Source organism: Delftia sp. WSY_7, from assembly GCF_043104845.1.
GTDB classification, from domain to species: Bacteria; Pseudomonadota; Gammaproteobacteria; order Burkholderiales; family Burkholderiaceae_C; genus Comamonas; species Comamonas tsuruhatensis.
In genome coordinates this window covers 896097-1008233 of the sequence record NZ_JBICLB010000034.1, presented here as the reverse complement: position 1 = coordinate 1008233, position 112137 = coordinate 896097, and the positions used below count along the sequence as shown (strand labels likewise).

100 protein-coding genes and 1 tRNA gene (2 of these 101 running past the window's edge) are annotated in these 112137 nt (G+C 67.6%); 45 read left to right on the top strand and 56 right to left on the bottom strand.

Features of this window, described 5'->3' with window-relative positions; all coding sequences use genetic code 11:
- From ACF8ME_RS19315 to ACF8ME_RS19300, 4 genes are all read right to left on the bottom strand, one after another.
- Positions 1–577, bottom strand: the beginning of a protein-coding gene (locus ACF8ME_RS19315; RefSeq protein ID WP_047326045.1) for an MmgE/PrpD family protein. Its footprint begins 761 nt before the window's first position; the window shows 577 of its 1338 coding nt (coding positions 1–577); the start codon lies at positions 575–577; its stop codon lies beyond the left edge, outside the window.
- A gap of 73 nt (positions 578–650) precedes the next feature.
- Entirely contained in the window at positions 651–2753 is a 2103-nt protein-coding gene (locus ACF8ME_RS19310) for an acetate--CoA ligase family protein (RefSeq protein WP_392417855.1), read from the bottom strand.
- Positions 2754–2757: 4 nt separating this feature from the next.
- Positions 2758–3549, bottom strand: a complete 792-nt coding sequence (locus tag ACF8ME_RS19305) for an enoyl-CoA hydratase/isomerase family protein (protein ID WP_392417854.1) — start codon at positions 3547–3549, stop codon at positions 2758–2760.
- Positions 3550–3582: 33 nt separating this feature from the next.
- Positions 3583–4560 carry a tripartite tricarboxylate transporter substrate binding protein gene (locus ACF8ME_RS19300; RefSeq protein WP_016453777.1) on the bottom strand — a complete coding sequence of 326 codons (978 nt, stop codon included), beginning with the start codon at positions 4558–4560 and terminating at the stop codon, positions 3583–3585.
- A gap of 274 nt (positions 4561–4834) precedes the next feature.
- On the opposite strand from ACF8ME_RS19300, the gene ACF8ME_RS19295 reads away from it, so the two are divergent.
- The 3 genes from ACF8ME_RS19295 to ACF8ME_RS19285 all read left to right on the top strand — a co-directional run bounded on the left by ACF8ME_RS19295 (position 4835) and on the right by ACF8ME_RS19285 (position 7647).
- Positions 4835–5623: an IclR family transcriptional regulator gene (locus ACF8ME_RS19295; RefSeq protein ID WP_016453776.1), complete on the top strand. Its 789-nt coding sequence runs from the start codon at positions 4835–4837 to the stop codon at positions 5621–5623.
- A 115-nt stretch (positions 5624–5738) separates the two neighbouring features.
- Positions 5739–6581 carry an alpha/beta fold hydrolase gene (locus ACF8ME_RS19290; protein WP_392417852.1) on the top strand — a complete coding sequence of 281 codons (843 nt, stop codon included), beginning with the start codon at positions 5739–5741 and terminating at the stop codon, positions 6579–6581.
- Between the two features lie 73 nt (positions 6582–6654).
- Positions 6655–7647, top strand: coding sequence for a tripartite tricarboxylate transporter substrate binding protein (locus ACF8ME_RS19285; RefSeq protein ID WP_047217984.1), 993 nt, complete (start codon positions 6655–6657; stop codon positions 7645–7647).
- 29 nt (positions 7648–7676) lie between these two features.
- Here the strand turns inward: ACF8ME_RS19285 and ACF8ME_RS19280 are convergent, their stop codons facing one another.
- Positions 7677–8576: a LysR family transcriptional regulator gene (locus ACF8ME_RS19280; RefSeq protein WP_392417850.1), complete on the bottom strand. Its 900-nt coding sequence runs from the start codon at positions 8574–8576 to the stop codon at positions 7677–7679.
- Between the two features lie 118 nt (positions 8577–8694).
- Here ACF8ME_RS19280 and ACF8ME_RS19275 point away from each other — a divergent pair, with 118 nt between their 5' ends.
- Positions 8695–9492, top strand: a complete 798-nt coding sequence (locus tag ACF8ME_RS19275; RefSeq protein ID WP_043791112.1) for an SDR family NAD(P)-dependent oxidoreductase — start codon at positions 8695–8697, stop codon at positions 9490–9492.
- A gap of 94 nt (positions 9493–9586) precedes the next feature.
- Here the strand turns inward: ACF8ME_RS19275 and ACF8ME_RS19270 are convergent, their stop codons facing one another.
- Complete coding sequence (locus ACF8ME_RS19270; protein ID WP_016450160.1) at positions 9587–11545, bottom strand: sigma-54-dependent Fis family transcriptional regulator; 1959 nt, start codon at positions 11543–11545, stop codon at positions 9587–9589.
- 320 nt (positions 11546–11865) lie between these two features.
- On the opposite strand from ACF8ME_RS19270, the gene ACF8ME_RS19265 reads away from it, so the two are divergent.
- From ACF8ME_RS19265 to ACF8ME_RS19225, 9 genes are all read left to right on the top strand, one after another.
- A complete protein-coding gene (locus ACF8ME_RS19265; RefSeq protein ID WP_016453771.1) occupies positions 11866–13668 on the top strand; it encodes an NAD(P)/FAD-dependent oxidoreductase in 1803 nt (600 codons plus the stop codon).
- A gap of 69 nt (positions 13669–13737) precedes the next feature.
- Positions 13738–14805 (top strand): 2,3-butanediol dehydrogenase, encoded by a 1068-nt coding sequence (locus ACF8ME_RS19260; RefSeq protein ID WP_016450158.1) that lies wholly within the window; start codon positions 13738–13740, stop codon positions 14803–14805.
- Positions 14806–15077: 272 nt separating this feature from the next.
- Entirely contained in the window at positions 15078–16022 is a 945-nt protein-coding gene (gene rpoH, locus ACF8ME_RS19255; protein ID WP_016450157.1) for an RNA polymerase sigma factor RpoH, read from the top strand.
- Positions 16023–16118: 96 nt separating this feature from the next.
- Entirely contained in the window at positions 16119–17111 is a 993-nt protein-coding gene (locus tag ACF8ME_RS19250; RefSeq protein ID WP_392417847.1) for a Bug family tripartite tricarboxylate transporter substrate binding protein, read from the top strand.
- A 33-nt stretch (positions 17112–17144) separates the two neighbouring features.
- The gene (locus ACF8ME_RS19245; RefSeq protein ID WP_392417846.1) at positions 17145–17891 is read left to right on the top strand and encodes a sterol desaturase family protein; all 747 of its coding nucleotides are present in this window, start codon (positions 17145–17147) and stop codon (positions 17889–17891) included.
- Positions 17888–18823, top strand: coding sequence for a fatty acid desaturase (locus ACF8ME_RS19240; protein ID WP_392417844.1), 936 nt, complete (start codon positions 17888–17890; stop codon positions 18821–18823). The genes ACF8ME_RS19245 and ACF8ME_RS19240 overlap by 4 nt, the downstream gene beginning before the upstream one ends.
- 15 nt (positions 18824–18838) lie before the next feature.
- Entirely contained in the window at positions 18839–20800 is a 1962-nt protein-coding gene (locus ACF8ME_RS19235) for an iron-containing redox enzyme family protein (protein ID WP_392417842.1), read from the top strand.
- Positions 20800–21777 (top strand): DUF6999 family protein, encoded by a 978-nt coding sequence (locus ACF8ME_RS19230; RefSeq protein WP_392417840.1) that lies wholly within the window; start codon positions 20800–20802, stop codon positions 21775–21777. Before ACF8ME_RS19235 ends, ACF8ME_RS19230 begins: the two co-directional genes overlap by 1 nt.
- A 227-nt stretch (positions 21778–22004) precedes the next feature.
- Positions 22005–22670 (top strand): Crp/Fnr family transcriptional regulator, encoded by a 666-nt coding sequence (locus ACF8ME_RS19225; RefSeq protein ID WP_016450151.1) that lies wholly within the window; start codon positions 22005–22007, stop codon positions 22668–22670.
- 125 nt (positions 22671–22795) lie between these two features.
- Here ACF8ME_RS19225 and ACF8ME_RS19220 read toward each other — a convergent pair whose 3' ends face one another.
- From ACF8ME_RS19220 to ACF8ME_RS19200, 5 genes are all read right to left on the bottom strand, one after another.
- The gene (locus ACF8ME_RS19220) at positions 22796–24661 is read right to left on the bottom strand and encodes a bifunctional diguanylate cyclase/phosphodiesterase (protein ID WP_047219390.1); all 1866 of its coding nucleotides are present in this window, start codon (positions 24659–24661) and stop codon (positions 22796–22798) included.
- Positions 24658–26253 (bottom strand): methyl-accepting chemotaxis protein, encoded by a 1596-nt coding sequence (locus ACF8ME_RS19215; RefSeq protein ID WP_392417837.1) that lies wholly within the window; start codon positions 26251–26253, stop codon positions 24658–24660. The genes ACF8ME_RS19220 and ACF8ME_RS19215 overlap by 4 nt, the downstream gene beginning before the upstream one ends.
- A 160-nt stretch (positions 26254–26413) precedes the next feature.
- Entirely contained in the window at positions 26414–27028 is a 615-nt protein-coding gene (locus ACF8ME_RS19210) for an SCO family protein (RefSeq protein ID WP_016453745.1), read from the bottom strand.
- Between the two features lie 208 nt (positions 27029–27236).
- Complete coding sequence (locus tag ACF8ME_RS19205; protein ID WP_016450147.1) at positions 27237–27926, bottom strand: hypothetical protein; 690 nt, start codon at positions 27924–27926, stop codon at positions 27237–27239.
- On the bottom strand, positions 27913–28686 hold the full coding sequence (locus ACF8ME_RS19200) for an SURF1 family protein (RefSeq protein ID WP_016453743.1): 774 nt from the start codon (positions 28684–28686) through the stop codon (positions 27913–27915). The genes ACF8ME_RS19205 and ACF8ME_RS19200 overlap by 14 nt, the downstream gene beginning before the upstream one ends.
- 29 nt (positions 28687–28715) lie before the next feature.
- Here ACF8ME_RS19200 and ACF8ME_RS19195 point away from each other — a divergent pair, with 29 nt between their 5' ends.
- Positions 28716–28958: a twin transmembrane helix small protein gene (locus ACF8ME_RS19195; protein WP_016450145.1), complete on the top strand. Its 243-nt coding sequence runs from the start codon at positions 28716–28718 to the stop codon at positions 28956–28958.
- Positions 28959–29028: 70 nt separating this feature from the next.
- Here the strand turns inward: ACF8ME_RS19195 and ACF8ME_RS19190 are convergent, their stop codons facing one another.
- The 7 genes from ACF8ME_RS19190 to ACF8ME_RS19160 all read right to left on the bottom strand — a co-directional run bounded on the left by ACF8ME_RS19190 (position 29029) and on the right by ACF8ME_RS19160 (position 35512).
- The gene (locus ACF8ME_RS19190) at positions 29029–29910 is read right to left on the bottom strand and encodes a cytochrome c oxidase subunit 3 (protein ID WP_016450144.1); all 882 of its coding nucleotides are present in this window, start codon (positions 29908–29910) and stop codon (positions 29029–29031) included.
- A 70-nt stretch (positions 29911–29980) separates the two neighbouring features.
- Positions 29981–30193, bottom strand: coding sequence for a DUF2970 domain-containing protein (locus ACF8ME_RS19185; protein ID WP_016450143.1), 213 nt, complete (start codon positions 30191–30193; stop codon positions 29981–29983).
- Positions 30190–30810 carry a cytochrome c oxidase assembly protein gene (locus tag ACF8ME_RS19180; RefSeq protein WP_016453742.1) on the bottom strand — a complete coding sequence of 207 codons (621 nt, stop codon included), beginning with the start codon at positions 30808–30810 and terminating at the stop codon, positions 30190–30192. The genes ACF8ME_RS19185 and ACF8ME_RS19180 overlap by 4 nt, the downstream gene beginning before the upstream one ends.
- 28 nt (positions 30811–30838) lie before the next feature.
- A complete protein-coding gene (locus ACF8ME_RS19175) occupies positions 30839–30946 on the bottom strand; it encodes a cytochrome oxidase small assembly protein (protein WP_016450141.1) in 108 nt (35 codons plus the stop codon).
- Between the two features lie 105 nt (positions 30947–31051).
- Positions 31052–32722 (bottom strand): cytochrome c oxidase subunit I, encoded by a 1671-nt coding sequence (gene ctaD / locus ACF8ME_RS19170; protein WP_016450140.1) that lies wholly within the window; start codon positions 32720–32722, stop codon positions 31052–31054.
- A 35-nt stretch (positions 32723–32757) separates the two neighbouring features.
- Positions 32758–33939, bottom strand: a complete 1182-nt coding sequence (gene coxB, locus ACF8ME_RS19165) for a cytochrome c oxidase subunit II (protein WP_016450139.1) — start codon at positions 33937–33939, stop codon at positions 32758–32760.
- A 670-nt stretch (positions 33940–34609) separates the two neighbouring features.
- Positions 34610–35512: a class I SAM-dependent methyltransferase gene (locus tag ACF8ME_RS19160; protein WP_392417835.1), complete on the bottom strand. Its 903-nt coding sequence runs from the start codon at positions 35510–35512 to the stop codon at positions 34610–34612.
- Positions 35513–35601: 89 nt separating this feature from the next.
- Between ACF8ME_RS19160 and ACF8ME_RS19155 the strand changes: the two genes are divergently transcribed.
- The 3 genes from ACF8ME_RS19155 (at position 35602) to ACF8ME_RS19145 (ending at position 37383) form a co-directional block, all read left to right on the top strand.
- Positions 35602–36345, top strand: a complete 744-nt coding sequence (locus ACF8ME_RS19155; protein ID WP_392417833.1) for a phosphoribosyltransferase family protein — start codon at positions 35602–35604, stop codon at positions 36343–36345.
- Between the two features lie 51 nt (positions 36346–36396).
- Complete coding sequence (gene trmL / locus ACF8ME_RS19150) at positions 36397–36894, top strand: tRNA (uridine(34)/cytosine(34)/5-carboxymethylaminomethyluridine(34)-2'-O)-methyltransferase TrmL (protein ID WP_016450136.1); 498 nt, start codon at positions 36397–36399, stop codon at positions 36892–36894.
- A 183-nt stretch (positions 36895–37077) separates the two neighbouring features.
- Positions 37078–37383, top strand: a complete 306-nt coding sequence (locus tag ACF8ME_RS19145; RefSeq protein WP_016453737.1) for a DUF4148 domain-containing protein — start codon at positions 37078–37080, stop codon at positions 37381–37383.
- Positions 37384–37536: 153 nt separating this feature from the next.
- Here ACF8ME_RS19145 and ACF8ME_RS19140 read toward each other — a convergent pair whose 3' ends face one another.
- Both ACF8ME_RS19140 and ACF8ME_RS19135 read right to left on the bottom strand, forming a co-directional pair.
- The gene (locus tag ACF8ME_RS19140) at positions 37537–38001 is read right to left on the bottom strand and encodes a MaoC family dehydratase (RefSeq protein WP_017406698.1); all 465 of its coding nucleotides are present in this window, start codon (positions 37999–38001) and stop codon (positions 37537–37539) included.
- Between the two features lie 341 nt (positions 38002–38342).
- Positions 38343–38972, bottom strand: coding sequence for a LysE family transporter (locus ACF8ME_RS19135; protein ID WP_012203595.1), 630 nt, complete (start codon positions 38970–38972; stop codon positions 38343–38345).
- 298 nt (positions 38973–39270) lie between these two features.
- Between ACF8ME_RS19135 and kefC the strand changes: the two genes are divergently transcribed.
- Positions 39271–41154 (top strand): glutathione-regulated potassium-efflux system protein KefC, encoded by a 1884-nt coding sequence (kefC, locus tag ACF8ME_RS19130; RefSeq protein WP_392417831.1) that lies wholly within the window; start codon positions 39271–39273, stop codon positions 41152–41154.
- A 10-nt stretch (positions 41155–41164) separates the two neighbouring features.
- Here kefC and ACF8ME_RS19125 read toward each other — a convergent pair whose 3' ends face one another.
- Positions 41165–42055 (bottom strand): LysR family transcriptional regulator, encoded by an 891-nt coding sequence (locus ACF8ME_RS19125; protein WP_160851938.1) that lies wholly within the window; start codon positions 42053–42055, stop codon positions 41165–41167.
- A 106-nt stretch (positions 42056–42161) separates the two neighbouring features.
- On the opposite strand from ACF8ME_RS19125, the gene ACF8ME_RS19120 reads away from it, so the two are divergent.
- Positions 42162–42761: a short chain dehydrogenase gene (locus tag ACF8ME_RS19120; RefSeq protein WP_392417829.1), complete on the top strand. Its 600-nt coding sequence runs from the start codon at positions 42162–42164 to the stop codon at positions 42759–42761.
- A gap of 77 nt (positions 42762–42838) precedes the next feature.
- Positions 42839–43297 carry a DUF1841 family protein gene (locus ACF8ME_RS19115; RefSeq protein ID WP_016453732.1) on the top strand — a complete coding sequence of 153 codons (459 nt, stop codon included), beginning with the start codon at positions 42839–42841 and terminating at the stop codon, positions 43295–43297.
- A 75-nt stretch (positions 43298–43372) separates the two neighbouring features.
- Here the strand turns inward: ACF8ME_RS19115 and ACF8ME_RS19110 are convergent, their stop codons facing one another.
- Positions 43373–44047, bottom strand: a complete 675-nt coding sequence (locus ACF8ME_RS19110; RefSeq protein ID WP_016450129.1) for a cytochrome c — start codon at positions 44045–44047, stop codon at positions 43373–43375.
- 116 nt (positions 44048–44163) lie between these two features.
- Here ACF8ME_RS19110 and ACF8ME_RS19105 point away from each other — a divergent pair, with 116 nt between their 5' ends.
- The 9 genes from ACF8ME_RS19105 to ACF8ME_RS19065 all read left to right on the top strand — a co-directional run bounded on the left by ACF8ME_RS19105 (position 44164) and on the right by ACF8ME_RS19065 (position 58645).
- Positions 44164–45018, top strand: a complete 855-nt coding sequence (locus ACF8ME_RS19105) for a MoxR family ATPase (RefSeq protein WP_012203589.1) — start codon at positions 44164–44166, stop codon at positions 45016–45018.
- Positions 45019–45026: 8 nt separating this feature from the next.
- Positions 45027–45761, top strand: a complete 735-nt coding sequence (locus ACF8ME_RS19100; protein WP_392417827.1) for a GNAT family N-acetyltransferase — start codon at positions 45027–45029, stop codon at positions 45759–45761.
- Positions 45762–45792: 31 nt separating this feature from the next.
- Positions 45793–46980, top strand: coding sequence for a VWA domain-containing protein (locus tag ACF8ME_RS19095; RefSeq protein ID WP_012203587.1), 1188 nt, complete (start codon positions 45793–45795; stop codon positions 46978–46980).
- Between the two features lie 4 nt (positions 46981–46984).
- The gene (locus ACF8ME_RS19090) at positions 46985–48907 is read left to right on the top strand and encodes an autotransporter assembly complex family protein (protein WP_392417825.1); all 1923 of its coding nucleotides are present in this window, start codon (positions 46985–46987) and stop codon (positions 48905–48907) included.
- A 2-nt stretch (positions 48908–48909) separates the two neighbouring features.
- Positions 48910–53229 (top strand): translocation/assembly module TamB domain-containing protein, encoded by a 4320-nt coding sequence (locus ACF8ME_RS19085; protein WP_392417823.1) that lies wholly within the window; start codon positions 48910–48912, stop codon positions 53227–53229.
- Positions 53230–53306: 77 nt separating this feature from the next.
- Positions 53307–53381: transfer RNA gene (locus tag ACF8ME_RS19080), tRNA-Arg, on the top strand.
- 598 nt (positions 53382–53979) lie between these two features.
- On the top strand, positions 53980–56052 hold the full coding sequence (locus tag ACF8ME_RS19075) for an IPTL-CTERM sorting domain-containing protein (RefSeq protein WP_392417821.1): 2073 nt from the start codon (positions 53980–53982) through the stop codon (positions 56050–56052).
- Between the two features lie 331 nt (positions 56053–56383).
- Positions 56384–57877 (top strand): tyrosinase family protein, encoded by a 1494-nt coding sequence (locus ACF8ME_RS19070; protein WP_392417819.1) that lies wholly within the window; start codon positions 56384–56386, stop codon positions 57875–57877.
- Between the two features lie 9 nt (positions 57878–57886).
- On the top strand, positions 57887–58645 hold the full coding sequence (locus ACF8ME_RS19065) for a DUF2182 domain-containing protein (RefSeq protein ID WP_016447904.1): 759 nt from the start codon (positions 57887–57889) through the stop codon (positions 58643–58645).
- Positions 58646–58664: 19 nt separating this feature from the next.
- Here ACF8ME_RS19065 and ACF8ME_RS19060 read toward each other — a convergent pair whose 3' ends face one another.
- Entirely contained in the window at positions 58665–59117 is a 453-nt protein-coding gene (locus tag ACF8ME_RS19060; protein ID WP_223275114.1) for a helix-turn-helix domain-containing protein, read from the bottom strand.
- A 222-nt stretch (positions 59118–59339) separates the two neighbouring features.
- Between ACF8ME_RS19060 and ACF8ME_RS19055 the strand changes: the two genes are divergently transcribed.
- A complete protein-coding gene (locus ACF8ME_RS19055) occupies positions 59340–59999 on the top strand; it encodes a hypothetical protein (RefSeq protein WP_392417818.1) in 660 nt (219 codons plus the stop codon).
- A gap of 407 nt (positions 60000–60406) precedes the next feature.
- Here ACF8ME_RS19055 and ACF8ME_RS19050 read toward each other — a convergent pair whose 3' ends face one another.
- Positions 60407–61144, bottom strand: a complete 738-nt coding sequence (locus ACF8ME_RS19050) for a hypothetical protein (RefSeq protein WP_392417817.1) — start codon at positions 61142–61144, stop codon at positions 60407–60409.
- A gap of 606 nt (positions 61145–61750) precedes the next feature.
- Between ACF8ME_RS19050 and yfcF the strand changes: the two genes are divergently transcribed.
- Positions 61751–62374, top strand: coding sequence for a glutathione transferase (gene yfcF, locus ACF8ME_RS19045; RefSeq protein WP_392417815.1), 624 nt, complete (start codon positions 61751–61753; stop codon positions 62372–62374).
- A gap of 23 nt (positions 62375–62397) precedes the next feature.
- A complete protein-coding gene (locus tag ACF8ME_RS19040) occupies positions 62398–62622 on the top strand; it encodes a hypothetical protein (protein ID WP_392417813.1) in 225 nt (74 codons plus the stop codon).
- Positions 62623–62655: 33 nt separating this feature from the next.
- Here ACF8ME_RS19040 and ACF8ME_RS19035 read toward each other — a convergent pair whose 3' ends face one another.
- Entirely contained in the window at positions 62656–63189 is a 534-nt protein-coding gene (locus ACF8ME_RS19035; RefSeq protein WP_046987310.1) for a DUF2939 domain-containing protein, read from the bottom strand.
- A 442-nt stretch (positions 63190–63631) separates the two neighbouring features.
- On the opposite strand from ACF8ME_RS19035, the gene ACF8ME_RS19030 reads away from it, so the two are divergent.
- Positions 63632–65239 carry a methyl-accepting chemotaxis protein gene (locus tag ACF8ME_RS19030; RefSeq protein WP_016447912.1) on the top strand — a complete coding sequence of 536 codons (1608 nt, stop codon included), beginning with the start codon at positions 63632–63634 and terminating at the stop codon, positions 65237–65239.
- Between the two features lie 82 nt (positions 65240–65321).
- Here ACF8ME_RS19030 and ACF8ME_RS19025 read toward each other — a convergent pair whose 3' ends face one another.
- The 11 genes from ACF8ME_RS19025 to ACF8ME_RS18975 form a co-directional block, all read right to left on the bottom strand.
- Positions 65322–66353, bottom strand: coding sequence for a sensor domain-containing diguanylate cyclase (locus ACF8ME_RS19025; RefSeq protein WP_392417811.1), 1032 nt, complete (start codon positions 66351–66353; stop codon positions 65322–65324).
- 168 nt (positions 66354–66521) lie between these two features.
- Complete coding sequence (locus ACF8ME_RS19020) at positions 66522–67982, bottom strand: ATP-binding protein (RefSeq protein WP_392417809.1); 1461 nt, start codon at positions 67980–67982, stop codon at positions 66522–66524.
- On the bottom strand, positions 67979–68653 hold the full coding sequence (locus ACF8ME_RS19015; RefSeq protein WP_017405435.1) for a response regulator transcription factor: 675 nt from the start codon (positions 68651–68653) through the stop codon (positions 67979–67981). Before ACF8ME_RS19015 ends, ACF8ME_RS19020 begins: the two co-directional genes overlap by 4 nt.
- Before the next feature lie 197 nt (positions 68654–68850).
- On the bottom strand, positions 68851–69255 hold the full coding sequence (locus tag ACF8ME_RS19010; RefSeq protein ID WP_012203525.1) for a hypothetical protein: 405 nt from the start codon (positions 69253–69255) through the stop codon (positions 68851–68853).
- A 35-nt stretch (positions 69256–69290) separates the two neighbouring features.
- The gene (locus ACF8ME_RS19005; protein ID WP_392417807.1) at positions 69291–70814 is read right to left on the bottom strand and encodes an ATP-binding cassette domain-containing protein; all 1524 of its coding nucleotides are present in this window, start codon (positions 70812–70814) and stop codon (positions 69291–69293) included.
- Between the two features lie 311 nt (positions 70815–71125).
- On the bottom strand, positions 71126–72679 hold the full coding sequence (locus tag ACF8ME_RS19000; RefSeq protein ID WP_392417805.1) for a Do family serine endopeptidase: 1554 nt from the start codon (positions 72677–72679) through the stop codon (positions 71126–71128).
- A 95-nt stretch (positions 72680–72774) separates the two neighbouring features.
- The gene (arsC, locus tag ACF8ME_RS18995; protein WP_016447918.1) at positions 72775–73143 is read right to left on the bottom strand and encodes an arsenate reductase (glutaredoxin); all 369 of its coding nucleotides are present in this window, start codon (positions 73141–73143) and stop codon (positions 72775–72777) included.
- Between the two features lie 31 nt (positions 73144–73174).
- Positions 73175–74491, bottom strand: a complete 1317-nt coding sequence (locus ACF8ME_RS18990; RefSeq protein WP_392417803.1) for a nucleobase:cation symporter-2 family protein — start codon at positions 74489–74491, stop codon at positions 73175–73177.
- Positions 74492–74697: 206 nt separating this feature from the next.
- Positions 74698–76083 carry an 8-oxoguanine deaminase gene (locus tag ACF8ME_RS18985; RefSeq protein ID WP_013804017.1) on the bottom strand — a complete coding sequence of 462 codons (1386 nt, stop codon included), beginning with the start codon at positions 76081–76083 and terminating at the stop codon, positions 74698–74700.
- A 112-nt stretch (positions 76084–76195) separates the two neighbouring features.
- Positions 76196–77104 carry a LysR family transcriptional regulator gene (locus tag ACF8ME_RS18980; protein WP_016447921.1) on the bottom strand — a complete coding sequence of 303 codons (909 nt, stop codon included), beginning with the start codon at positions 77102–77104 and terminating at the stop codon, positions 76196–76198.
- A gap of 55 nt (positions 77105–77159) precedes the next feature.
- Positions 77160–78806, bottom strand: coding sequence for an ABC transporter permease (locus ACF8ME_RS18975; RefSeq protein ID WP_392417801.1), 1647 nt, complete (start codon positions 78804–78806; stop codon positions 77160–77162).
- A 212-nt stretch (positions 78807–79018) separates the two neighbouring features.
- On the opposite strand from ACF8ME_RS18975, the gene ACF8ME_RS18970 reads away from it, so the two are divergent.
- From ACF8ME_RS18970 to ACF8ME_RS18955, 4 genes are all read left to right on the top strand, one after another.
- On the top strand, positions 79019–80116 hold the full coding sequence (locus ACF8ME_RS18970; RefSeq protein WP_034347786.1) for an ABC transporter ATP-binding protein: 1098 nt from the start codon (positions 79019–79021) through the stop codon (positions 80114–80116).
- Between the two features lie 97 nt (positions 80117–80213).
- Entirely contained in the window at positions 80214–81605 is a 1392-nt protein-coding gene (locus tag ACF8ME_RS18965; protein ID WP_392417799.1) for a SpoIIE family protein phosphatase, read from the top strand.
- Positions 81602–82234: a DUF6272 family protein gene (locus tag ACF8ME_RS18960; RefSeq protein WP_392417797.1), complete on the top strand. Its 633-nt coding sequence runs from the start codon at positions 81602–81604 to the stop codon at positions 82232–82234. Before ACF8ME_RS18965 ends, ACF8ME_RS18960 begins: the two co-directional genes overlap by 4 nt.
- A gap of 35 nt (positions 82235–82269) precedes the next feature.
- Entirely contained in the window at positions 82270–82656 is a 387-nt protein-coding gene (locus ACF8ME_RS18955; RefSeq protein ID WP_016447926.1) for a DUF1987 domain-containing protein, read from the top strand.
- Between the two features lie 25 nt (positions 82657–82681).
- Here ACF8ME_RS18955 and ACF8ME_RS18950 read toward each other — a convergent pair whose 3' ends face one another.
- The 7 genes from ACF8ME_RS18950 to ACF8ME_RS18920 form a co-directional block, all read right to left on the bottom strand.
- A complete protein-coding gene (locus ACF8ME_RS18950; RefSeq protein WP_392417795.1) occupies positions 82682–83158 on the bottom strand; it encodes a GNAT family N-acetyltransferase in 477 nt (158 codons plus the stop codon).
- Positions 83159–83172: 14 nt separating this feature from the next.
- The gene (locus ACF8ME_RS18945) at positions 83173–83922 is read right to left on the bottom strand and encodes a 1-acyl-sn-glycerol-3-phosphate acyltransferase (protein ID WP_074922782.1); all 750 of its coding nucleotides are present in this window, start codon (positions 83920–83922) and stop codon (positions 83173–83175) included.
- 164 nt (positions 83923–84086) lie between these two features.
- Positions 84087–85382, bottom strand: a complete 1296-nt coding sequence (locus ACF8ME_RS18940) for a dihydroorotase (RefSeq protein WP_392417793.1) — start codon at positions 85380–85382, stop codon at positions 84087–84089.
- A 78-nt stretch (positions 85383–85460) separates the two neighbouring features.
- Positions 85461–86423 carry an aspartate carbamoyltransferase catalytic subunit gene (locus tag ACF8ME_RS18935; protein WP_012203510.1) on the bottom strand — a complete coding sequence of 321 codons (963 nt, stop codon included), beginning with the start codon at positions 86421–86423 and terminating at the stop codon, positions 85461–85463.
- Positions 86424–86425: 2 nt separating this feature from the next.
- Positions 86426–86944, bottom strand: a complete 519-nt coding sequence (gene pyrR / locus ACF8ME_RS18930) for a bifunctional pyr operon transcriptional regulator/uracil phosphoribosyltransferase PyrR (protein WP_013804027.1) — start codon at positions 86942–86944, stop codon at positions 86426–86428.
- Positions 86941–87399 carry a Holliday junction resolvase RuvX gene (gene ruvX, locus ACF8ME_RS18925; RefSeq protein ID WP_392405929.1) on the bottom strand — a complete coding sequence of 153 codons (459 nt, stop codon included), beginning with the start codon at positions 87397–87399 and terminating at the stop codon, positions 86941–86943. Before ruvX ends, pyrR begins: the two co-directional genes overlap by 4 nt.
- Positions 87396–87995, bottom strand: a complete 600-nt coding sequence (locus tag ACF8ME_RS18920; protein ID WP_012203507.1) for a YqgE/AlgH family protein — start codon at positions 87993–87995, stop codon at positions 87396–87398. Before ACF8ME_RS18920 ends, ruvX begins: the two co-directional genes overlap by 4 nt.
- Positions 87996–88019: 24 nt before the next feature.
- Between ACF8ME_RS18920 and ACF8ME_RS18915 the strand changes: the two genes are divergently transcribed.
- On the top strand, positions 88020–89501 hold the full coding sequence (locus ACF8ME_RS18915) for a cryptochrome/photolyase family protein (protein ID WP_392417791.1): 1482 nt from the start codon (positions 88020–88022) through the stop codon (positions 89499–89501).
- An 89-nt stretch (positions 89502–89590) separates the two neighbouring features.
- Here ACF8ME_RS18915 and ACF8ME_RS18910 read toward each other — a convergent pair whose 3' ends face one another.
- Genes ACF8ME_RS18910 through ACF8ME_RS18885 form a run of 6 tightly spaced genes read right to left on the bottom strand, consistent with a single transcriptional unit; the run spans position 89591 to position 99811 of the window.
- The gene (locus ACF8ME_RS18910) at positions 89591–95983 is read right to left on the bottom strand and encodes an Hpt domain-containing protein (protein ID WP_392417789.1); all 6393 of its coding nucleotides are present in this window, start codon (positions 95981–95983) and stop codon (positions 89591–89593) included.
- 50 nt (positions 95984–96033) lie between these two features.
- A complete protein-coding gene (locus tag ACF8ME_RS18905) occupies positions 96034–98286 on the bottom strand; it encodes a methyl-accepting chemotaxis protein (protein ID WP_016447934.1) in 2253 nt (750 codons plus the stop codon).
- 18 nt (positions 98287–98304) lie between these two features.
- On the bottom strand, positions 98305–98832 hold the full coding sequence (locus ACF8ME_RS18900) for a chemotaxis protein CheW (protein WP_016447935.1): 528 nt from the start codon (positions 98830–98832) through the stop codon (positions 98305–98307).
- 15 nt (positions 98833–98847) lie between these two features.
- Positions 98848–99213, bottom strand: a complete 366-nt coding sequence (locus ACF8ME_RS18895) for a PleD family two-component system response regulator (protein ID WP_016447936.1) — start codon at positions 99211–99213, stop codon at positions 98848–98850.
- On the bottom strand, positions 99213–99611 hold the full coding sequence (locus ACF8ME_RS18890; RefSeq protein ID WP_016447937.1) for a PleD family two-component system response regulator: 399 nt from the start codon (positions 99609–99611) through the stop codon (positions 99213–99215). The genes ACF8ME_RS18895 and ACF8ME_RS18890 overlap by 1 nt, the downstream gene beginning before the upstream one ends.
- A gap of 47 nt (positions 99612–99658) precedes the next feature.
- Positions 99659–99811 carry a rubredoxin gene (locus ACF8ME_RS18885; RefSeq protein ID WP_017406135.1) on the bottom strand — a complete coding sequence of 51 codons (153 nt, stop codon included), beginning with the start codon at positions 99809–99811 and terminating at the stop codon, positions 99659–99661.
- Positions 99812–99926: 115 nt separating this feature from the next.
- On the opposite strand from ACF8ME_RS18885, the gene ACF8ME_RS18880 reads away from it, so the two are divergent.
- Complete coding sequence (locus ACF8ME_RS18880) at positions 99927–100886, top strand: bifunctional hydroxymethylpyrimidine kinase/phosphomethylpyrimidine kinase (RefSeq protein ID WP_016453190.1); 960 nt, start codon at positions 99927–99929, stop codon at positions 100884–100886.
- Between the two features lie 74 nt (positions 100887–100960).
- Positions 100961–102277, top strand: coding sequence for a glutamate-1-semialdehyde 2,1-aminomutase (gene hemL, locus ACF8ME_RS18875; protein WP_392417788.1), 1317 nt, complete (start codon positions 100961–100963; stop codon positions 102275–102277).
- A gap of 50 nt (positions 102278–102327) precedes the next feature.
- Here the strand turns inward: hemL and ACF8ME_RS18870 are convergent, their stop codons facing one another.
- From ACF8ME_RS18870 to ACF8ME_RS18845, 6 genes are all read right to left on the bottom strand, one after another.
- Positions 102328–102927, bottom strand: coding sequence for a DNA-3-methyladenine glycosylase I (locus ACF8ME_RS18870; RefSeq protein ID WP_016453188.1), 600 nt, complete (start codon positions 102925–102927; stop codon positions 102328–102330).
- A 2-nt stretch (positions 102928–102929) separates the two neighbouring features.
- Entirely contained in the window at positions 102930–103421 is a 492-nt protein-coding gene (locus ACF8ME_RS18865) for a c-type cytochrome (RefSeq protein ID WP_392417786.1), read from the bottom strand.
- Positions 103421–105019: a bifunctional phosphoribosylaminoimidazolecarboxamide formyltransferase/IMP cyclohydrolase gene (gene purH, locus ACF8ME_RS18860; protein WP_392417784.1), complete on the bottom strand. Its 1599-nt coding sequence runs from the start codon at positions 105017–105019 to the stop codon at positions 103421–103423. Before purH ends, ACF8ME_RS18865 begins: the two co-directional genes overlap by 1 nt.
- Positions 105020–105063: 44 nt before the next feature.
- Positions 105064–105297 (bottom strand): Fis family transcriptional regulator, encoded by a 234-nt coding sequence (locus ACF8ME_RS18855; protein WP_016447943.1) that lies wholly within the window; start codon positions 105295–105297, stop codon positions 105064–105066.
- Positions 105294–106364 (bottom strand): tRNA dihydrouridine synthase DusB, encoded by a 1071-nt coding sequence (dusB, locus tag ACF8ME_RS18850; protein ID WP_392417782.1) that lies wholly within the window; start codon positions 106362–106364, stop codon positions 105294–105296. The genes ACF8ME_RS18855 and dusB overlap by 4 nt, the downstream gene beginning before the upstream one ends.
- A 143-nt stretch (positions 106365–106507) precedes the next feature.
- Positions 106508–107110, bottom strand: a complete 603-nt coding sequence (locus ACF8ME_RS18845) for a hypothetical protein (RefSeq protein ID WP_392417780.1) — start codon at positions 107108–107110, stop codon at positions 106508–106510.
- A gap of 107 nt (positions 107111–107217) precedes the next feature.
- On the opposite strand from ACF8ME_RS18845, the gene ACF8ME_RS18840 reads away from it, so the two are divergent.
- Positions 107218–107739, top strand: coding sequence for a YqaA family protein (locus ACF8ME_RS18840; protein ID WP_016447946.1), 522 nt, complete (start codon positions 107218–107220; stop codon positions 107737–107739).
- 38 nt (positions 107740–107777) lie between these two features.
- Here the strand turns inward: ACF8ME_RS18840 and ACF8ME_RS18835 are convergent, their stop codons facing one another.
- On the bottom strand, positions 107778–108701 hold the full coding sequence (locus ACF8ME_RS18835) for a LysR family transcriptional regulator (RefSeq protein WP_034364263.1): 924 nt from the start codon (positions 108699–108701) through the stop codon (positions 107778–107780).
- Positions 108702–108803: 102 nt separating this feature from the next.
- Here ACF8ME_RS18835 and ACF8ME_RS18830 point away from each other — a divergent pair, with 102 nt between their 5' ends.
- The 4 genes from ACF8ME_RS18830 to ACF8ME_RS18815 all read left to right on the top strand — a co-directional run.
- A complete protein-coding gene (locus ACF8ME_RS18830; RefSeq protein ID WP_154835588.1) occupies positions 108804–109508 on the top strand; it encodes a pirin family protein in 705 nt (234 codons plus the stop codon).
- A 108-nt stretch (positions 109509–109616) separates the two neighbouring features.
- Positions 109617–110315 carry a hydrolase gene (locus ACF8ME_RS18825; protein WP_016447949.1) on the top strand — a complete coding sequence of 233 codons (699 nt, stop codon included), beginning with the start codon at positions 109617–109619 and terminating at the stop codon, positions 110313–110315.
- A gap of 39 nt (positions 110316–110354) precedes the next feature.
- Positions 110355–110627, top strand: a complete 273-nt coding sequence (locus tag ACF8ME_RS18820) for a XapX domain-containing protein (RefSeq protein ID WP_012203487.1) — start codon at positions 110355–110357, stop codon at positions 110625–110627.
- A 124-nt stretch (positions 110628–110751) separates the two neighbouring features.
- Positions 110752–112137: the 5' portion of an amidohydrolase gene (locus ACF8ME_RS18815; RefSeq protein ID WP_392417777.1), read on the top strand. The gene runs 513 nt beyond the window's last position; the window shows 1386 of its 1899 coding nt (coding positions 1–1386); the start codon lies at positions 110752–110754; the stop codon falls past the right edge of the window.

Sequence of the window (112137 nt, the reverse complement as noted above, 5' to 3'; positions counted from 1 at the left end):
GAAATGCCTGCTGCAGACCCGCAGAGAAGGTGGCCGCCGTGGCCAGTGCATGGGCGAATGGCCCTGCATCCAGCCGCAGCGCATACCCTGCGGCCGCCGCTGCCCCGAAGACGCCCACGGTGCCGGTGTTGTGCCAGAAGCGGTAGTGGGCCCGGCCCAGGGTCACTCCGATGCGGGTGGAGACCTCATAGCCCAGCACCACGGCACGCAGGAATTCCAGGCCACTGGCCCCTGCCTGCTGGCTTGCCGCCAACGCCGCTGCAATGGTTGCGGCCCCGGGGTGGTACATGGCATCGCGGAAGCTGTCGTCCACCTCGGCGGCATGGGCCGCCGAGCCGTTGAAAAGTGCCGCCGCCCGCGCCGTGGCCATGCGGCCGTTTCCAAGCCGGCAGGACCCACGGTCCAGATCCTCGGCAAGCACCTGTTCCAACTGTGCAAGAGGCGCGCAGCCCAGGCCCGGGAACAGGGAGGCATACCAGTCGATCACGGCCCGCTTGGCGTGGTGGATGACGGTGTCGGGAAGCTCGGTGCGTTGGTATCGAGAGGCAAATTGTCCGAACACTTCGGTCGCATGCATGCGTGGTCTCCTGGATGAACACTGGCCGGGGCAGTCTCACTTTTTTTGGCACAAATGTGCAGTGGCCGGCCCCTCAGGCCAGAACCAGCACACCATCCGCAGCGCACACGCCCTGGCCCTGCGGCAGCACGAACACCGGGTTGATCTCCGCCTCGATCACGCGGTCGCCCAGTTGGGCGGCCATCGCAGAGAACGCGACGATGGCATCGGCCAGGGCATCGACATCCGCCTTGGGGCGGCCGCGAAAGCCGTCCAGCAGCGGCCAGGTCTTGAGCTCCCTGGCCATGTCCAGCGCTTCTGAGCGGCTCAGCACACCCAGTTGTGTCCCATCGTCCGGCAGCAGGCGCAGCGTGGTGTCCTGGAACAATTCGGCCGCAACGCCCCCCATGCCCAGCATCACGGCGGTGCCCAGCGCATCCTTGTGCAGGCCCAGGATCAGCTCGGTGCCGCCGGCCACCATCTGCTGCACCAGGAACCGGTCCGGGCGCACGCCCGCCCTGGCCTGCACGTCGGCCACCATCGCACCCAACCGGGCACCTATGGTCTGCGTCGTCAGGCCGACGGCGACACCGCCCACATCGCTCTTGTGCGTGATCCGGGACGAAAGGATCTTGAGCACCACCCGGCCGCCCAGTTCGCGCGCGGCGGCTTCGGCCTCTTCGGCGGTGCGCACCACACGCTCGGCCGCGCACGGCACGCCGAAACGGCGGAAAACGGCCTTGGCCTGCGCTTCATCGAGGCAGCCGACGGGCAGGTCCAGTTCCTGCTGGGTGTCCTTGCCGACGACCAGCTCGGAAGGCGCACCCTGGAAGCCGTTGACTCGCAGCATGCCCGCCAGCGCGGCCGTGCAGCTTTCCGCCGCAGCGAAGGCCGGCACGCCGCGTTGCGTGAGCAGCGCGCCGATTTCCGGCGCATGCGGGCTGACGTAGGCCAGCACCGGCTTGTCGGAGTGGGGCAGGCAGTCCTGGATGGCACCGGCCAGCAGCTCGGGCATGGCCAGGCTGGAGGAGCCGACGATGATCACCAGCGCGTCGTAGCTGGGGCTTGCCAGCAAGGCATTGATGGCGCCGCGCAGCAGGTCGGGACGCAGGCCCGCCAGGGTCACGTCGATGGGGTTGCGGTCCAGCACGGCCTCGCTGCCGGTCTGCAGCGCGCGCAGTGCGTCGGCGGTCGCCTGGTCAGGGGCCGGCGTGTCGAATCCGGCCACGCCCAGATCGTCCGACACCAGGGTGCCCGCACCGCCGGTGGACGTCAGGATGGCGATGCGCCTGCCGCGCAGCCTGCGGCCCGTGGCCAGCGCAGCGGGCACGTCCAGCAGGTCCGCAAAGCTTTGCGCACGGATCACGCCGACCTGCCGGAACAGCGCGTCGTACATGCGATCCGCACCGGCCATGGCGCCCGTGTGCGATACGGCGGCCTTGGCGCCGGCCTCGGAGCGGCCGATCTTGAAGGCCACCACGGGCTTGCCGGCACGCGCGGCCTTCAGGCAGGCGGCACGGAACCTGGCGGGATGGCGCACCGTCTCCACATACAGCGCGATCACCTTGGTGGCCGGGTCATCGGCCAGGTGGTCTATGAAGTCGGCCAGTTCCAGATCCACTTCGTTGCTGGTGGAGATGAGCTTGGACAGGCCGATGCCACGCGCGGCGGCACGCGACAGCAGCGAACCCAGGATGCCGCCGCTTTGCGAGACGACGCCGATGCCGCCCGCGGGGAACTCGTCCATCTCCAGCGCCCCAGAAGGCGACAGCACGATCCGGTCGGTCAGGTTGACCAGCCCGATGGTGTTGGGCCCCAGCAGGCGCATGCTGCCGGCCGCCTCGATCAGCTGCCGCTGGCGGTGCGCCCCGTCCTCGCCCGTTTCCGTATAGCCGCTGGCCAGCACGATGGCTGCCGCGCAGCCCAGCGCCGACAGTTCCCTGACGGCCAGGTGCGCACGCTCGGCGCCCAGCAGCACCACGGCCACATCGGGCACTTCAGGCAACGAGGCCACATCGGGATAGCAGGCCAGATCGCCGATGCGCTCCACGCGCGGATTGACGGGAAGAATGCGGCCGGCAAACCCGTGCTTTTGCAGGTAGGCCACCGGGCGGCCCGTGGTTTTCTTCAGGTCGGCAGAGGCGCCTATGACGGCGACACTGCGCGGCGACAGCAGCTTGGCAATGGCTTCGCTCATGGCATCATTCCTTGCCGGCCGTCTTGGCCAGGAAGGCCTCCACCGATGCGCGGTGTTCACTGCTGGTGTAGCAGATGCCCTGGGCCTGGCTTCCCTGTGCGAAGACATCGTGCGAAGACAGCTCGAAGCTCTGGTTCAGGATGGTCTTGGTCAATGCCAGCGCGGTGGAAGAAGCCGAGGACAGCTCGCGCGCCCAGGCCTGGGCCTCTGCCACCAAGGTCTCGGCGATGGCCTGGCGGTCCACGATGCCCAGGGCCAGGGCTTCCGGCAGCTTGACCTGGCGGCCCGTGAAGATCAGCTCCTTGGCCTTGGCCAGGCCCACGCGGCGCGGCAGGAAGTACATGCCGCCGCCGTCGGGGATGATGCCGCGCAGCACATAGCTCCACGCGAAGCTGGCCCATTCGCTGGCGATGACGAAATCACAGGCCAGCGCCGTGTCCGCGCCCAGGCCCGACGCTGCGCCGTTGACGGCGGCGATCACGGGCTTGGGCATGGTGTGCAACAGGGCCTGGACGTGGTGCACGCGCTGCTGGCGCTGCCAGCCGTTGAAGCCCACCTCGCCCGCAGGCGCGTTCATGCGCCTTTGCATTCCGGCAATGTCCCCGCCTGCGCAAAAGCCCTTGCCCGCGCCTGTCAGCACCAGGGCCTTGATGGCCTTGTCTGCCGCCACGCGCTCCAGGGCATCGATGAACTCGGTGCGCATGTCATCGCTCATGGCGTTGCGCTTGTCAGGGCGGTTCAGGGTCACGGTCGCCACCGCATCGGCGACATTCAGTTGGATCAGTTCGTAGTTCATGGCGTGCTCTCAAGGTGATCGCGGGCAATGCGATCAATCGGGATGGATGTTGTTTTGCCTGACGATCTGGGCCCAGCGCTTTTCCTCGGCCTGCACATAGGTGTCCAGTTCCGCCGCCGGCCCGGCATTGACCACCAGGCCTTCGTGTTCCAGCTTGCGAACAAAGTCCGGCGAACGGGCCGCCTTGCGGGCCGCAGTGTTCAGGCGCTCGATCACGGCAGCGGGCGTGGCGGCCGGCACGTACAGGCCGTACCAGCTCTCGACGCGGTAGCCCGGGACGGTGACGGCGATGGGCGGCGCATCCTTGAAGGCCGCAGACGGCTCGGCCGTGGTCACACCCAGCACGCGCAGCTTGCCGTTGTCGATGAAGGTGGAGACCGCCGCCGCGGTGGCAAACATCATGTCCACCTGGCCACCCATCAGATCGGTGAGTGCCGGGCCTGCGCCACGGTAGGGCACATGGGTGATCCTGACCTTGGCCAGGTTGGCAAACAGCTCACCCGCCAGATGCGCCGACGTTCCTGCGCCCTGCGAGGCATAGGTCAGCTTGTCGGGACTGGCCTTGGCGGCGGCCATCACGTCCGCCACCGTCTTGTACGGGCTGGCGGCGGGCACCACCAGCACGTTGGGGCCGCGGCCGATCAGGATCACCGGCGCGAAGGCCTTGTTGCTCCCGTACGGCAGCTTGGCCTGCAGCGCCGGATTGACGGCGTGCGCGAAGGAAGCCACGACCACGGAGTAGCCGTCCGGCGCGCTCTTGGCAACGTTGTCGGTGCCGATGATCGTGCCGGCACCGGGCTTGTTGTCCACGATGACGGGCTGGCCCAGGTCCTTGGCCATCTCGGCCCCCAGCGTGCGTGCGATCAGGTCGGTTCCGCCACCGGGCGCGAAGGGCACGACGAGGCGCACGGGCTTTTCCGGGAAAGCTGCAAAGACTGCGTTGCAGGCAGTCGCGAGCACGGCAATGAGCGCAATGGCCCTGGCGCAACGGCGGGCGGCGAAACGAAGCATGGTGTGTCTCCTGGTTCTATGGGCAGAGGTCCGTTCCATGCGCAAGCGTTGCGATGACGCTGGCGACGGATTGGTGAAAGCTTAGGGAAACGCGCCGCAGTTGTGATCCCCCATGTTCTAACCAGTGAAACCGCACAGCGAGCGCACCAGGACTTGCGTTTTCATCTGCCATCCTTTCGGTGGAATACTCCACGCCATCAGGCGCCTGCGCCTGTGCAGCAAGAACCAGGCTTTCAACCGAGGATGAACCGGTCCTCCCGCAGGCGGCAGCAACATGACCCACAGGCGATCCCCCATACTCCATGACAAGCCCGGTCAGTCCCCGAGCAACCGCTCCCTGGAAAGAGGCATCGAAATACTCCGTGCGTTCAGGCCCGGGTCGGAACTGCTGGGCAACGGCGACCTGGTGGAACGCACCGGACTGTCCAAGGCCACCGTGAGCCGGCTGACGCAGACCCTGGTGGGCTGCGGCATGCTGCAGGCCGATCACCAAAGCCGCGCCTTTCGCCTGGCTCCCGCTGTCCTGAGCCTGGCACACGCCATGCGTACCGGATCGACGGTGCTGTCGATGGCGGCCCCCCTGATGCGCACCCTCGCCGAGACACGCAGGATCAACGTGGGCCTGGCCTGTCCCGACAGGGACGAGATGGTCTATCTGGAATCGATCCGCTACAACCGCCGGATTGTGCTCAGGCATGTGGTGTCGGGTCAGCGCGTGCCCATGGAGCTGACGTCGCTGGGCCGTGCCTACCTTGCCGTGGCGCCGCCTGCCAGGCGCAAGGCACTGTTCGACAGCTTCAGGCTCAAGAGAGGCGCCCAATGGCGCGACCTGGAAAAACAGATCCAGGCGGCCATCAGGTCCGTGAAAAGCCAAGGCTTCTGCGCTGCATCGTGGCAGCCGGAAGTGGTTGCACTGGCCACGCCGCTGGTGACACCCGATGCCATCTATGTCCTGAACTGCAGCGTGTCCACGACGGAGCCTGTGCCAGCCATCGTGCAGGAGCTGCACCCGGCGTTGCTGCAGCTGGGCCGCCAGATTCAGAGCCTGCTGGAGAAACGGTGAGGTTTGCCCGCCGTTCCGCGCACCTGCGGGCGGCCCGCTTTGCATAGGGAAAAAACATAGCTGATATAGGCTGCATTGCCTTATCGCAATGGCGCCCGAAACCCAGACTGGCGGCATGACAAACACCCATCTGGAGACAACCGGCGTCACTCGCCGGCTCGTGCGCTACCGCCCGCAGGCTGCGAAGGACGAGATTCAAATCGAGTATGCGGACCAGGGCGCAGGGCCGGTCGTCTGCATGCTGCCATCGCTGGCCCGTTCCGGCCGGGACTACGACGTCGTTGCCCGCCATCTGCAGGCGCAAGGGCTGCGGGTACTGCGCCCCGAGCCTCGGGGCATAGGCCAAAGCCGTGGCCCCATGCAGGGGCTGACGCTGCACGACTTCGCAGCCGACGTCGCCGCCGTCATCGACCACGAAGCCACCGGCCCTGTCGTGGTCGTGGGTCATGCCTGGGGCAGCCAGCCGGCGCGCATGCTGGCGGCCGACAGGCCGGACCTGGTGCGCGGCGTCGTCATGGCCGCCGCCTCGGCAGGCAAGCTGCCGCCGGGATCGGACGAAAAGCCGTACGGCCGCCTGCGGGACGCAATCGATGGCGCGGGCGATGCACGGCTGTCCAGGGAGCAGCGCCTGGACTGCCTGCGCCGCGCCTTCTTTGCCCCGGGACATGACCCCAGCGCCTGGCTGGACGGGTGGAACGCCCAGGCCCATGAAGCGCAAGGCCATGCACGGCGCGTCACGCCCGTCGATGACTACTTCAGCGCAGGAACGACCGTTCCCATACTGGACCTTCGGGCCGAGCATGACGCGGTCGTGACCCCCCATGTGATGAAGTCCTGCCTGGGCGAGCGGGTGACGGAACAGGTGATTGCCGACGCGGGCCACGCCCTGGCGCCCGAGCAGCCCCTTGCCATGGCAGACGCCATTGCGGCATTCACGCGCCGCGTGTACGCCGCCTAGGCCAGCCCTTGCCCGCAAGACACCCGCCCCCTTCGGGGATGCGCCGGACAGAAACAGTGCTCAGGAGACAAAGATGACCATCCACACGCCCGCAGCCGCCATCAGGAAAGCCTGGAAGATCGCCATGACCTGTGCTGCCTGGGCTACCTGCACCCTGGTGTGCGCGCAAGACTATCCGGGCAAGCCGATCCGCATGGTGATTCCGTACACGCCGGGTGGCTCGATCGACACCGTGGGCCGCCTGGTGGCCGACCAACTGCAAAGGCAGCTGGGCCAGGCCATCGTGATCGAGAACGTTCCGGGGGCTTCCGGCCTGTTGGGAACCCTGCAGGTCAAGAAGGCCAAGCCTGACGGATACACGCTCATCTTCAATGCCTCCAGCCATGCCTACCTGCCGCTGGTCAGTTCCAAGAAAACCTATGACGCCGAGCGTGACTTCACGCCCGTGGGGCAAATCGGGTACGTGCCGCTGATCGTGGCGGTCACCAACGAGTTGCCCGTCAGGACCGTGGCAGAGTTCGTGCAACTGGCCAGGGCCCATCCAGGCAAGTACACCTGGGCGACTTCCGGCCTGGGTACCACCAGCCACCTGAGCGAAGAGATGCTGAACCGGGCCCTTGGCCTGCAGATGGACATCGTCGCCTACAAGGGTGCCGTTCCCCAATTGACGGACGTGATCGGCGGCCATGTCTCCGCGGCCATCTCGCCCATGCCGGGTGTCATGCCCTTCGTGCAGGCCGGCCGTCTGCGGCCCCTTGCCGTCACCAGCAAGACCCGCGTCCCGTCGCTGCCCGATGTGCCGACGCTGGCGGAGGGCACCATTGCCGGGTTCGAGCTCCTGTCCTGGTACGGAATCTGGGGCCCGGCCGGCCTGCCCGCAGACATCACCCACAGGTTGAACACCGAAATTTCAAAGGCCGTGGAGGCGCCGTCGCTGAAATCCAGGTTCGCCGAACTGTCCTTTGTCCCCGCGAAGTCCAGTCCTGCGCAGTTTCGGAAATTGATCGCTGACGACCTGAACAAGATCGGCAAGGCCGTCAGGGAAGCGGGCATCCGCATCGACTGACCTGCCGCTTCCGATCCGGGAGGCATGCCCTACACGGCGCGGGCGCCCTTGCGAAAGTCAAGCTCGCGCAGCAACTTGGCGGTTTCCGCGATCAGCCGGTTCGCGGGACGCGCCCTGGGCATGGCCAGCACGAGCTGGTTGCGTATGGCCGGCGGGCCGATGGGCGCAGACTGTATGCCAGTGCGGGCACCGGCCAGATTCAACGCACTGTCCGGAAGAATGGAGCAAGCCAGTCCCTCCTCCACCACGGACAGCGCCGTGTGCACGGCCCCCACCTCGGCCACCACGTTCAGCCGAATCTTGCGCGGCAGCAGGACGGCGTCAACGAGGCTGCGTATCGGGTTATGGGTGCCCGGCAGCACCAGCGGAAAGTCCGCCAGGGCCGAAAGGCCGATGCGCGACGGCAACCGGTAGCCCTTGGGAGCCACCAGCAGCATGGACTCGCGCATCAGGGGTTCGTAGGACAGCAGGGGCGTCGGAGCGGGGTCGAACATCAGACCCAGGTCGATGCGGCCCGCAATCATTCCCTCACGCAAGGACAGGCTCAGCCCATCCACCACCGAAAGCAGTGCATGCGGCAGCCGGCGCCGGAACTCCCGTATCAGCGGCACGGCCAGGCTTGCCGCCACCCGGTGGGGCAGGCCCACGACCACGCTGCCGACGGGCTCGGCATGCATTTCCTTGAGATCGGACAGCGCCTGGCTGGCCGAGTTGAGCATCGTGCGTGCATGCGACAGCAGTGTCTCCCCGGCCGCGGTTGCTGCCACGCCGCGCCCTGTCCTGTCCAGCAGCCGCTGCCCCAGCTCCTCTTCCAGCAGTGCGATCTGGCGGCTCACGCTCGGCTGCGCCAAATTCAGCGCCACGGCCGCGCGGCTGATGCTGCCGTGCTCCACCACGGCGACGAAGTACTCCAGTTGGCGCAGATCCATAGGTATTCAACATAGCTGGTATAGGCGCCATCCAGTTTAACTTTGCCGGCATCGATCGCAAACTGGCCTGCATCGCCGCTTGCCACAGCGGCTCCACCGTGTCACATGAGGAAAGCCAATGAGCAGGTTCAAGTCCAAGATAGCCATCGTTACGGGGGCCGGATGCGTGGCAGCAGGCTGGGGCAACGGCAGGGCCATGGCCGTGCGCCTGGCGGAGGAAGGCGCGAAGGTGCTGGCGGTGGACCGTGACCAGGCGCGGCTTGACGAAACGCTGTCCCTGGCCGGCGAGGCGGCAGCGTCCATCACGACCTGCATCTGCGATGTCACCGACTCGTCCAGCGTCAAGGCCATGGTCCAGGCCTGCCTGCAGGCCTGGGGCGTCCCGGACATCCTGATCAACAACGTGGGCGGCTCCGCAGCCGGCGGCCCCATTCAGCTGAGCGAGCAGGACTGGGACAGCCAGATCGACATCAACCTCAAGAGCGTCTTTCTGACCTGCAAGCATGTGCTCCCGCACATGGTCGAACGCGGCAGCGGCGCCATCGTCAACGTGGCGTCCACCTCGGGCCTGCGCTGGACCGGCAGCGCGCAGGTCGCCTATGCGGCCAGCAAGGCCGGCGTGATCCACCTGTCCCGCGTGGTGGCCGTGCAGCATGCGCCTGACGGCATTCGCGTGAACACGGTGGTGCCGGGCCAGCTGCACACCCCCATGGTGCAAGCGCGGCTGGCCAGGCAGCGCACAGGCGGCGATGTGGAGACGCTGCTGGCCTCGCGGGTCAGGCGCATCCCGCTGGGCTTCATGGGCGATGGCCGCGATACCGCCAGTGCCGCCCTGTACCTGGCCAGCGACGAGGCCCGCTTCGTGACGGGAACCGAGCTTGTCGTGGACGGCGGCATGACCGCCCGCTGCGACTGAACTTGCACTGCGACTGACCTGCGCGGCGACCGACGGGCCGATCGCCGCGGCCAGCCGCCATGGACATCGCATGGGCCCTGGGGCGAAGGCCGTGCTATGTCCCGCGCCAATGGGCATGCCGCACGCCCAGCTGCAGCTGCTGGATGCGCCGGTGGATGGTGGAGCGGCTGACGCCGAGCTGGCGCGCCGCCTCGGAGACATTGCCCTGGCATTGCGCAAGCAGCTGTTCCAGCGCCTGTGCGGCGGGCTCGCCGGCATTGCCAGCCAAGGCGGTGCGCGCTGGTGCGCGGTGCAGCGCATCGTGCAGGTGGTCAGGCAGGTGGTCGGGCTCGATGGTGCCGTCGCCATCGTGGCCGCACAGGGCTGCGGCGTAGCGCAGCGCGTTGTGCAGCTCGCGCAGGTTGCCGGGCCAGGCGTGCGCGGCCAGCACGGCGCGGGCTGCGTCGCCCAGGTGCAGGTGGCTGCCCAGGGTGGCCAGCATCTGGTCGGCAATGGTCTGCAGGTCGCTGCGCTGGCGCAGCGCAGGCAGGCGAAGCTCGGCCGCGTTGAGGCGGTACAGCAGGTCTTCCCGGAAGCTGCCACGCCGCACCAGCTCGGCCAGCGGCTGGTGCGAGGCCGAGATGAAGCGCACCGCCACCGCCCGTGGCGCGCGCGCGCCCAAGGGAGTGATTTCGGATTCGGACAGCACCCGCAGCAGCTTGGCCTGCAGGGCCAGGGGCATGTCGCCGATCTCGTCAAGGAACAGCGTGCCCTCGTGTGCCGCAGCAATCAGCCCTTCGCGGCCCTTGCTGGCGCCGCCGGTCCAGGTGCCGGGCAGGTAGCCGAACAGCTCGCTCTCCAGCAGTGCCTCGGGAATGGCTGCGCAGTTGATGGCAATGAAGGCGCCGCTGCGGCCGCTGGATGCATGCAGCGCGCGGGCCAGGTATTCCTTGCCCGCGCCGGTCTCTCCCTGCACCAGCACGGGCAGCTCTTGCGGTGCGAGCCGCGCGGCCTTGCGCAGCAGCGTCTGCAGTGCGGCATCACCCGTGTCCAGCGCCTGCAGCGCAGCAGGCAGCGGGGGCTGCGCCGGCCTTGCCTGCGCTTGCAGGCGGCGTGTCCGGCGCTGCGGCTCCATGGCATGGGCGAAGAGGATGCTGCCGTCGCGGGCGCGGATGATGCGCTCCTGCGCCGGGCGATTGCGGCGCAGCTCGGACAGGTGGCGCAGGTCCACGTCGAAGAAACGCTCCAGCGGCTGGCCGATGAGGCTCTTGCGCTGGCGCCAGTCCAGTTGCGCGGCCGCTGCCAACAGCCGCGCGCCCGCGTGGGTCATGGCGCGGATGCGGCCACGTGCATCGACGCTGATGGAGGCGTCGGGATCGACGTCGAGGAAATCGGGCGACTGGGCCAGGCGCACCACCCAGTCCTGGCCGGACTGCGCCATCAGGTTGGCCTGCTCCACCCGCCGCGCCGCGGCCATGACGAGGTTGAGCGCCAGGTTCTGGCTGGCCCGCTCGGCAGGTGAGCGCAGCAGCGACAGGTCCAGCACCGCCGCGAGTTCGCCGCGCATGTCGTAGATGGGCGCGGCCGTGCAGGACAGGCCGGTGTGGGTGAAGTCGAAATGGTCGCTCTGGTGCACCGTCAGCGCCTCGCCCGTCTCAAGGCAGGCACCCACGGCCGAGGTGCCCGAGTGGTCCTCGCGCCATTGCGCGCCCAGATACAGGCCCGCGCGGCGCAGGTCGCCCTTGTCGGCCTCATGCCCCAGAAAGTCCACGGCCACGCCATGCCGGTCCGCCAGCAGCAGCACGTAGTCCAGTCCCTTGAGCTGCTGGTACAGCCGCTCCAGCGCATGGCGGGCGATGTGGATCAGCGGCTCGGACTCCTCGCGGTGCGCGCGCAGCTGGCCTTCGGTGACGATGTGGGCTTCGCTGGTATGCGCCGGGTCGAGCCGGTGGGAGTCGATGCAGCGGCGCCAGCTGCGCAGCACGGCGCGGTCGCGCTCCTGCCCGCGGTGGGAGTAGCCCAGGCCGAAGGCTTCGATTTCCTGGATGTGCGAGGCGTAGGACTGCAGGGGCATGGCGTGGAGTCGATGCGGGCTTTGAACGTGCCGCAGACGATTCTGTGCCCTGTGCGGCGCAGCGCCAATCAAGACTTACCCACTGCCCCTGCTGCGCTGCAGCACGCCTGGTGCGACAGGTGTCGCAGGGCTGCCCCACCTGTCGCGGGCGGCAACGCCGGGCAGCGGGGTGCAAGGCGCAGGGTTTGTACCGGAGGCGCGCAGGCAACCCCTTGATTTGCCTGGCGCATCCTGCCGCCGGGCCTGCCTGGCATGGTGATTGCGTAAGAGCGCCTGCCCGAAGAAAAACCAGCGGGCATGACCGCATCAAGGAGACAACCATGACCGATACGACGCCCAACGCCCGCGCCAAGGCGATGCTTGACCAACTCAACCATGCCCTGGGAGACCGCGACTTCGCGGCCGCCAGCCGCCTGTTCGCCGACGAATGCTACTGGCGCGACCTGGTGCTGCTGACCTGGAACATCAAGACCATGGAAGGGCGCAGCCAGATCGCCGACATGCTGGCCGCGCAGCTGGACGCCGCGGCCCCCGTGCGCTTTTCGCTGGACGAGCGTGAGACGGTGGAGGAGGCCGATGGCGTGGTGTCCGCCTGGATCGTGATCGACACGCGCCATGCGCGCGGCGGCGGCCATGTCCGCATCAGGGACGGGCGCATCTGGACGCTGCTGACGGCCGCCCAGGAGCTCAAGGGCCATGAGGAACCCATGGGCACGCGCCGCCCGATGGGGGCCGAGCACGGCATCCGGCGTGGCCGCCAGACCTGGCTGGAGCGCCGCCAGCAGGAGGCCCAGGAACTGGGCCGCGACAGGCAGCCTTTCGTGCTCGTCATCGGCGGCGGCCAGGGCGGCATTGCGCTGGGCGCGCGGCTGCGCCAGCTGGGGGTATCGCACATCGTCATCGACCGCCAGGCGCGCCCCGGCGACCAGTGGCGCAACCGCTATAAATCGCTGTGCCTGCACGACCCGGTCTGGTACGACCACCTGCCGTACATGCCTTTCCCGGACAACTGGCCCGTGTTCGCGCCCAAGGACAAGATCGGCGACTGGCTGGAGATGTACACCAAGGTGATGGAGGTCAACTACTGGCCGTCCACCAACTGCCTGAACGCCCGCTTCGATGAGGACCGGCAGGAATGGGAAGTGACCGTGGAGCGCAATGGCGAGACGCAGGTGCTGCGCCCCAGGCATGTGGTGTTCGCCACCGGCATGTCGGGCAAGGCGAATGTGCCCAAGATCAAGGGCCAGGACATCTTCAAGGGCGAGCAGCAGCACTCGTCCCAGCACCATGGCCCGGACGCCTACGCGGGCAAGAAGGTGGTGGTGATCGGCGCCAACAATTCCGCCCACGACATCTGCGCGGCCCTGTGGGAGCACGGCGCCGATGTGACCATGGTGCAGCGCTCGTCCACGCATATCGTGCGCTCCGATTCGCTGATGGACATCGGCCTGGGCGACCTGTACTCGGAGCGCGCCGTGGCCAGCGGCGTGACGACCAGGAAGGCGGACCTGATCTTTGCCTCGCTGCCCTACCGCATCATGGCCGACTTCCAGGTGCCGGTGTACAACCGCATCCGCGAGCGCGACGCTCAGTTCTACCGCCAGCTGGAGGCGACCGGCTTCATGCTGGACTTCGGGGATGACGACTCGGGCCTTTTCATGAAGTACCTGCGCCGCGCCTCGGGCTACTACATCGACGTGGGGGCCTGCGATCTGGTGATCGACGGCAGCATCAAGCTGCAGGCGGGCAAGCAGATCAGCCACCTGTCGGAAAACGCGGTGGTGCTGGCCGATGGCACCGAGCTGCCGGCGGACCTGGTGGTCTACGCGACCGGCTATGGCTCCATGAACGGCTGGGTGGCCGACCTGATCAGCCAGGAGGTGGCGGACAAGGTGGGCAAGGTCTGGGGCCTGGGCTCGGACACCACCAAGGACCCGGGACCGTGGGAGGGCGAGCAGCGCAACATGTGGAAGCCCACGCAGCAAGAGGCGCTGTGGTTCCACGGCGGCAACCTGCACCAGTCGCGCCACTACTCGCTGTACCTGGCGCTGCAGCTCAAGGCGCGGCAGGAAGGCCTGCCGGTGCGTGTCTATGACCTGCAGCAAGTTCATCACCTGCGGTAAGGCCGAATAATCGCCATGGGGCGGCTGTGCCGCCCGCCAACCCAGCCTTGCAAAACAGAAAGTTCAATCATGAAAGCAGCACGTTTCCACGACCGGGGCGACATCCGCATCGAGGACATCCCCGAACCCGTGGTGGAGCCCGGCACCGTGGGCATCGAAGTGGCCTGGTGCGGCATCTGCGGCACGGATCTGCATGAGTTCATGGAAGGGCCGATCTTCATCCCGCCCTGCGGCCACCCGCATCCCATCTCGGGCGAGTCCGCACCCATCACCATGGGGCATGAGTTCTCGGGCGTGGTGTACGCCGTGGGCGCAGGGGTGGACGATATCCAGGTCGGCCAGCATGTGGTGGTGGAGCCCTACATCGTGGCCGACGATGTGCCCACGGGGCCGGGCGACAACTACCACCTGTCCAAGGACATGAACTTCATCGGCCTGGGCGGGCGCGGTGGCGGGCTGTCCGAGCGGATTGCCGTCAAGCGCCGCTGGGTGCATCCCATCTCCGATGCCATTCCACTGGACCAGGCCGCGCTGATCGAGCCGCTGTCCGTGGGCCACCATGCCTACACCCGCAGCGGAGCGAAGGCCGGCGATGTGGCACTGGTGGGCGGCGCCGGCCCCATCGGCCTGCTGCTGTCGGCCATCCTCAAGGCCAAGGGCCTGACCGTCGTCATCACCGAGCTCAGTGCCAAGCGCAAGCAAAAGGCGCGTGAATCGGGCGTGGCCGATCACATCCTGGACCCCTCCGAGGTGGACGTGGTGGCCGAGGTGATGAAGCTCACCGGCGGCAAGGGCGTGGATGTGTCGTTCGAATGCACCAGCGTGAACAAGGTGCTGGACACGCTGGTGGCCGCGACGAAGGCCACGGGCGTGGTGGTGATCGTGTCCATCTGGAGCCATCCGGCCACCATCAACGTGCACAGCGTGGTCATGAAGGAGCTGGACGTGCGCGGCACCATCGCCTACTGCAACGACCACCAGGAAACCATCAAGCTGGTCGAGGAGGGCAAGATCAACCTCGAGCCCTTCATCACCCAGCGCATCCAGCTCGATGACCTGGTGGCCCAGGGCTTTGACACGCTGATCCACAACAACGAGTCGGCGGTGAAGATCATCGTGCAGCCACGGTTCAAATAGCCGCTGGGCACCGCGACTGCGCGAACCTGGATCTTTCGTGCCGTTCGCCCGGTCGCCGGCGGAGCCGGGCGCAAAGGGGTCAAAACCCGGCGGGGGCCGACACATGCCTCCCGCCGGCAAGCAGGGTTTCCAAAAATCGCTCAGACTAGCCAGAAGCGACTTTTGCAGTGCCGAAGATTTCTGCAACCGACTGAAAAACCCGCGGAACTTCGGCTTTAGCACTCAATCCTAACGAGTGCTAATATGAAGGAATGGAAGAAAGGAACTCTGCAATGACAAACGCCTCCGGCTCCATTGCGACCACCTTGGCGCCCGCTAACCCCTGGGCCCTGGTGCCGCCTCTGGGCAATCTGGATGCCTACATTTCCGCGGTCAACCGCCTGCCCATGCTCACCCTCGAGGAAGAGCAGGACTACGCCCGCAAGCTCAAGGAACACAGTGACCTGGACGCCGCAGGGCGTCTGGTGATGTCCCACCTGCGCCTGGTGGTGTCCATCTCGCGCCAGTACCTGGGTTATGGCCTGCCCCACGGCGACCTGATCCAGGAAGGCAATGTCGGCCTGATGAAGGCCGTCAAGCGCTTCGATCCCGATCAGAACGTTCGCCTGGTGAGCTACGCCATGCACTGGATCAAGGCCGAGATCCACGAGTACATCCTCAAGAACTGGCGCATGGTCAAGGTCGCCACGACCAAGGCCCAGCGCAAGCTGTTCTTCAACCTGCGCTCCATGAAGCAGGGCCTGAAGTCCGACGCCGCCATGGCCGAGGACGGCGCCATGCTGCGCGACACGCTGACCTCCGGCGAGATCGACGCCATGGCCGAGAAGCTCAACGTCAAGCGCGAAGAAGTCATGGAGATGGAAACGCGCCTGGCCGGTGGCGACGTGCTGCTGGACCCCTCGCCCAGCGATGATGGCGAGCAGGCCTTCGGCCCCATCGCCTATCTGGCCGACGGCGCACATGAGCCCACGGCCATGATCGAGTCGCGCCAGCGTGACCACCTGGCCACCGACGGCATTGCCATGGCGCTGGATTCGCTGGACGACCGCAGCCGCCGCATCGTCGAGGAGCGCTGGCTCAAGGTCAACGATGACGGCTCGGGCGGCATGACGCTGCATGAGCTGGCCGCCGTGTATGGCGTGAGCGCCGAGCGCATTCGCCAGATCGAGGTGGCTGCCATGAAGAAGATGAAGAAGGCCCTGGCCGAATTCGCCTGAAAGCGTGAAGGCCTGGGCTGACAGGCCGCTTCAAGACAAACCCGGATAATCTCCGGGTTTTTTATTGCCCGCAGCCTTTGCGGCCCCCACGCACCCATGCCCGCCAGCGCCATCTCGCCACTACGCCGCCTCTTCGCCAATGCCTTGGCCACCGCCCTGGCTTCGGCCCTGCTGCCTTGCGCCGCCGTGGCGGGCGACCAGTGGCCCAGCAGGCCCCTGCATCTGATCGTGGGCTTTCCCGCGGGCTCCTCGCCCGACCTCACGGCGCGCGCCCTGGCCGAGCCGCTGGAAAAGCGCCTGGGCCAGCCCGTCATCGTCGAGAACAAGGTGGGAGCAGGCGGCAACATTGCAGGCGAGCAGGTGGCCCGTGCGCGCGATGGCCATACCTTCAGCGTGATGATCAACGGCAACCTGACGATTGCCCGCCTGCTCAACCCCGCCGTGCGCTACGACCCCGTCACGGACCTGCAGCCCGTCAGCCTGATCGGCGTGGCGCCCCTGGTGCTGGTGGCGCCGGCCGGCGCGCCCGAGGGTCGGGCCTTCCTGGAGGCCGCTGCCCAGGCCGGCAGCCGCTGGAGCTACGGCTCGCCCGGCGTGGGCACCGTGGGCCACCTGGGCATGGAGCTGCTCAAGAGCCGCTCCGCGCTCAGGCCCGAGCACATTCCCTATCCCGGCTACCCGCAGGTGTTCAACGCCATCCAGGGCGGCGACCTGCAGCTGTCCATGCTGCCGCCCGCGCTGGCCATGGCCCAGGTCCAGGCCGGCAAGCTGCGCGGCGTGGCCGTGACCTCGGCCGCGCGCAGCCCGCTGGCGCCGGGCCTGCCCAGCCTCAAGGAGCTGGGCGTGGGCGATTTCGACCTGGAGATCTGGAACGCCGTGGCCGCGCCCAAGGCCATGCCCGCCGCCCATGTGCACAAGCTGGCCGAGGCCGTGAGCGAGATCGTGCGCTCGCCCGAGATGCGCGCGCGCCTGGCCGCCCAGGGCTGGCAGGCCGTGGGCAGCTCGCCCGAAGGGCTGGCCCTGCGCATGCGCCAGGACGTGGCGACGCTGGGCCGCATCATCCGCGAACAGGGCATACGCGCACAATGATGCGCCCAGTGACGTGCCCTCTTTGACACCCCCATGACCGCAGCCCAAGCCTTCACCGAACTCAATGCCTGGCAGGTCATGGCCTGGGGCCTGGCCTTCTTTGGCGTGCTCTACCTGGCCGGCGGCTGGGGCATGACGGCGCTCACGCGCTGGCTGCAGCGGCGCAGCGTGGGCCGCGTGCTGGACACGCGCCCGCTCAAGCCCGACCAGTTGCGCCGCGAATGGCGCCAGTCGCTGCATTCGGTGCTGATCTTCGGCATCGGCATGATCGTGCCCTGGGGCCTTCTGCAATTGGGGTGGGCGCGGCTGGAGCCAGATGCAGGCCCCTGGCGCATTGCCGTCGAAATCGTGGTGCTGCTGATCTGGAACGATGTGCACTTCTGGATCAACCACCGCCTGCTGCACACGCGGCTGCTGGGGCGCTTTCATGGTGACCACCACCGCTCCATCGTCACCACGCCGTGGTCCACCTACAGCTTCCATCCCATCGAGGCGCTGATGCTGGGCAACGTCATCCTGCTGCCCATGGTGGTGCATGACTTCAGTTTCTGGTCGCTGGCCTCGGTGCCCGTACTCAGCCTGCTGCTGAATGTCATAGGCCACTCCAACTATGACTTCTTTCCCGGGGTGTCCGACACGCATGCGCTGGCCGCCAGCCGGCGCCACCATCTGCACCATGCCCGGCCCAATGGCAACTACGGCTTTGCGCTGGCCTTCATGGACCGGCTGATGCGCACGCGCGTGGCCCTGCCCGCCACGGCCCGGCCCAGGACGGAATGAGCCGGCCGCCTGCTCGCCACGTCCAGCCACGGCTGCCCCGGCTGCGCCACGGGCGCGACCTGCAGTCGCTGGCCTATCTGGTGGCGCTGCCGTTGATCGTGTGGTGGCAGTGGCAGCATGGCTGGAACCTGTGGCTCTACGGGATCGAGCTGTTCCTCACGCTGGGCGTGGGCGTCATCCACCACAACCACACGCATTTGCGCATGTGGCGCGGGCGCTGGGCCAACCGCTTCACCGACTACTGGCTCACCCTGCTGCAAGGCCACCCGACCTTCGTGTTCTGGCCCGCCCATGTGGCCAACCACCACCGCTTCCGCCACGGCCCGCGCGACATGGCACGCACCTACCGCTTCGGCGGCGACCACAACCATCTGCTGGGCTACCTCTTGCACCCGCTGCAGGCCGGCTGGGTGCTGTACCCGCTGTTCCTGCGCTGGCTGGGCCAGCTGCGGCGGCATTGGCCCGGCGCCTTTCGCTACTGCATGGGCCAGTACCTGCTGTGGCTGGGCAGTTGGGCGCTGCTGCTGTCGCTGGATTGGCAAAAGGCCTTGCTGCTGGTGATCGTTCCCCAGTTGCATGGCCTGCACTGGCTGCTGGCCACCAACTACCTGCAGCACGCCCATGCCGATGGCCGGCCACTGACGCGCGGCCAGCGGCTGGACAGCGCCACGCCACTGAACTACGCGCGCAACTTCGAGGGCTGGGTCAATCCGCTGCTGTTCAACATCGGCCTGCACACGGCCCACCACGAGCAGCCCCAGGCCCACTGGTCCGAGCTCACGCGCCTGCACGACCTGCACTATCGCCAGCGCGTGGCCCCCGCGCTCAACGAGGGCGGACTGCTACCCTACATGGCCCGCGTCTTCGTGCTCGGCACGATCTGGCCGCCGGCGCGCACGCGTGCGCAAATGCCTCCCGGAACATACGACTGATACGACCCTGAACCCATGCCCGTCGCCTATTCCAACGTCTATCTGCATGCCGCAGGCATGTTCCTGCCCGGTGAACCCGTGGACAACGCAGGCATGGATGCCTACGTGGCGCCGCTCAACCGCCTGTCCGAGCGCCTCAAGCGCCGCATCCTGGCCGAGAACGGCATTGTCCAGCGCCACTACGCCATCGACGCCGAAGGCCGCACCGTGCACAGCAACACGGCCATGGCCGCCCAGGCCATCCAGGACTGCCTGGCGCAGGCCGGGCGCGCGCTGGGCGATGTGGGCTTCCTGGCCAGCGGTTCCTCGGGCGGCGATGCACTCATGCCCGGCTTTGCCAGCATGATCCAGGGCGAGATGGCCGCGCCGCCCATGGAGACCCTGTCCGTGCACGGCGTCTGCGCCGCCAGCGTGGGCGCGCTGCAGGCGGCGGCCCAGGCCGTGGACCGCGCGCCCGACTCGCTGGCCCTGGCCGTGGCCAGCGAAATGCCCTCGCGCCTGTTCAAGCGCTCGCGCTTCGCGGCCCAGGGATACAACACGGATTTCGACGCCCACTTCCTGCGCTGGATGCTGTCCGATGGCGCAGGCGCCGTGCTGCTGGGCGGCCCTCAGGCCCTGCCCGACGCGCCCGGCCTGCGCCTGAAGCTGCGCTGGACGCACCTGCGCAGCTTTGCGGGCGACTACCCGGTCTGCATGCAGCTGGGCCTGACGCCCGACCGCGCCACCAGCCACCTGGACTTTGCCGCCTGGGGCGATGCCGAGGCCGCAGGCGCGCTGTCGCTGCGCCAGGACATCCGTCTGCTGCCGCACCTGTTCGATGTCTGCATCCACGAATACGCCCACCTGGCGCACACGGGCTGGGTGCCCGGGCGCGGCATAGACCACTTCCTGTGCCACTACTCGTCGGAGCGCTTCATCCCCGTGGTGGACGAGTTGCTGGGAAAGGCCCAGCTCGGCATCCCGCGCGAACGCTGGTGGAGCAACCTGGCCTGGCGCGGCAACACGGGCGCGGCTTCCATCTTCGTGATGCTGGCCGAATTCCTGCGCACGCAATCGGCACACCTGAAGCACGGCGACACGGTGCTGTGCTTCATTCCCGAATCGGGCCGCTTCACGGCCGGCTACATGCTGCTGGAAGTGGAGGATGCGGCCCAGGCGCCCACCGCCACCCCGGCCACCGCCGCAGCACGCAGTGCCACCGCCGAAGCTCCCGCTGCCCCGGACCTGCTGCCCGATGTCTCCACCATCGCCCCGCCCCACGACCCGAACCAGGCCCCGGCCACGCTCGCGCCGCTGCTGACCGAGCTGGCCAGCCTCTGGCAGGACTACCGCTCGCGCGTGTGGCGCACGCCGCTGCTGCAGCGCATACGCACAGGCAGGCTGCAGACGGCGGACTACGTGCGCTGGATGAGCCACTGGGTTCCCCAGGTGCGCGAGGGCAGCCTGTGGATGCGCGAGGGCGCGGCCTCGCTGACCGGCGAGCACGCGGCGCTGGCTGCGCTGATCGACGTGCATGCGGGCGAGGAGCAGAACGACTTCCGCATCCTGCACGAGGACTACCTCAAGGCCGGCGGCACCGAGACCGACCTCACCCGCCTGCGCCGCAACCCCGGCGGCGAGGCGCTCAACGCCTATCTGCACGGCCTGGCCGCCACGCCCAATCCGGTCGGCCTGCTGGGCGCCATCTACATCATCGAAGGCACGGGCCAGCGCATCGTGCCCAGCCTGCTGCCACTGCTGCGCGCCAGCCTGCCGCTGCCGCCCGATGCCTTCCGCTTCCTGGAATACCACGGAGCCAACGACGAACACCACCTGGAACGCTGGCTCATGGCCGTGCAGATGGTGATGGCGCTGGACGACACAGACGACACAGACGGCAGCGGGGGCACGGCGGCGCAGGCCATCGTGCGCACCGCGCGCCACACGGCGGCGCTGTACCTGATGCAGTTCGAGCATGTCCTGACCGAGGAGAACTGATGCCACCGCCAGACTTCATCGACCAGCCCCACGACGAGCGCGACCCCAGCCCCTGGCGTGCCCTGTACCTGGACCAGAGCACGCCGCTGCCCGACGACGTCAAGGCCGCCTGGCTGCGCGACTGCAGCAGCGGCTCGCGCCAGTACCTGCTGCCCTTCCTGCGGCCGCTGGCGCGCACCAGCATCGTCCTCATCCAGATCCTCAAGGTGCTGCTGCCGCGCAACTGGGCGCACTCCAGGCTGCTGCACCGGCTGCTGGCCTTCAGCATGAACCGCTTCGTCTCGCCCGAGGCCAACTGGCTCATCCTGCGCCACTTCCACCTGGGCTCGCAGATCCTGGCCTTTGTCGCGGCCAATGCGCCCACGCCCGTGTCCACCACACCGCTGGAGCCGGACAGCATCGACGACATCAAGGACGACCTGTTCCTCAGGCACGACCTGAACCTGTTCAACTTCGTCATCCGCCTGAACAACGCGCTGCGCGCCGCAGGCCAGGAACTGCAGCCCGTGGCCGAGCCCGACTTCTCCATGCTGCGCAACCCGCCCCTGCGCCTGGAGGACATGCCGCGCGGGCGCCTGAACCTGCTGGACCTGCAAAGCGCCATCGAGGTCTACACGCCCGTCTACCAGCTGCTGCTGACCGACAACGACTTCTGGCGCGCCAGCAACTCGCTGCAGCTGGACGAGACCGTGGCCATCTATGCGGCCAAGATCCTCGCCTCGCCCGAGCACCTGGTCATGCTCAACAACAAGCACCCGCTGGTGCCCCTGTCCACCCTGCGCGCCGGCCACCGCCTGGTGCTGCACGGACTGTCCACCGAAATGCTGCACTGCCTGCTGATGAAGGTCGCCAGCGGCGACATCCCCCTGCCCGCACGCGAGCTGGCACGCATGCGCGAAGCCGCCCGCGCCCACTGCAGCGAAACGGCCAGCGGTGCCGACCATGCCAGCAGCACCAGCAGCACGGCAGCCGTCTGACCCAGGTCAAGGAACAGCGGTGGATTGACGCCATCTGGCGCGAAAACGGTTACATCACGTTGCATTCAGCCGCAGGGCCCGCTAGCCTGCACGGCTTCGCCCTGGCCGCACGCCCGGGTCCCTGCCAGCGCCAGGGCGCCTCCTGCCCTGGCTTGCGGCGCCTTCGAACCGTCCGTGCCATGCCATCGTCGTCCTTTGCGCCTTCAGCCGTACGCTGCAGCGAATGCATGCGTTCGTCGCACTGCCTGCTGGGGCAACTGCCCGAACCCGCCTTCCTGCAATGGCTGCCGCACATCCGCGAACGCGGCCTGGCCAAGGGCCAGAAGCTCCAGGCGCAAGGCTGCGTTGCCCATGAATTCCAGGTGATCAAGCTCGGTTTCGTCCTGGCTATCCGCCGTGGCGGCGACGGCGTGCAGCGGCCCGTGGCACTGTTCGGCAACGGCCACGCGCTGGGCAGCCCGGGCTGGCTGCAGCAGCCCTCGGCCATGCACTTCGAGGCCCTGGGCCCGGGGCGCATCTGCTGCGTGGACATCGCCACCATCACGCGCCGCGGCCTGGTCGATGCCGCCTTCGTGCGCGCGCTGGCCACCAGCTACACCTGCAACAACGCCCTGCTGGCGGAATGGGCCCACATCGTCCGCATCCCCGGCGTGCTGCGCCAGCTGGCCGCCACCCTGATGCAACTGGCCGCGCTGCAGTCAAGCCTGCTCGTGCGCCTGCCCAGCCAGGGCGCACTGGCCGCCCTGCTGGCCACCACGCGCGAAACCATCGCACGCAGCCTTGTGCGCCTGGTGCAGCTCGGCGCACTGGAGCGGCCGGATCGATGGCACTGCGTGCTGCAGCCTGCGGTGTTGTCGAGGATCAGTGGGGGTGGGGTGAGGGAGGTGGGGTGAAGGAGGTGGGGTGAAGGAGGTGGGGTGAAGGAGGTGGGGTGAAGGAGGTGGGGTGAAGGAGGTGGGGTGCGAGAGGCGTGGCGGTTGATCGGGCGGACCGGTAGGCTTGCCGACCTGTTGCAACATCAAGCGCCAGGTTTGGCAGAACCGCCGTCCCTGCTCACCATCGCTCCCTTCCCATCGCAACAGTCCGCAGTTTGATGCTCAAGCGCCTCTTCCTCCTGCTGCGCCAGCAAGGTCGCCACGGGCTTGTGAATCAGCGCGGGAATCTGCTCCGCCGGCATGGCGCGGGCGAAGAGCCAGCCCTGGTAGGCGTCGCAGTCCAGGATGCGCAGCAGGCGCAGCTGCTCGGCGGTTTCCACGCCTTCGGCCACCACCTGCAGGCCCAGGGTGCGGGCCAGCGCGATCACGGCCTTGACGATCTTGGCGTCGGCCGGGCTGTCGAGCATGGGGCCGATGAAGGTGCGGTCTATCTTCACGCGCGAGACGGGCAGATCGCGCAGGTGGGCCAGCGAGGAGTAGCCGGTGCCGAAATCGTCCAGCACCACGCAGACACCTGCGGCAAGCAGGCTGCCCAGCAGTTCGCGCGCCTGCTGCGGGTCGGTCATGGCGGCGGACTCGGTGACTTCCAGCTCCAGCAGGTGCGGCGGCACGCCATGCCGGGCCAGGCTGCCCATGAGGCGCTGCTGCAGGTCGGCCTGGCGCAGTTGCTGGGCCGAGAGGTTGACCGCCACGCGCAGCGGCATGCCTGCGCGCAGCCAGTCGCCGGCCTGGCGGCAGGCCGCATCGATCACCCATTCGCCCAGCGCGAGGATCAGGCCCGTGGACTCGGCCACGGGCACGAAGCGCTCCGGCGAGACCCAGCCCATCTGCTCGTCGTTCCAGCGCAGCAGGGCCTCCACGCCCTGGACCTGGCCGCCCAGCACCTGCACCTGGGGCTGGAAATGCAGGCTCAGCAGACCCCGGTCCAGGGCGCGCTTGAGGCGTTCGTGCAGCAGCACTTTCTCGGCCATGGCCTCGCCCATGGCGCTTGCATAGCAGGCGTAGGAGGCACGGCCGCGCTGCTTGGCGTCGTACATGGCCATGTCGGCATAGCGCATGAGGGTGGCCGCATCGCCCGCGTCCTGCGGGTAGAAGGCCACGCCCACGCTGGCGCCGAAGTTCAGCGCGTAGTGGCCGATGGCGCAGGGCCGGCACAGCTCGCCCAGCAGCGCGTCGACGCGCCGGCGCAGGTCCGGCCCGTTGCAGGGATGCAGCACGGCGGTGAACTCGTCACCGCCCATGCGCGCCAGCGTGGCCGAAGTGCCCAGCGCGGCCTGCAGGCGGCGCGCCACTTCCTTGAGCACCTGGTCGCCCACGTCGTGGCCATAGCCGTCGTTGATGGCCTTGAAGTTGTCGAGGTCGAGCAGCAGCAGCGCAAAGGACGCGGGCCCGGTGCCCGAGCCCGAGCCCGAACCCACTTGCGCCTGCGCCTGCGAGATCGCCTGCTCCAGCTGCAACCCGAACTGCCAGCGGTTGAGCAGGCCGGTGAGCGTGTCGTGCGTGGCGTGGTAGTGCATGCAGGCCTCCATCTGGCGCAGCTGCGACAGGTCGCGCACAAAGGCCACGGCCACGCCCCCGCCGTGCGGGGAATGGCCCAGGGCGATGTCCACGGACAGGCGCTTGCCGTCCTTGCGCAGCAGCCACAGGTCCCGCCCCTGCCCCATGGGCCGGCGCGCGGGCTGGGCGAAGTAGGACTGCAGCTGCGGCCCATGGGCCGCATGCGCCTCGGGCGGCAGCAGCATCTGCAGCGGACGGCCCAGCAGCTCGGAGGCGCCATAGCCGCTCATGGCCTGCATGGCGGGATTGGCCAGCAGGATGTGGCCCTTGCGATCCACGAGCACGATGCCGTCGGGCGCGGCCTCCATGGCCACGCGCTTGAGCTCCTCATCCAGCGCCTCGCACGGCCCGATCAGATGGCCGGCTTGCGCGCTCCAGGCCGACGCCATCATGCGGACGGCCCCTTGCCGTGGAAGACCGATGCCGCAGCCTCCAGCGCCTGAGCCTGCCCGGCCAGCTGCTGCGCGTGCCCGATGGTGTCGCGCGCCAGCGTGGCGTTGTGCTGGGTCATCTGTTCGAGCTGCTGCACGGCGGCCTGCACCTGTTGCACGCCACCGGCCTGGGCCTGGCTGGCGGCCTGCATGCCTTCGGCCAGCAGCAGCTGCTCGCGCATGTCGGCCTGCACGGCGAGCATGGCCTCGCCCATTTCGCGCGCCATGGCGCAGCTTTGCGCCACCTGCTGCTGCGATGCCTCGATCAATGCCTTGATCTGGCGCGCAGCTTGGGCGCTGCGCTGGGACAGGCCGCGCACCTCGTCGGCCACCACGGCAAAGCCCTTGCCGTGCTCGCCGGCGCGCGCGGCCTCCACGGCGGCGTTGAGCGCCAGCAGATTGGTCTGAAAGGCAATGCCGTCGATGAGCGAGCTGATCTCCCCGACCTGGTCGCTGGTCCGGGCCACGCCGCGCATGCCCTGGTCCAGTTGCGCGACCATGCGGCTGCTCTGCCCGGCCATGTCCACGCCATGCCGCGCGCGGCGGGCGGCCTCGCCGGCCTGGGCGCTGCTGCGCTCTATGGCGCAGGCCAGGGCCTGCATGGCCTGGGCCGATTGCTCCAGGCTGGCGGCGGCAGCCTCGGTGCGGTCGCTCAGTTCGGTGCTGCCCTGCTGCACGGCCAGCGCGCAGCGGCGCACCTGGTCGCTCTTGCCCTGGATGTCGTCCACCAGGGAGACCAGGTTGAGTCCGGTCTGCCGCACGGCGCCGCCGATGGCGCCGATCTCGTCCGTGCGCTGCGTGAACAGTTCCCCCGTCTGCTGCCCGCTGGCCACGGCCTGGGCCTGTCCGCGCAGGGCAGCCAGGGGCATGAGCAGCCTGGTGCGCAGCCACTGCCCGGCCGCCACGCAAGCCAGGCTCCAGATCAGCCAGGCGGGCCAGATCTCGGCCAGCGTCAGGGACAGGGGCAAAGCCGAGGCCCAGGCCTGCAGCGACGGCAACCACAGCCCGGCCGATCCCAGCAGCCACAGTCCCGCCACCATGGCCTGCGCCCGCCAGGCCAGCGGCCTGAAGCGCCACCAGCGCTGCAGCGCGCCCGCGGCGCCACGCCCCACTGGGAAGCCCCGGTGCAGGCCCAGCGAGCGCACACCGGCATTGATCTGTTCATAGAGCGCCGCATGCTGCTGCACCTCGCACGGCTGCGGCCGGGTGCGCACGGACAGGTAGCCGACCACGGTGCCCGCATGGCGTATGGGACTGGCGTTGGCGCGCACCCAGTAGTGGTCGCCGTTCTTGCGCCGGTTCTTGACCAGGGCGCTCCAGGGCAGCCCTCGCTGGATGGTGGTCCACATGTCGGCGAAGGCGGCGGCCGGCATGTCCGGATGGCGCACGATGCTGTGGGCCTTGCCGTAGAGCTCGGCGGCCTCGAAGCCGCTGACGCGGATGAAGGCATCGTTGGCATAGACGATGCGCCCCTTCAGGTCGGTGACGGAAAGAAGCGTCTCTCCTTCGTTCAAAGGGTACTCACGCTGGGTGACGTACACGTTTCGCCGCATGGATCAGGTCTCTTGGAGATGGGCGGGGCGTCGGCATGACGCTCCAGGCGGGGCCCACTCTAAGCAGTCCTGCGGCGATGCACATCAGGGATGGTGTGCCGCATCGCGCCTAAACGCAGCCAATGTGACGGCGGTCACACTGGCTGCGGCGCGCGCAGGATCAGGAACGCTTTTCCTGCAGCAGGGCCTTGACGTCGGCGCCCAGCACCTGCGGGCCGCCGCCGTATCGCTCATACACGCGCAGGCGGCCGGCCGTGTCGTAGACATAGCTGCCGGCCGAATGGTCCAGCGTGTAGGTGCCTTCGGTCTTGCCGGGCACCTTCTTGTAGAAGAGCTTGAAATCCTTGGCCACGGCCGCCGTCTCCTCGGGCGTGCCGTGCAGGCCGACGAAGCCGGGGTCGAAGTTGCCCAGGTAGGCCTTGAGCACCTCGGGCGTGTCGCGCTCGGGGTCCAGGGTGACGAAGACGCCCTGCAGCCTGTCGCCATCGGCGCCCAGCTGCTGCTTGACCTCGACCAGCTCCTGCAGGGTGGTGGGGCATACGTCGGGGCATTGCGTGTAGCCGAAGAAGACCACGACGACCTTGCCCGCAAAGTCCTTGATGCTGCGCTGCTTGCCGTCCACATCGCGCAGGGGAATGTCCTTGGCGTATTCGGCGCCCGTGACATCGACGCCCTGGAAACTGGTCTTGGCCTCGCGCGAGCATCCGCTCAGCGCCAGGGCGCCCCATGCCATGGCGGTCACGCCCAGAAAGCGCAGCGCTGTCCGTTTGTTCATGCTTCCTCAACAAGGTAGTTGCCGCAGGCTGCGTGGCCGCAAAGCCTGCGCGCCGCCCGGGCTGGAAAGGGAAAAGGCGAAAGCGTCTGCTGAAGGCGCTTTCGCACAGCCGCAAACCATAACCCATAACCGCAAGACCCCGGCGCTGCGGGGCCTGCCTGCCTCCATGAGACGGCCTGGCTGCCGGCTCGGTTCCTTGGCGCAGGCCTCAGTCGCCGTCGCCGGGGCGTCCCGCCGTGTCCCACGAGGCCGATGCTCGCAGCAGCCGGTCCAAGTCGCGCTTGGCCTTGCCGGCGTCGGCCATGCCCAGCCCGGCGGGCATGCGCATCATCCAGTGGCCCTGCGGGTCCACCACGTACAGGTGGTCCTGCAGCGCATGGCCGGGCGCGGGCTGCAGCCAGCCGCGCAGCACGGCCTCGGGCACGCGCAGCACCGTGGCCTGGGCCAGCGCGGGGCGCAGGTGGGCGGGCACGGGAGCGTCGTCGGAGATGAGCCAGACCCGGTCCAGCCGGTCCTTTTCGCGGCCCAGGGTTTCGCGCAGCTGGCGCTGCAGATAGAGATGGCTTTCGCAGGCGCTGCCGCAGGCCCCGCCCGCCACGCTCAGCAGCAGCCATTGGCCCTTGAGCGACTGCAGCGGTACAGGGGCGCCGTCCAGCGTGGTGGCCGTGGCCGGAGGCAGGGCCGGCTGGTCCGCGATCAGCTCGCCAAAGCTGCGCTGCTGGCCAGGCCGCAGCACGTAGTAGGTGAAATAGGAGGCCACCACGGGCGCGGCGCAGACCGCGAACACGGCCAGCATCTTCCAGCGGCCGCTGCGCGTGCGTTGCGCGCCGGCAAGGCTCGGCTGCAAGGGTGGCAGGCCATGGACAGTCATCTCCAGGGGAGTCTCAGGAGCGGGCATGGCGCGGGCGGACAAAGCGTCGGACGATTTGGAACCAGACATACAAAAGCGTGATCAGGGCCGCAAGTCCAAACCATTGGAACGCATAGCCATGGTGTTTCTCGACACCGGCCGTCACAACGGGCCAGTCGCGCCGCAGGCCTTCGCTGGCTTCGCCGGTCTGCAGCAGGCTCCATTCGCGCAGCGGCAGCCCGGAGGCCACGGCCCATTCGGCAATGTCCACATTCTGTCGGATGCGCGACTTTTGCCCATCAGGGTCTGCCCCTGCACGGCCGAATTCGTAGAGCCGGGACGGCGCGGCCTCCATGCGCCCCTGGACGGTCACCAGCCCTTCGGGCGTCTGCACCTCGGGCAGGGCCGTGCGGTCCAGGAAGTTGCGCGGCACCCAGCCGCGCTGCACGGCAATCACCACGTCCTCATGCGGCGCAGCCAGCCGCAGCGGCGTGAGCACGAAGAAGCCCGGCTGGCCCTGCATCTGGCGGTTGTCCAGGTACAGCGTCTGCCCCGCAATCCAGTGGCCCTGCAATTGCACGGGACGGTGCAGCCAGGGCGCGGCTTCGGGGTTCGGCACCGCACCGGGCTGCACGGCTGCCAGCTGGGCGTTGCTCCACGGCGGCAGGCCCTGCTGGCGCTGCACGGCGTCGAACAGTTCCTGCTTGTAGGCCGCGCGCTGCAGCTGCCAGCGGCCCAGGGACAGCGTGACGGCCACGCCGATCAGCGCGGCCAAGGTGATCAGTACAAACCGCCAGCGCTCTGGCATTCTGGAAACACGCACCGGATAATCCACCCATGAAATTCGTGATCGTTCTCGCCCTGCTGGCCATTGTCGCCAGTCTGGGCAGCGCCCTGTTCTTCATGATGCGCCGCAATCCCGAAGACCAGCAGGGAGCGGGCGACGACAGGCGCCGCAGCCGCGCCATGTTCCGTGCACTGGCGCTGCGCGTGGGCCTGTCCATCGCGCTGTTCCTGTGCGTGCTGCTGGCGGCCAAGCTGGGCTACATCCATCCCACCGGCTGGACCGCCGGGCAATAGACAAGCCCCCTGCCCCCACAAACAAAAAGAAGCGCCCTGGCGCTTCTTTTTGCATGGGGCCGGATACAGACTACATCCAGTAGACCAGCACGTAGAGGAACAGCCACACCACGTCCACGAAGTGCCAGTACCATGCCGCGCCCTCGAAGCCGAAATGCCGCTCGGCCGTGAAGTGCCCGGCATGCAGGCGCATGGTGATGAAGAACAGCATCAGCATGCCCACGAAGACGTGGAAGCCGTGGAATCCCGTGAGCAGGAAGAAGGTCGAGCCGAACACGCCCGAGGACAGCTTGAGGTTCAGATCCGTGTACAGGTGGTAGTACTCGTAGCCCTGCACGCACAGGAAGACGAAGCCCAGGATCACCGTCATCCACATGAAGGCGATGGTGCGGGCGCGGTGGCCGGCCTGCAGCGCATGGTGGGCAATGGTCAGCGTCACGCCCGAAGTCAGCAGCAGCGCCGTGTTGATGGTGGGCAGCCAGAACGGGCCCACGGTCTGGAAGGGCTCGACACTGTTGGCCGGCGAGGCCGTGGCGCCGGCTGCCATGCTGGGCCAGACGGCCTTGAAGTCGGGCCACAGCAAGGCGTTGTCCAGGCTGCCCAGCGCGGGCACCGAGTGCGAGCGCGCCCACCACAGGGCGGTGAAGAAGGCGCCGAAGAACATCACCTCGGAGAAGATGAACCAGCTCATGCTCCAGCGGAAGGACAGGTCGATCTTGCGACCGTACTTGCCGGACTCGCTTTCATGCGCGGCCTCCCGGAACCAGAAAAAGAGCACGGCCAGCCACCAGACCAGGCCCAGGCCCAGGCTGTACATGCCCCATTCATGGCCGTTGATCCAGTTGCCCGCGCCCAGGATCACGAAGAACAGCCCCGCCGCCGCCATGACTGGATGGCTGGACTCTGCCGGCACGTAGTAGTAAGGCGTTTTGCCGTGGGTGGTTGCACTCATTGCTCAGCTCCTGACATTCTTGGTTCTGTGTTTCCCGTCGATCACTCTCTGTCCCCGATGGCCGCGCCGCTCAGACCACGAGCTTGACCAGCGCGATCAATCCCAGCACCAGCAGGAAGATGGCCGCCAGCCCCACTGCAATCACATGCAGCGGCGTGATGCGCTCCCCGTCCTGCTGGTACTCGCTTGCCCTGCGCACGCCGAACAGGGACCAGGCCACGGCGCGCACCGTGCGCCACACGCTGGGCGGGCGGCGCTTGTCCCCAGGTTGCGGCGCATTCATGAGGCCGGCTCCTGCTTCGGCCCTGCGGCCACCGGCGCATCGCCCGTGGGCGCGGCCGGCGTCCTGCCGCCCACCTCGAAGAAGGTATAGGACAGCGTGATCGTGGTCACGTCCTTGGAGATGCGCGGATCGATCACGAAGGCCACCGGCCACTCGCGCTTTTCCCCTGGCTCCAGCGTGTACTGCGAAAAGCAGAAGCACTCGAGCTTGTTGAAATGCGCAGCCGCCTGGCGTGGCGCATAGCTCGGTATCGCCTGGGCCGCCATGCGGCGGTTCTGCACATTCTGGAATTCGTACATGACCGTGGCCAGCTCGCCCGGATGGACCTGCATGGAGCGCTGCGCCGGCTTGAAGTCCCAGGGCCCGCGCGCATTGGCGTCGAACTCCACGGTGATGGTGCGGCTCTTGTCCACCTGCGAGTTGGCCGGCAGCTTCACATCGCGCCCGGCCGTGCCGTTGCCCGGCACCTGCCGCTCGGACAGCGACAGGATGTTGATGCCCGTGAGCTCGCAGATGTGCTTGTAGATGGGAATCAGCACGTAGCCGAAGGCAAACATGCCCAGCGCCACCACGGCCAGCTTGCCCACCATCTTCGCGTTTTCACTGCGCACGCTCACGGATTGCCCTCCTGTTGCCTTCAAGCGCTCAATGGAGCACGGTGATCTTGATCACGAAGCCGGCCAGAAAGACCAGCGCCACCGATACCAGGATCAGCGCCAGCCGCACGTTGGCTTTTCGTTGCTGTGCATCCATTTTTCTGATCTCCATGACTACTGGCAATCTCTGAGACTGTCGCGCCCCACCCCAGGGACACCAAGGAAGGGGGAAGGCGCGAAGCGACCCAGGCGGTGGTTCATTTCAGCCTATGACGCGGGTCGCCGTCGCATCCAGCTTGGGCGGCGTCTCGAAGGTATGGAACGGCGCCGGCGAGGGCACTTCCCACTCCAGGCCTTCGGCAGCCTCCCAGGGCTTTTGCGGCGCCTTCTCGCCCTTGCCGCGCATGGCGGGCACGACGACGAAGAGGAAGAAATACACCTGCATCAGGCCAAAGCCCAGCGCGCCCAGCGAGGCCACCATGTTGAAGTCGGCGAACTGCATGGGGTAGTCGGCATAGCGGCGCGGCATGCCCGCCAGGCCCAGGAAGTGCATGGGGAAGAAGGTGATGTTGAAGAAGATCAGCGAGCCCCAGAAGTGGATCTGGCCGCGCGTCTCCGAATACATCACGCCCGTCCACTTGGGCGCCCAGTAGTAGTAGGCCGCGAACATGGAGAACAGCGATCCGGCCACCAGCACGTAGTGGAAGTGGGCCACCACGTAGTAGGTGTCCTGCAGCTGGATGTCGATGGGCGCCATCGACAGGATCAGGCCCGTGAAGCCGCCCATGGTGAACACGAAGATGAAGCCCACCGAGAACAGCATGGGCGTCTCGAAGGTCATGGAGCCACGCCACATGGTGGCCACCCAGTTGAAGATCTTCACGGCCGTGGGCACCGAGATCAGCATGGTGGCGTACATGAAGAACAGCTGGCCCGTGACGGGCATGCCGGTCGTGAACATGTGGTGCGCCCACACGATGAAGGACAGGATGGCGATGGACGAGGTCGCATACACCATGGACGCATAGCCGAACAGCTTCTTGCGGCTGAAGGCCGGCACGATCTGGCTGATGATGCCGAAGGCCGGCAGGATCATGATGTAGACCTCGGGGTGGCCGAAGAACCAGAAGATGTGCTGGTACATCACCGGATCGCCGCCGCCTGCGGGGTTGAAGAAGCTGGTGCCGAAATGGCGGTCCGTCAGCGTCATGGTGATGGCGCCGGCCAGCACGGGCATGACGGCGATCAGCAGGTAGGCCGTGATCAGCCAGGTCCAGGCGAACATGGGCATCTTCATCAGCGTCATGCCGGGCGCGCGCATGTTGAGCACGGTGACGATGATGTTGATGGCGCCCATGATGGAGCTGGCGCCCATGATGTGCATGGCCAGGATGGAGGTGTCCATGGACGGCCCCATCTGCAGCGTCAGCGGCGCATACAGCGTCCAGCCTGCGGCAGGTGCGCCGCCGGGCATGAAGAACGAGCCCACCAGCATCAGGCCGGCCGGGATCAGCAGCCAGAAGCTGAAGTTGTTCATGCGCGCGAAGGCCATGTCGGAGGCGCCGATCTGCAGCGGCAGCATCCAGTTCGCAAAGCCCACGAAGGCCGGCATGATGGCGCCGAACACCATGATCAGGCCGTGCATGGTGGTCAGCTGGTTGAACAGCTCGGGGTTGACGATCTGCAGCCCGGGCTGGAACAGCTCGGCGCGGATCAGCAGCGCCAGCACCCCGCCCACCATCAGCATGGTGAACGAGAACAGCAGGTACAGCGTGCCGATGTCCTTGTGGTTGGTGGCGAACATCCAGCGCCGCCAGCCCGTGGGCGTGGCGTGGTGGTGATGGTCGTCATGCCCGTGTCCATGCTCGTGCTCATGCGCATGTTCGTGGCCCTCGCCCGCAGGGCTGTGGATGGGGGGAAGTACGGCGCTCATGCTGTTATCTCCAATCGCTCATCTGTCTTGCGTGCTCACTGCGCAGGGAACTTGCCGGTGCGGGCGGCCACGAACTCGGCCGGCTGCACCAGCTGGCCGGTCTTGTTGGACCAGTGGTTCTTGGCAAAGGTGACCACGGCGGCCAGCTCGGTATCGCTCAGCTGCTTCCAGGCGGGCATGGCGCCGTTGGCACGGCCTTCCAGCACCACATGCATCATCTCGGCCGTGGGACCCAGGACCACGGGGCTGCCGTCCAGCGCCTTGATAGGACCGGCGCCCTTGCCGTTGGCCTGGTGGCAGGCCGCGCAGTTGGCCGCATAGACCTTCTCGCCGCGTGCGATCAGGTCTTGCAGGGACCAGACCTTGCTGGGGTCGTCCTTCTTGGCGGCGGCGATCTTCTTTTGCTCGTCCACCCAGGCCTTGTAGCCGTCATTGGACAGCACCTTCACGTGGATGGGCATGTAGGCATGCTCCTTGCCGCACAGCTCGGCGCACTGGCCGTAGTAGTCGCCGGTCTTCTCGGCGCGGAACCAGGTGTCGCGCACGAAGCCCGGAATCGCATCCTGCTTGATGCCGAAGGACGGCACCATGAAGGAGTGGATCACGTCGTTGGCCGTGGTGATGATGCGCACCTTGCGGTCCACGGGCACGACCAGCGGGTTGTCCACCTTGAGCAGGTAGTCGTTGGGTGCCTTGGACACATCGCCGCTGTCGGACAGCACGCGGTGGCTGCTGTCCAGCGTGGAGATGAAGCTCAGGCCCTCGCCTTCGCCGTTGATGTAGTCGTAGCCCCATTTCCACTGGTAGCCCGTGGCCTTGATCGTGACATCGGCGTTGGTGGTGTCCTTCTGCGCCACCAGCACCTTGGTGGCCGGCAGCGCCATGAGCACGACGATGATGAAGGGCACGACGGTCCAGACCACCTCGACCGTGGCCGATTCGTGGAAGTTCGCGGCCTTGGCGCCGCGCGATTTGCGGTGCTTCCAGATCGAATAGAACATCACGGCGAACACGCCGATGAAGATCACCGTGCAGATGATCAGCATCATCCAGTGCAGGTAATGCTGCTCATGCGCGATGCGCGTGACCGCCGGATGAAGGTTGAGCTGATTGACGGCCGGGCCGCCTGGCAGATCTGTCGCCGCATGTGCAAGGGAGCCTGCCCCTGCCACACTCATCAAGCCCCAGAGAACCAGCCTGGTGGAAATGCTTTTCATAGTTTTCACTTACATCTAAGCCTCGGGTTATCCACTCGCTCCGCTGCGCCGGCGTGGGGGCCGCGCAGCCAGACCGTTCAACGCCTGCCCAAAGGGCAACTCCCGGCCTCAACTGTCCGAGCATGCATGAAAGCGCCGCAGATGTGCCTGCGCGCAATCACCAATAGCGTGCCAGCCGGCATCAACGGCAGCTCGGACGTGGGACCAGGATGGGGGCGGGCCGCCATCCCCGCCTGCGCCTGCAGGCGCATGAACTCGGGGGACAGCAGCAAAGTGGATGGGAGGATGCGCGCGCGCCGGCCCTTCAGGGCATGTGTGCCGTGTGTGCCGTGCGGGCCGGGAGCGGATGGAAGAAGGCAGCGCATGCGGCCCAGCAGTGCGGGCAGCAGGGAACACAGTGACAGAAAGACCAGTGCCCGCTCCCAGAGGAGCAGGCACTGCTGCAGCCGGTGATGATCAAACTTGCGGGCGGGCCACTCTTGAATGCGCCGGCCCGTTCTCGTTCCCGTGGCAAAGCGAAACACCAAATCGTCTCCCCTTTCGGCCTGCGGACCGCTGGTCTTTTCCCGGCCCGGGAGAGCGAGCCCAGGGAAAAGCTGTTGTCTCTGTCAGCTCGGGAAAAGTGTAGACGTTTTTGTTTTCGATCAATGACCGGAAAGCGACATTCAGGCTATCGCAAACCCGTGTTGCGCGGCTGGCGCAGCATCCTGCGCATGTCCTCCAGCGACACGGCGCTGCTGGACTCCAGGCGCACGCGCGGCTGCGGCTTGTAGGCATGGCCGTAGACGATCTCGAAGGTCAGCGCCAGCTGCCCGTCGGGGCCGGCCAGCCGTTCGCGCAAGGCGTCGTGCAGGCGCAGCTGCCAGCGGCGGCCGCGCAGCGCGGCAAAGCGTTGCGGATGGAAGTTGCGGCCCAGCTCGCGCAGCTCCTGCAGCAGCCGCTCGGGCGTGGCAAAGGTCAGCGTGATGTGCTCCATGTCCATCACCGGCTCGCTGAAGCCTGCGTGCACCAGCATGTCGCCCCAGTCGTGCATGTCGGTGAAGGCCTGCCCGGCGGGCGGCCAGCCGAGCTGGGCGTAGAGGGCATGCAGTTCGCGCAGCGTATCGGGCCCCAGGCAGGAGAACATCACATAGCCGTCCACGGACAGCGCCTGGTGCCAGCGCGCGATCAGCGCCTGCGGGTCGGCCTGCTGGTGCAGGGCCATGTTGGCCCACAGCATGTCCACGCCGGCGGGCTCGGGCTCGCCGAAGCGCGTGGCGCCCCCGGTCCAACGCGCGGGCTGCCACCAGCGCGCGCCCAGCTGCTCGCGGGCGGCGGCCTCATGCAGCGGCGAGGCTTCATAGACCAGGCATTCGGACTGCGCATAGCGCTGGCGCAGCAGCGCATGGGCCTGCAGGCCGCCGCGCACGGGCTGCCAGTGGCACCAGCGCTGGGGCGGCTTGACGATCCAGTCCAGCCGCTCCTGCATGCGGCGCGCCACCTCCTCATGCAGCCACGGCGAGGCCGCAGGCGCGCCCTGCTGCCAGCGCAATGCGGCGGCCGGATCGATGGTGGGAGGCAATTCGTGGGACATGGCTAGGCGGGGAATCCGTGCTCCTCAAAAGACAGGCGCCCGGCCCCGGAGCAAAGGGGTGGCGGACGCGGCGCGAGTATATTGACTCCATGCCCAACCTGCCTGCGTCATGGCTTTCGCGCTGGCATGCCGGCCTGCCCGGCCTGCTGCCCAGCCAATGCGCCGTCTGCCACCGCTGGCCTGCGCGGCGCCTGTGCCAGGACTGCCGCGCACGCTGGGCCAGACCCATGGCGCGATGCGGGCGCTGCGCCATGCCGCTGCCGGCCCGCACCGGCGCCGATGGTCCCCGCACCTGCGGCGCCTGCCTGGTCAAGCCGCCGCCGCTGACGCACTGCTTGGCCGCGCTGGACTATGCCTACCCGTGGCACACGGTGATCGGCGACTTCAAGTTCCTGGGAGACACCGGCCTGGCACGCAGCCTGGCCGATCTGCTGCTGGAGTTGCCTCAGGCGCGCGAGCAACTGCAGCAATGCGACCTGCTGCTGCCCATGCCGCTGTCGCCGCAGCGCCTGCGAGAGCGCGGCTTTCACCAGACCCTGGTGCTGGCCCGCGCGCTCTGCAGCGCATCCACCCGGGGCAAGCTGCGGCACCAGGCCGTGCAGCGCGCCCACACGGCACAGGCCCAGCATGACCTGCCGCGCGCCCTGCGCCTGCGCCAGCTGCGCACGGTCTTTGCCGTGCCACCTGCGCAGCTGGCCCACGTGTGCGGCCGCAAGATCCTGTTGATCGACGATGTGATGACCACGGGCGCCAGCCTGCATGCGCTGGCCACCTGCCTGCGCCGCGCAGGCGCGGCCGAGGTCAGCGCCCTGGTGCTGGCGCGCACGCCCTGACCGCAGGGGACCGGGGCCCGGGGCATCTGCCACCGCGAGACAATACGGGCCATGTTCCATATCGTTCTCGTCGCGCCGGAGATCCCGCCCAATACCGGCAATGTGATCCGTCTGGCCGCCAACACAGGCTGCAGCCTGCACCTGATCGAGCCGCTGGGCTTTTCCATGGAAGACCGCCTGATGCGCCGCGCCGGCCTCGACTACCACGAGTACGCGCCCGTGCGCCGCCATGCCGACTGGCAGGCCTTCCTGCAGGACTGCCGGCCGGACCGCCAGCGCATGTTCGCCATGACCACGCACAGCAGCAGCCCCGCCCACGCCATCGGCTTCCAGCCCGGCGACTGGCTGGTGTTCGGCTCCGAAAGCAAGGGCCTGCCCGCCGAGGTGCGCGAGCAGTTCCCGCCGCAGCAGCGCCTGCGCCTGCCCATGCTGCCGCAGCAGCGCAGCCTGAACCTGTCCAACGCCGTGGCCGTGACGGTGTTTGAAGCCTGGCGCCAGCAGCAGTTTGCCGGCGCCGCACTGGCCGAGGGCGCGCCCGGCGCGGCCTGAGCGACCGGCCCGGGTCGGCGGAAAGTTCCCCGCCGATTGTTTCAACCGCTGAAAAAGCGCATTGCCAATCCAAGGGTTTATCCCGATTCCACACCGTCCTACATTTGAGTCATGGGCTCTACGTTACCAAGCGATTTCCGCAAGGAACGCCCTGTCCCAGAAACAAAACAAAGGACTTGAATCATGAAGAACACCCGCCGTTTTGCCGTCCTGGCCGCCCTCACCGTTTCCGCCTTCGCCGCCCAGGCCGCCGGCTTCGACTACGCCGACAACAGCAGCTACCCGCCCGAAGTGAAGACCCAAAGCACGCTGACACGTGCCCAGGTCATGGCCGACCTGAAGGCCGCCCAGGCCAATGGCACCATGCCCTCCGTCGCCGAAGGCTACCTGCCCATCCAGAACACCGCCACTGCTGGCGTGAGCCGCGAGGAAGTGCGCCGCGAGGCCGCCGCTGCCGAGCGTTCGGGCCAGCTGAACTTCGGCGCCTGAGCCCCAGACCCCGCAACCGCTGCCACCACGCAGCCAGCCCGCAGGTGCCGCCTGCGGGCTTTTTTCATCGCCGGGCAGCCCCAACATGAAAAGCGCCCCCTTGGGGGGCAGCGGGCCTTGCGCAGCAAGGGTAGCGTGGGGGTCAGTTTTCATTCAGGCCTTGGCACCGTAGTTGCGGGCCACGGACTCGGCCACGCAGGCGGGCTTGTCGGCGCCTTCGCGCTCCACGGTCACCAGCCAGGTCATCTGCAGGCCGCCGGGCTCGATGGGCTCGGCGGCCTGCAGCGTCAGGCGCGCGCGCAGGCGGCTGCCCACGGGCACGGGCGAGGTGAAGCGCACGCGGTTGAGGCCGTAGTTCACGCCCATTTGCGCGCCTTCGATGTGAAAGCAGCTCTGGAAAAACTGGGGAATCAGCGACAGCGTCAGAAAGCCATGCGCGATCGGCGCGCCGAAGGGGCCCTTGGACGCGCGCTCGGGGTCCACATGGATCCATTGCTGGTCGCCCGTGGCATCGGCGAACAGCTGCACCTGCTGCTGCGTGATGGTGATCCAGTCGCTGACGGCGACTTCCTGCCCCACGCAGGCACGCACTTCGGAATAGGAATGGAAGGTTTTCATGCCCCAAATGGTAGGTGCCGGTGCCGCGCGCTCCATGTCGGGCGCGCGACAGCTAGGGTCTGTTGACGTTAATTTGTGGATCGCGTTGCGCGGTTGCGGGGTTGTATGCAAGGCGCTCATGCGCAGCAAGGCCCATGCCTTGCGAGTGTGAGCAACGCGGCAGACGGCCCCGCAACCGCGCAACCCGAAGGGAAGCAGCCTGCCAGCGCGCCACTCGGCGTTGCACTCCTTGTGCGTGTAGGCACACGCACGGCGTCGCGCGCCTTGATTGGCACGCTGGCAGGCTGCTTCGCGACCGCAAATTAACGTCAACAGACCCTTGGGTTAGCCCAGGGAGGGGCTCAGCGCGAGGCGCGCTGCACGAAGAACAGCCCCGTGCCCACGGCCATCAGCAGCGCGCCGAAGACCCGGTTCTGGCTGCGCACGGCACGCGCGCTGCGCATGAAGCCGCGCAGCGCGCTGGCGCTGGCCGCATAGCCGTGCATGACCATGGTGTCCACGGCCAGCATGGTGGCGGCCAGGATCAGCAACTGCAGCCACAGCGGGCGGCTGGTGGTCATGAACTGGGGCAGCACGGCCACCATGAAGATGATGCCCTTGGGGTTGGTGGCGTTGGTCAGGAAGCCCGTGAGCACGCGGCGGCGCACGCTGAGCTCGGGCATGGATTCCTGGGTGGCCAGGGGTGCGGCACCCGAGCGCCATTGGCTGATGCCCAGGTAGATCAGGTAGCACGCGCCGACGATCTTCACGGCGTTGAACGCCCATTCGGAGGCCAGCAGCAGCGAGCCCACGCCCGCGCCGGCGATCAGCAAGATGGTCAGCAGCCCCAGCTGCAGCCCGAAGATGGTGGCGCTGCTCTTGCGCACGCCATACGACAGGCCATGGCTCATGGACAGCACGGCGCCCGAGCCCGGGGAGACCGCAATGATCCAGCAGGCCACAAAGTAGGCGATCCAAGTGTGCCAATCCATGCCAAACACCTTAAAAATACGGAGCAGGCCGGCATCTTAAAACTGTGCAGCCGATGTGGCGCACTGCCGCGGCAAAGCCGGATGGGGCGGTGAAGCATTCGGTGGCATTTTTCATCGCCGGGCCGCCCCAAGATGAAAACGGCCCCCTCGGGGGGCGCCCGGCCAGGGGCAGCGGACCTTGCGCAGCAAAGGGAGCGTGGGGGGGCATTTTCAACCCTGTCAGAAAGCTGACCCGGCTGTGAGAGTGACACAATCAATCATCCCAGGGTAAACACCAACTCCAAGATCCCGAGCTTCCATGGAACACAGCGCCCCCATCTGGCTGACCTACGGCTTTCTCTATCTCACCGCCGCCGTGCTGGCCGTGCCCATAGCGCGTGCCCTGGGCCTGGGCGCCATCATTGGCTACCTGGGTGCCGGCATTGCCATGGGCCCCTGGGGACTGTCGCTTGTCAGCAATGTGGATGACATTCTTCACTTTGCCGAGTTCGGCGTGGTGCTGATGCTGTTCGTGATCGGGCTGGAGCTGCAGCCCAGCCGCCTGTGGGAGCTGCGCCGGCCCATCCTGGGATGGGGGCTCGCGCAGATGCTGGCCTGCACGGGCGTGCTGTTCCTGGCGGCCTGGGCCTTCGGCTTTTCCTGGCGCGTGAGCCTGATCGCGGGCATGGGCCTGGCCCTGTCGTCCACGGCCATCTGCCTGCAGGTCATGGCCGAGCGCAACCTCATGCGCACGCCCAGCGGCCAGGCCGGCTTTTCCATCCTGCTGTTCCAGGACGTGGCCGCCATTCCCATCCTGGCGCTGATCCCCATCCTGGGCGCGGTCAAGGCCGCCAATGCCACGCACACCGACAGCCACCTGTGGCTGCAGGTGCTCAAGACCGTGGGCACCATCGCCGCCGTGGTGGTGGGCGGCCGCCTGCTGCTGCGCCCCCTGCTGCGCTGGATCGCCCGCAGCCGCACGCCCGAGATCTTCACGGCCACCTCGCTGCTGCTGGTGGTGGGCATTGCCATGCTGATGGTGCAGGTGGGCCTGTCCATGGCGCTGGGAGCCTTCCTGGCCGGCGTGCTGCTGGCCGACAGCGAGTACCGCAGCGAGCTGGAGACCAACATCGAGCCCTTCAAGGGCCTGCTGCTGGGCCTGTTCTTCATGGCCGTGGGCATGAGCATCGACTTCGGCGTGCTGCTGCGCGCGCCCTGGGCCATGGCGGCCATGGTGCTGGGCTTTCTGGCGCTAAAGGGCGCCGTGCTCTACACCCTGGCCCGCGTGCTGAAGCTGCCCTGGCGCGAGCGCCCGGTGTTCACCCTGCTGCTGGCCCAGGGCGGCGAGTTCGCCTTCGTGGTGTTCCAGACGGCGGCGCAGTACAAGGTGTTCCACCACAGCATCTCGTCCATGCTGGTGGCCGCCGTGGCCCTGTCCATGCTGATCGGCCCGCTGGTGCTGGTGCTGATGGACAAGCTGCTGCTCAAGCGCTTTGCCGACATGAAGGATTGCCAGGTCGACGGCGCGGGCCAGGCTGCCAGGGCCCATGAAATCTCGGAGCCGCAGGACGCGCAGATCATCATTGCGGGCTTTGGCCGCTACGGCCAGATCGTGGCGCGCGTGCTGCTGACCCAGGGCGTGCCGGCCACCATCCTCGACCACAGCGTGGAGATGCTGGAAGTGGCACACACCTTCGGCTACCGCGTGTTCTTCGGCGATGCCACGCGCATGGACCTGCTGCGCATTGCCGGCGCGGACAAGGCGCGGGTGCTGGTCATTGCCGTGGACTCTTCCGAGCAATCGCTGAAGATCGCCGCCCGCGTGCGCAAGCGCTTTCCGCACCTGGAGATCGTGGCCCGCGCGCGCGACATGGCCCACTGGTACCAGTTGCGCGACCTGGGCGTGCACCATGTCGAGCGCGAAGTCTTCGAGTCCAGCCTGGTCTCGGCACGCACCGTGCTGGAGCTCGCTGGCCACAGCCCTGCCGAGGCCCGGCGCACCACCGCGCGCTTTCGGGAGCACAACCTGCAGCTGATCGAGCGCATGTACCCCCACCACAAGGACCAGGCCCAGCTCATCGCCGTGGCCAAGCAGGGCCGCCAGCAGCTGGTCGAGCAGATGGCCAAGGAGCGGCAGGAGGCCCAGGCGCAGCAGGAGAAGGACCAGGCGCCGCAGGAAACCCCGCCCCCGCCCACCCCCTGAAAACCGGGCCTCAGGACGCGCCCAGCGCCTGCACCATGTGGTCCACGAACTGCGCCAGCTTGGGCAGTTGGCGGCGGTCCGGCAGATAGACCAGGTGCACCGGGCGCGGCAGTGGCACGCAGTCCTGCAGCACGGGCACCAGCCGGCCCGCGGCCATGTCGGCGGCCAGCAGCACCTCGGGCTGCAGGATCAGGCCCAGGCCGCGCAGCGCCGCATGGCGCAGCCCGTCGCCGCTGTTGCAGCGCAGGCGGGCATCGTCGGGCCACTGCACCGGCGCCGAGCCGTCGCCGCGCAGAATCCATTCCGAGCGGCGCTGCCAGACCGCGTAGCTCAGGCAGTCATGGCGCGCCAGATCGCCCACGCCACGCGGATGACCGCGCCGCCGCAGGTACGAAGGCGCCGCCGCGATCACCATGCGATAGGGCAGCAGCGGCCGCGCCACCAGGCCTTCGCCGCCCACGGGGCCGATGCGCACGGCCACGTCGATGTTCTCGCCCACCAGGTCGACCATGCTGTCGCTCAACTGCAGGTCCACGCGCACCAGCGGATGGGCCAGCTGGTAGTCGGCCACCAGCGGCGCGATCACATGGTTGCCCAGCGTGGTCGGCGCGCTGATGCGCAGCAGGCCCTGCGGGGCACTGCGGCTGCGCTCCACGGCCGACTCGGCCCAGCGCAACTGCTCGAAGACCTGGCGGCTGTCCTCGTAGAAGCTGCGCCCCACCTCGGTCAGGCTGTGGCGCCGCGTGGTGCGCTGCAGCAGGCGCGCGCCCAGATGGGCTTCCAGTTGCTGCACATGCTTGCCCACCATCACGGCCGAGATGTCCAGGCGCCGCGCGGCCTGGGCAAAGCTGCCGTCCTCGACCACGGCCATGAAGACCTCCATATTGCGCAGCTTGTCCATGGATTGCCAACCAATGCTTAGGAGTACAAAAAGATCCGGCTACTTTATGCCATCCATGATTTGCAAAACACTGGAGGCCTGTTCACTCCTTCCGAAAGAAAACCGCATGAAGATCCTGCTCATCGGTGCCACCGGCACCATTGGCCGCGCTGTCCACGCCCTGCTGGCCCCGCGCCATGAGATCGTCACCGTGGGCCGCAACAGCGGCGACCTGCGCGCCGACTTCACGCAGCCCGAAACGCTGCAGAAAATGTTCGAAGCCGCCGGTCAGGTGGACGCCATCGTCAGCACGGCCGGCAAGCTGCACTTCGGCCCGCTGTCCGAGATGACGGCCGAGCAGTTCAACTCCGGCCTGCAGGACAAGCTGCTGGGCCAGGTGCGGCTCGCCCTGCTGGGCCAGCGCTGGCTGCGCGACGGCGGCTCCATCACGCTGACCAGCGGCGTCGCCGCCACCGAGCCCATCCGCCACGGCGCCAATGCATCGACGGTGAATGCCGCGCTGCACGGCTTCGTCACCGGCGCCGCCGTGGAACTGGGGCGCGGCCTGCGCATCAACGCCGTGAGCCCCACCCTGCTGACCGAATCGGCCCAGGCCTATGGCTCGGTCTTCCCCGGCTTCGAGACCGTGCCCGCCGCCCGCGTGGCCCTGGCCTACCAGCGCAGCGTGGAAGGCGCCCAGACCGGCAGGGTCTTCGAGGTGCTCTGACCTCTTCTTGCGGCGGGCCCTCGGCAAAGTCCTTGCGTGCCCGCCCAAAAGGGCCGCGTGCTACGCTGCGCGCCACCATGTTCAACCCCACCCAAGCCGATGTGCGGCGCTTTTTCTGCGGCGTGCGCACCAAGATGCTGAGCGGCGCGCCGATGGAGGCCATAGAGACGCTGGCCAGCCTCTGGATCGCCGAGCATCCCGAGTATTTCGATGACCTTGCCGACGTGGACGCCGCCCTGCTGCGCGACTACGACGCCACGCCCGGCGTGACCAATCCGTTTTTGCATCTGTCCATGCATCTGTCCATCAGCGAGCAGTGCAGCATCGACCAGCCGCGCGGCATACGCCAGGCCGTGGAGCTGCTCAGCCGCCGCCTGGACTCGCTGCACGACGCCCACCACGCCACCATGGAATGCCTGGGGCAGATGCTCTGGGAAAGCCAGCGTTCGGGCCGCCCGCCCGATGGCGAAGCCTATATCGCCGCAGTCCAGCGCCGCGCCACGAGTGACGGCGCCAAGGCCACGGGCGGCGCATAGCGCCTCTGTGCATCACCCTCAAGACAAAGCCCGCGATTGCGGGCTTTTGCTATGGGGTATGGGGCTGCGCGCGATTCACTGCGATTTGTGGCCCAGGCGGAAATGGGGCTGCGGCAGGGTCTGCAGCTCGCCATCGAGGCTGCCGATGTAGTTGGCCAGCGCCTTGAGTTCGCTGTTGGTGAACTGCTTGGCAATGCCGGCCATCACGCCGTTGCTGCGGCCGATGTGGGGGTTGCCTTCGGTCTTGTAGGACTTGAGGGCGGAGTACAGATAGTCCGCGTACTGGCCGGCCACCTTGGGGTAGCTGGGATCGATGGGTTTGGAAAAGCCCTGGCCGTGGCAGGATACGCAGGCGCCCTTTTGCAGCAGCGCGGCGACCTGGGTGCTGGGCTCGCGGACCTTGGCGTCGGCGGCCTTGGCCACGCCATGCTCGGCGTAGTAGGCCGCCACGTCGGCCATGTCCTGCTCGGTCAGCGGATCGGCAATGCCGCGCATGGTGGGATGCTTGCGTTCGCCCTTCTGGTAGGCCTGCAGCGCGGCCACGATGTAGGGTGCGCCCTGGCCGGAAATCTTGGGGACCTTGTACACCTCGGGGAAGCTGGCCTGGTAGCCCTGGATGCCATGGCAGCCAATGCACATGGCGATCTTCCCCTCCCCTGCCTTTGCGTCACCTTTGCTTTGCTGGGCCTGTGCCACAGAGGTCACAGATGCGACAGCCAGCGCCAATACCGTGGTCAAAGTTTTTATCATTTTGCGCGCACAATCCTTCAAGAGTTCTGACGGATGCCTACTGCTGAGCGGGTAGCGCGAACGATTATGGCAGTCACCGTCAAGCGTCCCCATCAATACTTACGCTGATACCGCCCATGAAATTTCAAGGTTCCGAGAACTACGTCGCCACCCAGGATTTGATGCTCGCGGTGAATGCCGCAGCCACCTTGCAGCGCCCGCTGCTGGTCAAGGGAGAGCCCGGCACGGGCAAGACCATGCTGGCCGAGGAAGTGGCCGCCGCGCTGGACATGCCGCTGCTGCAGTGGCACATCAAGTCCACCACCAAGGCCCAGCAGGGCCTGTATGAATACGACGCCGTCAGCCGCCTGCGCGACTCGCAACTGTCCGACATCGACGGCGGCGAGCGCGTCAAGGACATCCACAACTACATCATCAAGGGCGTGCTGTGGCAGGCCTTCACGGCAGACCGGCCCGTGGCCCTGCTGATCGACGAGATCGACAAGGCCGACATCGAATTCCCGAACGACCTGCTGCGCGAGATCGACCGCATGGAGTTCTACTGCTACGAGACGCGCGAGATGATCCGCGCCAAGCACCGGCCGCTGGTGTTCATCACCTCCAACAACGAAAAGGAGCTGCCCGACGCCTTCCTGCGCCGCTGCTTCTTCCACTACATCAAGTTCCCCGACGCCGACACCATGCGCCAGATCGTGGCCGTGCACTTTCCCAAGCTGCAGGGCGAGCTGCTGACCGCCGCGATGAAGGTGTTCTACGACGTGCGCAACCTGCCCGGCCTCAAGAAGAAGCCCTCCACCAGCGAGCTGATCGACTGGCTCAAGCTGCTGGTGGCCGAGGACATTCCCGTGGAGTCGCTGCAGACCGCCGAGGGCAAGGTCGCCGTGCCGCCGCTGGTGGGCGCCCTGCTCAAGAACGAGCAGGATGTGAGCCTGTTCGAGAAGCTGGTCTTCATGAACCAGCGCAACCGCTGAGGCCTGCCATGCCGGATTCCAAGCCCGACACCGAAGGCCCCGACCACGCCGGCGCAGAATCGCGCGTGCCGGCCATCACCGGCCAGGTCACCACCATCCCCGTGGCTGGCGCCGTGGCGCACCAGGGCTTCGTGCAGCCCGTGGTCATGCGCTTCAACGGCGTGCGGCTCGAGCCCCTGGCGCTCAGCCATGAAGCGGGCCTGCGCGAGGCCGTGCAGGACGGCCAGCTGTGGCGCATCCGCGTGACCTCCGCGCCCGAGCCCGACGACGTGCGCGCCTATATCGAGGCCGCGCTGGAGCAGCGCAGCCAGGGCAAGCGCTTCGCGTTTGCCGTGCTCGACGACGACAGCGGCCGCGTGCTGGGCACCAGCAGCTACCACGACATCCTGCCCGAGGTGCGCCGCGTGGAGATCGGCTACACCTGGTACGCGCGCAGCGTGCAGCGCACCCATGTCAACACCTCGGCCAAGCTCATGCTCATGGGCCATGCGTTCGACACGCTGTCCTGCCATGTGGTGGGCTGGCGCACGGACTGCTTCAACTTCGCCAGCCAGCGCGCCATCGAGCGCCTGGGCGCCAGGAAGGACGGCGTGATCCGCGGCCACGCGCTGCGCCGCGATGGCACCATCCGCGACACCGTGATGTACAGCCTGCGCAGCGGCGAATGGCCCGAGTCGCGCGCCCAGCTGCTGGACCAGCTGCAGCGCCATTCGGACGGCAGCACCGCCGTGGCGCGCACATGAGGGCGCGCACGCCGGGCCCTCGGGAGATGCCATGCTGATCGACTTCTTCTACACCATGCGCGCGGCCAAGCTGCCCGTCTCGGTCAAGGAGTTCCTGACCCTGCTGGAGGCACTGCAGGCCGGCGTGGTCGGCCCCAAGAGCGACGACGCCTGGAGCCTGGACGACTTCTACCACCTGGGCCGCACCGTGCTGGTCAAGGACGAGAAGCACTACGACAAGTACGACCGCGCCTTTGCCGCCTACTTCAAGGGCGTGGAGATGGTGGCCGACCTCACGCGCGAAATTCCCCAGGACTGGCTGAAGAAGCTGCTGGAGCGCGAGCTCTCGCCCGAGGAAAAGGCCGCCATCGAGGCCATGGGCTGGGACGAGCTGATGGAGACGCTCAAGAAGCGGCTCGAAGAGCAAAAGGAGCGGCACGAAGGCGGCAACAAGTGGATAGGCACGGGCGGCACCAGCCCCTTCGGCCACGGCGGCTACAACCCGGCCGGCGTGCGCATCGGCGGGCCGGGCCGCAACAAGAGCGCCGTCAAGGTCTGGGAGCAGCGCGCCTACCGCGACTACGACGACACGCAGGAGCTGGGCACGCGCAACATCAAGGTCGCGCTGCGCCGGCTGCGCAAGTTCGCCCGCGAAGGCGGCGAGCTGGAGCTGGACCTGCCCGACACCATCCGCAGCACGGCCGCCAACGCGGGCTACCTGGACATCAAGATGATCCCGGAGCGCCACAACAACGTGAAGGTGCTGCTGCTCATGGACGTGGGCGGCACCATGGACGAGCACGTGCAGCGCGTGGAGGAGCTGTTCTCCGCCGTCAAGAGCGAGTTCAAGCACCTGGAGTTCTACTACTTCCACAACTGCGTCTACGACTTCATGTGGAAGAACAACCGCCGCCGCTTCGCCGAGAAGTTTCCGACCTGGGACATCATCCGCAAGTACAACAAGGACTACAAGCTGATCTTCGTGGGCGACGCCACCATGAGCCCCTACGAGATCCTGCAGCCCGGCGGCAGCGTGGAGTACATGAACGAGGAGCCCGGCGCCGAATGGCTGCAGCGCCTGACGCATGCCTTCCCGCGCTTTGCCTGGATCAACCCCGAGCCGCCCGGCGTCTGGCAGTACCGCCAGAGCATCAGCATCATCCAGCAGCTCACGGGCAACCGCATGTACCCTTTGACACTCAAAGGTCTGGAAGACGCCATGCGCCTGCTGTCAAAATAGGCCGATGCCCAAGCTCCCCCCCGCGACAGCGCCGGCCCGAGGGCCGGCGTTTTTGTTTCTGTTGAGTGCAGCCCTGATGCTCGGCGGCTGCAGCCTCCTGCCGTCCAAGAATGATGACAAGGACACGGACCCGTCGCTGATTGCAGCGACCGGCGACCCGGCCTTCTCCCTTGTCGTCGATGCGCCCAAGGAAGTGCGCGAGCTGCTGGAAAAGCACCTCGAACTGCGCCGCTACCGCTACCAGAGCGACCTGCAGCGGCGCGAGTTGACGCGGCTGCTGGGCGCCACCGACGCCAACGTGCGCGACCTGATCGGCACGCTGGGCTACTTCAGCCCCACGGTCACGGTGGAGATCAAGGAAACGCCCGAATCCGACGAGGCCCCGCTGGAGGTCACCGTCAAGGTGGACCCGGGCGAGCCCGCCACCATTGCGCGCAGCCAGGTGCGCTTTGCGGGCGTCAATGCCGATGATCCCGATGGCGCCTCCCAGCGCGCCACCATCGAAGAGGACTGGCCGCTGCAGCCCGGCCAGCGCTTCAGCCAGGCCAGCTGGAGCCAGGCCAAGAGCCAGGGCCTGCGCACGCTGCAGTCGCGCCGCTACCCGCTGGCGCGCATCGACTCCAGCCTGGCCGACATCGACGCCGACACGCATGAGGCCGATGTCAGCGTGGCCTATGCGCCCGGCCCGGCCTACACCTTCGGCCCGCTGCGCATCGAAGGCGCCCAGCGCTACGACCCCGTGGGCACGGCCCGCATCGCACGCCTGCCCGAGGGCGAGGAATACGACCAGACCGCCCTGGTCGATGCCCAGCTGCGCCTGGCCAGCAGCGGCTACTACGACTCCGTCTTCCTCACGCTGGCCAACGTGCCCCAGCAGGGAGACAGCGCCGCCGAGGATGAGGAGGCCCTCAAGCGCAAGGGCGCCCAGGTCACCACGCCCGTCATCGCCCAGGTGCGCGAGGCCCAGATGCAGAAATGGGTCTTCGGCGTGGGCATGAGCACCGACACCGGCCCGCGCCTGAGCGTGGACCACATCCACAACCGCCTGCCCTGGCTGGGCTGGCGTGCCGTCACGCGCATGCGTTTCGACCGCAAGAACCCGCTGATCTCCACGCAGTGGACCGCCCTGCCCGATGAAACCCTGTGGCGCTGGTTCACCACGGCCAAGGCCGAGCGCGCGCCCTCGGGCGACTTCGATGTCAACAGCCTGCAGCTGCGCGCCGGCCGCACCAAGTCCGAAGACCACATCGACCGCAACTACTACCTGCAGTACGACTACGCCAAGACCCAGGGCGAGGGCGCGCCGCCCTCCAGCTCGTCGGTCACGGCCAACTACGGCTGGACGGGCCGCTACTTCGACAGCACGCTGGCGCCCTCCTCGGGCTTCGGCTTCGCCTGGGAAGTCGGCGCGGGCACCACGCTCACGCCCCAGCGCACACCGTTCGGCCGTGTCTCGGGCCGCTGGCTCAGCCTGATTCCCATCGGCGAGGTCGATCCCGAGACCAAGCGCCGCAGCCGCCTGGCGCTGCGCGCCTCCGGCGGTGCCCTGCTGGCCCGCAAGGATGCCGACCTGCCCGTCACCCAGCTGTTCATCACCGGCGGCGACAACACCGTGCGCGGCTACGGGTACCAGAGCATCGGTGCGCGCACCGACAGCGGCAAGGTCATCGGCGGGCGCTACATGGCCGTGGGCAGCATCGAGTGGCAGCGGCCCATCGTCATCAAGGGCAACACGCAGGACTGGGAGCACGCCGTCTTCCTGGACGCCGGCACCGTGGGCGATGCGCCCGACTCCATGTACATGCGCGTGGGCGTGGGCACCGGCCTGCGCTGGCGCAGCCCCGTGGGCCCCGTGCAGGCCGACATCGCCTGGGGCGCCCAGGAAAAGCAGCTGCGCCTGCACCTGCGCCTGGGCTTCAACTTCTGACCATGGTGGATTCCCGCTTGAATACCCCTGCCTCCTCCGCCACGCCAGACCAAAGCCCCCAGGCGTCCCCTCCGTCGCCTGCGCCCCGCCGCCGCTGGCTGCGCTACCTGCTCTGGTTCTTCCTGGTCCTGGTCCTGCTGCTGGCCGCCCTGCTGGGTTCCGCCTGGTGGTGGAGCGGCCGTGCCGATTCGCTGGCCTACACCCTGCAGCGCGTGGCCGGCTGGCTGCCCGCAGGCCAGAGCCTGCAGGCCAAGGAAGTCACCGGCACCGTGCGCCAGGGCGGGCGCATCGGCTGGCTGCAATGGCAAAGCCCCACCATGAAGGTGGAGCTGCGCGACGCCACCATCGGCTGGCAATTGCGTCCCCTGCTGTCGCGCACCGTGCGCCTGGGCGAAGTCCGCATCGCCGAGCTGAACATTGCCAGCACGCCCGACCCCGAGGACAAGAAACCCGTCGAGCCGCTGCAGCAGCTCGTGCTGCCCGTGAAGATCGACGTGCCCTTCCATGTGGAGCGCATCGTCTGGCAAGGCCCGCCCCAGGCCGAGGTACTGGGCCTGCAAGGCCACTACGCCTACGACGGCAGCGAGCACCAGCTGGACGTGCGCGACCTGCAATGGGCCGATGGCAGCTACCAGGCCAGGCTGCGCCTGCAGGCCCGCGCGCCCATGGCCATCCAGGCCGAGCTGCAGGGCGACCTGCAGGCGCCTGCCCTGGCTTCGGACGACGAGGCCTCCGCAGCCAAGGCCCCCAAACCTGCACCGCTGGCCGTGCAGGCCAAGGCACAGATCGACGGCACCCTGGCCACCGCCGCTGCGCAACTGGGCATCAAGCTCCAGGTTGATGCCAAGCCCGGGACGGTGTCCGAGGAAACGCCTGCCCCTCCCGCCGTACAGAAATCCGCCAAGGCCGATGGCAAGAACGGCAAGGCCAGGGAGCGCAAGGAAGCCGCCCCCGTGTCCGAACCCATGCACGCGGACATCGAGGCCAGCATCCGGCCCTGGCAGCCCCAGCCGCTGCAGACCGCGCGCGCCCAGCTCAGCCAGATCGACATCGCCGCCTTCTGGCCCCAGGGACCGCGCACCCGCATCAGCGGCGAATTGCAGGCCGGGCCGGATGGCAAGGCAGCTGATACAGCCCAGGCACCCGCCACGGAACAGGCACCGGACCAGGCACCAGGCTCGGCCATAGCCACCACCGCCTGGCAGCTGACGACACGCCTGAACAACGCCATGCCCGGCCCCTGGGACCGCCAGCGCCTGCCGCTGGACCAGATCGAGGCCGCAGTGCGCTATGACGGCCAGCAGTGGCTGCTGGAGCAGGCGCAGATCGCCATAGGCTCGGGCAGCATCGACGCCCAGGGCCGCTTCGAGCCCGCCACCAAGGTCTTCGAAGGCCAGGCCAAGGTCCAGCGCCTGGACCCCGCCGCGCTCTACAGCCTCCTGGAAGCCGCGCCGCTGCAGGGCGAGCTGCGCGCCAGCACCACGGCAGAGCAGCAGGTGGACTTCAGCGTGGACATCCAGGCCGCAGCAGCGCCCGCAGGCGCCAAGCGCCAGCCCCTGCGCATAGAAAAACTCGCCACCAAAGGCCGCTGGGCCCAGCCCGTGCTGTCGCTGGAGAACCTGCAGCTTGATGCGCTGCAGGCCTCGGTGCGCAGCCGCAGCCTGCAGTTCGACACCGAACAGCAAAAGCTGCAGACCGTGCTGAAGGCCCAGCTGCCCGGCGCCGAACTCTCGCTGGACGGCCACATCAGCCCTGCCGCAGGCCAGGGCAGCAGCCAGCTCAAGCTGTCGTCACTCACCGCCCTCACACAGTGGCTGCGCAAGCTGCCCGGCATGAAGGACCCGCTGGCCGGCGCCCTGATCGAAGGCCAGGCCCAGCTGGACGCCAGCTGGCGCGGCGGATGGGGCGCACTGCAAAAGCGCATGAAGGCCGCCGTGGGCGACCCCCTGCCCGCCAGCGGCCTGCAGCTGCAGGCCGACCTGCAGGCCGCCAAGCTGCGCTACCTGCCCGCCAACACGCTGCCCGAGCAGGCGCTGGAGCTGCCCGAGCTGCGCCTGGCCCTCAAGGGCTCGCCCGAGCAGGCCAGCCTCACCCTGGCCGGCCAGGCGAAGCGCGGCACGCAGACCGCGCAGATCGACACGGCCCTGCAGGCAGGCCTTGCCACGGCGCGCGGTGCCGCGCCCCTGGACTGGCAAGCCAGCATCGACAAGCTGCAGGCCCGGCTGAGTCCGGGCCAGGACCTGCCCGGCCCATGGCAGCTGCAACTGGCAGGCAACCAGCCCGTACGGATCGCCCAGCGCACCGCGGGCCGCACCGTGCTGTCCACCTCCTTCACGGCATCGGCCGGCAGCCTGCAGGTCACGCCGCCCACCCTGCCCCAGCGCCGCACCAATGCCCAAGCGCCCCAGCCCGTGCTGCTGGCCTGGGATGACACCCGCGCCACCCAGGGCAGCGACGGCCGCTGGGCCCTGCGCAGCACCGGCCGCGCCCAGGCATTGCCGCTGGCCTGGGTCGATGCCCTGTCCATGGCCGAGGAGCCCCCGCTGGCCGCCATGGGCCTGAGCGGCGACCTGAGCTTCAACGCCCGCTGGGACATCGACACGACGGGCCCCGCGCTCAAGGCCGAACTGCTGGTCGAGCGTGCAGCCGGCGACCTGCGCCTGGCCGTGGAAGACGGCTCGGGCACCACCGTCATTCACACCACGGGGCCGCGCTCCAGCAAGCCCGGCGAAGTGCGCACCCGTACCGTGCGCGGCGTCGGCATGCGCGCCCACATCAAGCAGGCCCGCCTGAGCGTGCGTGCCCAGGGCGACGACGTGCAAGCCAAGCTCGACTGGGACAGCGAACGCGCCGGCACCCTGACCGCGCAGCTGGGCACGCGCCTGGCCCAGCAGGACGGCACCTGGACCTGGCCCGAGAAGGCCCCTCTGTCCGGCCAGATAGACGCCCGCATGCCCGACATCGGCATCTGGGCGCTGTTCGCCCCGCCCGGCTGGCGCGTCACCGGCTCGCTGCAGGCCAAGGCCGATATCAGCGGCGACCGCCAGAACCCGCAGTGGCAGGGCAATCTCTCGGCCGACGGCCTGAGCATCCTGTCCGCGCTGGACGGCATCGACCTGCAAAACGGCGTGCTGCGCGCGCGCCTGCAAGGCAACCGCCTGGACCTGACCGAGCTGCGCATGCAGGGCGGGCGCGGCAGCAATGCGCGCATCCTGGGCTACAGCGGCAACCTCACCACGGCACCGCGCGAAGGCGGCGAACTCACGGGCTCGGGCTTCGTGCGCTGGGACCCGCCCAACGCCGATGGCAGCAACTCCGGCCTGAGCATGGACCTGCGCGCCCAGGCCACCAGGCTGCAGGTGCTGGTGCGCGCGGACCGCCAGGTCAGCGTCTCGGGCGGCCTGCAGGCCAGGCTGGAGCAAGGCCAGTTCACGCTGCGCGGCGACCTCACCACCGACCGCGCCACCATCATCCTGCCCGAGGAATCCGCGCCCTCGCTGGACTCCGACGTGGTCGTGCACTCGGCCGCCTCGCGCAAGGCCGAGCAGGAAGCGGCGCGCAAGCAGCAGCAGGCCGACCGCAAGGCCCAGGCCCGCGCGGAAACCATCAAGCTGCCCGACATCCTCGTCAAGCTCGACCTGGGCCGCGACTTCGCGCTGCAGGGCTACGGCATCACCACCCGCCTGGAAGGCGCGCTGGAAGTGCAGGGCCCCACCGTGGCGGGCGGCCCGCCGCGCATTACCGGCGAGATCCGCACCGTGCAGGGCCGCTACCGCGCCTGGGGCCAGTCGCTGGACGTGGAAACCGGCCTCATCCGCTTCAACGGCCCCTACGCCAACCCCTCGCTGGACATCCTGGCGCTGCGCCCGAACATCGCCGTGCGCGCAGGCGTGCAGGTGCAGGGCACGGCCAACGCCCCGCGCGTGCGCCTGTACTCCGACCCCGAAATGCCCGATGCCGAAAAGCTCTCCTGGGTGGTCATGGGCCGCGACCCCGCCACGGGCGGCGCCGAAAGCGCCCTGCTCCAGCAAGCCGCGCTGTCCCTGCTCAGCGGCGGGCGCAACAACAGCGGCAAGATCGCCAGCAACCTGGGCCTGGACGAAATCGGCTTCAAGGGACCGGGCGGCGAGGGCTCCACCGGCGCGGCCCTCACCCTAGGCAAGCGCCTGTCCAGCGACCTCTATGTCACCTACGAGCAAAGCCTCTCGGGCGCCATGGGCACGCTGTACATCTTCTACGACCTCTCGCGCCGCCTCACCCTGCGCGGCCAGACCGGGGAAACCAGCGCGCTGGACCTGATCTACACCGTGCGCAAGGACTGACGCCTCACCCCCGCGCAGCCGCCCTGCCGGCGCTGCGCGGGGCGGGCCTGCCATGGGTTTACAATCGCCGTTTGCTCCTCTCCGTAGTTCAATGGATAGAACGGGCGCCTCCTAAGCGCCAGATACAGGTTCGATTCCTGTCGGAGGGACCATCAGATGGTTTTTGCATTAATCATTTGCGCGCACTGTAAATGGTCTGGTGACATACCGGGGACATGAACAGTGCAGAAACGACAAGAGCCCCTCGACACCGGATAGGGTGTTGAGGGGCTTTTTTGCATCGCACACCGTCATAGATCGCGATTCGCCCCGCTCCCGTTCGGGGCGATCGTCCAGAGCCAGTCCTATGTACGGAACCGATAGCACAGGCTGACGAGCTGCTGCAGCCTCGGCGCACCCATCAAGCACGCGGACTGAGTCGCTTGCGGTTTGGCATGAATTGGATGGAGCCTTTGCCCGACTGCCGCAGCATGGAGACTCAATGGCCGCAGGACCCTGCACCTGCAGCAAAAACACAACAACTGGGGGACTCTCTCCTACCCCAGCACCCTCTGATGACGCGCCTGGTAACGCGATCTGCTCAGACTTGCTCAGATTCAGAATGTTTCTTTTTGTTCTAATTTGTAGCAAAAGTCTCACTATGAGACCAAGGCCCAAACCTCCGGTCTAAGCAAGTCTTCTTTCCAGCCTCCCCAATCCTCAAGGCGTGCATTGCAAGCTTTCAGGGGTTTTCCTCAAAGGTGTCCACACATGATTCAGCGCCGTTCTTTGCAGCACGTCCTCGCCGCCGCTTCGCTCTCACTCATTGCCTGTGCCGTAAGCGCCGCCGATTACGCCTATATTCCCAATTCAAACAGCAGAACAATTTCGGTCATCAATACCGCGACTGGAGAACTCGCCACCACATTAAGTCCAGCAAGCATGGACGCAACGTTAAATGATAACATCTACACTCTTGCATTGCGACCAGGCGCCAACAATGAGTCGTGGTTCGGGCAATACAGATCCAACAACAAACTGGGAGTTATTGACACAACAAACAACTCCCTAAAAGCAGTTATCGACAACACTGGATCATCTGTCTCCATCACCTTTTCTGCAGATGGTGCCATCGCCTACGTCAGTGATTACGTCAATAGTAAGCTGCATATTATAGACGCCAACTCCAAACAAATCACTGCCAGCTTAAATACGGGATGCTGGACAATCTCCTCTGCACTAAGCCAAGACGGTGCCTCACTTTATGTGCGGTGTGGAGACACTGGTGAGATCAAAAAACTGGATACTGCCACCAACACGTTATCCACACTGGAAAACGTCTCAAATTCGGGATTTGGCTTGGCTTATGACCCGACAGGAGCCGGAAAACTATATACGTCGAGCAATGCTGGCAACACGGTTGGCCTCATCGATTTGGCAGACAACACGGTTACTCAGATCACAATAAGCGGTATTAATGGCACCGCCAAGGCAGTAGCAGTTCGAAAGAATGGCAGCAAACTATATGTTGGCGGAAACAACAATGTACTGCACGTCGTTGACACTGCCAACACTTCAACACAGAAAACGCTCACACTGAGCGGTGAGGTCTCAGGTATCACGGGCCTCGGTATTTCGGCAAACGATGCGGCGCTGTATGCTGTAACAGCGAATGGCACAGTCCATGTCATTGATGTCGCCACCGATACGGAAACCAAGACGATATCTGCCGCAGCCGGCGCCTCTTCTTTATGGATCTGGGGTGACTTCCTCGGCAACGTCGTCGCCAGTGCCACGCCGGGTGGACCCTCGGTGGCATCGATTGCCCCGCAGGGCACACCATCAGCCAGCGCCACAAGCATCAATTTCGCAGTGACCTTCAGCGAAGCGGTCAACGGAGTGGATGGCACCGATTTCGCGCTGACCACTACAGGCACCGCCACCGGCACGATGGGCACGCCATCCAGTGCCGACAACGGCATCACATGGACTGTACCCGTCACTGCCATCAGCGGCACGGGCAGCCTGCGCCTGGACCTCAACAGCAACGGCACCGGCATCGAGAGCACCGCAGCAGCCAAGCCCATTGCAGGGGGCTTCGCGACAGGAACCGTGCACAACGTTGATGTACAGGTGCCAGTCGCTGGCGCTTGTGGCACGGCGGCGGGCCAAGCCACGGCACTGGCCCCTGCAGCGGGCCTGTGCAGCGCGGGCACGGCTACGGCGATCTCCAGCGCCAGTGGCAAATACACCTGGCAGTGCCAGGGCTTGAACGGCGGCAGCGCCAACAGCTGCGAAGCCCCCTGGTCCACCGCTGGAGGCAGCAAGGCAATGGTCGCACTGCAGACAGCCAACGGTTGGCAGGTGAGCAACGCCAGCTTCAGCACCACGCCACCCGCGACCGCTCCGCAAGGCGTGACTTTCCCCTCTGGACTGCTCTCGCTGAATCTCAGCAGCGGCAACCTGGGCAGCGATGCAACCGTCACCCTGAACTTCAGCACACCGGTGCCTGCAGGCGCGGTATACATGAAGTACGGCCCCAGCCCTGATGGTTTCAACTGCCAAGGCGCAGCATGTGCTCAACCACACTGGTACCAACTGCCTGCCAACCGCGCTGTGCTGGCATCGGACCGGCTGAGCGCCACGTTGACGCTGACCGACGGCGGGCTCGGCGACAACGACGGCATAGCCAACCAATCCATCCAGGATCCGGGAGGCTTTGCACTGCTGGCAGCACCCGCCAGCACTGCGGCGATTCCCACCCTGTCTGAATGGGGCATCATCGCGCTGTCGTCCCTTCTGGCCATGTTCGGCATCGCAAGAATGCGCCGCCGCCAGGGCTGAAAACAAAAGCCACCTTCGGGTGGCTTTTTTCATTTCACCGGCCGCGAAACGAGCAATCGGGCTTACCGCTCTCTGCCGTCCCTCAATGCATTTCCTTGATAGCTCCATGGCAAGAACCCAGAACCCGGCTCCAATACAAAAAATCGTCACCGTCAGCTGACTCAATGCCTACCATGGGTCAATACTGGAAATCCTCAATTCAATCCCATTGAGATGATCGCAATGTAAATGCGATCTCAATATCAATTGAAATGCCCTACCCGACACAATAAAACAAAACAATTCCTTGCAAAATAAAATACGCCTTCATACACTCCAGTCTCCAACTTTCATGGAGGAGAACGCAATGACTGGAATTCGTCGTGATGTCAATCAAGGTGGAACTGTCTGGAATGAAACGCTGATCTGGTATTCCAAGGCCGTGGGGCACCTTTACTCTCTTCCCATTACGGACAGGACCAGCTGGAGATATCTTGCCGCCATTCATGGCATCAACAAGAGCGGCTGGATCAGTGCTGGCGTGCTCTCGGCCAAGGACCCTTTGCCACCCACCTCCGAAACCGAGGAGATGTGGGACCAATGCCAGCATGGCACCTGGTACTTTCTTCCCTGGCATCGCGGCTATCTCGCCGCATTCGAAGCCATTGTGGCGAAGACCGTCAAGGAGCTTGGCGGCCCTGCGGACTGGGCGCTTCCCTATTGGAACTACCTGAATTCCAGCAATCAGGCCGCACGCAACATACCCCAGGCTTTCCTGGAAGAGAAATTGCCGGATGGCTCTCCCAATTTCCTGGCCAAGGCCAGGCGCAATGGGTCAAAGCGCCTGGGACCAACGCCTGACATTCCCCGTGATATCACGCTGGGTTGCCAGGACTACCACCGCTTCACCAGCGCTCCCGGCACCTTGGAATACGGCGGTGGCATCACCGCCTTTTCCCATGACGGCAGCGACACTGGCGCCATTGAATCCAATCCGCACAATCTGGTTCACATCATGGTCGGCGGACTGCAGGAGCCCTATGGATTCATGTCAGACCCCGACTATGCCGCCCTGGACCCGATTTTCTGGGTGCACCATTGCAATGTGGACCGGCTTTGGGCCGCCTGGCTGACCCAGCCCGGCAACATCCAGGACAACAGCGCCGCCTGGAGCAACGGACCTGCCGGCCGCGGCTTCGTCATGCCGGACACCGAAGGAAAGCTGGCCTCCTATGATCCGGGTGAAACCCTGCCTGGCGGTGCGCTGGCCCCTGACTATGACAATCTGACCAGCGGCACGGGCGCCACCACGCTCACGGCCAGCACGGCAGGCCTCACACCGCAGGAGATCGACATGCCCGCAGAATTCTCGACGGTCCCGCCGCCCGCGCCGCGTGTACTGGGCTCCAATGCGGAGCGGGTCATCGTGGGCCGCACGCCGCGGCTGACCACCGTATCGATCGCGGACCCCGCCGCAAAGGTCGAGTTGCTGCAGGCAGGCGCCGCGCTGCCGCGGCCACAGCGCTACTTTCTTCACCTGGAAGGCATTCGCGGCAATGCGCCCAGCGGCGTGCTGACGGTCTCCATCGGCTCGCCCGGGGCGGCGGCGCGGCATGCAGACACCGTCGCCCTGTTCGGATTGGCCAAGGCCTCGGCCAGCGACGGACCGCATGGAGGCAACGGACTGGGCGCCACCATCGACATCACCGATGCCACGCAGGCCATCCTGGACGCAGGCGGCAGTCTGGACCAGTTGAACGTGGCCATCGAACAGCCCGAAGCCGATCCCGGGCGCGAAATCACCGTGGACCGCGTGAGCGTGGTCGCACAGGACGCCACCCGCTAAGGCTCGTGTATGGATGCGCTGCTGAGAGACCTGCGGACCGCTCCCGCGCCAGCACTGATGGCCGTGTCGGGGGCAGGCTTCATCAGCCTGGCCATCAGCCCGCCTGCCACGCCCGGCCTGTCGCTGTGCGGCTCGCTGTCCTCGGTCACGCTGGCCGACCTGTCGCCGCTGGTGCTGGACGGGCACACGCTCGGCATCCTCGGTGTGGCATGGCTGGCCATGGTCCTGGCCATGATGCCGCTGCTGGCACTGCGGCAGGTGCGCCATGCCATGCGATCGAGCGTGGCCCGCCGGCGCCTGCTGGCGGCGGGCCTGCTGCTTGCGGGCTATGCGCTGGTGTGGATGGCAGCCGGGCTGGTCATGGTGCCGCTTGCCGCCCTCTTGCACGCAGCCGCGCATCCCGCGCTCATTCTTGCCTGCATTGCCGTGGCGGTCCTGTGGAGTTCATCGCCCGCAGGAACGCGCGCCCACAATGCCTGCCACAGGCTGTACCCCGTGGCCGCCAGCGGCCCCACGGCCAATCGGGACAGCCTGCAGCACGGACTGCGAACCGGCGTGGCATGCGCCACGGCATGCTGGCCGTGGATGCTGGCGCCCTTTGCCTTTCCCGCGGCCTGGCACCTGCCGGCCATGGCTGTTGCTGCCGTTTTGCTCTTTGTGGAGCGCACAGGCCCATCGCTGCGGCCCGCCTGGCGCCTGCCCTATGTCCTGCGGCGCCTTCTGCACGGCAAGCCGCGCACGTCGCTGGGCCGGGCGACAAGACACTGAACCTTGTGGAGGGTGAGCCTCACCCCCGACCGGCCAGCTCCGCCACCCCTCGCACCAGCGCGCGCCCGGCGTCCGTCGCCTTGCCGTAATGCGCCAGCAGTGCCTGTACATCGGCGTCGGGCGCATGGGAGCGCAGGGACAGCAGCACGTAGCCGATATCGACGCCGGCAAGGTGCAATTGCTGCAGCGCCGTGGCGTCGGGGACGAGTGCGCCGGACTCGAATTGCTGCAGGACCTGTTTGGCTTGGCCGGCCTTGCGGGCGAGTTCGGCTTCGCTGAGGTTCAGGCGCTGGCGCTCCTGCTGCAGGCGGGCGGCGAGGGTGGGTTCGGGGCGCTCATGCTGGATGGCGTTCGGGTCAAACAAACGTTGACCTGTCAGCAGGTAGGCGACGTCCACTCCCTGCTCGGCGACAGCCATGAGGTAACCCGCATCAGGCTTTCTGACGCCCTTCTCATAGTTGAGTTGGGACATCTTTGACACTCCCGCGATAGCGCCAAACGCCTCTTGGCTCAGGCCCAGCCTATTTCTTTCCTCCGTCAGGCGCGCAGAGAAATCAAACATTTTTTATATAAACTGTTGACGATCAAATTTTCGTTTGATAGCCTATGGGGCGTTGTCACTACAAGCGCCAAATACTACCTGACCCCTCAGGCGGCTCCTTTGCTGCGCCTGTACGTTGCTCGAAGGAGGTCCATGAAGCATGCCGGCGCAAAACCATCGCGCAAGAAACTCGCCAAGGCGGACCGCGCGCTGTTCCTGCAGGCCGCTGAAGCACTCACGCAGGCCGCGATGACCGACGAGAAGCACCGGCACAGCGGGGAGTCCGACCGCCTGCTGCGCATCGCCAGCGATGTGGCACGCCACGCGGCGCAGCCCGGCTCGACGTGCGATCTGCATAACACGGCGCTTGACGTGGCCGCCTGCATCAATTCGGCGCGGCTGGTGCCCGGCGATGCGGAGTCAGGCCCACGCACCCGCCTGCTGGCAGTAGCGGCCCAGGCGCTGGCTCAGATATCAGAGACGCCGGTGGACGGGATCGTGTTTCCGCGCACCACGCTGTACGAATTGCAAGCGAGGCTGGACACCGGTGCAACGCCATCGCAGTGGCGCGAACTGGCCCGCGAGGCCAACTACGAGGTCCAGCAGTTGGCGCAGGTGCTGATGCAAATGGGCGACTACCAGAACACGGAGAGCCATATCGTGGCGCACGGCATGGCGGCACGCATCTCGCAGTTGTCGGAGATCGTTTACGTGGCGGCCGCCCTGCATGGCGAGCACCGTGATGAATGGGGCTCGCAGACCCTTCGTGACGTGCGCGATGTCTTTGAAGGCGGCATGGGCCGCCCGGGGTGAACCGGGTGCGGATCAGCCCTGAACGACCACGTTCTCCAGCCGCAGCACGGCCTCGCGCACTTCGCCCAGCCGCGTGTCCTGCGCCTGCGAGGCCTGCCACGCCACACCGACCCACAAAGGCCTCGCCACGCGCAAGCCGCGTCTGCACATCGGCGTCGGGCGTGGCGGAGCGCAGAGACAACAGCACCTAGCCAATATCGACTCCAGCAAGGTGCAGTTGCTGCAACGCCGTGGCGTCAGGGACAAGGTCGCCGGACTCGGACTGCTTCAGGGTCCGTTGGTCCTGGCCGGCTTTGTGGGCCATTCGGTGAAGTTCAAGCGCTGGAACTCTTGGTACAGGCGGGCGGCGAGGGTTGGTTCGGGGCGCTCGTGCTGGACGGTAAATGAGTTCCTTATGCTATCTTTGCTTAATATTGAGGTGGATAACAGCAGCAATCATGCGCAATATCATTTTGCCAAACTGGATAGCTATCGGGATCCCTGAGACAGCACATAATTGCGCCACAACAGGTTCCATTAAGAGATTGGCAACGAATATCGCAGCAGCCATACGTTCCTGATGCACTCTGAGATTTCAGGACAATAGGACTTTCCAAGCTCAAATCGCAGGTTTTTCTAGGCATATTTTTCAAGTATCCCTCTTCGTCCTGGATGTCAGCTATGGTTACCTCCACCTGCATCTCGTCAGATGCTTCGTCAAGTCTGAAAAAGGCAGGAACTGATTTTTCCACAACTGCAAAAATATCGCGCTTGGACAACCAAGTTTCACCACCCTCTACACCAGAGTATAAAGTTGCAGATAAGCTATATTTCTTCAAATTATTCACTTGAATATTTTTTATCACATATTCTATAGCAACAATCATTCCTTCTTGACTGGATGTGAGCTTTATTGAATCACCCAAACCCACGACGGCACTCCTTTTAACCACCTCACCCTTGAAATGAGTGGATATTTTTACCTGCACGACCTCTCCATTCGTCAGGACGGTATCAGGAAAAATCGCACTCAATATTACAAAGAAAAAACAAGTAAACTTTTCATAATTCCCCCCAGAAAGATTAAGAACCATAGAAATATCGCCTATTGATTTAATACAGGCGAGTTGCTCAACTTGCGCCAAGCAGCCTTCGAGAGGGAACATGGTCCAATCAATTGAATCCTAAAACTCCAGCTTGGGAAAAGCTGAGAACTGGATAATCAAAAGCACCAAAAACCCAACTCCAAAGGTGGGCGGCATTGTTCTGGCGTGACCATCCGCCAAGAGCGGACCGGCGCAGCTGGAGTCAGCGTACGGCTACTGATTTTTAGGGGCTGGCCCAATGCTATAGGGAAATTCTATAGATGCAATAAATGCGTGCAAACAGGCTATCGATAGTTTAAGAATTTTCTTAGGAATCCTCTGCAAAAATCGACTTTTTCTGTGACAGCCAACTTCAGGCATGAACTATCTATCGTTGCAATCGCAACGACTTACAGGCGACTGGCTGTCTGGACAGTGTTGTGATGAATGGTGCGTAGCAGATCGTTTTTGATCTGTGCAGAGGACCCTTAACCTTCTGACCGATGCTGCCGATCCATGTACAGTGCCCACCGGTTGGCAAAGTTCATGGCGTGGGCCAGTCGGCGAGGCTGACTTGGACAATCGGAGTCACAAGGTGAGGCAGACTGCCTACTCGGGCCATAGGCCCCGAGTGCTCAGCTACCATCAGTGCCCCAATCACCGATGCAGTCCCCCTGAAAGGCCCTCATGCTGCTGTACGCCGATTCGCAATTCGCCTCTCCCTATGCCCTGTCCGTGTTCGTGTCGCTGAAGGTCAAGGGGATTGACTTCGAGCTGCGCACGCTGGACCTTTCGGCGGGACAGAACACCGGGGCGGACTATGTGGCGGCATCGCTCACGGCACGGGTGCCCACGCTGGTGGACGGCGATTTCAGCCTGTCGGAGTCTTCGGCGATTTGCGAGTACCTGCAGGACCGCTTTGGCGGCGCACCGCTCTACCCCCAGGATGCGCAGGCGCGCGCCCGTGTGCGCCAGGTCCAGGCCTGGCTGCGCAGCGATCTGATGGCCTTGCGCTCGGAGCGCAGCACCGAGGTGGTGTTCTACCGCCCCACGCCCACGCCGCTGTCGGATGCGGGTCAGGCGGCGGCGCGCAAGCTGTTTTCGGTGGCCGGTGCCTTCATCCGCGCGGAAGATGACCACATCGCCGGCCCATGGTCGATTGCCGATGTGGATCTGGCGCTGATGCTCAATCGCCTGGTGCTCAACGGCGATGCCGTGCCCGCGCCGCTGGCCGCCTATGCGCGCCGGCAGTGGCAGCACCCCGCCATCCAGCAGTGGCTGGCCCTGCCGCGCCCGCCGCTGGCAGGCTGAGCCCCCCGGGATATTGGCAGGCCATGGACAGTCTTCTCTACATGGGCGTGCGGATCACGCCAGCATCACTGCCCAGCGATGTCACGCCCGGCGCCTGGCTGCCCCGCGCCACGCTGCTGGAGGTGGCCAGCGGCAAGGCCCTGGGAGTGGTCACCGAAGACCAGGGCTGCGGCACGCGGCAGGAGGCCGATGCCCGTGCGCTGCGGCTGGGCAAGCGCCATGTGATGAAGGTGCTGCATCAAGGCTGAGGCGCCAGGGTGCTGGCGACCCGCCCGCGCCCCTCAATCCATCTTCACGGCCACCAGCCTCCATCCCATCAGGCCTTCCCGCCTGAAAATGAAGCCGCCCGGCTCGCCGCGCGGGTGCACGAAGACCTTGGACCAGCCCTGGTACTCCACGGAGTAGTCCTTGCGCGGCGGCCCGCCCTGGGTGTCCACGCCCACGCCTGCGGCGGCCACGTCCGTGGGTTTGCCGGGCTTGCCTTTTTCCAGCATGAGCATGACGCCGTCGGGCGAGACCAGCGCCTCGGTGAACTGGCTGACCAGGCCCTGGGCCAGTTGCTGGCCAAAGCCGGCCAGGGGGTTGGAGGCGCTGTCGCCCGAGCCGCCCATCTGGGATTGCAGCCTGGCCATCATCTGGCCCTTGATGCTTTCGCGCAGCGCAGGGAAGTCCACGTAGCCGGACAGGGCCTGGGCGTCGCGACGCTCCACGGCCTTGCCGATCTGGTGCAGGGCGATATAGGGCGATGCATAGAGCAGGCCGGCCGCAGCCACGCAGAGGGCGGCCAGCGCACCGGCCAGTGTTTTGGGTTTCATGGATCTCTTTCGTGAAAGCGTGCCAGCGGCCACGCGCAAACGCGGATTCTAGGCGGGCCCGTCCGGCGCGCGGCGCCGGCCAGGGACGGCCCCGGGCACAGGCCGTCTCTTCCTGCCGCAGCAATGGGCAGAGAACCCCTATCAGGCCAGGGCGAATACCTGAAAAGCTGGTATTGCCTGCTCCATCCGATTCATATTATAGTTTGTAACAAATAGTTTACAAACCAATACAACATGGATCGCCATTGGCCACGCAGGCCATCGGCAAGCCAGCATCGCCGTTTCCGGATGCCTGTGAGCCTTTGTGCAGACCGGGCATTTACCGTGAATGAAATCTCATTTTCACGACCGAGTTCTTTTTGCGAGAGATGTGAGCCATCACGGGGCGGCCTGACAACGCGAGTACCCACCAACCATCCGCAATGCATGCAAAGGACGCAGTATGAATAATTTCAAGTTATCGACTCGCCTGACCGCCTTGATTGGTTTTCTCTCACTGCTCATGATCGTGATCGGCGCTTTCGGGCTTTATGGAATCAGCGAGTCCAACCGCCGATTCAAGGTGGTCTATGAAGAGCGCCTGGTCGCACTGGGCGATCTGCTGGAAGTGCAGCGCCTGCTGCTGCGCAACCGCAATGCGGTCTCGGGCGCCATTGCCGTGCACCTGCCCGAATACACGCAGCAAAAGCAACAGGAGATACAGACCAACATCAACGACGTGAACAAGGCCTGGGCCTCGTTCCGCCAGACCCGGATGACAGAGGAAGAGGCGCAGCTGGCCGACCGCTTCGAGGCCGTGCGCGCGCTGTTCCTGCAGGGCTTTCTGAAGCCGGCCCAGCAGGCGCTGCTGTCCGGTGACCTGGAGCTGGCCCGGCAGCTGCTGATCGACAAGGACGAGGCGCTGTACGCGCCGCTGCGTGATGTGATCGTGCAGCTGACCGCGCTGCAGACCCGCGTCGCCAAGGAGGAATACGAGGCCGCGCAATCGCTGTACCAGGTGATTTTTGCGGTGGCCGTGGGCTCCATCATCGGGGGCGTGCTGCTGGGAGTGCTGCTGGGCTGGTCCATCATCCGCAACATGGCGCGGTCGCTGCGACAGGCCATCCATACGGCCGATGCCGTGGCGGCAGGCGATTTGACGCGGCACATCGATGTGCGCGGCAAGGACGAGGTGTCCATGCTGCTGCGCGCGCTGCAGACCATGCAGGAGGGGCTGCGCGGCGTGGTGCGCCAGGTGCACCAGGGATCGGTCAGCGTGGCGGCGGCCAGCGGGCAGATCGCGCAGGCTAACCAGGACCTGTCCTCGCGCACCGAAAGCCAGGCCAGCGCGCTGCAGCAGACGGCAGCCTCCATGGAGCAGCTCAGCTCCACCGTGCGCCAGAACGCCGACAACGCGCAGATGGCCAACCAGCTGGCCCTGGGCGCCTCCACCGTGGCCGAGCAGGGCGGCGAAGTCGTGCGGCAGGTGGTCGATACCATGCGCGGCATCAGCGAATCGAGCCGGCAGATCGCCGACATCATCAACGTGATCGATGGCATTGCCTTCCAGACCAACATCCTGGCGCTGAACGCGGCCGTGGAAGCGGCACGCGCCGGCGAACAGGGCCGGGGCTTTGCCGTGGTGGCCACCGAGGTGCGCGGCCTGGCCAGCCGCAGCGCCGAGGCCGCCAAGCAGATCAAGCAGCTCATCACCGACAGCACCAGCCGCGTGCACAACGGCAGCGCGCTGGCCGACCAGGCCGGCACGACCATGGCCGAGGTGGTGGACGCCATACGCCGCGTGACGGATCTGATGGGCGAGATCAGCGCCGCCAGTTCCGAGCAAAGCTCGGGCGTGGCCCAGATCGGCCAGGCGGTCACGCAGATGGACCAGGCCACCCAGCAGAACTCGGCACTGGTGGAGGAGATGGCCGCCGCGGCCTCCAGCCTGCGCGGCCAGGCCGGCGACCTGGTGCGCACGGTGGGCGCCTTCAAGCTGGAGGCGGCAAGCGGCCATCAGCATGCCGCCGTGGAGCTGCAGCGCAGGCAGCCCATGCTGGCAGCAGGCTGAGACGGAAAGAATAAACAGCGCGCGCGAGAAGCAGCCAGACAGGCCATGCAAGGCGGCAACAGGCCCTGGCCGCCGGGCCAGCTCAATGCAGCGCGGTGCCCCTGGCGCCGCGGCTGCGCGCCATCTTGACGCGGTACATGGCCGCATCGGCCTTTTGCAGCGCGTCGTCGGCGTCAATGGAGTCCGGCCGCAGGCAGACCACGCCCACGCTGGCGCCGCCGTAGTCCAGCGTCTTGCCATCGGGCAGCTCGACCTTCATGACCGAGGCCTCCGACAGGCGCTGCTGCAGGTCGCGCGATACGGCGTCGGCCTCGCTGCCGAACAGCGGGCCCACGCCGATGAAGACGAACTCGTCACCGCCGAAGCGCGCCAGCATGTCGGCGCTGCGCAGATGGGAGGACAGGCGCTCTCCCATGGCGCGCAGCAGTGCGTCGCCGGCCTCGTGGCCGTGCTCGTCGTTCACGTTCTTGAAGCGGTCCAGGTCGATGAAGCCCACCACCACGCATTCCTGGCTGCGTGCGCAGCGCGCAATCAGCCGGCCCAGCTCGTCGGTGAGGCAGCGCCGGTTGGGCAGGCCGGTCAGCGGGTCCAGCAAAGCCAGTGCCGCCAGCTCTTGGTTGGCCTTGCTCAGGCTGGTGATGAGCTGCTCGCGCTCCACGCGCTCGGCAATGAGGTTGGCGAACAGGCGCAGCAGGCCCTGGGCCTCGGTGCTCAACGCCTGGGAGGTCTTGCTGGCCGCGCACAGCGTGCCGTAGAGCTGGCCGCCGGAAAAGCGTACCGGGGCGCTGGCGTAGGTGCGAATGCCCAGTTCACGCGCGGCCTCGGAGTCGCCCCAGCAGGCACCGACATCGGGCGTGTACATGCGGCCTTCGTCCAGGGCGCGCTTGCACAGCGTGTCGCCCCAGGGGACGACCAGGCCTTCGGGAATCTGCATCTCGCTCGCGTTGCGCGCGTACAGCACGCGCTGCTGGCCCTGTTCTTCGTTGATGGTGGTGAGATAGGTGGACTCCAGATGCGTACTCTCTTCGAGCATTTGCAGCAGGGGCCGCGTCAACTCTTCCAGAGAATGCGCCTGGGTCACGGACTGGGACAGGCGCTGGACAAGGGACTCCATGAAATACCTCTCGAAATGACGACGGAAGCAGACTGCCCGCGCGCCTGATGAGGGAATGGGAAGGCAGGCGGGCCGGCACCAATTTGGGGATTGTGACCCGGCCAGACGCAGGCGGGAAGCATCCCGGCCGCGCTGCAGGCCGACAAGCCTGCGCGCCACGCGCCGCTGTCAGCAGGCCGACACAGGCGGCCATATCACCTGCACGCGCAGGCCGCCCAGCGTGGGCGAGCGGTCGAGCAGCAGGCGTGCTCCATGCCGCTGGGCAATGGTCTGCACGATGGCCAGGCCCAGTCCGCTGCCCTGCGCCTGCTGGCCCGCAGAAGCCGCTGAAGCCGCAGAGGGCCCACGCACAAAGCGCCGCAGCACCAGTTCGCGCTCGCTTTCGGCAATGCCGGGGCCCGAGTCCTCGACCACCAGCGCGCGGCCCTGGGCATCGCTGCGCCAGCCCACATCGACGCGGCCGCCTTGCGGCACGTACTTGATGGCGTTGTCCAGCAGGTTGCGCACCAGCATCTGCAATGCCTGTGCGTCGCCCGCCACGGCAAAGGACTGCCGCAGATGCGGGGACTCGCTCAGGCCCATGTCCAGGCCGTGCTGCTGGGCCGCCACGGCCTGGTCCGCCAGGGCCTGCTCCACCACCTCGCGCAGGTCCACGTCCGCAGGTGCGGCCGTGGCAGCGCCGTGCGGCCCCTGCATGCCTTGCGGGCCTGGGGCCGTGCCTTGTACCGTGCCTTGGGCTTCCTGCCGCGCCAATGTCAACAATTGTTCGACGAGCCGTGTGGCCCGGTCTATGCCGGCCGAAAGACGCTGCACGGCCTCGTCATGCGCGGCCGCATCGGGCGCGCGCTGCAAGGCCACCAGTTGCAGCTTGAGCGCGGCCAGCGGAGAGCGCAGCTCGTGCGCGGCGTCGGCCACGAAGTGCTGCTGCGCCTCGAAGGCCTGGCCCACGCGCTGCAGCAGCGCGTTGAGCTCGGCCACCAGGGGCCGCACCTCGTCGGGCAGGCCCTCGGCCGGCACGGGGGCCAGGTCCTGCGGGCGGCGCGCGGCCAGCTCGCGGCGCACGCGCTGCACGGGCGCCAGCGAACTGCGCACCACCCACCACACGGCCAGCGCCAGCACGGGCGCCAGCAAGGCGATGGGCAGCAGGCTTTGCCAGGCGGCATCGCGCGCCAGCGTGCGGCGCACGCGCATGTCCTGCGCCACCTGGATCACCTGCGAGCGCGTCTGCAGCGAGAACACGCGGTAGACGGTGCCGCGCGCGGGCACATCGGCAAAGCCCAGCACGGCCATCTGCGGCAATGCCGCACCCAGCGCGGACTCGAAAATGCGCAGGCCCTCGTTGGTCCAGACCTGGACGATGAATTCGTGGTTCTCATCCTCGGGCGGCGTGCCCTGGGGCCTGCCGCGCGCATCCACCGGCAGGCCGGCGCGCAGCGCAAAGGCGGTCTGCTGCATCTGGTAGTCGAACAGGGTGTCGGTCTGCAGCAGCGCGTTGCGGTAGGCCAGCAGGCCCTGCAGCAGCGCGGTGAGCACGATGGCCGCGCCCAGGAACATGAGCAGCCGCGTGCCCAGTGCGCCGGGCAGGCGGCCGCGCAGCCGGGCGATGACAGAGTAAGCCGGCGCCGTCATGGCTTGGGCACCATGTAGCCCACGCCGCGCACATTGAGGATCAGCCCCGCGCCCAGCTTCTTGCGCAGGCCGTGGATGTAGACCTCGATGGCGTTGCTGCTGACCTCGTCGCCCCAGCCGTAGAGCTTGTCCTCGATCTGCTGGCGCGACAGCGTGCTGCCCGGGCGCGCCAGCAGCGTCTCCAGCACCGCCCATTCGCGGCCGGAGAGCACCACGTCGCGCCCCTCGACACTGGCCTCGCGCGTGGCGGGATTGAGCCGCACGCCTTCGCGCTCGTACAGCGGATCCATTGCGCCCGACGCCCGGCGCGCCAGCGCACGCAGCCGCGCGAGCAGCTCGTCCAGGTCATAGGGTTTGACCACGTAGTCGTCGGCCCCCGCATCCAGCCCGGCAATGCGGTCGCGCACGGCATCGCGCGCCGTGGCCACCAGCACCGGCGTGCGGTCGCGGCGCCCGCGCAGGCGGCGCAGCACCTGCAAACCGTCCTGCCCCGGCAGGCCCAGGTCCAGCAGCACCATGTCATAGCCATGGCCGCCACCCGGGCCGGGGCACAGGGCCGCATCGGCCTGCAGGCCGTCACGGACCCAGTCCACCGCATGGCCCTCGCCGCGCAGCAGGGTCTGCACGGCCTCGCCGATCATGGCGTCATCTTCGACAAGCAGTAAGCGCATGGCAGAAGAATAGCTCCCTGCAAGGCTGGCTCAGTTCTGAGGCACATGCCGCCCGAAACTGGCGCGCTCAAACGTCAGGGACAGCGAGCAAGGGCCTAAGCCGGCCGCGCCGCCCCGCCGCGAGGCTGTCGTCCCCCTCCTTCGCGAAGCGATTAGAGAGGGGGAAGGCGCGCAGCGACTCAGGGGGTGAGCGGCGGTCACACCGCCGCTTCAATCTTCGGCATGGCCATGCGGGCCTTGGTCAGCGCCATGCCCAGGTTGGCCGTGCGCCGGCAGACGAAGACGGCCACGTAGTCGGGCATGAGCTTGCCGCGCAGGAAGACGTGGATGAGGTTGTCGCTGTTGACGATGAGTTCCTGGAAGTAGTGGTGGCCGTCGTCCTTGAGGCCGCGCGACTTCTTGAACAGGCTCTCGATCATCGAGACGTTGGGGCCGTTGAACAGGTCGGCCGTGGCAGCGGCCACGAGATCGATGACTTCGCGCGGATGCGAGTCCACCGTGCGGATGGCCAGCAGCATGCCGGAGGCGGCATCCACATAGCCGATGGCCAGACATTCGGGCACCGAACCGGCCACCTCGCTCAAAACGTTATCAAGGCTCATTGCAGCTTTCCTTTTTTGTGAATGGATGTGATCGGTCAGCCCATCTTCAGCAGCAGTGCCACTTCGTACGCATACAGCAGGTCCTCCTGGGCCTGGGACTGCACGTACTGGGCATCGATGAGGCGCACGCGGCGCAGCGCCTCGTCGGCGGTGAGGCCCTCGCGCACCAGCCATGCGGCCAGCACCGTGCCCGTGCGGCCCAGGCCGGCCAGGCAGTGCACGGCCAGCACCTCGCCCGCGCGCAGCATGGCCGACATGCGCGCCAGCAGCATCTGGATCTGGGCCACCGACGGTGATTCGTGGTCCCGCACCGGCAGGTGCAGGTTGCGCAGGCCATGGCGCTGCAGCGGCTCCTGCGGCAGGTCGTTTTCGGTCAGCGTGATCAGCACGGTGACGCCGCAGCCGCGCAGGGCCTTCAGGTCGAAGTCCATGGACTGCACCACGCCCGGTTGCGGCGCGCCCGCCAGCCGGCCCGGCACCAGCCAGGCAAAGCCGCTGGGGCCACGGCTGGCCGGCACGGCCTGCGGGTCGGCCACCAGCGGCTGCCAGTCCACCAGCACGGAGGGATTGACGGCGCGCGGCCGGGCTGCGGCAGCGGCAGCGGCAGCGGGTGTCGGTGCGGGTGCGGGTGCGGGTGCGGGTGCGGGTACCGGCGCAGGCACGGGTACGGGCTCAGGTGCAGGCATGGGCTCGGATGCAGGCTCGGCGGCCACTGCGTCCGACAGGAATTCGGAGATCGCGGCCACGGCCGCTGCAGGCAGCGGAGGAGGCAGGGGCACGCCCTCCTCCAGGTCTTCGGCCCGCGCATCGGGCGAGGCCACGGCACAGCTGCCGGTGCGCAGGAACTGCTGGCCCGCCAGCGACAGCGGCGCACGCTGGAAGGCCTCCATGGATTGCGCCTCGGCAATGCGGCCGCCGGCCAGCAGCAGCATGTCCTGCGCCACGGCCTGTGCGTGCTGCTGGTGGTGCGTGCTCATCAGCACGGCCGTGCGCTGGGCCACCTGGCGCAGCAGTTCCAGCAGCACGAAGGCCTCGTAGCCCTCAAGCTCTGCCGTGGGCTCGTCCACCATCAGCAGGGCCGGCTCGGCCAGCGCCTCGCGCAGGATGGCCACGGCACGCTGCTGCACGGGGGACAGCTGCAGCGCCGGCTGGTCGAACATCAGCGCAAGCTCGGGAAAGCCGAAGGCCTGCACCTGCGCGCGGCACCAGTCGCGCAGCGCATGCGGCACGAGCTTGAGGCGGGGCCGGGCCAGCTCGACGATGGCGTCGAAGGTGCTGGCCATCATCAGCCGGGCCTGCTGCTGCACCAGGCGCGGCGCCTGCATGGCGCCGGTCCATTCCTGGCCCGCGTAGCGCACGCTGCCCCAGCGGCGAAAGCGCGGATTGGCGGCATTGAGATCGGCCAGCGTGCGCAGCAGCGTGGACTTGCCCGAGCCGCTGGGGCCCAGCAGGGCCGTGATGCCGTGGGTGGGCAGCGTGAAGTCCACCTCAGCCAGGATGACGCGCGCGCCGAACGATGCGCCCAAACCCGCCGCCTGCAAGCTGTAGTCCTGCTTCAAAGCATGCCCTTCCTGTTTTGCCATGGGCCCTTGCGGGCGCTTCTTCCTGAAACCAGAACGGTGCACGCCCGCCTGGATGGGCCGGCAGTCTAAGCGTATTCGCTCTATCTCAAATCGTCACAATTTGAAACACCACTAACGCAAAAGGACGCGAATTCACAGAATACAACCATCACATTGCCGCACGAATGCAGGAATCGCCAGCCACTGGCCGGTTGAATTCCCCATGCAATAAGCCCCGGCACATTCGTGCCGGGGCTGTGCGATCAATTCAGTGTGCAGGTGCTTTTCAGTCCCTTACCTCCTTTCGCTTACCCGAGACGTACGGGAACAAATATCCTGTTGCCATCGCGCCAAATCAGCACGGCCACCGTCTTGCCGGCCTTGGCCATGGCGGCGCGCACGGCCTCGATATCACCGGCAGGCGAGCCGTTGATGGACAGCAGCACATCGCCCTGCGTGATGCCGGCCTCGGCCGCCGGGCCTGCGGCGTCGGCAACGACCAGGCCGTCCTTCACGCCGATCTGCTGCTTTTCCTCGGGCTGCAGCGGGCGCAGGGCCAGGCCCAGCTTGCCCTTGCCGGCGTCGGGCTTGTCCTTGGCCACCTTGGCAGCCTTGTCGCTGGCATCGCCCAGCACGGCGCTGAGCGTGCGGGCCTCGCCGTTGCGCCATATCTCCAGCGTGACCTTCTGGCCCGGCAGCGCCTGGCCCACAAAGGCCGGCAGATCACCCGAGCCCACGATGGGCTGGCCATCGATCTTGCGCACCACGTCGCCGGGCTCCAGTCCCGCCTTGGCGGCAGGGCCGTTCTTGTCCACGCTGGACACCAGGGCGCCTTCGGGACGGTCGAGCTTGAAGGAATCGGCAAAGGCCTGGTTCACCTCCTGCACGGCCACGCCCAGCCGCGCATGCTGCACCTTGCCCGTGGCCACGATCTGCTGCTGCACGCGCGTGGCCACCTCGATGGGAATGGCGAAGGACACGCCCTGGTAGCCGCCCGAACGCGAGTAGATCTGGCTGTTGATGCCCACCACCTCGCCGCGCGCATTGAACAGCGGGCCGCCCGAGTTGCCGGGGTTGATGGCCACGTCCGTCTGCAGGAAAGGCACGAAGCTGTCGTCCGGCAGGGTGCGGCCCTTGGCGCTGACCACACCGGCCGTCACGCTGCTCTCGAAGCCGAAGGGCGAGCCGATGGCCAGCACCCAGTCGCCCACGCGCAGATCGGCCGTCTTGCCCAGCGACACCGTGGGCAGGTTCTTCGCCTCGATGCGCAGCACGGCCACGTCGGTCTTGGGATCGGCGCCCAGCACCTTGGCGCTGAACTCGCGCCGGTCGGTCAGCTTGACGGTCACTTCCTTGGCGCCGCGCACCACGTGGGCGTTGGTCAGGATCAGGCCGTCGCTGGAGACGATGAAGCCCGAGCCTTCGCCGCGCGTGGGCACATCGCGCTGGGGCTGGCCCTGGCCCATGCCCGGCATGCCGGGCACGCCGAAGCGGCGGAAGAATTCAAAGAACGGATCCTTGGGGTCCATGCCCGGCACGCCCTGCTGCCCCTGGCGCGCTGCGGCCTCGTCGCCGTCCTCGCCCATGGCACGCGAGCTGCCGACCACGCTGATGTTGACCACGGCCGCGCCATTGCGCGCCGTGATGTCGGCAAAGTTGGGCGCCGCCACGGCGCCGGCGGGAGAAGCAGGAGAAGCGGCAGAAGCAGGCTGTGCTGCAGGCGCAAACAGCGACGTGGCGGCACGCGCATCGCCATGCACCACACCAACCAGACCGGCGCCCGTGGCGCCCAGGGCGCCGATGGCACCTGCGGCCACCAGGGCCAGCACCAGACGGCGGGGAGTCGACAGAATCTTGTTCATGGCAGACCTTTCCTCAAAAGCAGCGTTCCTTGCTGCGTTGGGGAGAAGTCTGAAGGGGCAGACTTAGGCGAGGCTTAGAGGCCTCGCCGTGCATCTCAGATCAGCGCCAGCACCTTCTCCGGCGGGCGGCACAGCGCCGCGCCCTTGGGCGTGACGACGATGGGGCGGTTGAGCAGCACCGGGTGCTCGGCCACGGCGGCGAGCAACTGCGCATCGCTGGCCAATGCATCGCCCAGGCCCAGCTCGGCGAAGACGGCTTCCTTGCTGCGCAGCAGCTCGCGCACGGGCATGCCCAGCTGCCGGACCAGGGCCTGCAGTTGCTCAGCGTCCAGGGGCTGGGCGATGTAGTCGACGATGGTCGGCTCTATGCCGTTGTCGCGCAGCAGGGCCAGCGCGCCGCGCGAGTTGCTGCAGCGGTTGTTGTGGTAGATGGTGATGTCGGTGCGGGGGGCGGTGGTGTTCATGGGCCGCAGTGTAGGCCCATGAAAATGCGTCTCAGGCCACGGCTTCCTCGGGATGGGCATCGACCTCGCGGCCGGGCAGCAGCAGGTTCAGCCCCACCGCGACCAGGGCGCCGACGGTAATGCCCGAGCCGAAGACTTCGCGCACGAAGGCAGGCATGCGGGCCAGCAGGTCCGGGCGCACCGTGACCGCCAGGCCGCAGCCCAGCGAGACCGCGATGATCAGGCTGGCACGCCGCGAGTGCTCGGCGCCGCTGAGCATGCGGATGCCGGCAGAAATGATCATGGCAAACATCATCAGCCCCGCGCCGCCGAGCACGGGCTGCGGAATCGTCACCACCAGTGCGCCCAGCACAGGAAAGAGACCGGCCAGCAGCAGCATGACGCCCGTCAGCATGACCACATGGCGGCTGGCCACGCCGGTCAGCGAGACCACGCCCACGTTCTGGGCGAAGGTGGACAGCGGAGGGCTGGACATCACGGCCGCGAAGGCCGAGCCCACGCCGTCGCACAGCATGCCGCTGGACAGGCGCTTGCCGTCGATGCGCGTCTGCGTGGCCGCGCCCAGGGCCATGAAGGTGCCCGTGGTCTCGACGATGGTCACCAGAAAAGCGATGGACATGGCGACGATGCCGGCCACCGGGAACGTCATGCCGAAGGTCAGCGGCTGCGGGATGGCGAAGACCGCGGCCTCGCTCACCTGGGTGAAGTCGATCAGGCCCAGCGCCAGGCACAGCACATAGCCGCAGGCGATGCCCAGCACCACGGCCGAGGCAGAGACGATGCCCCTGCCCCACTGCACGAAGCCGATCACCAGCACCAGCACGAAGCCGGCGATGGCCAGGTGGCCGATCGCGCCGTAGTCGGTGCGGCCCATGCCGCCCGCAGCCCAGTCCACGGCGACGGGGGTCAGCGACAGGCCGATCATGGTCACGACCACGCTGGTCACGGTGTGCGGGAAGAAGCGGCGGATCACGGGCATGAAGTAGCTGCCCACGATCATCACCAGCGACCCCACCAGCGAGGAGCCCAGGATGCCGGCCACGCCATGCTCCAGCCCCACGCTGATGCCCGCGCCCACGAAGGCGAAGCTGGTGCCCATGACGCAGGGCAGCCGTATGCCCAAGGGCCCCACCCCCCTGCACTGGACGATGGTGACCACGCCCGAGCCCAGCAGCGCTGCATTCACCAGCGCCACGATCTGGTCGGCCGGCAGCTTGAGCGCCCCGCCGAAGACCAGGGGCACGGCGATGATGCCGCCCAGCGCCGCCAGCAGGTGCTGCAGCGACAGAAGCACCGTGGTGATGAGCATTGGCGGACGGTCTTCCACCTTGTAAAGCAGTTGTTCCATTGTCTTGTCTCCTTGTGTCCTGGCCGTTGGCCTCTTCAGAGGCGCTTGTATGTATGTCGGGGCAGTGGTGCCGGAAAAGGGTGGGGGTCCTGAAAGTGCTGTCCGGGTCTTCGAGCCTCCTGGAGATGCTTCGGGGGAATGGCGCAGCGCGGCAGGTCGGCACCCGCGATGGCCTGGGTGCCGGCCTGCCGCGCTGCAGGGAGATGTCAGTGGCCCGCTGCGCGCTCGAACAGCGTGCGGGCCAGCTCGCGGTGGCGTGTCAGCACGCGCGGCAGGTCGGCCGTGAGCAGGTGGCCGTCACGGACCACGACACGGCCGTTGATGACGCTGGTGGACACGTCGGTGGGCGTGCAGAACACCAGCGCGGCCACGGGGTCATGGCCTGCGCCCGCGTAGCCCACGCCCGACATGTCGAAGGCCACGAAGTCGGCCGACATGCCCGGCGCCAGCGCGCCGATGTCGTCGCGCCCCAGCACGCGCGCGCCGCCCAGCGTGGCGATCTCCAGCGCCTCGCGCGCGCCCATGGCGGCAGGGCCGTGGCCCACGCGCTGCAGCAGCAGGGCCTGGCGCGCCTCGCCCAGCATGTGGGCGCCGTCGTTGGAGGCGCTGCCGTCCACGCCCAGGCCCACGGGCACGCCCGCATCGCGCATGGTGCGCACGGGTGCGATGCCCGAGGCCAGGCGCATGTTGGAGCACGGGCAATGCGCCACGCCCGTGCCCGTGCGCGCGAACAGCGCAATGCCCTCGGCATCGAGCTTGACGCAGTGGGCATGCCAGACATCGGGGCCGACCCAGCCCAGGCTTTCTGCGTACTGCGCGGGAGTGAGGCCGAATTTCTCGCGAGAGAAGGCGACGTCGTTGTCGTTCTCGGCCAGGTGGGTGTGCAGCGACACGCCGTGCGCACGCGCCAGCACGGCGGACTCGCGCATCAGCTCGCGCGTCACCGAGAACGGCGAGCATGGCGCCAGCACCACGCGCAGCATGGAGTGGCGTGCGCTGTCGTGGTACTGCTGGATCAGGCGCAGGCTGTCGCGCAGGATGGCTTCCTCTTCCTCCACCACCGCGTCGGGCGGCAGGCCGCCCTTGCTGCGGCCCAGGCTCATGGAGCCGCGCGCCGCATGAAAGCGCATGCCCATCTGCTGCGCCGCGGCGATGGAGTCGTCCAGCCGAGCGCCATTCGGATACAGGTACAGGTGGTCGCTGGTGGTGGTGCAGCCCGACAGCATCAGCTCGGCCATGGCGGTCTGGGTGGAGACGTGGATCATCTCCGGCGTGAGGTGCGACCACAGCATGTACAGGTTGGTGAGCCACGAGAACAGCTCCGCATCCTGCGCGGCAGGCACGGCGCGCGTGAGGCTCTGGTACATGTGGTGGTGCGTGTTGACCAGGCCCGGCATCACCACGCGGCCGCGCATGTCCAGCACCTGGGCCGTGCCGTCGTCCACCATGCGGCGGTACTGCGGCGGCAGATCGGCCGTGGCGCCCACCCATTGCACGGCCGGGCCGTCGGCCACCAGGGCGCCGTCGCGGATCTCGCGGCGCTGCGCATCCATGGTGACGAGTACATCGGCGTTCAGTGCGATCAAGGTCATGGCGTTCTCTTCTTCGAAATGGAAAAGCCGCCAGTCTAGGAAGGACAAGCCATTGCCGATAGCGCTGAATTCCGCCCGATGTGTCCACAAAAAGTGGACAAGTGCCTAAGACTCACCGCCCCCCGGCAAACAGCCTTGCCAGCGCCTGGCCGATGGACTGGGCCATCAGCTCGCCCGCCGCGCTCAACTGCCCCCTGGCCCGGCCGGTCAGCACCAGCGTCTGCCGCCGCAGATGCGCATCGCGCAAAGGCACGAAGACCAGGGCATTGCGGCTGCGCTCCTCCATCACGTCCAGCGGGTTGAGCAGGGCAATGCCCTCGCCCAGCATGACCAGGCGCTGGATCAGCGCCATGGAGGTGGACTCGGCCACGGGCGTGACCTCGATGGCGTTGCGCGCAAAGGCTTCGTCCAGCAGGCTGCGGATGGACAGCGGCGGCGCGGGCAGGATGAGCGGATGGCCTATGCACTCGCTGAGCAGCACCGACGATTGGCGCGCCAGCGCATGCCGGGGCGGCACGATGGCGCCGATCTGCCATTCGCTGATGGCCAGCGCGCGCAGCGCGGGGCGTTCGGACAGGTCGTAGGCCAGGCCCAGGTCGGCGTCGCCGCCTTCCACGGCGGCCGCGATGTCGCTCAGGGGCAGGTCGATGATGCGCACCACGATGCCCGGGTGGCGCTGGCGGAATTCATGCACCAGCGAGGGCAGCAGCGAGCCGGCCAGCCCCGTGGTCGCGGCCACGGTGATCTCGCCGCTGCGCGCGCCCTGCAGTTCGGCAATGCGCTCGCGCAGCGCCGCATGCTCGCGCAGCGTGGCGCGCACATGGGCCAGCACCATCTCGCCCGTCGGGGTAAGGCGCAGGCGCTTGTGGATGCGCTCGAACAGGGGCGTGCCCAGCTCGGCCTCCAGGTCGAGGATCTGGCGGTTGACGGCCGTGGGGGCCACGTGCAGATGTTCGGCCGCCTTGCGGATGGAACCGCGGCGGACTACTTCGTCGAGATAGCGCAGGACTCTGGCGTGCATGGCGCGAGCGTAGCGGGGTTTGCCGGGCCGCGCTTTGCAGCGCCCGGCGGCGGGCTCAGCGGGCCGTGCCCGGGCGCTCGGCGCGCAGCGTGCGGCTGAGCATGATCACGGGGATCAGGCCCACCAGCACCAGGGCCAGCGACGGCAGGGCGGCCTCGCCCAGGCGTTCGTCGCGCGCGAGCTGGTAGGCCACGACGGCCAGGGTGTCGCTGTTGAAGGGGCGCAGCACCATGGTGGCGGGCAGCTCCTTCATCACATCGACGAAGACCAGCAGCGCCGCCGCTGCCGTGGAGCGCCTGAGCAACGGCCAGTGCACGCGCGACAGCATGCCCCAGGCGCCCGTGCCCAGCATGCGGGCCGAGTCGTCCAGGCTGGGCGCGATGCGCGCATAGCCGCTTTGCATGGACTGCAGGGCCACGGCGCAAAAGCGCACCAGGTAGGCCCAGACAATGCCCACGGCGGTGGCCGTGACCAGGCCGGCAAAACCCCATTCGGGCCGCACCTGCTGCACCCAGCCCACGGGCAGCAGCAGGCCGACGACGACCACGGCGCCCGGCACCGCATAGCCCAGGCTGGCCAGTTGCACCACGCCGCGCGTGACGGCCGACTCCTTGTGGCGGCGCACGGCAAACGCCAGGGCCACGGCGATGATGACGGCCAGTACCGAGGTGATGGCGCCCAGGCGCACGCTGTTGAGCGCCCAGTCGAGGAAGCGGTCCCAGGGCAGCACCGACCAGTCGGCCGCCAGCGGGCGCAGCATGAAGAACACGGGCGCCACAAAGCCCATGAGCACGGGCAGCAGGCACACCAGCCAGGCCAGCGCGCAGCGCCAGCCGCGCAGGCGCAGCGGCTGCGCCTCGGCCGAGCCGGCGCGGCCCGTGCTGCCGGTGACGAAGCGCATGCGCCGCTGCGCGCGCAGCTCCAGCTGCAGCAGCAGCACCACCAGCACCAGCAGGAAGGTGGCCAGCTGCGCAGCGGCAATGCGGTTGTCCATGGACAGCCAGGCCTTGTAGATGCCCGTGGTGAAGGTCTGTATGCCGAAATAGCTGACCACGCCGAAGTCGGCCAGCGTCTCCATCACCACCAGGGCCACGCCAGCGGCCACGGCCGGGCGCGCCAGCGGCAGCGCCACCGACCAGATGCGCCGCGACAGCGGCGCGCCCATCAGGCGCGCGGCCTCCATCAGATGCGCGGCGCGCTCGCCCAGCGCGGTGCGCGCCAGCAGGTAGACATACGGGTAGAGCGAGAAGATGAAGACCCAGACCGCGCCGCCGAGGCTGCGCACCTCGGGCAGGAGCCGGCCTTCCAGGCCATAGGTGTCGCGCATCCAGGTCTGCAGCGGGCCGCTGAACTGCAGGAAGTCGGTATAGGCATAGGCAGTGACATAGGCCGGCATGGCCAGCGGCAGCAGCAGCAGCCATTCGAGCTGGCGCCGGCCCCGGAAGTCGAACAGCGTCACGGCCGCCGCCGTGCCCGTGCCCACGATGGCCGCGCCCAGCGCCACCAGCAGGCCCAGCCAGACCGTGGTCCACAGGTAGCCGGGCAGCACGGTGGCCGCCATCTCGCGCAGGATGGAGCCGGCCAGGGCATCGCCCTGCCCCAGAGGCAGCCAGGAGCCGAGCACGGCCAGCACGGGCAGCATCAGCACCAGGGCCAGCAGGAGCAGTGGAAGGGAGCGGAGTACGGACGACAGACGGCGCAAAGCGGAGGTCTCGGCTAGAGGATGAGGGGGAGGATCTGGCTGCCGGGCTATGGAACGGGCCGGGATCCGCGGCAGCCACCGGCCTGTGGGCCGAGGTGCCGCCGAGACCGGACGTGCCTGCGGGCTGCTGGAGTCGGCGGGCTCCGGGCATGCCCCTGGCCCGCCAATGCAAATGCGAATTCTATTCATTTGCGCGGTTCTACAATCGCCGCATGTTTTTGACCGTCTCCCAACTCGAGGTGCGCTACCCGGGCCGCGACAGGCCTGCCGTGCAGGGCGTCACGCTGAATCTGGCCGCTGGCGACATCGGCGTGCTCATCGGCCCCTCGGGCTGCGGCAAGACCACGCTGCTGCGTGCCGTGGCGGGCCTGGAGCCCGTGAGCGGCGGCGAGATCCGCATCGACGGCCAGCTCGTGGGCAGCGCGGATTTCTCGCTCCCTCCCGAGCAGCGGCGCATCGGCATGGTGTTCCAGGACTATGCGCTGTTCCCCCATCTGAACGTGGGCCGCAACGTGGCCTTCGGCATCCACCATCTGCCCAAGGCGCGCCAGGCCGAGCGCGTGGCCGAGGTGCTGGAGCTGGTGGGCCTGGCCGGCAGTGCAGGAAGGTTTCCGCACGAGCTGTCAGGCGGCCAGCAGCAGCGCGTGGCGCTGGCCCGCGCGCTGGCGCCCAGCCCGCAGCTGATGCTGCTGGACGAGCCGTTTTCCAACCTCGACGTGGACCTGCGCGAGCGCCTGGCGCATGAGGTGCGCGGCATCCTCAAGGCCGCAGGCGCCACGGCCCTGTTCGTCACGCACGACCAGCTGGAGGCGTTTGCCATCGGCGACATGATCGGCGTGGTCCACCAGGGGCAGCTGCAGCAGTGGGACGACGCCTATTCGCTGTACCACCGGCCGGCCACGCGCTTCGTGGCGGACTTCATCGGCCACGGCGTCTTCGTGCCGGCCACGCTGGCCCACAGCGGTGCCGGCGGCGTGGTGGCGCGCACGGCGCTGGGCGATCTGGTCGATCCGGCCACCTGCCCGCTGCCTGCGCAGTTTGCGGACGGCGAGTGCGATGTGCTGCTGCGCGCCGACGATGTGGTGCACGACGATGCCTCGCCCGTGCAGGCGCGCATCCTGCGCAAGGCGTTTCGCGGCTCGGAGTTCCTCTACACGCTGGAGCTGGCCAGCGGCCACAGCGTGCTGGCCCATGTGCCCAGCCACCACGACCATGCGGTGGGCGAGTGGGTGGGCATACGGCTGGACATGAATCACGTGGTCGCCTTCCCGCGCGAGAGACAGGGCACTGCGCAGACCGCAGCGGCCTGAGCAGGCGGCCGCCGCCGCGCCGTCCAGGCCTTTGTCATCCGACGGTCATGGGTGAAACCCAGAATCTGTCACATCTTGTGACAATTCAAGGCCACCCATGTTTGCTCTGGACCCCTCCTCCACGCAGCACGCTGCATCTGCTCCGAAACCGGTTCCGGCGCTTGCCCCTGCGCCCGCCGCGCCACGCCTGCTGGCCCGCGCAGGCCAGCTCAGCCAGCCCACGGCGCCGATTCCCCCCGACACCAGCAACGAGGACGTGCACCGGCTGTTCAGCGAGCAGCCCCTGCTCGAAACCCTGGCCGTGGTGGCCGACGACCGGCCGCTGGGCCTGATCAACCGCCAGCGCTTCATGGAGCAGTACGCGCGGCCCTTTGCGCGCGACGTGTTCGGCCGCCGCAGCTGCCTGGTATTCACCGACACCGCGCCCATGGTGGTGGCGGCCGGCCTGCCCATCGACCAGCTGGTGCAGCAGGCGCTGGCCAGCGGCAGCCGCGTGCTCAAGGACGGCTTCATCACCGTCGAGGAAGGCCGCTATGCAGGCATAGGCACTGGCCACGCGCTGATGGCCGCCATGTCCGACATCGAGGCCGACAAGACGCGCCAGCTCATGGCCAGCATCGACTACGCCAGCCTGATCCAGCGCTCGCACCTGGTCGAGTCCGACCGCGTGCTGGCCAGCCAGCTGGCCGACCACGGCCTGCTGTGGGAGCCGCGCGACGTGGTGGGCGGCGATGCGTATTTCTTCCGTGCCACACCGCAGGGCCTGCTGGGCTGCATGTTCGACTGCACGGGCCACGGCGTGCCGGGCGCCTTCATGACGCTGATTGCCCTGTCCTTCCTCGAACAGGCCGTGGCGCCTGCAGGTATCGGCACTGGAACCGGCACCGCCATCGACCCCGGCGCCCTGCTGGGCCAGATGAACCGCTACATCAAGCGCGTGCTGCAGCAGCGCACCCGCGACGCCCAGCCGGCCTGGGGCGCACCAGCGGCCCCCGCCGACGGCCTGCCGGCGGAGAAGACCTCCAGCGATGGCCTGGACGCCGCGCTGTTCCTGCAGTCGCCCTGCGGCACGCAACTGCGGTTTGCATCGGCCCGGCTGGACCTGCTGGTGGCGCCGCCCGGCGTGCAGGAGGCGGCCCAGGTGCAGACCCATGCCGGCGACAAGCTGGGCATAGGCTATGCGACCACGCCCGACGACGCGGCCTGGAGCACGCAGGAGCTGGAGGTCGCGCCCGGGTCGCTGCTGATGGTGGCCACCGATGGCGTCATCGACCAATTGGGCGGCCCGCGCCAGATCGCCCACGGCAGAAAGCGCCTGGCGCGCTTCCTGCACGAGCAGCAGGACCGCCCCGCCGCCCAGGCCTGCGCCGAGTTCCGGCAGGCCTTCGCCCAGTGGCAGGGCACGCAGCGCCGGCGCGACGATGTGTCTCTGCTGGTCTGGCGCAACCAGGCCCTGCAGCCCGCCACCTGCGTGCAAGGCCAGCCATGAGCCCGGCCGAATTCGCTCAGCTGCGCGCCCAGGCCGAGCACAACGGCCTGCTGCTGTACTACGCGGGCACCTTCAACCCCAATGTGATCCAGGCGGCGGCCGACACGCTCAAGAGCCGCCTGGCCAGCGAGGACGGATCGAGCAGCGCCAAGCGCAAGCTGTTTTCCACCTTCATCGAGATGGCGCAGAACGTGCTGCACTACGCAGCGCCCCTGCCTGCGGCCGACACCGGCCCCCGCCAGGCGCTCAGCGCGCCCGTGCCACAGGGCGCCATCGGCGTGGGCCGTATCGATGCGCAGACCTGTGCCCAAGAGGCAGGGCCCGATCAGGCGCCTGCCTGCTTCTGGATCGCCTGCAGCAACGCCGTGCGCAGCGAGCATGTGCCGCGCCTGGCCGCCAAGCTGGACGCCGTGCGCGCCATGAGCCACCCCGAGATCAAGGCCGCCTACAAGGCCCAGCTGCACAACACGGACCACGGCACCAGCGACGACATCAGCCGGGGCGCGGGCCTGGGCTGGCTGACCATTGCGCGCGATGCCTCGGCACCGCTGCAGTACCACATCGCCACGGGAGAGGACGCCGCCGAGACCGCGCCCCATGCCGTATTCCACGTCAAGGCGCTGATCTGAACGCCGGGCGTCCTTCAACGAACCGACCTGCCGCCATGCAAGCATTGAAATCCGAACGCACCTCCGTCACGCCCGAAGTGGTCTTCTCGCCGGCCGAGCAGCTTCTGCGCATCGAAGGCGAGTGCTATCCCGAAAACCCCCTGCCCTTCTTCAACCCCATCCTGTCCATGCTGGGCCGGTATTTCGAGGCGAGCCAGCCCCCTCGCTTCGTGGCCGAGATGAAGCTGCAGTACATCAACAGCGCCTCCACCATGGGCCTGCGCTCGCTGTTCGCGCTGCTGGACCAGGCCGGGCAAAAGGGCACGGACATCCGCGTGGTCTGGGCCTTTGACGAGGAGGACGACGCCATCGAGGAACTGGGCGCCGACCTGGTGGAGGACTTCGCCAACCTGGTGCTGGAGCGACAGCCCTACAGCAACTGAGGGCAGGCCTGCTCCGCCCTGGCCTTCAGGCCAGCGGCTTGCCCATGAGCACCGTGGTCAGGCCGCAGTCCCATTCCTCGTCGGGATAGGTGTCCAGCGTGGCATATCCCTGCGCCGTGTAAAAGCCCAGGGCCTGGGTGTTGAAGCTGTCGGTCTCCAGCCGCACCTGGGCGTGGCCGTCGGCGCGCATGGCCTGCTCCGCGTGGGCCAGCAGCGCACGGCCCACGCCGCGCCCCTGCCAGGCCGGCAGCACATGCAGGGCGCCGATGAAGTCATCCACGCGGTCCACGAAGCCTGCCACCACGCCATCGCACTCGGCCACCCAGAACAGGTGGCCGCGCGACTGCACGTACTGCGCGGTGCGGCCCGAGCCGCGGAACCGCGCATCCTTGTCCGCCGTCAGTTGCGGCTTCCAGGTGCTGTCGTAGGTGGCCCAGAGCACGGCGTTCAGGGCCGGAAGGTCATCGGGCCGCGAGGGCCGAAGCGAGAAGGTGTCTGTCATGTCGCTGGCAAGGTTCAGGCCTGGCGCAGCCGGTCCACCTCGGCATGCAGGTCCTGGGCCCAGACGCGGCGGTCGCGGCCATCGGCCGTCTGCGGCTGGCCATAGTGGACGGCGGCGACCAGGTCGTCGGCGCACAGCGTGCGCCAGATGGAGCCCAGCAGGGTTTCATCGCCCTCGTAGCTGGGCGCGTGGCTGATCTGGCCGGTGGCGCCGTCGATGAAGCGCAGGCCCACGGGCAGCACGGGCGCACCGATCTGCACGGCCGCCTGCAGCAAATTGGCATGGAAGGGCAGCAGCTTGCGGCCGTCGCCCGTCGTGCCTTCGGGGAAGATGGCCAGGATCTCGCGGCGCTGCAGGGATTCCTCCATGCTCTGCACCATGCGCCGGGCATCGCGGCGCGAGGTGCGCTCGATGTACAGCGTGCCCGCCGCCGTGGCCAGCGTGCCGATCAGCGGCCAGCCCTTGACGTCGGACTTGGAGATGAAGCGGCAATGCCGCGCCGCATGCAGCACGGGAATGTCGAGCCAGGAAATATGGTTGCTGACCATGAGCACGGGGCCCTGGCTCGGCGGCTCGCCCTGGATCTCCAGGCGCACGCCCGCATGGGCCAGCAACTGCAGGGCCCAGGCCTGCACATGGGCGTGCTGGCGCTCCTCGGGCAGCTGCGGAAAGCGCAGGGCCACGATCCACAGCCCCTTGCACACATGGCCGAACAGGCGCGCTGCGCGCAGCGTGGCGCGCCCTCCATTACGCAAGCGTTTCATTTCAGCCATTCAGCGCGTTTGGCAACGCCCATGCACGTGAAACAGGCACGCTCCATCTCAGGGACACCGAGGAAGGGCCGCCCCGCACCGAGGGTGTCGTCCCCCTCCCTCGCGTAGCGAGTAGAGAGGGGGAAGTCGCGAAGCGACTCAGGGGGCGCTTCATTTCAGCGGCGTTCGAATGCCACGCGGCCATCGACCAGGGTGCAGCGCACACGGGCCGGCAGTTCGTAGCCGCCGAAGGGCGTGCTCTTGCCCTGGCTGGCCAGCTCCTGGGGCTTGACCGTCCAGGCCGCCTGCGGATCGACGATGCACAGGTCGGCCACGCCGCCCTCGGCCAGCCGGCCCAGCTGCCCCTGCAGCTCGCCCAGCGCCGATCCCAGCACCTGCACGGGCGATGCCGTGATGGCGGCCAGCGCACGGTTCAAAGGCACGCCACCGTCCTGCGACCACTTGACGGCCAGCGACAGCAGCAGCTCCACGCCCGTGGCGCCGGGCTCGGCCTCGGCAAAGGGCAGGACCTTGGCATCCTCATCGACGGGCGTGTGGTCGGAGACCAGGGCGTCGATGGTGCCGTCGGCCAGCGCGGCAGACAGCGCATCGCGGTCGCGCTGCTGGCGCAGCGGCGGCGTGACGCGGGCGCTGCTGTCGAAGTAGCCGATATCGGTATCGGTCAGGTGCAGCGAGTTGATGGACACGTCGGCCGTGACCTGCAGGCCTTCGGCCTTGGCACGGCGCACCAGTTCCACGCCTGCGGCGCTGGACAGGCGGCACAGGTGCACGCGCGCCTGGGTGCCGCGCATCAGCTCGAAGATGGTGTGCAGGGCAATCGTCTCGGCCGCCACGGGCACGCCGGACAGGCCCATGCGCGTGGCCAGCGGGCCGCTGGCGGCCACGCCCTTGCCCAGGTACAGCTCCTGCGGGCGCAGCCACACGGTGTAGCCGTAGGTGGCAGCATACGCCAGGGCGCGCTGCAGAGTCTGGGTGCTGGTCATGGGCACCTCGGCCTGGCCGAAGCCGATGCAGCCGGACTCGGTCAGCTCGGCCATTTCGGTCAGCACCTCGCCCTTGAGGCCCAGCGTCAGCGCGCCCAGCGGGAACAGGCGCGACTGGTGCAGCTTCTCGGCGCGGAACTTGAGCATCTCCACCAGGCCCTGCTCGTCGAGCACGGGATCGGTATCAGGCGGGCAGACCAGGCTGGTCACGCCACCGGCCACCGAGGCGGCCATCTCGGACTGCAGCATGCCTTCGTGCTCGTGGCCGGGCTCGCGCAGGCGCACGGCCAGATCGACCAGGCCCGGCAGCACCCAGCAGCCGGCCGCATCGATCTCGCGTTCTGCGGCAAATCCCTCGGGCGCCTTGCCGATGGCCAGCACCTTGCCGCAGTCGATGGCCACGTCGGCCTGCTGGTCCAGGCCCCGTGCCGGGTCCATCACTCGGCCGTTGCGGATGAGTATCTTCATGGTTTGCTACCCCGTAGACCGCAGGCGGCGCATGGGCTGCGGCCTGCGGCGATCAAAAACATATGCGTGTGTGGAGGCTCAGGCTTCGTTGCCGGCCACTATCGACATGACGGCCATGCGCACGGCGATGCCGAACGAGACCTGCGACAGGATCACGGCCTGCGGGCCATCGACCACTTCGGAGTCGATCTCCACGCCGCGGTTGATGGGTCCCGGGTGCATGACGATGGCGTCCGGCTTGGCCAGGCGCAGCTTCTCGGCCGTGAGGCCGAAGCTCTTGAAGTATTCCTGGCTGGACGGCAGCAGGGCGCCGCTCATGCGCTCGTTCTGCAGGCGCAGCATGATGATCACGTCGCAGTCCCGGATGCCCTCTTCCAGCGTGTGGAAGACGCGCACGCCCATCTGCGCCAGGTCCGGCGGCACCAGGGTGCGCGGGCCGACGACGCGCACTTCGGCCGCGCCCAGCGTGGTCAGCGCATGGATGTCGGAGCGCGCCACCCGCGAATGCAGCACATCGCCCACGATGGCCACGCGCAGGTTGGCGAAGTCCTTCTTGTAGTGGCGGATGGTGTACATGTCCAGCAGCCCCTGCGTGGGGTGGGCGTGGCGGCCGTCGCCGGCATTGACCACGTGGACATGGGGCGCCACATGCTGGGCGATGAGGTAGGGCGCACCCGACTCGCTGTGGCGCACGACGAAGATGTCGGCGGCCATGGCCGAGAGGTTGGCGATGGTGTCCAGCAGCGACTCGCCCTTGCTGGCCGAGCTGCGCGCGATGTCCAGGTTGAACACGTCGGCCGACAGGCGCTTGGCCGCGATCTCGAACGTGGTGCGCGTGCGCGTGCTGTTCTCGAAGAACAGGTTGAACACGCTCTTGCCGCGCAGCAGCGGCACCTTCTTGACCTCGCGGTCATTGACGCTGACGAAGTTGGCCGCCGTGTCCAGGATGTGGGTCAGGATGTCCTTGGACAGTCCTTCGGTGGACAGCAGGTGGATCAGTTCGCCGTTCTTGTTGAGCTGGGGATTGCGCTTGTACAGCACGGTCAGGCCTCTTGGATGCGGAATTGGAAGACGCCGGCGTCATCGCGCGCCAGCGACAGCAGGCGGTCGGCCGGCAGCGCGATGCGCGCGGCGGCGAAGTCGGCCTGGAAGGGCAGCTCGCGCCCGCCCCGGTCCACCAGCACCGCCAGGCGCACGCAGGCCGGGCGGCCGTAGTCATAGAGTTCGTTGAGCACGGCACGCACGGTGCGGCCGGTGTAGAGCACGTCGTCCAGCACCAGGATGTCGGCGCCGTTGACGTCAAAGTCGATCTGCGTCTGGGCGCTGGTGGCCATGCCGCGCTGCGCGAAGTCGTCGCGGTGCAGGGCCGAGGACAGCACGCTGGGGTTGCCGGGCAGGTTCAGGTCCTTGTGCAGCCGCTCCACCAGCCAGGCGCCGCCCGAGGTGATGCCGGCCAGGCGGGTTTCAGGCCCCATGAGGCTGCGCACGCCGCGCAGCAGTTCGCGGTACAGGGCCTCGGCGTCCAGCACCAGGCTGCCGGCTCCCGCAATGGATTCACTCATGGAAGACTCCTCAAAAACTGTTCAAGAATGATGCAGGCCGAGGCCGCATCGGCATCCCTTGCGCCACCGGCCAGGGCCTCGGTGGTGCTGTAGCGCTCGTCCACCTCGTAGACAGGCAGGCCGAAGCGGCTCTTGAGCTGGCGGCCGAACTTCTTCGCCCGCGCCGTGTTCTCGTGCGCGTTGCCGTCGGGGTGGTAGGGCACGCCGATGACCAGGGCATCGGGCTGCCACTCCTTGATGCGCTCGCCGGCCTGGGCCAGGCGGGCCTCGCCGGCCTCGGCGCGGATGGTGGGCAGCGGGTTGGCCGAGCGCAGCAGGCGCGTGCCCACGGCGCAGCCCGTGCGCTTGGCCCCGAAATCGAAGGCCACGAAACTCTGGAAATGGGAGGGAACGACGGGCGGCACGGCCGTGCCGGCTGCCGCTGCTGCCTGGGGCTCGGGAGCGGGCAGGCTCATGCGCGCCCCGCTTCGGGCGAGATCATCCAGCGCTGCAGGCCCAGCAGGCCCAGGGCGCGGTCATAGCGGTCGTCGACCGGGGTATCGAAGATGACGTTGGCGTCGGCGCCCACCGTGAGCCAGGCGTTTTCGGCCAGCTCCGACTCCAGCTGGCCCTCGCCCCAGGAGGCATAGCCCAGGGTGACCAGCAGGCGCTTGGGGCCTGCGCCATCGGACAGGGCTTCGAGCACGTCCTTGGAGGTGGTCATCTCCAGGCCGCCGGGAATGGTCATGGTCGAGGCGTAGGCGGACTCGTCGTCGGGCGCGCCTTCGATCACCATGGGATCGTGCAGCACGAAGCCGCGATCGGTCTGTACGGGCCCGCCGTTGAAGACGCGGTTGCCGCGAAGGTCCTCGCGGCCCAGGGCCAGATCCACCTTTTCCAGCAGGCCTTCCAGCGTAAGCTGCGAGGGCTTGTTGATAATCAGACCGAGCGCACCGCGCTCGCTGTGTTCGCACAGGTAGATCACACTGCGCGAGAACGCTTCGTCTTCCAGGCCAGGCATGGCAATCAGGAAGTGGTGCGTCAGATTGATAGGCGCAGTTTCAGCAGACATAACGACGGATTTTACCGGCGATCCATGCCACCTTCTTACCCTGTGGGCTTGGTCTGGCTGCGGCGCGACCTGCGCCTGTCCGACCATGCCGCCCTCTACCATGCGCTGCGCCAGTGCCGGCAGGTGCATTGCGTGTTCATCTTCGACGACGACATCCTCGCCCCCCTGCCCCGTGCCGACCGGCGCGTGGAGTTCATCTGCCAGAGCCTGGCGGGCCTGGACGAGGCGCTGCGCGAGGCATCGGGCCGCGCCGACACCGGCCTCATCGTGCGCCGCGGCCGGCCCGCTGAGCAGATCCCGGCCCTGGCCAGGCAGCTCGGCGCCCAGGCCGTGTTCTGCAACTGGGACGACGAGCCCGACGCACTGGCCCGCGACGCCCGCGTGCGCCAGGCCCTGGCCGCCGAGGGCGTGGCCCTGCACAGCTTCAAGGACCACATGGTCTTTGCGCGCGACGAGGTGCTGACCCAGGCCGGCGCGCCGTTCTCGGTGTTCACGCCGTACAAGAACGCCTGGCTGCGCCAGGTCACGCCGTTCTTCCTGTCCGCCTACCCCAGCGAGCGCGACCTGCCCGAGCGCCTGGCCCCGCGCCCCGAAGGCGAGCGCCGCCCCGTGCCCACCGCAGCCGACCTGGGCTTCGAAGCCGGCACGCTGGACGGCCTGCGCCTGCCCACGGGCTGCGCTGGCGCCGAGGAACTGCTGGCCGACTTCCTGCCGCGCCTGCCGCGCTACAGGCAGGCGCGCGACTTTCCCGCCGTCAAGGGCCCCAGCTACCTGAGCGTGCACCTGCGCTTTGGCACGGTCTCCATCCGCCGCCTGGCAAGGCTGGCCTGGGAGCAGGCGCAGCAGCAGCCGCACGACAGCGAGGGCGCCGCCACCTGGCTGTCCGAGCTGATCTGGCGCGACTTCTATTTCCAGATCCTGGCCCACCATCCGCACGTGGTGCACGCCAGCTTCAAGCCCGCCTACGACGCCATCGTGTGGGATACCGGCCCCGAGGCCGATGCGCTGTACGCCGCCTGGTGCGAGGGCCGCACCGGCTATCCGCTGGTCGATGCCGCCATGCGCCAGCTCAACACCACGGGCTACATGCACAACCGGCTGCGCATGGTGGCGGCCAGCTTTCTGGTCAAGGATCTGGGCATAGACTGGCGCCGGGGCGAAGCCTGGTTTGCGCGCCAGCTCAACGACTTCGACCTGGCGGCCAACAACGGCGGCTGGCAGTGGGCGGCCTCCACGGGCTGCGACGCCCAGCCCTGGTTCCGCATCTTCAACCCCATCACGCAAAGCCAGAAGTTCGATGCCGACGCGCGCTTCATCGAGCGCTACGTGCCCGAACTGGCCCGCCTGCCCGCCGCGCTGCGCCACGCACCCTGGCAGGCCCGGCCGCTGGAGCTGGCCGAGGCCGGCGTGGTGCTGGGCACGGACTATCCCCATCCCGTGGTGGACCACGCAGCCGCGCGCGAGCGCACGCTGGCCCGCTACGGCGTGGTCAAGCAGGCGGGCTGAAGGAAGCCGGTGCAAAGACACCGGAGCCAAGAAAAAAGGAGCAGCGCTGGCTGCTCCTTTTTTGCGGGGCGAGGGCTGGCCGCCGAGGCTCAGGCCTCTTCGCCCAGCACCTGCGTCTCCGTCTGCAGTGACAGCGGCGCAGGCTGGGTGCTGCTCCCTTGCAGGGAATAGTGCTGGATCAGGCCCAGCAGCTCCTCGTCCGAGTAGGGCTTGCCCAGGTAGTGGTTGGCGCCCAGCTGGCGCGCCATCTCGCGGTGCTTCTGGGCGATGCGCGAGGTGATCATGACCACGGGCAGGTCGCGCAGGGCCTCGTCGGCGCGGATGTTGCGCAGCAGGTCGAAACCGTCCATGCGCGGCATCTCGATGTCGGACAGCACCAGGGTCGGGCGCTCCTCGGCCAGGCGTTCCATGGCCTGCAGGCCGTCGGCCGCCAGGGCCACGCGGTAGCCTTCGCGCTGCAGCAGGCGCTGGGTGACGCGGCGCACGGTGATGGAGTCGTCCACCACCAGCACCAGCGGCACCGAGACCGGTCCCGCGCTGGCCGGCACGGCTTCGCCGTCGCCCTGGCCGGCGGCACGCTCGGCCTCTTCGGTCCGGGCGCGCACCTCGTCGCCATAGACGTTGGCCAACGCCACAGGGTTGTAGATCTGCACCACGGCGCCCGAGGCCAGCACCGACATGCCGGTCAGGCCGGGCAGGCGGGCCAGCTGGGGGCCGAGGTTCTTGATCACCACTTCCTGGTTGCCCAGCACTTCGTCCACGTGCAGCGCAATGCGCTGCGACGCGCTGCGCAGGATGACCACGGGCCGGGTGCGGCCCACGGTTTCCTCGCTGCGCAGGGAGGACTGCCACAGCGCGCCCGCCCAGTAGAAAGGCAGGGTCTCGCCGCCATCTTCAAAGCCGTGGCTGGCATAGGCCTGCTGCAGCAGATCCAAGGGCGCACGGCGCACGATTTCCACCAGGCTGGCCGGCACGCCGACCAGCAGCCGGCCCGCGCGCAGCATGACCACCTGGGTGACGGCCGTGGTCAGCGGCAGCACGAGGCGGAAGGCACTGCCCCGGCCCGCTTCGCTGTGGGTCTCGATGCGGCCGCCCAGCGCGTTGACCTCGGAGCGCACCACGTCCATGCCGATGCCCCGGCCGGCCACGCCGGTCACCTCGGTGGCGGTGGTGAAGCCGGGCTCGAAGATCAGGCGGCCGGCGTCCTGCTCCGTCAGCGTCTGGTCCTCGGGCCACAGGCCCTGGGCCACGGCCTTGTCGCGGATGCGCTGCAGGTTCAGGCCGGCGCCATCGTCCTCCACCGACAGCGCCACGTCGTTGCGCTCCTGGCTCAGGATGATTTCGATGGTGCCCATGGCCGGCTTGCCGGCAGCGGTGCGCTGCTCGGGCGGCTCGATGCCGTGGGCCACGCAGTTGCGCAGCAGGTGCTCGAAGGCCGGCATCATGCGGTCCAGCATGCCCCGGTCCATTTCAATGGTGCCGCCGAGGATGTTCAGCCGCACCTGCTTGCCCATTTCCTTGGAGGTCTGGCGGACCACGGCATACAGGCGCTCGGCCAGGGAGTCGAACTCCACCATGCGCGTGCGCAGCAGGTCGCGCTGCAGCTCGCGCGCCTGGCGGCCCTGGGCGACCAGGTCGTCCTCGGCGCCCGCCATGTCGCGCTGCAGGTTGCGCTGCACGGTGGCCACGTCGTTGACCGACTCGGCCATCATGCGCGTGAGTTCCTGCACCCGCGTGAAGCGGTCGAACTCCAGCGGGTCGAAGCCGGCCGCCGAGTCCTTGGACAGGGCCAGGCGCGACTGCATCTGGCTCTCGGCCTGGACCTCGATGTCGCGCAGCTGCATGCGCAGGCGCTCCAGGTTGCCGGCCAGCTCGTCCAGCGAGCCACGGGCCTGGGCAAGGCGCGCATCGACACGCGAGCGCGCAATCAGCACCTCGCCGGCCTGGCTGATCAGGCGGTCCAGCAACTGGGCGCGCACGCGCACCGTCTGGTGGGCGCCCGCACGCAGCGGCGCGGTGACAGGAGCCGGCTGTGCGTCGGCTGGCGCCGGGGATGCGCCAGCGCCCGAGGCGTCGGAGGCCGTGGCGTCAGAAGACACCGCAGAGGCGGCAGGCTCGGCCTGGTCCGGCCCATCGGCCAGGCCCAGCGGCCCATCCTGCACCTGTTCGCCCGCAACGCGCAGCACGTCGAAGCCGGCCTGCAATGCGTCGAAGTTGCCCAGCAAGGGCTCGATCTGCTCGGCCGTGGGAGATTCGCTGTCGACCCGCTCGACGGCGGATTCCAGCCGATGGGCCATTTCGCCCAGGCGCATGGCGCCAGCCAGCCGGGCACTGCCCTTGAGGGTGTGCAGGGCGCGCAGCGTTTCGTGGCGCGCCTCGTCCAGGGAAGGCCGGCCATGCCAGCGACGCAGCGCAGCGCCCAGGCGGGGCAGCAGCTCGATGGCCTCTTCCTCGAAGATGGGGAACAGGTCGGGGTCCACCTCGTCCAGGGCGTCTATGTCGTCGTCCAGGTCGTTGCCCACGGCCACCGCATGGGCGATGGCCTCATCGATGCGGCGCTGCAGCTCGGCTTCCTGGCGTGCGTCGTTGACCAGGGGGCGCATGGAATAGGCCAGCGGCGCCACGTCCTGTGCCTGGGCCTGCGCATGGGCGCCGGCGTCGAGCACGGCATCCGTGCCAGGCTGCGGCAACGGCTCCGGCAGCAGCGCATCGAGCCGGCTGTCCGGAGCGTCCGCGACTTCGATATCCAGCGCCAGCAGTGCCTGCAGGGCTTCTTCCACGCCCGGCTGGGGTGTCTTGAGGAAGCCGGCCGCGAACTGGTGCAGCAGGCGCTGCACCTCGTCGGAAGCCGCAATGCAGGCGGCGACCTGCTCAGGCGTGCCGCAGCGCTGCGGCTGCAGATGGGCCAGCGCATGCTCCAGCAGGCGCGCCAGGTCCGACAAGGCCTTGAAGCCCACGGTGGCCGAGCTGCCGGCCAGCGAATGCGCGAAGGCGATGGCGTCATCGGGCACGGGCTCGCCGGGCTCGGTCGCCCATTGCTGCAGCGACAGGTCCAGGCGGCGCGACCATTCGTCGGCCTCGTTGAGATAGACGTTGTACAGCGGCGCGCTGATGCGCAGGCCGTCCACGACCTTGAAGCCATCGGCATCGACGCCGGACGGCTCCTGTGCGCCGGACTCCTCAGCCACCGCAGGCGCCTCATCGGCCACGGATTCGGCATGCAGCTCCTGCGGGGTTTCCGCCTCGGAAGCTTCTACGGCTTCGATGGCCTCGGCAGGTGCGGCTGCCGGAGTCAGGTCCAGATCCAGCCCCTCGAAAGGCGCCAGCGGCACGGCGGCGTGCGGAGCCTGCTCTTCGGCTTCAACTTCGGCTTCGGCTTCGACTTCGACTTCGACTTCGCCTACAGCTTCTGCGCCTGCTTCTGCTTCTGCTTGCAGCTCGGGCAGCGCGTCGGCATGTGCCTCGGGCACGGTCTCTGTGCCGGGCAGCGCGGGCTGGTCGCCCGAGACAACGGCCAGGGCTTCCTGCTCGCTGTCGCGCATGGCCGCCTCGAAGGCGGCGAAGTCCAGCTCCTCCACCGCGTCGGTGGCCAGCGCGGCGGGTGCCTCGGCGGTCTCCGGCTGCGTTGAACCCTGCGACTGTTCGGGCACGGCCGCTGCAGGCTGGGGGTCCAGGTCCAGCAGACCGAAGTCCAGCGCGATGTCCAGGTCACCGGCGGTCCCGGCGGTCTCGTCAGGCACGGCCGGCTCGGGGGCTTCCCGCTGCTCGGCCTGCAGCTGCTGCTCCACTGCGGCGAAGGGCTCCACCGGCGCCTCGACCGCGGCAGGCTCGGCCTGCGTGCGGCGGTCGGCGCGCGGCACCAGGGCCACGTCGGCGCGCACGCCTTCCAGGCGCATGGCATCGGCTGCGGCGCGGAAGGGCGTGGCCAGCCAGGCATCGGCCTGCTGGCGCTCGATGGCCGAAGCCCAGGCGCCAAAGGCGCGCAGCGCGTCGCTGGCCAGCTCCTGCATGGGCTGGGGCATGGGCTTTTGCTCGGCCAGCCAGGCATTGAGCATTTGCTCCATGGCCCAGCCGGCTTCGCCGAATTCATCCAGGCCGACCATGCGCGAGCTGCCCTTGAGCGTATGGAAGGCGCGGCGCAGCGTGGTCTGCTCGCTGAGGTTGCCGGGCTCATCGGCCAGGGTGCGCAGCGCCTGCAGGCCGTTGTCCACGACCTCGCGGGCCTCTTCCAGGAAGATGCTCAGGATTTCGTCGTCGGAATCATCTTCCGAGACGGTCAGACCGGCCAGCGGGGGAACGGGTTCAGGCAAGGGTTCGGGCTGAGCCGTGGCGGCAGCGGCAGCAGGGCCGGGCACCGGTTCGGCCGCTTCAGCCACGTCAGCTGCTTGAGCCGCTTGAGCCGCTTCGGCGGGTATCTCGAGCGCCTTGGCGAATTGCGCCAGTTCGGCATCGTCGGCCAGCGCTTGCTGCCCGGCGGCAGTCGCCTGCGGTAGGGGCTCGGGCACAAGGTCCACGGAGGGTGGCGGCGGCGCCGGCACCGACGGTGCTGCCGCAGCAGGTTCGGCAGGCAGGTCGTGTGCAGTCTCGGCGGGCTGGATCTGGGGCACGGGCAGCGGCTGGGCCACGGCAACGGCTTCGCGCTGCGGCGGCACGGCGGCGGTGTCCAGGGCCGGCAGCTGCTCGGGCGCCTTGCCCGCGTCGTCGGCGCGGTGGCCACGGCGGCCCATCAGGATGCGCAGGCCGCCTTCGGCCTCGTCATAGACAAAGAGCTTGCGCGCCATGCTGCGCTGGTAGCTCAGCATGTCGATCAGGAAACCCATGGCGCCCAGGCTGTTGCCCAGCTTGTCGAAGACCTGGGCCCGTTCTGACTCGGCGATCTCGCCCAATACCAGCCGCTCCACGGTTTCGCGCATGCGCTGCATGGCCTGGGTGGCCTGGTCCAGACCCAGCACGGACAGCACGCCGCGCATCTGCGCCATCTGGCCAGACACCGGCGCCAGCACGGTGGCATCGGCGGGGTTGCGGAAATACTGGTCCAGGTGCCGCTCGGCCTCGGCCAGCGTGGCACGCAACTCCCCCACGACCGAGCCCATGGTCTGGTGGTCGCTGGCCTGACGGTACAGCTCCTCCATCCACGGCTCCAGCGGACGCGCGGGCGCGCCCTGCAGGGATTCCTCCAGGCGCTGTACCAGGTTGGCGGATTGCTCGGCCAGTTCCTCGTCGCCCATGTCCATGGTGGCAAAGGCCGCCTGCAGATAGAGCACGGAGGTGGCCACTTCCATGGCCAGTTCCGCCGGCGGCGGCTCGCCGATGCGGGCCACGGTTTCGGCCACCTTGATCAGCATGCGCGCCAGGCCATGGCTGGCCGGGTGCAGCTTGACCAGGGATTCGGCCACCTGGGCGAACTGGTCCACCACGATCTTGGTGCGCGCACGGTCGCCGCCTGCCAGGGCGGACCAGGTCTCCGCCGCCGTGGTGATGCGCTTGCGCGCCTGCACCAGCACGGCCGGGTCGTAGCGGCCAAAGCGGGTCTGCTGGTAGTCCACCTGCGGCTGGGCCTGCATGCCATAGGCCTGGCGCACGGCCTGCAGGGCAGCGCCGGCCTGCTCGGCCGGGCGCGCCTGAGCGCAGAAGAACAGCAGGTCCTGCAGCAGGCGCGCAGGCGGCGTGCGGTCGCCCTTGGCCATGGCCGCGTACTGCAGCAGCACGCGCGAGGCCATGCGTTTCACATAGAGGTCGACAACGATCAGGCCGCGCGACTGCGCGTCGAAGAAGCCAGCGGCCACCTTCCAGAAGCTGCGTGCAGTGACATCCTCGGTCTGGGCCACGGCAAAGCGCAGGCACAGGTCACGCATCTGGGCGGCGGCCTCGCGGTCATCGCTCTTGACCATGCGCAGCACCACGCCGTCGAGCAGGGCACGGGCATCGGGCCCGTAGGCCAGCGGCTCGGCCTGGCGCGCCCATTCGGGCTCGCGCGCGCGGCGCTCGGCAGGCCACAGATCGGCCGGATGCACCTTGTCGTTGCCGGCCAGCGCCTGGGTGTCGCGGTATTGGGGAAACAGGGCCACGGCCGAGACGGTCTTGCCGGCCAGCACGGTTTCCAGGTATTCGATCAGGGCAAAGCTGGCGCGCTCCAGCGTGGCGGCAGCCTGGTCGGTGCACAGCTCGGGGCGCTGCACGAAGCGCTGCACGGCGCTTTCCATGCCGCGCAGCACCAGGGCCGGAGAGCCCAGGCCCACCATTTCGAGGGCGCCGCAGGCCTGGTGCAGCTGCTGGCGGGCGATGCGCAGGGCCGAGGTGTCAAGCTCCTCAAGGTCCGAGGCGCGCGCCGCATCGGCATCGCGCACGAAACGCGCCACGGCCTTGCTCGCGCCTTCCAGCGACTTGCGCAGCTCATCGAGCACCCAGGCCAGCGGGCCCAGGTCCTGTTCGGTGTGCGCGGCCTGCGCCGCGCCCGTTTGCGATTCGTCAACCACTGACATGGACAGTTCCCCAAGCCCCTAGGGCCTGTGCATAGCTATGTTGGACCGGGTCAGGCAATCTTGAAACGCGCCACCGACTGGCGCAGTTCCTCGGCCATGTGCGAGAGTTCGCGCACCTGCTGCGCCGTGGTGCGCGTGCCTTCGCCCGTCTGCTCCGTCACCGCGAAAATGTGCTGGATGTTCTCGGCCACGTCGTTGGCCAGGACGGCCTCGCGCGAGGTGGACGAGGAGATCAGCTCGATCAGCTCGGCCAGGTGGCGCGACACGGTATCGATCTCGGTCAGCGCGGTACCTGCGGAGTCGGACAGTCGCGCCCCCTCGACCACACCCTGGGTGGAGCGCTCCATGGCGGCCACGGCATCCTGGGTGTCGGTCTGAATCGCCTTCACCAGCGCCGCGATCTGGCGCGTCGCATCTGCCGAGCGCTCAGCCAGGCGCTGCACTTCTTCGGCCACCACCGAGAAGCCGCGACCGGCTTCACCGGCCGATGCGGCCTGGATGGCGGCGTTCAGCGCCAGCACGTTGGTCTGCTCGGTAATGTCGGAAATCAGCTCGGTGATTTCACCGATCTCCTGCGAGGATTCGCCCAGCCGCTTGATGCGCTTGGAGGTTTCCTGGATCTGGTCGCGGATGGAGTTCATGCCGCCGATGGCGTTCTGCACGGCCTTCAGGCCCAGGTCCGCAGCTTCCAGCGACTGGCGCGCCACCTGGGCAGATTCCTGCGCCTGGGTCGAGACCTCGTTGATGCGGCCTGCCATGTCCAGCACGGAGCGGCCGGTTTCGCGGATCTCGCGAAGCTGTTCGGTCGACGCGGCCAGCAGTTCGGTGGAGTTGGCATCCACCTCGGCCGTGGTCTGTGCCACGCGCGTTGCCGTGTTCTGCACGCTGCCCACCAGGGCGCGCAGCTCTTCCACCGTGTAGTTCACCGAGTCGGCGATGGCGCCGGTGATGTCCTCGGTCACGGTCGCTTCCTGCGTCAGATCGCCTTCGGCCACCGATTGCAGTTCGTTCATCAGACGCAAAATCGCGGCCTGGTTGGCATCGTTGATGCGCTTGGCTTCATGCTCCTGCACGCGGGACTCTTCCTGGCGGCGTTCGGCCGCTTCCTGGCGCAGACGGCTGTCGAGCAGCTGCACGCGGGACAGGCCCACGCCGCACAGCAGCACCAGCACGGTGGCCAGCGCCAGCAGGCCCATGGGCAGCGAGCCGATGCCGGCGCCGCTTTGCAGCTTGTTCTGCAGGTCTTCCAGATGGCGGCGCAGCGGTTCGCTGTCGGCGTTGATGGCGGTCTGGGCTTCGCGGGCGGACACCAGGCCCTGCAGGTTGCCCAAAATGGCGCTGGCCTCGCTGCGGGTCTCTTCGTAGAGCTTGATCAGCGCCTCGATCTGCTCGCGGGTCTGGGCATCGCGCGTGGGAGGCAGGCGCAGTTCGCTGCTGCCGCTCAGCAGGCTTTCGGAGATTTCCTTGAACGAGTTCAAGTCCTTGCCCAGCAGGAACACGGCCTCGGGGCTCACGCCTTCGGCGGTCTGGAATTCGTTGGCCGACTTGCCGATACGCTGGGTCAGCATCACGAGCTGGCCGGCAGCGGAGATTTCCGCCGGGCTGGCGCCCTGCTGCAGCTTCAGCGAGGAGATGGTTTCGGCGATCTCCAGCAGGTCCGAGGACTGCCGGTTGATGGTGCGCAGCGCGTCGCCGACCTGGGTCAGGATCTGCTTTTGGTCCATCACCACCTTGGCGCTTTGCTCGGCGCGCTCCATCAGCGGCGTGATCTGGGCCAGTTCGTCGGCATAGGCGCCGCCCAGCGGGCGCACGCCCATGGAGTCGTCGCCCGAGGCAATGGCGCGCACGTTGCGCGCCAGCACGCCGGAGCTGTCCTGCACGTCCACAAAGGAGGATGCCGCGCCCGTCAGCGCCTGCGAGACCGACTTGGCCAGACGCTGCGACTGCATCAGCGCCTGGCCGGTGGCGGCCAGCTGCTGCGCCGAGCCGTCGGCCTGGCGCAGGGCCCAGGCCGCCGCCAGCACCAGGGCCAGCACCGACACACCCAGCAAGGTGGACAGCGTGCGCTGGTGGCGCGCGGCAGGCGCGCGGCCCAGCAGCGGCAGGGCCACCATGTCGTGGTCAACGGCTGCGCCGCCGTCGCGGCCCGGCATGGCGTCGGGGGCGCCCTGCACGGTCAGTGACGCATCGAGTGCGTACATATCCTGGGAGACGGTGTCTCCGAGCATGCTGTTGTCCGCACCGGAGCCGGCGTCGGCCGGCTTGCGTTGGAAGCGATTTGCAAGACGTTGCAAGAATGACATGGGACGACCTTCAGAAACTCAGGCGCGAATGCTCAGAAACTCGGAGGTTTGGGACAGGCGCTGCAGTTGCAGCTCCTGCCAGCGGTGGCCCGCTTCATCGATATGCACGGGGCCGAAAAAGGCGGGAGAGTGCTCGGGCGCAGGCTCGGTGCGCACGAATGCGTCGGCGCTGCGCAGGCCCTGCAGGCGGTCCACGAGCAGGGCCGCATTCACTTCCAGCGCGGCATTGAACGCCAGCAGGCTGGACTCGGCCAGCGCCGGTTCGCTGCGTGTCACGCCGTGGCCCAGCAGGCTGGCCAGGTCGATCACGCCGGCCAGGGTGCCGCGCAGGTTGGCAATGCCCAGGAACCAGGGCTTTGTATAGGGCACAGGCTGCACGCCGGCCCAGGGAAAGATCTCGCCGGACTGGCCCAGCGGCATCAGGTAGTTGCGCCCGCCGGCCTGGACGGCCAGCCAGGCCGCCACCTTGACGCCTTCGCTGCGTGCGGCCTGAAGGCGGCCAGCCAGACGGGACTGCAGATCGCGCAGTGCTTCACGGTTCGCCATGGGCAGCGCACCAGATCAGTTCAGCGCCGCGATCTTGGCCTGCAGCTCGTCTGCATCCACAGGCTTGGTGATGTAGTCCCGCGCACCCTGGCGCATGCCCCAGACCCGGTCGGTCTCCTGGTTCTTGCTGGTGCACATGATGATGGGCAGGTCGGCGTACAGCGGGTCGCGCGTGATGGCACGCGTCAGTTGAAAGCCGTTCTGGCCGGGCATGACCACGTCCATCAGGATCAGGTCGGGACGGTCTTCGGCCAGGCTGCGCATGGCCTCTTCGCCATTCTCGGCCGTGCGTACCTGCAGGCCCTGCTTTTGCAGCATGTCGGACAGAAACATCAGTTCGGTCTTGGAGTCGTCCACGACCAGGACTTTGCGGATGGGCATCAAAGTGCTCCTATGGTTTGCTTGCCGAACTGCTCCACGGCCTGCAGCAGCTGGTCTTTGGTGAAGGGTTTCGTGAGGTAGTCCTGGCAGCCCACCATGCGCCCGCGCGCCTTGTCGAATACGCCGTCCTTGGACGAGAGCATGACCACAGGCGTGTCAGCAAAGCGCGCGTTGCGCTTGATGATGGCGCAGGTCTGGTAGCCGTCCAGCTTGGGCATGAGGATGTCGCAGAAGATCAGCTGGGGCTGGTAGTCGTTGACCTTGGACAGTGCGTCGAAGCCGTCGTCGGCCAGGAGCACTTCGTGCCCGCCCTGCTTGAGGAAGATTTCTGCGCTGCGGCGGATGGTATTGCTGTCATCCACCACGAGTACGCGCAAGGGTGCGCCCGATGTCGTCACTGAGAAACCTCCCGGAAATGTATGAGTCGGCGCGGGTGGTCCCGCGCTCAGATTTCGACCATCTCAAAGTCTTCTTTACGTGCTCCGCACTCGGGACAGGTCCAGTTCATGGGCACGTCTTCCCAACGCGTCTGGGGTGCGATGCCATGCTCGGGGCAGCCTTGCGCCTCGTCATAGATCCACCCGCAGATCAAGCACATCCAAGTTTTGGGGTCGGTCACAGCTTAAAGGGCCTTCACATAGAATGCAACGATTGTATCTAGTCACAACCACCCGCCACGGCCTTCGCTGGCGGGGCGCACACTGGGCTGAGCCATGGCATTGAACCCCTCCAACTCCCCCAGTCCCGACACCGAGCCGATGGACGAAACCGCGCCCGTCTGCGTGCTGGTCTTCAACGCCAGCGACCCCAGCGGGGCGGGCGGCCTGTCGGCCGATATCGCCACCATCGCCTCGGTCGGCGGCCATCCGCTGCCCGTGGTCACGGGTGCCTACGCACGCGATTCGGCCAAGATCTTCGAGCATTTTCCCTTTGACGACGAGGCCGTGGCCGAGCAGGCGCGCGCCGTGCTGGAGGACATTCCCGTGTCCGCCATCAAGGTCGGTTTCGTGGGCAGCCCGGGCAACCTGGCAGCGATTGCCGAGATCGCCTCCGACTACCCCGACATCCCCATCGTCTGTTACATGCCCGACCTGTCGTGGTGGGAGGAAGACCCGCTCGACCAGTACATGGACGCCCTCAAGGAACTTGTTCTTCCGCAAACGTCTGTGTTGGTTGGAAGCCACAGTACGCTGTCGCGCTGGCTGCTGCCCGACTGGACCAACAGCCGCAGCCCCACGGCGCGCGACATCGCCATGGCGGCCGAGGCCCTGGAAGTGCCCTACGTGCTGGTCACCGGCATTCCCCTGCCCGACCAGTTCGTGGACAACGTGCTGGCCACGGCGCAGTCGGTGCTGGGCAACAGCAAGTACGAGATGTTCGACGCCACCTTCACCGGCTCGGGCGACACCCTGTCGGCCGCGCTGACGGCCCTGGTGGCCAGCGGCAACGACCTGGGGCTGGCCACGCAGGAGGCGCTGGAGTACCTGGACCGCAGCCTGGACAGCGGCTTTCGCCCCGGCATGGGCCACTACATCCCGGACCGCATGTTCTGGGCCCAGCCCGAGCCCGAGGATGAAGACGCCGAGGCCGCCGCCGAGCCCCTCGCCGAACTGGACCCCGACACCCAGGCCATCGAAGGCTTCGTGATGCCCCCTCATGACACCAAGCATTGAGGCAGGCCGCCGCCTGAGCGGGTGCGCGGCCGGCACAGGCCCTTGGCTTGGCACCTCTGGCTTGTACCCCGCACATGGCAGACTCCTGCACTATGACCACTGACCTGAATATTCCCCTGTTCGAACGCGCCAAGGCCGTGATCCCCGGCGGCGTGAATTCGCCCGTGCGCGCCTTCAACGCCGTGGGCGGCACGCCGCGCTTCGTGCGCCGTGCCCAGGGCGCGCATTTCTGGGACGAGAACGCCCAGCAGTTCACCGACTACATCGGCTCCTGGGGTCCGATGATCCTGGGCCACGGCCACCCCGAGGTGATGGCCGCCGTGCAGGCCGCCGCGCTGGAAGGCTTCTCCTTCGGCGCCCCCACGGAGCGCGAGGTGGTGCTGGCCGAGAAGATCCTCTCGCTCATGCCCTCCATGGACATGGTGCGCATGGTCAGCTCGGGCACCGAGGCCGGCATGAGCGCGCTGCGCCTGGCGCGCGGCTTCACGGGCCGCAACAAGATCATCAAGTTCAACGGCTGCTACCACGGCCATGCCGACGCCCTGCTGGTCAAGGCCGGCTCGGGCCTGGCGACCTTTGGCGCCTCCTCCTCGGCCGGCGTGCCGCAGGACGTGGTCAAGGACACCGTGGTGCTGGAATACAACGACGTGGGCCAGCTCGAGGAGGCCTTCGCCCAGTTCGGCGATCAGATCGCCGGCGTGATCATGGAGCCCATTGCCGGCAACATGAACTTCGTGCGCGCCAGCGTGCCCTTCACGCGCCGCATCCGCGAACTCACGCGCGAGCATGGCGCGCTGATGGTCTACGACGAGGTGATGACCGGCTTTCGCGTGGCCCTGGGCAGCGCCCAGAGCCTGTACGCCCAGCAGATCGAAGGCTTTGCGCCCGACATCACCGTGCTGGGCAAGGTCATCGGCGGCGGCATGCCCATGGCGGCCTTCGGCGCGCGCCGCGAGATCATGGAAAAGCTCTCGCCCCTGGGCCCGGTCTACCAGGCAGGCACCCTGTCGGGCAACCCCATTGCCACGGCCTGCGGCCTCAAGACGCTGGAGCTGATCAGCGAGCCGGGCTTCCACGACGCCCTGCACGCGAAGACCGGCCGCCTGATGGCCGGCTTCAAGGCCGAGGCCGACGCCGCCGGCGTGCCCTTCAGCGTGGACCACCAGGGCGGCCTGTTCGGCTTCTACCTGCTGCCCGAGCTGCCCAGCACCTGGACCGAGGTCATGAAGACCGATGGCGCACGCTTCAACCGCTTCTTCCACGGCATGCTGGAGCGCGGCCACTACTTCGCACCCGCCCTGTACGAGGCCGGCTTCGTGAGCGCCGCGCACACGGACGAGGACATCGACAAGACCATCGAAGCCGCGCGCGAAGTGTTCAAGACGCTCTGACGCTGGCCCGTACCTGCCGATCGAGCCCGCCCTTGCGGGCTCTTTTCACGTCAGGGCCGAAGAAAAGCCTGGCGCGCCTGTTCGACCTCATCGCGCACGGCACAGCCCTGCGCATGGTCGTTGACCAGGCCCATGGCCTGCATGAACGAGTAGACAGTCGTAGGCCCCACGAACTTCCAACCGAGCTTCTTCAGCTCCTTGGACAGCGCCCGGGACTCGGCCGTCTCCGACACAGGCCCCGAAGCCTGCACAGGCTCCGGCGCATGGCGCCAGAAGAAGGCCGACAGCGAGCCTTGCGCCTCCACCATCTCCAGCGCCCGCTGCGCGTTGTTGATCACGGCCTCGATCTTGCCGCGATGCCGCACGATGCCCGCATCGCCCAGCAGCCGCAGCACGTCGTCTTCGGTGAAGCGCGCGACCTGGTGGAAGTCGAAGCCCGCAAAGGCCGCGCGGAAGTTCTCGCGCTTGTTGAGGATGGTCAGCCAGCTCAGGCCGGACTGGAAGCCTTCTAGGCTGAGCTTCTCGAACAGGCGCCGGTCGTCGGTGACGGGAAAGCCCCATTCACGGTCGTGGTAGGCCAGGTAGCTGTCCGTGGCCGCGCACCAGTGGCAGCGCGGCCGGCCGTCGGGGGCGGTGAACAGGCGGGACATGGTCAGGATTTCCCGGGTTCGGGAGAAGGGAGGGACAGCAGCCAGGCCGCCATCTGCAGGGATTGCGCCGTATCGATGTGCGGGTGGCGCGGCATGATGGCGCGGCCCCATTCGCCGGCCCCGCCCTCGCGGATCTTGCGCGCCAGGTAGTCGGCGGCATCTTCGCGGGCCCGGTAGCGCTCGGCGATCTGCTGGAAGGACGGGCCCACGTAGTGGCGCACCAGGCCGTGGCAGCGCAGGCAGTCATTGCCTTCCACCAGGGCCTTGCCGGCGGCCAGCTGCGCGTCGGCTGTCACGGCAGCGGCGGCCGGGGCCGCATTGGCCGCCGCCGTGGTGGCCCCGACAGCCGGCCCGCGCATGATGCGCCAGCCGATGTTGAAGACACCCAGAGCCACCAGCAGCATGAAGACCACGAGCGCCCAGCCCAGCCAGCGGGGCCGGTGGGGGGCGTCGTCGCCCTCGTCGTCTGCGTCAGGAGGCAGTTGGCCGGCCATCAGTGGCGGAAGTGGCGCACGCCGGTGAAGACCATGGCGACGCCGCGCTCGTTGGCGGCGTCAATGACTTCCTGGTCGCGCATGGAGCCGCCGGGCTGGGCCACGCAGGTGGCGCCTGCGTCAACGACCACGTCCAGGCCGTCGCGGAAGGGGAAGAAGGCATCGCTGGCCACGACCGTGCCCTGCAGGCTCAGCTTGGCGGCCTCGGCCTTGATGGAGGCGATGCGCGCCGAGTCCAGGCGGCTCATCTGGCCTGCGCCCACGCCCATGGTCATGCCGTTCTTGCAGAACACGATGGCATTGCTCTTGACGTACTTGGCGACCTTCCAGGCGAACAGCAGGTCCTGCAGTTCTTCGGGCGTAGGCTGCTTGACGGTGACGACCTTGAGGTCGGCCAGGGCCAGCTCATGGTTGTCGGCGGTCTGCAGCAGCAGGCCCGAGCCGACGCGCTTGGCGTCCATGGCGTTGCGGCCCTGGTCCCAGGAGCGCTCGCCGCCGGCCGGCAGGGCGATCTTCATCAGGCGCACATTGACCTTGGGCTTGAAGATTTCCAGCGCCTCGGCCGTGAAGTCGGGGGCCATCAGCACCTCGACGAACTGCTTGACCACGGCCTCGGCCGCTGCCTTGTCCACCGTGCGGTTGAAGGCGATGATGCCGCCGAAGGCGCTGGTGGGGTCGGTCTGGAAGGCCTTGGCATAGGCTTCGTGCGCGTCCTTGCCCACGGCCACGCCGCAGGGGTTGGCGTGCTTGACGATCACGCAGGCAGGCTGCTCGAAGCTCTTGACGCATTCCCAGGCGGCGTCGGCGTCGGCGATGTTGTTGTACGACAGCTCCTTGCCCTGCAGCTGCTCGCCCGTGACCAGGGAGCCGGGAGCCGGATACAGGTCGCGGTACAGGGCGGCCTGCTGGTGGCTGTTTTCGCCGTAGCGCAGGTCCTGCACCTTGGTGAAGTGGCCGTTGCTCTGGCCGGGGAAGGGGCTGCGCTCGGGCACGTAGGCTTCGGAGAGCTTGTCGTCCTCGAACTTCACGCTGGACAGGTAGTCGCTGATGGCGCCGTCGTACTGGGCAATGCGGTTGAAGGCGGCCACGGACAGCGCAAAGCGCAGCTTGTCGGACAGCTTTCCATTGGCCTTGAGTTCGGCCAGCACGGCCTCGTACTGGCCGGCATCGGTGATCACGCCCACGTCGGCCCAGTTCTTGGCGGCAGAGCGCACCATGGCCGGGCCGCCGATGTCGATGTTCTCGATGGCGTCGGCCAGCGTGCAGCCGGCCTTGGCCACGGTGGCCTCGAAGGGGTAGAGGTTCACCACCAGCAGGTCGATGGTGTCGATGCCGTGCTCCTTGAGGGCCGCCATGTGGGCGGGCAGCTCGCGGCGCGCCAGCAGGCCGCCGTGGACCTTGGGGTGCAGGGTCTTGACGCGGCCGTCCAGCATCTCGGGGAACTGGGTGACTTCGGCCACCTCGGTCACGGGCAGGCCGGCCTCGGCCAGCAGCTTGGCGGTGCCGCCGGTGGACAGCAGCTTGATGCCCAGGGCGTGCAGGCCTTGGGCGAATTCGACAATACCGGTCTTGTCAGAGACGGAGAGCAGGGCGTTCATGGGCGTCGGTGCAGGGAGTTTGAAAAAAGGGGAATTCGTGCCGCTCAGAGCATGTCGTGCTCAAGCAGCTTCTTGCGCAGCGTGTTGCGGTTCAGGCCCAGCCAGTCGGCGGCGCGGGACTGGTTGTTGTCGGCCTGGCTCATCACCACTTCCAGCAGCGGCTTTTCGACCAGGTGGATCAGCATGTCGTACATGCCATTGGGCTTTTCGCCGTCGAGATCGCGGAAGTACCCCTCCAGGCTTTCACGCACGCATTGTTCGATGTTCTGGTTGCTCATACTGTCATTCCTGCGAGCTCTGCGAATTCGGCGCTTGTGGCACCGGCATCGATGGCGGCTGGTATCCGGTCCATCTGCGCGCCCAGGGCGTCCAGATAGTCGGCCACGGCCTGCCATTGCACCGCGCAGTCCTCGATGGTGTTGATGTGTTGTCTGAATGCCTCGCCGCCCGGCAGGCTGCGCAGGTACCAGGCGATGTGCTTGCGCGCACTGCGCACGCCGGTGCCTTCGCCGTACAGGCTGTAGTGGTCCTGCAGATGCTCCAGCAGCAGCCGGCGCAGCTCGGCCACCAGGGGCGGGGCCATGTGCTCGCCCGTGGCCAGGAAGTGCGCGATCTCGCGGAAGATCCACGGCCGGCCCTGGGCGGCGCGGCCGATCATCACGGCATCGGCGCCCGTGTAGGCGAGCACGTCGCGCGCCTTCTCGGGGCCGGTGATGTCGCCATTGGCCACCACAGGCACGCGCACCGCCGCCTTGACGGCAGCGATGGTGTCGTACTCGGCAAAGCCCTTGTAACCCTGCTCGCGCGTGCGGCCGTGCACGGTGAGCATCTGTATGCCCACCTCCTCGAAGCGGCGGGCCAGCACCACGGCGTTCCTGTGCGCGTCGCACCAGCCGGTGCGCATCTTCAGCGTGACGGGCACGCCGTGCGGGGCGCAGGCCTCTACCACAGCCTGGGCAATCTCCACGGCCAGGGCCTCGTTCTGCATCAGGGCCGAGCCGGCCCATTTGTTGCAGACCTTCTTGGCCGGGCAGCCCATGTTGATGTCGATGATCTGGGCGCCGCGGTCCAGGTTGTAGCGCGCGGCCTCGGCCATCATCTCGGCGTCCGTGCCCGCGATCTGCACCGCGATGGGCCCGGGCTCGCCTTCATGGTTGGCACGGCGCGAGGTCTTGAGGCTGTTCCACAGGTCCTTGCGCGAAGTCACCATCTCGCTGACCGCATAGCCCGCGCCCAGGGCCTTGCACAGCTGGCGGAACGGCCGATCCGTCACCCCCGCCATGGGGGCGACGAACAGGCGGTTGGCCAGGGCATGGGGGCCTATGGACAGGGGAAGGGAGGACATCGGGAAAGCCGGAGAAAACGCGCGCGCCGATCACAAAACGGGCGGCAACAAAGGACCAAGATTGTACCTGCCCAAATTTTCAGCAGGGCTAAAACCGGGCCGTCAAGGCGGCCAAGCGGCGAAAACAAGACAGCGCAGCGGTTTCATGGTGTGGGAACGAAGGTGCGCACCTGGCCCGGAACGGCCTGCAGCCCGTAGGCGCCGAGCCGGCCCTGCCACCAGCGGCGGTTGAATTGCACGTCGGGAGAGACCTGGTCGTCGGGCATGGGGCGCAGGCCGACCTTCTGCAGCCCGGCTTTCTGCGGCCCGGCTGCGTGCAGCCCAGCCTCAAGCCCCAGGTCCAGCGCCTCGCCGTCGGCCAGCGGGCCGCGCACCACGGCCATGGCCTTGCGCCCGTCGGTCACCCAGGCGTCCAGCACCAGGGCCGGGCCGGGCTCGGACCCGTCCAGGCTCACGCAGCCTTGCAGACGCGGCTCCAGGCCCAGAGGCTCCAGCTCGCGCTGCAGCTGCTCCAGCCTGTCGGCCACGGCCGGGTCCGGCAGGGTGCAGCCCTTGGCCTGCAGCGCCTTGCCCCAGGCCGAGGTCGGTGCGGCCTCCTGGGTCGGCGGCGCCTGGGCAGCGGCCTGTGCCACCACGGTGGTGTCCTTGCCTGGCGATGGCTGCAACGCGGCGCAGCCGGCCAGGCCGGCTGCTGCCATTCCCAATGCCGCCCATCCCGCCCATCCTGCAATCCGCCCTGTCTGCATGACGCCCCCTGTTCTTTGTGGTTCCGGACCAGGCCCCACGATAGCTTCAGGCCGACAAGGCGTCAGCCAGCGCAGACCTACACTTGGCAGCACCTATGGAAGTCTGGATGCATCAATTGCTGGGCTGGCTGGCGCTGCCGCAGTTCGGCCTCAGCACCGTGTTCATCGTGGCCCTGATCTCGGCCACGCTGCTGCCGCTGGGCTCGGAGCCTGCGGTGGTCGGCCTGCTCCAGCTCAATCCCGACCTGTTCTGGCAGACGGTTTTCGTGGCCACGGCCGGCAATACGCTGGGCGGGGCCATCAGCTGGTGGATGGGCCTGGGCGCGCACAAGGCCTGGCGCGCGGCACGCGAGCGGCGGCTGGCCGGGCTGCCGCCTGAACGGGCCAAGCCGCCGCGCAATCTGTCACGCCACGAGCGCCGCGCCCGCGTCTGGCTGCGCCGCCTGGGCGCAAAGGCCTGCCTGCTGAGCTGGCTGCCCGTGGTGGGCGATCCGCTGTGCGCCGTGGCCGGCTGGCTGCGCCTGCCGTTCTGGCCCTGCGTGTTCTACATGGCCATCGGCAAGTTCCTGCGCTATGTGGTGATGACGGTGGTGCTGCTGCAGCTGCTGCCGGCCTCCTGGGCCAGCTGAGGCCGAAGCCCCCCACCGAAGCCCTCCCCTTTTGCGATCTACGCCTGCGGCTCGCGCGCCCAGGGCGCCAGCGCGAAATGCGCGGCCAGGAAATCGATGAGCGCCTGCACGCGCGCCGGCCGGGCGCGCCCCGGCGGCGTGACGATGTGCAGGGCGATGGAGGGCACCTGCCAGTCGTCCATGCAGGTCTGCAGCGCACCCGATTGCAAATCCTCCCAGGCCAGGAATTCGGGCTGCAGGGCCAGGCCCAGCCCGGCGCGCAGGGCCGGCGCCAGGCCCTCGGCATTGTTCACGCGCATGGCCGTGGGCACGACCTGGGCGAACTCGCCGCGGCGCGCATGCACGAAGCGCCAGGCCTCGCCCAGGCGGCTGTGCACATAGCGCAGCGCCCGGTGCTGCGCCAGCTCGCGCGGATGGGTGGGGCGGCCGTGGCGCTCGAAGTATTCGGGTGATCCCACCAGCAGCAGGCGCACCGTGCACAGGCGCCGCGCCAGCAGGCTGGAGTCGGGCAGCGAGGAGATGCGCAGCGCGATGTCGAAGCCCTGGGCCACGACGTCGATCAGCTCGTCGCTGAAGTGCAGGTCCAGCGTGACCTCGGGATGCTCGGCCATGAAGGCGGGCACGGCCGGCGCCAGGTGCGAGATGCCGAACGACATGGGCGCCGCAATGCGGATGGGGCCGCGCAGGCTCTTGGACTGCTCGCTGATCTCGGCCTCCACGGCCTCGCCCTCGGCCAGGATGCGCGCGGCCCGCTCCAGAGAGGCCTGGCCGCCGGCCGTCAGCGACATGCGCCGCGAGGTGCGGTGCAACAGGCTGGTCCTGAGCCGCGTCTCCAGCCGCGTGATGGCCTTGGAGATGGTGGGCTGGGAGACGCCCAGCTCGGCGGCGGCCTTGGCGAAGGAGCCTGTCTCGGCCACCTTGGCGAAGACGGCCCAGGCTTCGAGGTCAGGAAGTCTTGGCATGAAAGTTTTGGAATAGATGTCTTTGCATATTTTCTATTCTCTTCTTGATCGGCAAAACATAAAGTTCATCCATCGCAACACACAACGCAGCAGGAGAACACCATGATCGAACGCCGTCCCTTCCAAGCCCTTGGCGGTGCCAACCACGGCTGGCTCGATGCCAAGCACCACTTTTCCTTCGCCGGCTACCACGATCCGGCCCGCATGGGCTGGGGCGCGCTGCGGGTGTGGAACGACGACACCATCGCCGCCGGCACGGGTTTCCCGCCCCATGCCCACGCCAACATGGAAATCATCACCTATGTCCGTGAAGGCGCCATCACCCACCAGGACAGCCTGGGCAACAAGGGCCGCACCGAAGCGGGCGATGTGCAGGTGATGAGCGCGGGCACCGGCATCCGCCACTCGGAATACAACCAGGAAAAGGACACGACGCGGATCTTCCAGATCTGGATCATGCCCGACGAGCGCGGCCAGCAGCCCCCGTCCTGGGGTGCCAAGCCCTTCCCCAAGGGCGAGCGCTCGGGCAGCTTCGTGGCCCTGGCCAGCGGCCTGCCCGGTGACGAGGACGCCCTGCCCATCCGCACCGCCGCCCGGGTGCTGGGCGCCACGCTCAAGGCCGGCGAGAGCACGGAGTACCGCATCGGCCGCGACCGCCTGGGCTACCTGGTGCCGGCCAGCGGCTCGGTGCAGATCGACGGCGTGACGCTGCAGGAGCGCGACGGCGCCGCCATCAGCGACGTCGAGACCCTGCGCGTCACGGCCCTGACCGACGCCGAGCTGGTGCTCGTCGACACGGCGCGCTGAAGCGCCCTTGCCGCCCCGGCTCCGGCCGGGGCCCACCTGCCCCAACTGTCTTTCCGAATTTCCGCTGTCCCTTCCTTCACCCAACCCACTGCCTCACAGGAGATCACCATGACCGACCGCAAGTACCTCGAAGTCCTGACCCCCGCCAACAGCCAGATCATCTTCATCGACCAGCAGCCCCAGATGGCCTTCGGCGTGCAGTCCATCGACCGCCAGGTGCTCAAGAACAATGTGGTGGGCCTGGCCAAGGCGGCCAAGGCCTTCGACATTCCCGCCACCATCACCACGGTGGAGACGGGCAGCTTCTCCGGCCACACCTATCCCGAACTGCTGGCCGTGTTCCCCGAGCACAGGCTGCTGGAGCGCAGCTCCATGAATTCCTGGGACGACCAGAACGTGCGGGATGCGCTGGCCGCCAACGCCGCCCAGGGCCGCAAGAAGATCGTGGTCTCCGGCCTGTGGACCGAGGTGTGCAACACCACCTTCGCCCTGTCGGCCCTGCATGACACGGACTACGAGATCTACATGGTGGCCGACGCCTCGGGCGGCACGTCGCTGGACGCCCACAACTACGCCATGGACCGCATGGTGCAGGCCGGCGTGGTGCCCGTGACCTGGCAGCAGGTGCTGCTGGAATGGCAGCGCGACTGGGCCCGCCGCGAGACCTATGACGCGGTGATGGACATCGTGCGCGAGCATTCCGGCGCCTACGGCATGGGCGTGGACTATGCCTACACCATGGTGCACAAGGCCGCCGAGCGCGTGCAGCATGGCGAGACCGTGGGCCCGAACCCCGCCAAGGCCTGAGCACCAGCGCCGCCGCCGGCCCGCCAAAGGAGTCTCGCCATGAAGCTCTATGCACTTTCCCTTGGGGCCGGCCTGCTGGTCGGCGTGGTCTACAGCCTGCTGCAGGTGCGCTCGCCCGCACCGCCGCTGGTGGCCCTGGTCGGCCTGCTGGGCATCCTGGCCGGCGAGCAGATCGTGCCCGTGGGCCGGCACCTGCTGCAGGGCATGGACCTGCGCAGCGCCTGCAGCAAGACGCAGGCCACCGAGCATGTGCTGGGCCAGCTGCCCGGCCGCAAGAACGCCGATGCCGATGCCGATCGGCACCACGGCTGACCCCTCCCCCTCGCTCCAAGAAAACTGCACCATGACCACGCGCAGAAAAGTCCTGGGCTCCGCCGCCACCCTTGCCATGGGTGGACTGCTGGGTTGCACCACCAACGCTCGCCAAGGAGCCTCCATGTCCGATTCCACGCCCGAAGTCATCTTCCACAATGGCCGCTTCACCACGCTGAACAAGGCCCAGCCCACGGCCACCGCCGTGGCCGTGAAGGACGGCCGGTTCATCGCCGTGGGCACGGACGCCGAGGTGCTGGCCCTGGCCGGCAGCGGCACGCGCCGCATCGATCTGCAGCGCCGCAGCGTGCTGCCCGGCCTGTTCGACAACCATACGCACGTGATCCGCGGCGGCCTGAATTTCAACCTGGAGCTGCGCTGGGACGGCGTGCGCTCGCTGGCCGATGCGCTGGACATGCTCAAGCGCCAGGTGGCCAACACGCCCGCGCCGCAGTGGGTGCGCGTGGTCGGCGGTTTCACCGAACACCAGTTCGTGGAAAAGCGCCTGCCCACCATCGAGGAGATCAACGCCATCGCGCCCGACACGCCGGTGTTCCTGCTGCACCTGTATGACCGCGCCCTGCTCAACGCGGCCGCCCTGCGCGCCGTGGGCTACACCCGCGACACGCCCGAGCCAGCAGGCGGCGAGATCACGCGCGATGCCAACGGCAACCCCACGGGCCTGCTGCTGGCCAAGCCCAACGCCACCATCCTCTATGCCACGCTGGCCAAGGGTCCCAAGCTGCCGCTGGACTACCAGGTCAACTCCACGCGCCACTTCATGCGCGAACTCAACCGCCTGGGCGTGACCGGCGTCATCGATGCGGGCGGCGGCTTTCAGAACTACCCCGACGACTACGAGGTGATCCAGAAGCTCAGCGAGGCCAACCAGATCACCGTGCGCCTGGCCTACAACCTGTTCACGCAAAAGCCCAAGGAGGAGAAGGCCGACTTCCTCAACTGGACGCAGAGCGTGAAATACAAGCAGGGCAACGACTATTTCCGCCACAACGGCGCGGGCGAGATGCTGGTGTACTCGGCCGCCGACTTCGAGGACTTTCGCCAGCCGCGCCCCGACATGCCGCCCAGCATGGAGGGCGACCTGGAGGAAGTGGTGCGCGTGCTGGTGCAGAACCAATGGCCGTGGCGCCTGCATGCCACCTATGACGAGACCATCTCGCGCGCGCTCGATGTGTTCGAGAAGGTGCACCGCGACACGCCCATCGACGGCCTGAACTGGTTCTTCGACCATGCCGAGACCATTTCGGACAAGTCCATCGACCGCATTGCGGCGCTGGGCGGCGGCGTGGCCGTGCAGCACCGCATGGCCTACCAGGGCGAGTATTTCACCGAACGCTACGGCGCACGCGCCACCGAGGCCACGCCGCCCGTCAAGAAGATCCTGGAGCGCGGCGTGAAGACCTCGGCCGGCACGGACGCCACGCGCGTGGCCTCCTACAACCCCTGGGTGTCTCTGTCGTGGATGGTGACGGGCAAGACCGTGGGCGGC

Bases quoted from the DNA above. Each gene is read 5' to 3' on its own strand.
- ACF8ME_RS19100 (WP_392417827.1), top strand. From the start codon at position 45,027: ATGCCGGATTCCAAGCCCGACACCGAAGGCCCCGACCACGCCGGCGCA.
- ACF8ME_RS18830 (WP_154835588.1), top strand. From the start codon at position 108,804: ATGATCGAACGCCGTCCCTTCCAAGCCCTTGGCGGTGCCAACCACGGC.
- coxB (WP_016450139.1), bottom strand. From the start codon at position 33,939: ATGAAAAGCATTTCCACCAGGCTGGTTCTCTGGGGCTTGATGAGTGTG.
- ACF8ME_RS18825 (WP_016447949.1), top strand. From the start codon at position 109,617: ATGACCGACCGCAAGTACCTCGAAGTCCTGACCCCCGCCAACAGCCAG.
- ACF8ME_RS19010 (WP_012203525.1), bottom strand. From the start codon at position 69,255: ATGAGCCTTGATAACGTTTTGAGCGAGGTGGCCGGTTCGGTGCCCGAA.
- ACF8ME_RS19220 (WP_047219390.1), bottom strand. From the start codon at position 24,661: ATGATGGCGTCGGCCTGGAGCGCGCAAGCCGGCCATCTGATCGGGCCG.
- ACF8ME_RS18990 (WP_392417803.1), bottom strand. From the start codon at position 74,491: ATGGAACAACTGCTTTACAAGGTGGAAGACCGTCCGCCAATGCTCATC.
- ACF8ME_RS19205 (WP_016450147.1), bottom strand. From the start codon at position 27,926: ATGCCCGCTCCTGAGACTCCCCTGGAGATGACTGTCCATGGCCTGCCA.
- yfcF (WP_392417815.1), top strand. From the start codon at position 61,751: ATGCTGCTGTACGCCGATTCGCAATTCGCCTCTCCCTATGCCCTGTCC.
- ACF8ME_RS18920 (WP_012203507.1), bottom strand. From the start codon at position 87,995: ATGTCTGCTGAAACTGCGCCTATCAATCTGACGCACCACTTCCTGATT.
- ACF8ME_RS19140 (WP_017406698.1), bottom strand. From the start codon at position 38,001: ATGAAAACCTTCCATTCCTATTCCGAAGTGCGTGCCTGCGTGGGGCAG.
- trmL (WP_016450136.1), top strand. From the start codon at position 36,397: ATGTTCCATATCGTTCTCGTCGCGCCGGAGATCCCGCCCAATACCGGC.
- ACF8ME_RS19025 (WP_392417811.1), bottom strand. From the start codon at position 66,353: ATGGAGTCCCTTGTCCAGCGCCTGTCCCAGTCCGTGACCCAGGCGCAT.
- ACF8ME_RS19110 (WP_016450129.1), bottom strand. From the start codon at position 44,047: ATGATAAAAACTTTGACCACGGTATTGGCGCTGGCTGTCGCATCTGTG.
- ACF8ME_RS19000 (WP_392417805.1), bottom strand. From the start codon at position 72,679: ATGAACAAGATTCTGTCGACTCCCCGCCGTCTGGTGCTGGCCCTGGTG.
- ACF8ME_RS18950 (WP_392417795.1), bottom strand. From the start codon at position 83,158: ATGACAGACACCTTCTCGCTTCGGCCCTCGCGGCCCGATGACCTTCCG.
- ACF8ME_RS18980 (WP_016447921.1), bottom strand. From the start codon at position 77,104: ATGCACGCCAGAGTCCTGCGCTATCTCGACGAAGTAGTCCGCCGCGGT.
- ACF8ME_RS19070 (WP_392417819.1), top strand. From the start codon at position 56,384: ATGGAGGAGAACGCAATGACTGGAATTCGTCGTGATGTCAATCAAGGT.
- ACF8ME_RS18845 (WP_392417780.1), bottom strand. From the start codon at position 107,110: ATGCAGACAGGGCGGATTGCAGGATGGGCGGGATGGGCGGCATTGGGA.
- ACF8ME_RS18895 (WP_016447936.1), bottom strand. From the start codon at position 99,213: ATGCCCATCCGCAAAGTCCTGGTCGTGGACGACTCCAAGACCGAACTG.
- ACF8ME_RS19285 (WP_047217984.1), top strand. From the start codon at position 6,655: ATGACCATCCACACGCCCGCAGCCGCCATCAGGAAAGCCTGGAAGATC.
- ruvX (WP_392405929.1), bottom strand. From the start codon at position 87,399: ATGAGCCTGCCCGCTCCCGAGCCCCAGGCAGCAGCGGCAGCCGGCACG.
- ACF8ME_RS18905 (WP_016447934.1), bottom strand. From the start codon at position 98,286: ATGTCATTCTTGCAACGTCTTGCAAATCGCTTCCAACGCAAGCCGGCC.
- ACF8ME_RS19075 (WP_392417821.1), top strand. From the start codon at position 53,980: ATGATTCAGCGCCGTTCTTTGCAGCACGTCCTCGCCGCCGCTTCGCTC.
- ACF8ME_RS19090 (WP_392417825.1), top strand. From the start codon at position 46,985: ATGCCCAAGCTCCCCCCCGCGACAGCGCCGGCCCGAGGGCCGGCGTTT.
- purH (WP_392417784.1), bottom strand. From the start codon at position 105,019: ATGAACGCCCTGCTCTCCGTCTCTGACAAGACCGGTATTGTCGAATTC.
- ACF8ME_RS19195 (WP_016450145.1), top strand. From the start codon at position 28,716: ATGAAATTCGTGATCGTTCTCGCCCTGCTGGCCATTGTCGCCAGTCTG.
- ACF8ME_RS19280 (WP_392417850.1), bottom strand. From the start codon at position 8,576: ATGGATCTGCGCCAACTGGAGTACTTCGTCGCCGTGGTGGAGCACGGC.
- ACF8ME_RS19270 (WP_016450160.1), bottom strand. From the start codon at position 11,545: ATGCCCCTGCAGTCCTACGCCTCGCACATCCAGGAAATCGAAGCCTTC.
- ACF8ME_RS19135 (WP_012203595.1), bottom strand. From the start codon at position 38,972: ATGGATTGGCACACTTGGATCGCCTACTTTGTGGCCTGCTGGATCATT.
- ACF8ME_RS19230 (WP_392417840.1), top strand. From the start codon at position 20,800: ATGCCACCGCCAGACTTCATCGACCAGCCCCACGACGAGCGCGACCCC.
- ACF8ME_RS18985 (WP_013804017.1), bottom strand. From the start codon at position 76,083: ATGACCTTGATCGCACTGAACGCCGATGTACTCGTCACCATGGATGCG.
- ACF8ME_RS18970 (WP_034347786.1), top strand. From the start codon at position 79,019: ATGTTTTTGACCGTCTCCCAACTCGAGGTGCGCTACCCGGGCCGCGAC.
- ACF8ME_RS18955 (WP_016447926.1), top strand. From the start codon at position 82,270: ATGCAAGCATTGAAATCCGAACGCACCTCCGTCACGCCCGAAGTGGTC.
- ACF8ME_RS19060 (WP_223275114.1), bottom strand. From the start codon at position 59,117: ATGTCCCAACTCAACTATGAGAAGGGCGTCAGAAAGCCTGATGCGGGT.
- ACF8ME_RS18910 (WP_392417789.1), bottom strand. From the start codon at position 95,983: ATGTCAGTGGTTGACGAATCGCAAACGGGCGCGGCGCAGGCCGCGCAC.
- ACF8ME_RS19105 (WP_012203589.1), top strand. From the start codon at position 44,164: ATGAAATTTCAAGGTTCCGAGAACTACGTCGCCACCCAGGATTTGATG.
- ACF8ME_RS19175 (WP_016450141.1), bottom strand. From the start codon at position 30,946: ATGGATGCACAGCAACGAAAAGCCAACGTGCGGCTGGCGCTGATCCTG.
- ACF8ME_RS18855 (WP_016447943.1), bottom strand. From the start codon at position 105,297: ATGAGCAACCAGAACATCGAACAATGCGTGCGTGAAAGCCTGGAGGGG.
- ACF8ME_RS19115 (WP_016453732.1), top strand. From the start codon at position 42,839: ATGTTCAACCCCACCCAAGCCGATGTGCGGCGCTTTTTCTGCGGCGTG.
- ACF8ME_RS19200 (WP_016453743.1), bottom strand. From the start codon at position 28,686: ATGCCAGAGCGCTGGCGGTTTGTACTGATCACCTTGGCCGCGCTGATC.
- ACF8ME_RS19310 (WP_392417855.1), bottom strand. From the start codon at position 2,753: ATGAGCGAAGCCATTGCCAAGCTGCTGTCGCCGCGCAGTGTCGCCGTC.
- ACF8ME_RS19260 (WP_016450158.1), top strand. From the start codon at position 13,738: ATGAAAGCAGCACGTTTCCACGACCGGGGCGACATCCGCATCGAGGAC.
- ACF8ME_RS19295 (WP_016453776.1), top strand. From the start codon at position 4,835: ATGACCCACAGGCGATCCCCCATACTCCATGACAAGCCCGGTCAGTCC.
- ACF8ME_RS18840 (WP_016447946.1), top strand. From the start codon at position 107,218: ATGCATCAATTGCTGGGCTGGCTGGCGCTGCCGCAGTTCGGCCTCAGC.
- ACF8ME_RS18820 (WP_012203487.1), top strand. From the start codon at position 110,355: ATGAAGCTCTATGCACTTTCCCTTGGGGCCGGCCTGCTGGTCGGCGTG.
- ACF8ME_RS19250 (WP_392417847.1), top strand. From the start codon at position 16,119: ATGCCCGCCAGCGCCATCTCGCCACTACGCCGCCTCTTCGCCAATGCC.
- ACF8ME_RS19055 (WP_392417818.1), top strand. From the start codon at position 59,340: ATGAAGCATGCCGGCGCAAAACCATCGCGCAAGAAACTCGCCAAGGCG.
- ACF8ME_RS19215 (WP_392417837.1), bottom strand. From the start codon at position 26,253: ATGCGGCGAAACGTGTACGTCACCCAGCGTGAGTACCCTTTGAACGAA.
- ACF8ME_RS19125 (WP_160851938.1), bottom strand. From the start codon at position 42,055: ATGGACAAGCTGCGCAATATGGAGGTCTTCATGGCCGTGGTCGAGGAC.
- ACF8ME_RS19275 (WP_043791112.1), top strand. From the start codon at position 8,695: ATGAGCAGGTTCAAGTCCAAGATAGCCATCGTTACGGGGGCCGGATGC.
- rpoH (WP_016450157.1), top strand. From the start codon at position 15,078: ATGACAAACGCCTCCGGCTCCATTGCGACCACCTTGGCGCCCGCTAAC.
- ACF8ME_RS19265 (WP_016453771.1), top strand. From the start codon at position 11,866: ATGACCGATACGACGCCCAACGCCCGCGCCAAGGCGATGCTTGACCAA.
- ACF8ME_RS18885 (WP_017406135.1), bottom strand. From the start codon at position 99,811: ATGTGCTTGATCTGCGGGTGGATCTATGACGAGGCGCAAGGCTGCCCC.
- ACF8ME_RS19095 (WP_012203587.1), top strand. From the start codon at position 45,793: ATGCTGATCGACTTCTTCTACACCATGCGCGCGGCCAAGCTGCCCGTC.
- ACF8ME_RS18960 (WP_392417797.1), top strand. From the start codon at position 81,602: ATGAGCCCGGCCGAATTCGCTCAGCTGCGCGCCCAGGCCGAGCACAAC.
- ACF8ME_RS18965 (WP_392417799.1), top strand. From the start codon at position 80,214: ATGTTTGCTCTGGACCCCTCCTCCACGCAGCACGCTGCATCTGCTCCG.
- ACF8ME_RS18880 (WP_016453190.1), top strand. From the start codon at position 99,927: ATGGCATTGAACCCCTCCAACTCCCCCAGTCCCGACACCGAGCCGATG.
- ACF8ME_RS19030 (WP_016447912.1), top strand. From the start codon at position 63,632: ATGAATAATTTCAAGTTATCGACTCGCCTGACCGCCTTGATTGGTTTT.
- kefC (WP_392417831.1), top strand. From the start codon at position 39,271: ATGGAACACAGCGCCCCCATCTGGCTGACCTACGGCTTTCTCTATCTC.
- ACF8ME_RS19305 (WP_392417854.1), bottom strand. From the start codon at position 3,549: ATGAACTACGAACTGATCCAACTGAATGTCGCCGATGCGGTGGCGACC.
- ACF8ME_RS19300 (WP_016453777.1), bottom strand. From the start codon at position 4,560: ATGCTTCGTTTCGCCGCCCGCCGTTGCGCCAGGGCCATTGCGCTCATT.
- ACF8ME_RS19225 (WP_016450151.1), top strand. From the start codon at position 22,005: ATGCGTTCGTCGCACTGCCTGCTGGGGCAACTGCCCGAACCCGCCTTC.
- ACF8ME_RS19290 (WP_392417852.1), top strand. From the start codon at position 5,739: ATGACAAACACCCATCTGGAGACAACCGGCGTCACTCGCCGGCTCGTG.
- dusB (WP_392417782.1), bottom strand. From the start codon at position 106,364: ATGTCCTCCCTTCCCCTGTCCATAGGCCCCCATGCCCTGGCCAACCGC.
- ACF8ME_RS18865 (WP_392417786.1), bottom strand. From the start codon at position 103,421: ATGGCCGGCCAACTGCCTCCTGACGCAGACGACGAGGGCGACGACGCC.
- ACF8ME_RS19240 (WP_392417844.1), top strand. From the start codon at position 17,888: ATGAGCCGGCCGCCTGCTCGCCACGTCCAGCCACGGCTGCCCCGGCTG.
- ACF8ME_RS19120 (WP_392417829.1), top strand. From the start codon at position 42,162: ATGAAGATCCTGCTCATCGGTGCCACCGGCACCATTGGCCGCGCTGTC.
- ACF8ME_RS19160 (WP_392417835.1), bottom strand. From the start codon at position 35,512: ATGTCCCACGAATTGCCTCCCACCATCGATCCGGCCGCCGCATTGCGC.
- pyrR (WP_013804027.1), bottom strand. From the start codon at position 86,944: ATGAGTGAATCCATTGCGGGAGCCGGCAGCCTGGTGCTGGACGCCGAG.
- ACF8ME_RS18900 (WP_016447935.1), bottom strand. From the start codon at position 98,832: ATGGCGAACCGTGAAGCACTGCGCGATCTGCAGTCCCGTCTGGCTGGC.
- ACF8ME_RS19050 (WP_392417817.1), bottom strand. From the start codon at position 61,144: ATGTTCCCTCTCGAAGGCTGCTTGGCGCAAGTTGAGCAACTCGCCTGT.
- ACF8ME_RS18945 (WP_074922782.1), bottom strand. From the start codon at position 83,922: ATGAAACGCTTGCGTAATGGAGGGCGCGCCACGCTGCGCGCAGCGCGC.
- ACF8ME_RS19145 (WP_016453737.1), top strand. From the start codon at position 37,078: ATGAAGAACACCCGCCGTTTTGCCGTCCTGGCCGCCCTCACCGTTTCC.
- ACF8ME_RS18870 (WP_016453188.1), bottom strand. From the start codon at position 102,927: ATGTCCCGCCTGTTCACCGCCCCCGACGGCCGGCCGCGCTGCCACTGG.
- ACF8ME_RS19190 (WP_016450144.1), bottom strand. From the start codon at position 29,910: ATGAGTGCAACCACCCACGGCAAAACGCCTTACTACTACGTGCCGGCA.
- hemL (WP_392417788.1), top strand. From the start codon at position 100,961: ATGGCAGACTCCTGCACTATGACCACTGACCTGAATATTCCCCTGTTC.
- ACF8ME_RS18940 (WP_392417793.1), bottom strand. From the start codon at position 85,382: ATGAAGATACTCATCCGCAACGGCCGAGTGATGGACCCGGCACGGGGC.
- arsC (WP_016447918.1), bottom strand. From the start codon at position 73,143: ATGAACACCACCGCCCCCCGCACCGACATCACCATCTACCACAACAAC.
- ctaD (WP_016450140.1), bottom strand. From the start codon at position 32,722: ATGAGCGCCGTACTTCCCCCCATCCACAGCCCTGCGGGCGAGGGCCAC.
- ACF8ME_RS19015 (WP_017405435.1), bottom strand. From the start codon at position 68,653: ATGCGCTTACTGCTTGTCGAAGATGACGCCATGATCGGCGAGGCCGTG.
- ACF8ME_RS19035 (WP_046987310.1), bottom strand. From the start codon at position 63,189: ATGAAACCCAAAACACTGGCCGGTGCGCTGGCCGCCCTCTGCGTGGCT.
- ACF8ME_RS19085 (WP_392417823.1), top strand. From the start codon at position 48,910: ATGGTGGATTCCCGCTTGAATACCCCTGCCTCCTCCGCCACGCCAGAC.
- ACF8ME_RS19185 (WP_016450143.1), bottom strand. From the start codon at position 30,193: ATGAATGCGCCGCAACCTGGGGACAAGCGCCGCCCGCCCAGCGTGTGG.
- ACF8ME_RS19040 (WP_392417813.1), top strand. From the start codon at position 62,398: ATGGACAGTCTTCTCTACATGGGCGTGCGGATCACGCCAGCATCACTG.
- ACF8ME_RS18835 (WP_034364263.1), bottom strand. From the start codon at position 108,701: ATGCCAAGACTTCCTGACCTCGAAGCCTGGGCCGTCTTCGCCAAGGTG.
- ACF8ME_RS18915 (WP_392417791.1), top strand. From the start codon at position 88,020: ATGCCACCTTCTTACCCTGTGGGCTTGGTCTGGCTGCGGCGCGACCTG.
- ACF8ME_RS19065 (WP_016447904.1), top strand. From the start codon at position 57,887: ATGGATGCGCTGCTGAGAGACCTGCGGACCGCTCCCGCGCCAGCACTG.
- ACF8ME_RS19020 (WP_392417809.1), bottom strand. From the start codon at position 67,982: ATGACGGCGCCGGCTTACTCTGTCATCGCCCGGCTGCGCGGCCGCCTG.
- ACF8ME_RS19245 (WP_392417846.1), top strand. From the start codon at position 17,145: ATGACCGCAGCCCAAGCCTTCACCGAACTCAATGCCTGGCAGGTCATG.
- ACF8ME_RS19235 (WP_392417842.1), top strand. From the start codon at position 18,839: ATGCCCGTCGCCTATTCCAACGTCTATCTGCATGCCGCAGGCATGTTC.
- ACF8ME_RS19210 (WP_016453745.1), bottom strand. From the start codon at position 27,028: ATGAACAAACGGACAGCGCTGCGCTTTCTGGGCGTGACCGCCATGGCA.
- ACF8ME_RS19155 (WP_392417833.1), top strand. From the start codon at position 35,602: ATGCCCAACCTGCCTGCGTCATGGCTTTCGCGCTGGCATGCCGGCCTG.